This window comes from Eubacterium sp. (assembly GCF_057858645.1).
This window is the reverse complement of the sequence record NZ_DBLZZO010000005.1, coordinates 1-109,559: the sequence shown is the minus strand read 5'-3', so window position 1 is coordinate 109,559 and position 109,559 is coordinate 1. Positions and strand designations below refer to the sequence as shown.

General features: G+C 33.7%; 91 protein-coding genes, 1 other RNA gene, 2 pseudogenes and 4 riboswitches. Of the genes and pseudogenes, 80 read left to right on the top strand and 14 right to left on the bottom strand.

The features are described 5' to 3' along the window. Positions 1 to 231: 231 nt before the first annotated feature. The 3 genes and pseudogenes from ACZM4J_RS03165 to ACZM4J_RS03155 all read left to right on the top strand — a co-directional run bounded on the left by ACZM4J_RS03165 (position 232) and on the right by ACZM4J_RS03155 (position 1,673). On the top strand, positions 232 to 567 hold the full coding sequence (locus ACZM4J_RS03165; protein WP_022164601.1) for an HIRAN domain-containing protein: 336 nt from the start codon (positions 232 to 234) through the stop codon (positions 565 to 567). 102 nt (positions 568 to 669) lie between these two features. Continuing rightward, positions 670 to 837, top strand: a pseudogene (locus ACZM4J_RS03160) (AAA family ATPase); the annotation flags it as partial. Positions 838 to 959: 122 nt separating this feature from the next. Then, positions 960 to 1,673: a hypothetical protein gene (locus tag ACZM4J_RS03155; protein WP_412622654.1), complete on the top strand. Its 714-nt coding sequence runs from the start codon at positions 960 to 962 to the stop codon at positions 1,671 to 1,673. A gap of 180 nt (positions 1,674 to 1,853) precedes the next feature. Here ACZM4J_RS03155 and ACZM4J_RS03150 read toward each other — a convergent pair whose 3' ends face one another. Next, positions 1,854 to 2,720 (bottom strand): helix-turn-helix transcriptional regulator, encoded by an 867-nt coding sequence (locus ACZM4J_RS03150; protein WP_022164604.1) that lies wholly within the window; start codon positions 2,718 to 2,720, stop codon positions 1,854 to 1,856. A gap of 279 nt (positions 2,721 to 2,999) precedes the next feature. On the opposite strand from ACZM4J_RS03150, the gene ACZM4J_RS03145 reads away from it, so the two are divergent. Together ACZM4J_RS03145 and ACZM4J_RS03140 are read left to right on the top strand one after the other, a co-directional pair. Beyond that, on the top strand, positions 3,000 to 5,255 hold the full coding sequence (locus ACZM4J_RS03145; RefSeq protein WP_428245224.1) for a glycogen/starch/alpha-glucan phosphorylase: 2,256 nt from the start codon (positions 3,000 to 3,002) through the stop codon (positions 5,253 to 5,255). A gap of 16 nt (positions 5,256 to 5,271) precedes the next feature. After that, a complete protein-coding gene (locus tag ACZM4J_RS03140; RefSeq protein WP_412336336.1) occupies positions 5,272 to 5,403 on the top strand; it encodes a hypothetical protein in 132 nt (43 codons plus the stop codon). A 109-nt stretch (positions 5,404 to 5,512) separates the two neighbouring features. On the opposite strand, the gene ACZM4J_RS03135 is transcribed toward ACZM4J_RS03140, so the two are convergent. Continuing rightward, the gene (locus tag ACZM4J_RS03135) at positions 5,513 to 6,184 is read right to left on the bottom strand and encodes a Crp/Fnr family transcriptional regulator (protein WP_022164606.1); all 672 of its coding nucleotides are present in this window, start codon (positions 6,182 to 6,184) and stop codon (positions 5,513 to 5,515) included. Positions 6,185 to 6,404: 220 nt separating this feature from the next. Here ACZM4J_RS03135 and ACZM4J_RS03130 point away from each other — a divergent pair, with 220 nt between their 5' ends. Together ACZM4J_RS03130 and hcp are read left to right on the top strand one after the other, a co-directional pair. After that, on the top strand, positions 6,405 to 7,187 hold the full coding sequence (locus ACZM4J_RS03130; RefSeq protein WP_022164867.1) for an ATP-binding protein: 783 nt from the start codon (positions 6,405 to 6,407) through the stop codon (positions 7,185 to 7,187). Positions 7,188 to 7,463: 276 nt separating this feature from the next. After that, positions 7,464 to 9,083 carry a hydroxylamine reductase gene (gene hcp / locus ACZM4J_RS03125; protein ID WP_022164868.1) on the top strand — a complete coding sequence of 540 codons (1,620 nt, stop codon included), beginning with the start codon at positions 7,464 to 7,466 and terminating at the stop codon, positions 9,081 to 9,083. A gap of 170 nt (positions 9,084 to 9,253) precedes the next feature. Here hcp and ACZM4J_RS03120 read toward each other — a convergent pair whose 3' ends face one another. From ACZM4J_RS03120 to ACZM4J_RS03105, 4 genes are all read right to left on the bottom strand, one after another. Next, on the bottom strand, positions 9,254 to 10,633 hold the full coding sequence (locus ACZM4J_RS03120) for an NAD(P)/FAD-dependent oxidoreductase (RefSeq protein WP_022164869.1): 1,380 nt from the start codon (positions 10,631 to 10,633) through the stop codon (positions 9,254 to 9,256). Positions 10,634 to 10,821: 188 nt separating this feature from the next. Further along, a riboswitch (purine riboswitch) is annotated at positions 10,822 to 10,919 on the bottom strand. Between the two features lie 43 nt (positions 10,920 to 10,962). After that, complete coding sequence (locus ACZM4J_RS03115; protein ID WP_022164870.1) at positions 10,963 to 11,211, bottom strand: hypothetical protein; 249 nt, start codon at positions 11,209 to 11,211, stop codon at positions 10,963 to 10,965. 20 nt (positions 11,212 to 11,231) lie between these two features. Then, positions 11,232 to 12,419 carry a sodium/glutamate symporter gene (gene gltS, locus ACZM4J_RS03110; RefSeq protein WP_428245225.1) on the bottom strand — a complete coding sequence of 396 codons (1,188 nt, stop codon included), beginning with the start codon at positions 12,417 to 12,419 and terminating at the stop codon, positions 11,232 to 11,234. 67 nt (positions 12,420 to 12,486) lie between these two features. Next, positions 12,487 to 13,455, bottom strand: coding sequence for a TAXI family TRAP transporter solute-binding subunit (locus ACZM4J_RS03105; protein ID WP_022164872.1), 969 nt, complete (start codon positions 13,453 to 13,455; stop codon positions 12,487 to 12,489). 349 nt (positions 13,456 to 13,804) lie between these two features. Between ACZM4J_RS03105 and ACZM4J_RS03100 the strand changes: the two genes are divergently transcribed. The 37 genes and pseudogenes from ACZM4J_RS03100 (at position 13,805) to ACZM4J_RS02920 (ending at position 58,053) form a co-directional block, all read left to right on the top strand. Continuing rightward, positions 13,805 to 14,287, top strand: coding sequence for a DUF2798 domain-containing protein (locus ACZM4J_RS03100; protein WP_022164873.1), 483 nt, complete (start codon positions 13,805 to 13,807; stop codon positions 14,285 to 14,287). 383 nt (positions 14,288 to 14,670) lie between these two features. Then, positions 14,671 to 15,387, top strand: coding sequence for a MurR/RpiR family transcriptional regulator (locus ACZM4J_RS03095; protein WP_489485586.1), 717 nt, complete (start codon positions 14,671 to 14,673; stop codon positions 15,385 to 15,387). Positions 15,388 to 15,693: 306 nt separating this feature from the next. Then, positions 15,694 to 17,553: a beta-glucoside-specific PTS transporter subunit IIABC gene (locus ACZM4J_RS03090; RefSeq protein ID WP_022164875.1), complete on the top strand. Its 1,860-nt coding sequence runs from the start codon at positions 15,694 to 15,696 to the stop codon at positions 17,551 to 17,553. Positions 17,554 to 17,569: 16 nt separating this feature from the next. Then, on the top strand, positions 17,570 to 19,000 hold the full coding sequence (locus ACZM4J_RS03085; RefSeq protein WP_022164876.1) for a 6-phospho-beta-glucosidase: 1,431 nt from the start codon (positions 17,570 to 17,572) through the stop codon (positions 18,998 to 19,000). Between the two features lie 169 nt (positions 19,001 to 19,169). Then, positions 19,170 to 20,216 carry an acyltransferase family protein gene (locus ACZM4J_RS03080; RefSeq protein WP_489485585.1) on the top strand — a complete coding sequence of 349 codons (1,047 nt, stop codon included), beginning with the start codon at positions 19,170 to 19,172 and terminating at the stop codon, positions 20,214 to 20,216. A 70-nt stretch (positions 20,217 to 20,286) separates the two neighbouring features. After that, positions 20,287 to 21,765, top strand: coding sequence for a right-handed parallel beta-helix repeat-containing protein (locus ACZM4J_RS03075; protein WP_489485584.1), 1,479 nt, complete (start codon positions 20,287 to 20,289; stop codon positions 21,763 to 21,765). Positions 21,766 to 21,862: 97 nt separating this feature from the next. Next, entirely contained in the window at positions 21,863 to 21,991 is a 129-nt protein-coding gene (locus ACZM4J_RS03070) for a hypothetical protein (protein WP_489485583.1), read from the top strand. Positions 21,992 to 22,286: 295 nt separating this feature from the next. Continuing rightward, positions 22,287 to 23,240, top strand: coding sequence for a leucine-rich repeat protein (locus ACZM4J_RS03065; protein WP_428245227.1), 954 nt, complete (start codon positions 22,287 to 22,289; stop codon positions 23,238 to 23,240). A 14-nt stretch (positions 23,241 to 23,254) separates the two neighbouring features. Continuing rightward, positions 23,255 to 24,340 carry a leucine-rich repeat domain-containing protein gene (locus ACZM4J_RS03060; RefSeq protein WP_428245228.1) on the top strand — a complete coding sequence of 362 codons (1,086 nt, stop codon included), beginning with the start codon at positions 23,255 to 23,257 and terminating at the stop codon, positions 24,338 to 24,340. Between the two features lie 77 nt (positions 24,341 to 24,417). Next, a riboswitch (FMN riboswitch) is annotated at positions 24,418 to 24,532 on the top strand. 445 nt (positions 24,533 to 24,977) lie between these two features. Further along, positions 24,978 to 26,066 (top strand): bifunctional diaminohydroxyphosphoribosylaminopyrimidine deaminase/5-amino-6-(5-phosphoribosylamino)uracil reductase RibD, encoded by a 1,089-nt coding sequence (gene ribD, locus ACZM4J_RS03055; RefSeq protein ID WP_022164534.1) that lies wholly within the window; start codon positions 24,978 to 24,980, stop codon positions 26,064 to 26,066. Positions 26,067 to 26,071: 5 nt separating this feature from the next. Beyond that, the gene (gene ribE / locus ACZM4J_RS03050; protein WP_022164533.1) at positions 26,072 to 26,776 is read left to right on the top strand and encodes a riboflavin synthase; all 705 of its coding nucleotides are present in this window, start codon (positions 26,072 to 26,074) and stop codon (positions 26,774 to 26,776) included. A gap of 155 nt (positions 26,777 to 26,931) precedes the next feature. Next, positions 26,932 to 28,134, top strand: a complete 1,203-nt coding sequence (locus ACZM4J_RS03045) for a bifunctional 3,4-dihydroxy-2-butanone-4-phosphate synthase/GTP cyclohydrolase II (RefSeq protein ID WP_022164532.1) — start codon at positions 26,932 to 26,934, stop codon at positions 28,132 to 28,134. Between the two features lie 253 nt (positions 28,135 to 28,387). After that, positions 28,388 to 28,852: a 6,7-dimethyl-8-ribityllumazine synthase gene (gene ribH, locus ACZM4J_RS03040; RefSeq protein ID WP_022164913.1), complete on the top strand. Its 465-nt coding sequence runs from the start codon at positions 28,388 to 28,390 to the stop codon at positions 28,850 to 28,852. Between the two features lie 247 nt (positions 28,853 to 29,099). After that, positions 29,100 to 29,528, top strand: a complete 429-nt coding sequence (locus tag ACZM4J_RS03035; protein ID WP_022164912.1) for an SseB family protein — start codon at positions 29,100 to 29,102, stop codon at positions 29,526 to 29,528. Between the two features lie 430 nt (positions 29,529 to 29,958). Then, positions 29,959 to 30,408 carry a flavodoxin gene (locus ACZM4J_RS03030; RefSeq protein WP_022164911.1) on the top strand — a complete coding sequence of 150 codons (450 nt, stop codon included), beginning with the start codon at positions 29,959 to 29,961 and terminating at the stop codon, positions 30,406 to 30,408. Between the two features lie 125 nt (positions 30,409 to 30,533). Continuing rightward, entirely contained in the window at positions 30,534 to 30,887 is a 354-nt protein-coding gene (locus ACZM4J_RS03025; protein WP_022164910.1) for a metallophosphoesterase family protein, read from the top strand. Between the two features lie 10 nt (positions 30,888 to 30,897). Further along, the gene (locus ACZM4J_RS03020) at positions 30,898 to 32,244 is read left to right on the top strand and encodes an MATE family efflux transporter (protein WP_022164909.1); all 1,347 of its coding nucleotides are present in this window, start codon (positions 30,898 to 30,900) and stop codon (positions 32,242 to 32,244) included. A gap of 31 nt (positions 32,245 to 32,275) precedes the next feature. Then, a complete protein-coding gene (locus tag ACZM4J_RS03015; protein WP_489485589.1) occupies positions 32,276 to 32,530 on the top strand; it encodes a discoidin domain-containing protein in 255 nt (84 codons plus the stop codon). 250 nt (positions 32,531 to 32,780) lie between these two features. Beyond that, entirely contained in the window at positions 32,781 to 33,242 is a 462-nt protein-coding gene (locus ACZM4J_RS03010; RefSeq protein ID WP_022165922.1) for an Hsp20/alpha crystallin family protein, read from the top strand. 283 nt (positions 33,243 to 33,525) lie between these two features. Beyond that, positions 33,526 to 35,460: pseudogene (locus ACZM4J_RS03005) on the top strand (ABC-F family ATP-binding cassette domain-containing protein). A 48-nt stretch (positions 35,461 to 35,508) separates the two neighbouring features. After that, a complete protein-coding gene (locus ACZM4J_RS03000; protein WP_022165919.1) occupies positions 35,509 to 38,796 on the top strand; it encodes a DEAD/DEAH box helicase in 3,288 nt (1,095 codons plus the stop codon). Positions 38,797 to 38,911: 115 nt separating this feature from the next. After that, positions 38,912 to 39,169 carry a nucleotidyltransferase family protein gene (locus ACZM4J_RS02995; protein ID WP_022165918.1) on the top strand — a complete coding sequence of 86 codons (258 nt, stop codon included), beginning with the start codon at positions 38,912 to 38,914 and terminating at the stop codon, positions 39,167 to 39,169. Further along, on the top strand, positions 39,162 to 39,770 hold the full coding sequence (locus ACZM4J_RS02990) for a class I SAM-dependent methyltransferase (RefSeq protein WP_022165917.1): 609 nt from the start codon (positions 39,162 to 39,164) through the stop codon (positions 39,768 to 39,770). Before ACZM4J_RS02995 ends, ACZM4J_RS02990 begins: the two co-directional genes overlap by 8 nt. Next, a complete protein-coding gene (locus ACZM4J_RS02985; protein ID WP_489485579.1) occupies positions 39,740 to 42,229 on the top strand; it encodes a DEAD/DEAH box helicase family protein in 2,490 nt (829 codons plus the stop codon). Before ACZM4J_RS02990 ends, ACZM4J_RS02985 begins: the two co-directional genes overlap by 31 nt. Positions 42,230 to 42,446: 217 nt before the next feature. Further along, positions 42,447 to 43,046, top strand: coding sequence for a bifunctional phosphoserine phosphatase/homoserine phosphotransferase ThrH (thrH, locus tag ACZM4J_RS02980; protein ID WP_428245230.1), 600 nt, complete (start codon positions 42,447 to 42,449; stop codon positions 43,044 to 43,046). Between the two features lie 571 nt (positions 43,047 to 43,617). Further along, positions 43,618 to 43,950, top strand: a complete 333-nt coding sequence (locus ACZM4J_RS02975) for a lysophospholipid acyltransferase family protein (RefSeq protein ID WP_022165914.1) — start codon at positions 43,618 to 43,620, stop codon at positions 43,948 to 43,950. Positions 43,951 to 44,121: 171 nt separating this feature from the next. Continuing rightward, positions 44,122 to 44,256 (top strand): hypothetical protein, encoded by a 135-nt coding sequence (locus ACZM4J_RS02970; protein WP_428245231.1) that lies wholly within the window; start codon positions 44,122 to 44,124, stop codon positions 44,254 to 44,256. Positions 44,257 to 44,354: 98 nt separating this feature from the next. Further along, positions 44,355 to 46,109 (top strand): DUF2075 domain-containing protein, encoded by a 1,755-nt coding sequence (locus ACZM4J_RS02965; protein WP_022165912.1) that lies wholly within the window; start codon positions 44,355 to 44,357, stop codon positions 46,107 to 46,109. A gap of 10 nt (positions 46,110 to 46,119) precedes the next feature. Then, positions 46,120 to 46,440, top strand: a complete 321-nt coding sequence (locus ACZM4J_RS02960; RefSeq protein ID WP_022165911.1) for a nucleotide pyrophosphohydrolase — start codon at positions 46,120 to 46,122, stop codon at positions 46,438 to 46,440. A gap of 19 nt (positions 46,441 to 46,459) precedes the next feature. Then, positions 46,460 to 46,918: a low molecular weight protein-tyrosine-phosphatase gene (locus tag ACZM4J_RS02955; protein ID WP_022165910.1), complete on the top strand. Its 459-nt coding sequence runs from the start codon at positions 46,460 to 46,462 to the stop codon at positions 46,916 to 46,918. 180 nt (positions 46,919 to 47,098) lie between these two features. Further along, positions 47,099 to 48,697: a Na+/H+ antiporter NhaC family protein gene (locus ACZM4J_RS02950; protein WP_412336383.1), complete on the top strand. Its 1,599-nt coding sequence runs from the start codon at positions 47,099 to 47,101 to the stop codon at positions 48,695 to 48,697. A 374-nt stretch (positions 48,698 to 49,071) separates the two neighbouring features. Further along, positions 49,072 to 51,831, top strand: a complete 2,760-nt coding sequence (locus ACZM4J_RS02945; protein WP_428245233.1) for a glycoside hydrolase family 16 protein — start codon at positions 49,072 to 49,074, stop codon at positions 51,829 to 51,831. A 167-nt stretch (positions 51,832 to 51,998) separates the two neighbouring features. Further along, complete coding sequence (locus tag ACZM4J_RS02940; protein ID WP_022165907.1) at positions 51,999 to 53,123, top strand: aldo/keto reductase; 1,125 nt, start codon at positions 51,999 to 52,001, stop codon at positions 53,121 to 53,123. Positions 53,124 to 53,240: 117 nt separating this feature from the next. Next, entirely contained in the window at positions 53,241 to 54,059 is an 819-nt protein-coding gene (locus tag ACZM4J_RS02935) for an AAA family ATPase (protein ID WP_022165906.1), read from the top strand. A gap of 12 nt (positions 54,060 to 54,071) precedes the next feature. Then, positions 54,072 to 55,271 (top strand): hypothetical protein, encoded by a 1,200-nt coding sequence (locus tag ACZM4J_RS02930; RefSeq protein ID WP_022165905.1) that lies wholly within the window; start codon positions 54,072 to 54,074, stop codon positions 55,269 to 55,271. A 296-nt stretch (positions 55,272 to 55,567) separates the two neighbouring features. Continuing rightward, entirely contained in the window at positions 55,568 to 57,517 is a 1,950-nt protein-coding gene (locus ACZM4J_RS02925; RefSeq protein ID WP_489485578.1) for a glycoside hydrolase family 16 protein, read from the top strand. Then, positions 57,517 to 58,053 carry a histidine phosphatase family protein gene (locus ACZM4J_RS02920; RefSeq protein WP_022165903.1) on the top strand — a complete coding sequence of 179 codons (537 nt, stop codon included), beginning with the start codon at positions 57,517 to 57,519 and terminating at the stop codon, positions 58,051 to 58,053. The genes ACZM4J_RS02925 and ACZM4J_RS02920 overlap by 1 nt, the downstream gene beginning before the upstream one ends. A gap of 355 nt (positions 58,054 to 58,408) precedes the next feature. On the opposite strand, the gene ACZM4J_RS02915 is transcribed toward ACZM4J_RS02920, so the two are convergent. Further along, the gene (locus tag ACZM4J_RS02915) at positions 58,409 to 58,678 is read right to left on the bottom strand and encodes a spore coat protein (protein WP_022165993.1); all 270 of its coding nucleotides are present in this window, start codon (positions 58,676 to 58,678) and stop codon (positions 58,409 to 58,411) included. 85 nt (positions 58,679 to 58,763) lie between these two features. Beyond that, entirely contained in the window at positions 58,764 to 58,949 is a 186-nt protein-coding gene (locus ACZM4J_RS02910) for a hypothetical protein (protein ID WP_022165992.1), read from the bottom strand. Between the two features lie 280 nt (positions 58,950 to 59,229). On the opposite strand from ACZM4J_RS02910, the gene ACZM4J_RS02905 reads away from it, so the two are divergent. Continuing rightward, entirely contained in the window at positions 59,230 to 60,012 is a 783-nt protein-coding gene (locus ACZM4J_RS02905) for a ZIP family metal transporter (RefSeq protein ID WP_022165991.1), read from the top strand. A 95-nt stretch (positions 60,013 to 60,107) separates the two neighbouring features. Next, positions 60,108 to 60,233, top strand: a riboswitch (glycine riboswitch). Continuing rightward, positions 60,233 to 61,663 (top strand): alanine/glycine:cation symporter family protein, encoded by a 1,431-nt coding sequence (locus ACZM4J_RS02900; protein WP_412622040.1) that lies wholly within the window; start codon positions 60,233 to 60,235, stop codon positions 61,661 to 61,663. (Overlaps the previous riboswitch by 1 nt.) Before the next feature lie 585 nt (positions 61,664 to 62,248). Here ACZM4J_RS02900 and ACZM4J_RS02895 read toward each other — a convergent pair. From ACZM4J_RS02895 to ACZM4J_RS02885, 3 genes are all read right to left on the bottom strand, one after another. Beyond that, on the bottom strand, positions 62,249 to 62,671 hold the full coding sequence (locus ACZM4J_RS02895; protein ID WP_022164616.1) for a CBS domain-containing protein: 423 nt from the start codon (positions 62,669 to 62,671) through the stop codon (positions 62,249 to 62,251). 906 nt (positions 62,672 to 63,577) lie between these two features. Then, a complete protein-coding gene (locus tag ACZM4J_RS02890) occupies positions 63,578 to 64,753 on the bottom strand; it encodes a phosphoribosylaminoimidazolecarboxamide formyltransferase (protein WP_022164654.1) in 1,176 nt (391 codons plus the stop codon). Between the two features lie 156 nt (positions 64,754 to 64,909). Continuing rightward, the gene (locus tag ACZM4J_RS02885) at positions 64,910 to 65,623 is read right to left on the bottom strand and encodes an IMP cyclohydrolase (protein ID WP_022164655.1); all 714 of its coding nucleotides are present in this window, start codon (positions 65,621 to 65,623) and stop codon (positions 64,910 to 64,912) included. 44 nt (positions 65,624 to 65,667) lie between these two features. Continuing rightward, positions 65,668 to 65,753: riboswitch (ZMP/ZTP riboswitch) on the bottom strand. Between the two features lie 182 nt (positions 65,754 to 65,935). Here ACZM4J_RS02885 and ACZM4J_RS02880 point away from each other — a divergent pair. From ACZM4J_RS02880 to ACZM4J_RS02865, 4 genes are all read left to right on the top strand, one after another. Further along, positions 65,936 to 66,601, top strand: coding sequence for a phosphatase PAP2 family protein (locus tag ACZM4J_RS02880; RefSeq protein ID WP_022164656.1), 666 nt, complete (start codon positions 65,936 to 65,938; stop codon positions 66,599 to 66,601). A 50-nt stretch (positions 66,602 to 66,651) separates the two neighbouring features. After that, positions 66,652 to 67,689, top strand: coding sequence for a lysylphosphatidylglycerol synthase transmembrane domain-containing protein (locus ACZM4J_RS02875; RefSeq protein ID WP_489485573.1), 1,038 nt, complete (start codon positions 66,652 to 66,654; stop codon positions 67,687 to 67,689). Continuing rightward, on the top strand, positions 67,686 to 68,402 hold the full coding sequence (locus tag ACZM4J_RS02870) for a CDP-alcohol phosphatidyltransferase family protein (RefSeq protein ID WP_022164658.1): 717 nt from the start codon (positions 67,686 to 67,688) through the stop codon (positions 68,400 to 68,402). The genes ACZM4J_RS02875 and ACZM4J_RS02870 overlap by 4 nt, the downstream gene beginning before the upstream one ends. A gap of 66 nt (positions 68,403 to 68,468) precedes the next feature. Next, complete coding sequence (locus ACZM4J_RS02865; RefSeq protein WP_022164659.1) at positions 68,469 to 69,305, top strand: phosphatidylserine decarboxylase; 837 nt, start codon at positions 68,469 to 68,471, stop codon at positions 69,303 to 69,305. A gap of 19 nt (positions 69,306 to 69,324) precedes the next feature. Here ACZM4J_RS02865 and ACZM4J_RS02860 read toward each other — a convergent pair whose 3' ends face one another. Beyond that, positions 69,325 to 70,230 carry a magnesium transporter CorA family protein gene (locus ACZM4J_RS02860; RefSeq protein ID WP_489485572.1) on the bottom strand — a complete coding sequence of 302 codons (906 nt, stop codon included), beginning with the start codon at positions 70,228 to 70,230 and terminating at the stop codon, positions 69,325 to 69,327. A gap of 180 nt (positions 70,231 to 70,410) precedes the next feature. Here ACZM4J_RS02860 and ACZM4J_RS02855 point away from each other — a divergent pair, with 180 nt between their 5' ends. The 15 genes from ACZM4J_RS02855 to ACZM4J_RS02785 all read left to right on the top strand — a co-directional run bounded on the left by ACZM4J_RS02855 (position 70,411) and on the right by ACZM4J_RS02785 (position 84,844). After that, a complete protein-coding gene (locus ACZM4J_RS02855) occupies positions 70,411 to 70,878 on the top strand; it encodes a CinA family protein (RefSeq protein ID WP_022164661.1) in 468 nt (155 codons plus the stop codon). Positions 70,879 to 71,061: 183 nt separating this feature from the next. Then, positions 71,062 to 71,985, top strand: a complete 924-nt coding sequence (metA, locus tag ACZM4J_RS02850; RefSeq protein ID WP_022164662.1) for a homoserine O-acetyltransferase MetA — start codon at positions 71,062 to 71,064, stop codon at positions 71,983 to 71,985. 13 nt (positions 71,986 to 71,998) lie between these two features. Beyond that, positions 71,999 to 73,021, top strand: coding sequence for a DegV family protein (locus ACZM4J_RS02845; protein WP_428245235.1), 1,023 nt, complete (start codon positions 71,999 to 72,001; stop codon positions 73,019 to 73,021). 337 nt (positions 73,022 to 73,358) lie between these two features. Continuing rightward, positions 73,359 to 73,868 carry a CarD family transcriptional regulator gene (locus ACZM4J_RS02840; protein WP_302689833.1) on the top strand — a complete coding sequence of 170 codons (510 nt, stop codon included), beginning with the start codon at positions 73,359 to 73,361 and terminating at the stop codon, positions 73,866 to 73,868. Between the two features lie 136 nt (positions 73,869 to 74,004). Next, positions 74,005 to 74,193, top strand: coding sequence for a hypothetical protein (locus tag ACZM4J_RS02835; RefSeq protein ID WP_022164665.1), 189 nt, complete (start codon positions 74,005 to 74,007; stop codon positions 74,191 to 74,193). 216 nt (positions 74,194 to 74,409) lie between these two features. Beyond that, positions 74,410 to 75,291, top strand: coding sequence for a zinc ribbon domain-containing protein (locus tag ACZM4J_RS02830; protein ID WP_022164666.1), 882 nt, complete (start codon positions 74,410 to 74,412; stop codon positions 75,289 to 75,291). 332 nt (positions 75,292 to 75,623) lie between these two features. Further along, a complete protein-coding gene (locus ACZM4J_RS02825; protein ID WP_022164667.1) occupies positions 75,624 to 77,546 on the top strand; it encodes an OPT family oligopeptide transporter in 1,923 nt (640 codons plus the stop codon). Positions 77,547 to 77,716: 170 nt separating this feature from the next. Then, on the top strand, positions 77,717 to 78,073 hold the full coding sequence (locus ACZM4J_RS02820) for a PqqD family protein (RefSeq protein ID WP_022164668.1): 357 nt from the start codon (positions 77,717 to 77,719) through the stop codon (positions 78,071 to 78,073). Then, positions 78,073 to 78,414 (top strand): hypothetical protein, encoded by a 342-nt coding sequence (locus ACZM4J_RS02815; protein ID WP_022164669.1) that lies wholly within the window; start codon positions 78,073 to 78,075, stop codon positions 78,412 to 78,414. The genes ACZM4J_RS02820 and ACZM4J_RS02815 overlap by 1 nt, the downstream gene beginning before the upstream one ends. A 119-nt stretch (positions 78,415 to 78,533) precedes the next feature. Continuing rightward, positions 78,534 to 79,982 (top strand): aminoacyl-histidine dipeptidase, encoded by a 1,449-nt coding sequence (locus tag ACZM4J_RS02810; RefSeq protein WP_022164670.1) that lies wholly within the window; start codon positions 78,534 to 78,536, stop codon positions 79,980 to 79,982. A gap of 3 nt (positions 79,983 to 79,985) precedes the next feature. Next, positions 79,986 to 80,453, top strand: a complete 468-nt coding sequence (locus tag ACZM4J_RS02805; RefSeq protein WP_428245236.1) for a DUF2752 domain-containing protein — start codon at positions 79,986 to 79,988, stop codon at positions 80,451 to 80,453. Between the two features lie 95 nt (positions 80,454 to 80,548). Continuing rightward, a complete protein-coding gene (locus ACZM4J_RS02800) occupies positions 80,549 to 81,871 on the top strand; it encodes an L-aspartate oxidase (RefSeq protein ID WP_022164671.1) in 1,323 nt (440 codons plus the stop codon). Between the two features lie 127 nt (positions 81,872 to 81,998). Continuing rightward, on the top strand, positions 81,999 to 82,853 hold the full coding sequence (gene nadC / locus ACZM4J_RS02795) for a carboxylating nicotinate-nucleotide diphosphorylase (protein WP_022164672.1): 855 nt from the start codon (positions 81,999 to 82,001) through the stop codon (positions 82,851 to 82,853). A gap of 70 nt (positions 82,854 to 82,923) precedes the next feature. Further along, entirely contained in the window at positions 82,924 to 83,472 is a 549-nt protein-coding gene (locus tag ACZM4J_RS02790) for a transcription repressor NadR (protein WP_022164673.1), read from the top strand. Positions 83,473 to 83,740: 268 nt separating this feature from the next. Next, on the top strand, positions 83,741 to 84,844 hold the full coding sequence (locus tag ACZM4J_RS02785; protein ID WP_022164674.1) for a hypothetical protein: 1,104 nt from the start codon (positions 83,741 to 83,743) through the stop codon (positions 84,842 to 84,844). A gap of 196 nt (positions 84,845 to 85,040) precedes the next feature. Here ACZM4J_RS02785 and pyrG read toward each other — a convergent pair whose 3' ends face one another. Next, the gene (pyrG, locus tag ACZM4J_RS02780; protein ID WP_022164675.1) at positions 85,041 to 86,639 is read right to left on the bottom strand and encodes a CTP synthase; all 1,599 of its coding nucleotides are present in this window, start codon (positions 86,637 to 86,639) and stop codon (positions 85,041 to 85,043) included. A gap of 326 nt (positions 86,640 to 86,965) precedes the next feature. Between pyrG and ftsH the strand changes: the two genes are divergently transcribed. From ftsH to ACZM4J_RS02720, 12 genes are all read left to right on the top strand, one after another. After that, positions 86,966 to 89,032 carry an ATP-dependent zinc metalloprotease FtsH gene (ftsH, locus tag ACZM4J_RS02775; protein WP_022164676.1) on the top strand — a complete coding sequence of 689 codons (2,067 nt, stop codon included), beginning with the start codon at positions 86,966 to 86,968 and terminating at the stop codon, positions 89,030 to 89,032. Positions 89,033 to 89,245: 213 nt separating this feature from the next. Next, the gene (gene uvrC / locus ACZM4J_RS02770) at positions 89,246 to 91,168 is read left to right on the top strand and encodes an excinuclease ABC subunit UvrC (RefSeq protein ID WP_022164677.1); all 1,923 of its coding nucleotides are present in this window, start codon (positions 89,246 to 89,248) and stop codon (positions 91,166 to 91,168) included. A 74-nt stretch (positions 91,169 to 91,242) separates the two neighbouring features. Continuing rightward, on the top strand, positions 91,243 to 92,184 hold the full coding sequence (gene hprK / locus ACZM4J_RS02765) for an HPr(Ser) kinase/phosphatase (protein WP_022164678.1): 942 nt from the start codon (positions 91,243 to 91,245) through the stop codon (positions 92,182 to 92,184). Between the two features lie 23 nt (positions 92,185 to 92,207). Further along, complete coding sequence (locus ACZM4J_RS02760; RefSeq protein WP_022164679.1) at positions 92,208 to 93,146, top strand: ROK family glucokinase; 939 nt, start codon at positions 92,208 to 92,210, stop codon at positions 93,144 to 93,146. Positions 93,147 to 93,167: 21 nt separating this feature from the next. Next, on the top strand, positions 93,168 to 94,058 hold the full coding sequence (gene murB / locus ACZM4J_RS02755; protein ID WP_022164680.1) for a UDP-N-acetylmuramate dehydrogenase: 891 nt from the start codon (positions 93,168 to 93,170) through the stop codon (positions 94,056 to 94,058). Between the two features lie 18 nt (positions 94,059 to 94,076). Next, on the top strand, positions 94,077 to 94,940 hold the full coding sequence (gene rapZ / locus ACZM4J_RS02750) for an RNase adapter RapZ (protein WP_117999763.1): 864 nt from the start codon (positions 94,077 to 94,079) through the stop codon (positions 94,938 to 94,940). 26 nt (positions 94,941 to 94,966) lie between these two features. Then, on the top strand, positions 94,967 to 95,911 hold the full coding sequence (gene whiA, locus ACZM4J_RS02745) for a DNA-binding protein WhiA (RefSeq protein WP_489485568.1): 945 nt from the start codon (positions 94,967 to 94,969) through the stop codon (positions 95,909 to 95,911). Positions 95,912 to 95,933: 22 nt separating this feature from the next. Then, entirely contained in the window at positions 95,934 to 96,188 is a 255-nt protein-coding gene (locus tag ACZM4J_RS02740) for an HPr family phosphocarrier protein (protein ID WP_022164683.1), read from the top strand. 345 nt (positions 96,189 to 96,533) lie between these two features. Next, positions 96,534 to 99,011, top strand: coding sequence for a beta-1,3-glucanase family protein (locus tag ACZM4J_RS02735; RefSeq protein ID WP_022164684.1), 2,478 nt, complete (start codon positions 96,534 to 96,536; stop codon positions 99,009 to 99,011). Between the two features lie 506 nt (positions 99,012 to 99,517). After that, positions 99,518 to 100,813, top strand: coding sequence for a putative ABC transporter permease (locus tag ACZM4J_RS02730; protein WP_022164685.1), 1,296 nt, complete (start codon positions 99,518 to 99,520; stop codon positions 100,811 to 100,813). 176 nt (positions 100,814 to 100,989) lie between these two features. After that, positions 100,990 to 104,475, top strand: a complete 3,486-nt coding sequence (locus ACZM4J_RS02725) for a DNA polymerase III subunit alpha (protein ID WP_428245239.1) — start codon at positions 100,990 to 100,992, stop codon at positions 104,473 to 104,475. A 109-nt stretch (positions 104,476 to 104,584) separates the two neighbouring features. Further along, positions 104,585 to 105,367 (top strand): TrmH family RNA methyltransferase, encoded by a 783-nt coding sequence (locus ACZM4J_RS02720; protein ID WP_022164688.1) that lies wholly within the window; start codon positions 104,585 to 104,587, stop codon positions 105,365 to 105,367. 178 nt (positions 105,368 to 105,545) lie between these two features. Here ACZM4J_RS02720 and ACZM4J_RS02715 read toward each other — a convergent pair whose 3' ends face one another. Further along, positions 105,546 to 106,259: an adaptor protein MecA gene (locus ACZM4J_RS02715; protein WP_022164689.1), complete on the bottom strand. Its 714-nt coding sequence runs from the start codon at positions 106,257 to 106,259 to the stop codon at positions 105,546 to 105,548. A 484-nt stretch (positions 106,260 to 106,743) separates the two neighbouring features. Here ACZM4J_RS02715 and ACZM4J_RS02710 point away from each other — a divergent pair, with 484 nt between their 5' ends. From ACZM4J_RS02710 to ffs, 3 genes are all read left to right on the top strand, one after another. Further along, positions 106,744 to 108,531, top strand: a complete 1,788-nt coding sequence (locus ACZM4J_RS02710) for a glycosyl hydrolase family 18 protein (RefSeq protein WP_022164690.1) — start codon at positions 106,744 to 106,746, stop codon at positions 108,529 to 108,531. A 117-nt stretch (positions 108,532 to 108,648) separates the two neighbouring features. Continuing rightward, on the top strand, positions 108,649 to 109,101 hold the full coding sequence (gene tadA / locus ACZM4J_RS02705) for a tRNA adenosine(34) deaminase TadA (RefSeq protein ID WP_022164691.1): 453 nt from the start codon (positions 108,649 to 108,651) through the stop codon (positions 109,099 to 109,101). Between the two features lie 60 nt (positions 109,102 to 109,161). Next, positions 109,162 to 109,422: signal recognition particle sRNA large type (ffs, locus tag ACZM4J_RS02700), an RNA gene on the top strand. Positions 109,423 to 109,559: the final 137 nt, after the last annotated feature.

The window sequence follows — 109,559 nt, the reverse complement described above, 5'->3', positions numbered from 1 at the left end:
CAAACAAAGACTACTTAAAATATACACTTTTGCAAAGGTAACTGCTAGTTTGCAAAAGTAGTAGCATGGAAAAACTAGCAGTTTAAATTGCAATTAAATTTTGAAATTTGTAGTTATAAGTCCCATTTATAGGACACCCTTTTTAGTATAATGGTAACAGAAGCAGGAAGAGACAAACATTCCAACATTTAACAAAAATTAAATTTAATAGAAAAACGAGGAGGTATAACAATGAGAGATGAGATGTATTTTACAATAGCAGGCTGCAGTCATTATTGTGGTAGTGATTTTATGGAAAAAGCGATGGAAGTAGAACTTGAAAAAGAGCCGGATAATGAGTACGACAAGGAAGCAATTCTGGTGAAGATGAAAGGACTTGGCAAAATAGGGTATGTAGCAAACAGTCCTTTTACAGTTAAAGGGGAGTCTATGAGTGCCGGAAGACTATATGACAAAATTAGTGATAAGGCAAAAGGAAAAGTTGTATTTATATTGGATGATGGAATTGTTTGCAACATAATTGACACAGGCAAAGATGACACAAATATAAAAGAAAACAACTTGTAAGAAATTTTTTAAAGTTAAAACTAAAGAGAACGGAAGATAATAAGCGGTGATAAATGTAAGAAGGAGGTTATTATGTATCTTGAAACTTTATCTCACTATTGTGGCTGTCAGTTTATAATTGCGACACATTCCCCATTTATTCCGGCTTTACAGGGGGCAAGAATATATGATTTAGATGAAACACCGGTAGATATAAAGAATTGGTGGGAACTTGAAAACACAAGGACTTATTACGAGTTTTTCAAAAAATATGAGAGATATTTCGAATGACAAAAGAGCTCTCTTAATATAATTAACACAAGAGAATATCAGAGAATTAGAGCATAACAAGAACTATGCTGTCATTATTGTAATGATAAAGAAACCATAAAAACAACAAAGGAGGATAAGTTATGGGTGAGGTAAGCACAAATTTTATCATGTGTATGTCAACAAAAACAGACTATGAGTTGGTGGAGATTATAGTTAAAAGCATATTTGATGCAGAGCCATGGCAGGAAGTAGGTTATAATAAGGAAAGTTTATCGATAGTTGTTGAAGATTGGCTTGCCAGCGTGGATGATGTTATTGAACTTGCAAAAGTAGTGAGGGATCAACTTCTTGAAGTGGCAGGGGAGGATGATAAACGAAGAGAAATATGTGAAAAGGTATCTTATGATATTGACGGAATAACAGAGTATTTTAACTGTGGTGAGATGGCTAAATTTAATATAGAAAAGAAAGATAAGAAGATTATTGTAAGACGAACTGAAGGTTTCCATGAGGTGTGGTTGGATGACTTTGAAGATTATGAGGAATTTTGTGAAAAAATTGGTGACTACGTTAGAGAATACGTTAGTGAGGATTCTTTTAATAAAAATAGACGTAATACTTGTACATATACGGATAGAGCAGTATATATTGATGATACACCAGATTATGGAAAACCGTATGTTATTGAAGAACATAAGGAAACAGGAAAGGTCTACTCCTTTAACGATACAATAATCGAATATTTGAAGGAAAATAATCTTCCATATGATGATAAGACAATTGGGGAGCTTTCAGTTGACGATGTTTACGACATCCTAGGTGGAACTTACGGAAAAAATAGTGATAAGGAATAACAATGAACAGTTAGATAATCCAACATGCTGTGAGGAGAAAAAGTTAAAACCAATATTTAGTGAATATAAATATATTAACAACTAACATAAATTATTTTTGAGAAACGATAAATGACAACTTTGAAATAAAATCAGTTAGAGATAATGGGCTTATTCCCCTTATCTCTAACTGATTTTATTTTAACTCCGCAACTCTCTAGGCGTTAAGCTATACTTTTTCTTAAAGAGCCTATTAAAATATGAAATATTATTAAACCCACATCTTCCGGCTACTTCCAGAATGCTTAAATCACTTTCACTTAAAAGTTTCTTTGCCTGAATTAATCGATAGTCATTTAAGTATTTAGTGAAGCTTGTGTGCAGATGCTCCTTAAAAAAACGCATAAAGTGAGATGTGCTGTAATTACAAAAATCAGCAACTTCTTTAAGTTTAATATCTTCATAATAATGTTCATGAATATAAGAAATAATTTCCTTAACCTTCTCTTCAGATTTCTTATTATCTTTGGATTGGGCAGCTTTCATATTTTGAATAAGAATATAAAAAAGTTTAAATAAATTGCTTTTTATCATAATCTGAAAACCAAAATCTCTTTTTTCACTTAATGAATCCATATTTTTTATAATGTTAGAAAAATCATCATAAAAAGAAAGTTTCGGTGTAATAAAATTTTGGATATTAATTTCACCTCTAAATAAAGGCTCAAAAAATTTTGAATTTATAATATCTTCTTTTGCAGAAAACAGAAGTTCTTTCTTAAAAATAATATTCTCATATTCCATACGTTCTCCTGAAATTTCACGTATAGAGTGTAGGTGCCCCGGGAGTACAATAATGGTATTGCCGGCTTCAACTTCATATTCAATAAAATCTAAAGTGACAAGTCCCTTTCCTTTTTGGATAACAATTAACTCAATTTCTTCATGCCAGTGAATTGGCACAGATGGAAAATCAAGCGGAATTGTACAAAGGTAAGTGTTGTATGGAAACTCATCTGTGGTATGTGATTTTTGCTCTTTATAAGTTTGAAACTCTATTGTATTCATAAAAACTCCTAATTGAAACCAGTATTTACGGAAATAATATATTGATGATAGTATTGTACAATAAAATGAGAAAATATTGCAAGAATACACTAAAAAATGATGATATATTACTAATAACAAAAGACTGGTACAGTAAAGCCAGCAGGTAAAACAATAACGTAACTATTAACGCCGGTAGGTAAAACAACAACGTAACTATTGACACCTTTTATGGTAGTGCATAAACACATCTTATAATGCATTTTAATTAAAAGGCTTTTTAAGGAAAGGGTTTTATATATGAATATTAAAGAAAGATTACAGCAGCAGTTAGGAAAAGATATTTCACAAAGTAGTAACAGCGAAATTTATAATGGACTTTTAAACATTACACAGCAGTTAGCAGATGAAAAAGAAAGCAACGAAGGAAAGAAAAAAGTTTACTATATTTCAGCAGAATTTCTTATTGGAAAATTGCTTTCAAACAACATGATTAATCTTGGCATTTACAATGAAGTAAAAGAAATGTTAGCACAGGCAGGAAAGAATATTTCAGAAATTGAAGAAATAGAAGTTGAGCCATCACTTGGTAATGGTGGTCTTGGAAGACTTGCAGCCTGCTTCTTAGATTCAATTGCAACATTAGGCCTTCCGGGCTCAGGTATTGGAATTAATTATCATTTAGGATTGTTTAAACAGGTTTTTGAAAACAATATGCAGAAAGAAACACCTAATCCTTGGATTGGTGAAAATACATGGCTCAAGAAGACAGACGTAACATATCCAGTTCAGTTTAAGGATTTTACAGTTACATCAAGAATGTACGAAATCTCAGTTACAGGTTATGAGAATAGAACTAACAAGTTAGAATTATTTGACATTGATACAGTAGATGAAAATATTGTAGGTGATGGAATTGACTTTGATAAAAATGACATAGCTAAGAACCTTACATTATTTTTATATCCTGATGACAGCGACGAGGCAGGAAGAAAATTAAGAATTTACCAGCAGTATTTTATGGTAAGTAATGGAGCAAGACTTATAATTGATGAGTGCAAGGCAAAAGGAAGCAATTTATATGACCTTTATGATTATGCAGTAATCCAAATAAATGATACTCATCCAACAATGGTAATTCCTGAATTAATTCGTTTGTTAGTTCAGGAAGGTATGTCAATAGATGATGCAATTAATGTGGTAAAGAAAACATGTGCATACACAAACCATACTATTTTGTCAGAAGCTTTGGAAAAGTGGCCAATTAGTTATTTACAGGAAGTTGTTCCGCAGTTAGTACCAATTATTGAAATTTTAGATGATAAAGTAAGAAGACAGTTTGATGATGAAAGTGTTGTTATTATAGATAAAAATGATACTGTACACATGGCTCACATCGATATTCATTATGGATTTAGTGTAAATGGTGTGGCAGCACTTCACACTGAAATTTTAAAGAATTCAGAACTTAATAACTTCTACAAAATTTATCCTGAGAAGTTTAATAACAAAACAAACGGAATTACATTTAGAAGATGGCTTCTTCATTGTAACAGTGAATTATCAGACCAGATTCAGGCATGGATAGGTGATGGATTTAAGAAGGATGCAATGGAACTTAAGAAACTTGAAAGCCTTATGGATAATCAGGATGCTTTAAACAAATTGCTTGAAATTAAGGCTGATAATAAGAATCAGTTGAAAAAATATTTAGCTGACACACAGGGAATTAATTTAAATGAAAATTCAATTTTTGATATTCAGATTAAGAGATTACACGAATACAAACGTCAGCAGATGAATGCGTTATATGTTATTCACAAATATTTAGAAATAAAGAAAGGTAACAAACCTGAAACTCCAATTACAGTAATTTTTGGCGCGAAGGCTGCCCCTGCTTACATTATTGCTAAGGATATTATTCATTTGATTTTATGTTTACAGAAAATCGTAAACAATGATCCGGAAGTTAGCCCTTACTTAAATGTAGTAATGGTTGAAAATTATAATGTAACATTAGCAGAAAAACTTATTCCTGCCTGTGATATTTCAGAACAGATTTCATTAGCATCAAAAGAAGCAAGCGGTACAGGAAACATGAAGTTTATGCTTAATGGAGCAGTAACACTTGGAACTGAGGACGGGGCAAATGTAGAAATTCATCAGTTTGTTGGAGACGATAATATTTATATTTTCGGTGAGTCAAGTGATGAAGTTATTGAACATTATGCAAAAGCAGATTATGTTTCAAGAAATTATTACGAAAATAATGCTAACATAAAAGAGGCTGTTGATTTCATTACAAGTGATGAGATGCTAAAGGTTGGCAATCAGGAAAATCTTGAAAGATTGAAAAATGAACTCTTAAATAAAGACTGGTTCATGACATTCCCTGATTTTGACCAGTACGTTGAAACAAAAGAAAAAGCTTATGCAGATTACAACAATAGAATGGAATGGGCTAAGAAAATGCTTGTAAATATTGCAAATGCAGGTTTCTTCTCATCAGACAGAACTATCGAACAGTACAATGAAGACATATGGAAGTTGAAATAAACAATGAGTATAAGCAATGAAAATGATTGCAGTAGTAATGCTTAACAGAACAGAAGAAAAAATTCCTGCATACTTAAGACTGAATGGTCATTGCGCAGAAGTGGCAGTGGAACCAAACGCAATTGCTACAGCAGTAATTGAAGTGTAAAAATATACAGGGAATATATAAGAGAAAATATAAAGGATAGTTGTAGTGTGGAGCTACGACTATCTTTTTTGATATAATTCAAAGAATAGGCTGTCGCGTTAGCGACAGCCTATTCTTTTAGCTTGAAATAATTTTTATGAAATTCAATCATACCCTCATCTCTCATCTTGCAAAGCTCCTTAGACAAGGCACTTCTATCCAAATTAAGAAAATCAGCAAGCTGTTGCCTGTTAAAAGGAATTGAAAATTCGTTACTTTTGTTAATCATAACCTGTTGGGAAAAGTAGATTGAAAGCCGTTCCCGTATGGTTTTAGGTGCAGTGCAAAAACTTCTATTTGATAAAATAATATTTTTGTTTGTTGTAATTAAAAGAAGATTTTTTTGAATTTTGAATTGCCATGAATGTGACTGATAAATTTCCCCCAGCAAAACGTTCAAATTAAAAAATACCACAGTAGAATTTTCCGCAGCTACCGCATCTACCAACATAGGTGATTTAGTGTAACCATAGGATTCCCCAAAAGCCTGTCCTTTTTCAACAACACTAAGAATACTTCGATTGCCCCATAAATCATTACTTTCAATAAAAACCTGTCCTTTGATTACAATGCCCATTTTTGAAACAACATCACCGGTGTGAAAAATAATATCGCCTTTAGGAAAATTCTTTTCAGAAAAAGCCCCAAGATTATTTAATTCCTGCAACTCGTCCATAGTGACATTTTTGAAAAATTTTAATTTTGATATATCGTTTAAAAATTTTAAATTAGATAATTTCATATAATAAATCCTTTCAAAAAAAATCAAAAAACGTGGTTATAACAACGTAAATAATAATTTTATTCTAATATAATAACCATTGTAAAGCAACAAATACATTAAAAACAAAAATGAAAAGAACGCAAAACAGAATTGCTTATGGAAATTCAAAATTGTGTAGGAGCTTGTAAGAAAAGTTTAATTACAAAACAAGGATCAGAAATTATATTAGGAGGTCGTAATGATTAGGAAGATTATACACATTGATGAGGAAAAATGTAATGGATGCGGAGCCTGTGCTACAGCCTGCCATGAAGGTGCAATTGGAATGGTTAATGGAAAGGCAAAACTGCTTAGAGATGATTATTGTGACGGATTGGGGGATTGCCTACCATCATGTCCAACAGGTGCCATAACATTTGTAGAGCGGGAGGCAAAGGCTTATGACCATGAGGCAGTTATGGAAAATATGAAGAAGAAAAAAACAGAACAGTCTGGAAACCAAGGTGGTTGCCCTGGTAGTAGAATGAAAGTTTTGAATCATAGTAATACAGAAAAAGTTCAATCTGAGAAACACAGTGGCTGTCCGGGAAGCAGAATGAGAAAATTGAACAATAATGAAAATAATGAAGAAGTTGCAACTTCTTACGGAAAGCCACAGTCAAGATTAGGACAGTGGCCATGCCAGATAAAGCTTGTGCCTATTAATGCCCCATATTTTGACGGTGCAAAACTTTTAATTGCAGCAGATTGTACAGCTTATGCTTACGCTAATATCCATGAAGAATTTATGAAAGGAAAAATAACTCTTATAGGTTGTCCAAAACTTGATGAAGGGGATTACAGCGAAAAGCTGACAGAGATAATTAAGCAAAACAATATTCAGGAGGTAACCATTATTAGAATGGAGGTTCCATGTTGTGGTGGCTTGGAAATGGCTGCAAAAAATGCTCTTCAAAACAGTGGAAAATTCATTCCATGGAGAGTTGTAACAGTATCAATTAATGGAGAAATCCTTGATTAAGACTTATTAATGAAAACTTTGATTAGCTGAATATAAAATTATATGTAAGAAATAAAAATAGGAAAATCTTAAATTGCATATAAGAAATAAAAATAGGAAAATCCTAAATTGCATATAAGTAATAAAAACAGGAAAATCTTAAATTGCGTATAAGAAATAAAAACAGATAAATTTCAAATTGTGTAATAAGTTGAATACACAATTTGTTTAACTAAAGAAATAATAACAAAAAAAGAAAATAATAAAAATAAAATTAAAAACAGGAGAATGAGAAAAATGAGTAATACAAAAACAAATTTAGAAAACTTAAATAGCATGTTTTGCTTTCAGTGTGAGCAGACAGCAGGTTGTAGTGGTTGTACAAAGAGTATTGGTGTTTGCGGTAAAACAGCCAACACAGCCAACTTGCAGGACCAATTGACAGGTTCTTTGATTGGCTTGGCAAAGGCATGCGGCAATAATCAGAAAACACAAAATACAGACAGAATTATTATCGAAGGTTTATTTACAACAGTTACAAACGTAAACTTTAATGACAATACTTTAGAGGAAATGATTGAAAAAGTTCATCAGGAAAAAGACAGAATTGTACCGGGCTGTGTTGCCTGTGTAGCCAGATGTGGAAATACAGATGATTACAATATGGAAGAATTATGGAATGCAGATGAAGACATTCGCTCATTAAAATCCCTTATATTGTTTGGAATTAGAGGTATGGCAGCATACGCATATCATGCATTAATGTTTGGGATGGAAGATAAGGAAGTAAACGACTTTTTCTACAGAGCTTTATCAGTAATAAGCTATGACTTAGAAGGGGACAAGTTGTTAGAAACAGTATTGAAAGTTGGAGAAGTCAATTTAAAATGTATGGAACTTTTGGACAAGGCAAATACAAGTGCATACGGTTCTCCGGTTCCTACAAAGGTACCGCTAACAATTGAAGCCGGTCCATTTATAATAATTTCAGGTCACGATTTAAAAGACTTAGAATTATTGCTTAAGCAGACTGAAGGCAAGGGAATCAATATTTATACTCATGGCGAAATGTTACCGGCACATGGTTATCCTGAACTTAAAAAGTACAGCCACTTAAAAGGAAACTTTGGTACAGCATGGCAGAACCAGCAGAAAGAGTTTGATAATGTACCGGGACCAATTTTATTTACAACCAACTGCCTTATGCCTGTTAAGGAAAGCTACAGGGACAGAGTGTTTACAACAGAGGTTGTGTCATATCCAGAAATGGTACACGTTGGTGAAGATAAAGATTTTACACCTGTAATTGAGAAGGCTCTGGAACTGGGTGGCTATAGTGAAGACCACAAAATGACAGGTATAAATGGCGGTGAATTCGTAACAACAGGATTTGCTCACAACACTGTTTTATCAGTTGCTGACAAGGTAATTGACGGTGTTAAGCAGGGTAAAATCAGTCACTTTTTCTTGGTAGGTGGTTGTGATGGTGCAAAAGTTGGTAGAAATTATTATACAGATTTTGTAAAACAAACACCTAAGGATTCAATTATTTTGACATTAGCTTGTGGAAAATACAGATTTAACGATTTAGATTTAGGTGACATAGATGGGCTACCAAGAATAATGGATATGGGTCAGTGTAATGATGCCTATTCTGCAATCAAGGTAGCAATAGCATTAGCAGAAGCTTTTGAATGTGATGTTAATGAATTGCCATTGTCAATGGTATTGTCATGGTATGAGCAAAAGGCAGTTTGTATCTTACTAACATTGCTTCATTTGGGCATAAAAGATATTTTCCTGGGACCAACATTGCCGGCATTTATTTCTCCTAACGTGTTGAAAATACTTGTAGACAATTACAATATATCACCAATTAGCACACCGGAAGAAGACTTAAAGAAAATTTTGGGATAAAAGTAAGTTAAATCGTAAATGTTGAAAATCAAAATCAGACAGAGCCGGAAAATGGTTAAAAAATAAATTTGTAATAATTGAAAGATAATTAAAAATAAAAGTACAACTATTTATGAAACATGATTTGCCAAGGAATGGCTAAACTCATAAATAGTTGTACTTTTTGTTTATTAAGCCTGTACTTTATCGCAAATATCTCTTGCAACAAATACACCGCTTGCTGAGGCATGTGAAAGAGAATGTGTAACACCGCTGCCATCGCCAATAATGTATAAGCCGTCATATTTACTTTCAAGATGGTCGTTGATGTCTACTTCCATGTTGTAGAATTTAACTTCCACACCGTACAATAAAGTATCATCATTTGCTGTACCCGGAGCAATTTTATCAAGGGCATAAATCATTTCAATAATACCATCTAAAATACGCTTTGGTAAAACCAAGCTAAGGTCCCCTGGAGTTGCAGCAAGAGTAGGAGTTACAAGACCTTCTTCAATTCTGTTTTCGGTACTTCTACGGCCTCTGACTAAATCTCCAAAACGCTGTACAATGACACCGCCACCAAGCATGTTGGAAAGGCGGGCAATGCTTTCACCATATCCGTTACTGTCCTTAAATGGTTCGGAAAAATGCTTAGCTACAAGTAAGGCAAAGTTAGTGTTTTCTGTTTGCATTTCTTCACCTTCATAGCTGTGACCATTTACAGTTACAATACCATTAGTGTTTTCGTTTACAACAATACCATGTGGATTCATGCAGAATGTACGAACATTATCTTCAAACTGCTGTGTACGGTAAACAATTTTGCTTTCGTATAATTCGTCTGTTAAATGAGAGAAAATAACAGCAGGAAGTTCCACACGAACACCTATATCTACACGATTTGACTTAGTTGGAATATCCATTTTATTACAAACATGTTCCATCCATTTACTTCCGCTACGACCTACGGAAACAACACATTTTTCACTGTGGAAAGTTTCGTCTTTTGTATGAACTAAATATCCATCATCTAAATGCTCAATAGAAGTAACAGGAGTATCAAAATAGAAATCTGCTTTATCTTCAAGTTCTTTATAAATATTTTCCAAAACAATATAATTAATATCAGTTCCTAGATGACGCACTGATGCATCAAGAAGTTTTAATTTATTCTGCATGCAGATTTTCTTGAAACCTGTGCCGGCAGTTGAGTATAACTTAGTACCTTCACCGCCATATTTCATATTAATTTCATCTACATATTCCATTAATTCAATGGCGTGTTTTTTACCAATGTGCTCGTAAAGTGTACCACCAAAATCGTTGGTAATATTATACTTACCATCAGAGAAAGCACCGGCACCACCGAAACCACTCATAATTGAACAGCTTTTACACTGAATACAGTTAGGTATTTTGTCTCCGTCGATAGGGCATTTTCTGCCGGAGAGCTTGTGACCTGCTTCAAAAACTGCTATGGATAGGTTGGGCATTTTCTTTGACAACTCGTAAGTTGCAAAAATACCGCCAGGACCAGCACCAATAATAATTACATCATATTTCTTCATTAAAAATCCTCCTTATAATGTAACCAATTCTCGAAGAGAATTGATTACCTACTTGCGCACAGGCACTAAGGTATCCTCCCATTCTAAAAGAACGGGTCCCTCCTTAGTACAAGCACTAAGGTATCCTCCCGGATGCAAGCATCCGGGTCCCTCCTTAGTACAGGGCACAAAAAAACTGCTACAAATAGTTACACTAATAAAGAGATTATAGCAAACTATTTGAGGCAGTTAGTAGAAACGTTCAACCGTATTATGAACTTATATAATCCTGTGATATAATAGCAAAATACTACTATTAAATCAACAGTTTTACGAAATAAGATTTATCTTTATTTCTTTTTTATATGAATTTCAGGAATTGCAACTGAATCAAAACTAATTGATGGTTTTTCCTTTTTTGAATCTGTTGACTCATTTCCTTCAACTGATTGTGAATCCACTGATTTTTCTACAGTGTTTTCGTTATTTGTATCTGCATTTGCATTGTCCTTGTGAGTTCTGGGTAAGTGAACTTCAGGAATTGCTAAATTATCAAATGACAGGTTAATCTTTCTTTTTTTGTCGTTATCTTTTTTCATGACTTTTTCCTCCGATAAAATTAAACAAAATTAATAAAGAATGTAATAACTAAACTGTTAATAAAGTCTGCAAATAAACTTCCTACTAAAGGAATTAAAAGGTATGCCTTAATTGATGGAGCATATCTGTCGCAAATAGCCTGCATATTTGCCATGGCATTAGGTGTGGCACCCATACCGAACCCACATGTACCGGCAGATAAAACTGCTGCATCGTAATCTCTTCCCATAACATTGAAAATAACAAAGTATGTGAAAAAGAAAATAAGTACAAGCTGTGCACCTAAAAGAATAATTAAAGGTAGCGCAAGGTCAGCTAATTGCCATAACTTCAAAGTAATCATTGCTATACCTAAAAATAATGAAAGACAAATACCACCAAGGTCATTAATTTCACCCATGTGAATTGTGAATTTTCCTGAGTATTCGCTTAAGTTTCTAATAAGAGCGGCAGCAAGCATTGCACCAATATAAATTGGGAATGTCATACCTGTTTTTGTAAGTAACCAAGAGAAAATAGTTCCAAGACCAACAGCTAAAATAGTTTGGAAAACTGCTGCGGCATACATGTTTGTATGTCTCTCATGCTTGATTTCGTCTTCAACTAACAGGCTGTCATCTTCTGTTGTAACTGTATCCATAAGGTTTTTCTTTTCAATAAGTTTTCTACCAATTGGACCACCAACCAAACTTCCGGCAATAAGACCGAATGTGGCAGCAGCTGTACAAATTGTTGTGGCACCTGAAATGTTGAAATCTTCAAGAACCGGTCCAAAGGCACCGGCAGTACCATGACCACCAACCATTGGTATAGAACCTGTACACAAACCAATTAATGGATCAAGTCCTAATAATTTTGATACCCCAACGGCTAAACCGTTCTGAAAAATAATAAGTAAAACAACAAGTGCCAGGAAAATTATTAAAGACTTTCCGCCACTTTTTAAAACTTTTAAGTTTGCCTGAAAACCTACAGACGTAAAGAAAAATACCATGCAAACTTCTCTTAAAGTATCGTCAAATGAAAATTCTGCTAAACCTGTTGCATAACAGATGCAGGTGAATATTGCAAAAAGTAAACCACCTACAACCGGTGCAGGAATACAAAATTTTTCAAGAAAATCAATTTTGCTTTTTAAAAATTGTCCAAGTATCAACACTACAACTGCTATGGCAAGTGTCTGATACATATCTAACTGTATATTCATTTTATTCCCATATACTGTAATAACATTCATTATGAAAGTTATTTATCAATATAATTTTCCTTTCTTTTTAATTCTTGTCTTCTGAAGAAACTGTAATTCCTTTTTCCTTATAGTAAGCACAGGCTCCCGGATGGAAAGGAATTGTTATACCCTTTGTAGCATCGCTTTCGTTGAAATTCAAATCAGCCTGTAGTGAATACTGGAAATCTTTTGCGTGCTTAAAAAGAAGGGCTGTTAATTCTTTTACAGTGTCTTCTGACATGTCATCTCTGGCTAACAATACTGACTTAACACAAAGTGTTGAAACATCTTTGGTTTGGCCTGTATATGTATTGGCTGGAATAGTAAATGAATCATAAAATTTGTAAGATGCTTTTAGCTTCTTGGCACACTTGCTGTCAATATCAATAAAGCGGATATTGGCATGTTTTGCAAGCTCCTCAATAACAGTTGTCTGCACACCTGAAGTACAGAAGAAAGCATCTATCTCACCATCTTCTAATTGTTTTGCCGCATCTGTGTAATCAAGATTTTTTGTTTTTACTAAATTATTATCCCACAAACCGCTGGCTTTAAGAATCTGTGTGGCATTTAATTCCGTACCTGACTCAGAAGCACCGATACTTACTGTTTTGTCTTGTAAATCATCAAGGGTTTTAATTGAAGACTTATCAAGGACTACAATCTGGCAGGCTTCCTTGTACAGACCGGCAATTGCTGAATAGCCGTTGTATTTCTTGCCGTTAAATTCTGGTGTTCCATAGTAGGCATCATCAATTAAATCCATCTGTGAAATACCTACATCAATATAGTTCTTTGACAAAAGACGTAAGTTAGCTGCTGAACCGGCAGTAGTCTTAATGTCAAATTTTAGCTTGTTGTTTTCTTTTGTTGCAAGCTCCGTAAAAGCCGTACTGAAAGAATAGTACATGCCACCAAGTCCTGCAGCACCAAAACGAATAGTGCTATCCCCGAAACCACAACCTGTAAGCGTTATGGTTACAAGGGTTAAAATAATGCATAATAATTTTTTCAAAATCGTTACTCCTTGTTCTTTAGTAGTGACTTAAAAATCATCAGAAATATTTAACATAAAGCAAGAAAACATATTCGTGTTTGTTTAAAATACTTACTGAATATAATCGTTTATTATATAGAAGTTTCTGAATCATATAAGTACATTAATATTTTACACTATAATAGGAAAAAATTCAAAAAAAGTCAGTTGACAACAAAAAATTATTATGCTAACATTTTTGCGGTAAAAAAATAATTGAAAAGTAGTGAAATCAAGGCAGGTAATTACAAATAATTAAACTGTGGAAAATCCCCCCCGAAGCCTGAAACGGCTCCTGAAATAAGCTACAGAGTTTAAGGAGGAAAATATGCCACATAATAAGAGAGAAAGTTTGATTTTTACAGTCATGATGTGTTTTACAATGGTGTTTGTTATGAGTATTTATAACGTATCACTTAATATGGGAGGCTTGTCAGCAGAGTCGATAAAGGAAGCCTGGTTGGGATTTCCAATTGCTTATATTTTTGCAATGTGTTGTGACTGGTTTGTTGTTTCAGGATTAGCAAAGGGTTTTGCCTTTAAGTTTCTTGTAAAGCCGGGTGATGGCCCATTAAAAACAGCAATTTGTGTGTCAGTTTCAATGGTCGTACCTATGGTAATCATCATGTCATTATACGGAGCTGTAGAGGTTTCAGTTACTACAGGTCAGTGGTCAAATGTATTATTTATATGGTTACATAACATACCATTTAACTTTATAATGGCATTGCCATTACAGTTAATCGTAGCAGGACCATTAGTAAGAAAAGTTTTCAGAACAGTTTTCCCTGAAGGAAAAGTTCTGGCATAAACGTAAAAAAAGCATCCAATTAAAAAATAATATTCAAATTAAAATTTTATAATTTAGTATTTATATGAAGAAGTTGTAGTTAAACATGATGTAGTTGTTTAGCTACAACTTCTTTTCTTTGTGTTATGGAAAATTTCTATGGAATTTTTTGTCATATAAATAGCTTTTCACTATAGATGAACACTAACGAGAAAGGAAGAACAGTCATAAAATAGTTAATCTCCTTTAGATTAAGTTTTAATCATACAGGGAAAGCATTTGATTGTAAAAGGTCAGGTGCTTTCTTTTTTTTAATTTTAGATGAGTAAAACATCCCTTATAAGTGGTGTTTATGATATAATACAAGAGTAAATGCGATTAATTAGATTGTAAAGAGGTACAATATGTTTAATTACGAAATTCTTAAGTCGTTTAATGATATGGAGATGCTGGTTTATGACTACATTGTGAAGAACAAAAATGTAGTAAAATACATGACTGTAAGGGAGTTAGCAGATGAGGTTCATGTATCAACAGCCACTGTTATGCGTTTTTGCAGAAAAGCAGGTTTTGATGGATATTCTGAATTTAAAGTGAAATTCAAAATGTATCTTGAAGAAGAGACAAAGAAAAACAAAAAGAATAACGAAGATGTAAAGGAGATACAGGAGTATTTTTATAAAATAGGTTCCGGCATACATCAAAAGGAATTGGATGAAATTGCCCAGGTTGTAAGACAGGCTGACCAGGTTATTTTTATTGGACTTGGTACGTCAGGTATCCTTGGAAAATACGGTGCACGATTCTTCTCAAATTTGAGAAAATTCAGTCAGTACATAGAGGATCCATATTTTACTATTATGGAAGGCATAAAGAATGCGGTTGTAATTGCACTTTCCGTTTCAGGAGAAACAGAACAGATAGTTCAAATGGCAAATGATTTTAAAAAGAACAAGTGTAAAATAATCAGTATTACAAATAAGGGAACATCAACCTTATCAAATCTTTCTGATTATAATTTGACCTATTATGTTACGGACCATGAACATGGTAATCATATTAATACAACAACTCAGATACCTGTCATTTATTTGATAGAGGCAATTGGAAGAAGGCTGTAGGTTTTATCAAATAAAGACAAAAGATAGAAGGCTGTAGATTTTATCAAAAGAAAACAAAAGATAGAAAGCAGATAAATCATATTATTTAAACGAAAATCATGAGAAAAATAGGAGCACAATCGTAGAAATTAAATAAATGAAAATTAATCAAGGATATGTTACAAGGTGTTACGACTTTGTAACATATTTTTTTCGTCCTCATACGTTACATAAAACGCAGATTTGTAGAAATAAAAATCTTGTATGATAAAATATTCTTAGTTGATAAAGAATTGACGGAAATATAGAAGAGAAGGAGAGAAAAACATGGCAATCGATTATCACAAGACAGCTACGGAGCTGTTAAAAGAACTTGGCGGTAATGACAACATTACCAACGTAACTCATTGTGCTACAAGACTTAGATTTATACTTAAAGATGAATCAATAGTAAACAAAGATAAAGTAGCAAAAATTCCGGGAGTAATTACTACAGTACAGGCTGGGGGACAGTTTCAGGTAGTAATTGGAAATCATGTAAAGGACGCTTATGAGCACATGATTAAGATGGTTACAATTGATGAAGAAGCAGCAAAAGGAACAGGAAACAAAAAAGTAGGTATAGTAAGTAGAATTATTGATGTAATTTCTGCAATATTTGCTCCATTTTTATACACATTGGCAGCATGTGGTATTCTTCAGGGTATCTTAGGTGTTTTAGTTGCATTAAATGCAATTGATACAGCCGGCGGTACATATCAGATTTTAAACTTTATTTCATGGACAGCATTTACATTTTTACCTGTACTCATAGCAGTTACAGCGTCAAAGAAATTTGGTGTTAATACATTTATTGCATTAGTTATTGCCTGTGCACTTGTTTGCCCGGATTACATTGCAATGGTTAATGCAGCAAAACCTGTTTACTTTTTAGGCATGAAAGTACAGCTTTTAAGCTATACATCATCAGTAATCCCAATTATTTTATCAATTTGGATTGCATCATACGTACAGAAATTTTTCGATAAATATTTACCAATCGTTATTAGAAACTTATTTACACCAATGTTTACAATAGCAATTATGGTTCCACTTACTTTATTAGCATTTGGACCAATTGGAAATACAATCGGTGGAGCAATTGGTGGCATTTACAATACATTATACAATTTAAGTCCTATAGTTGCCGGACTTGTAGTAGGTGGCTTATGGGAAGTGCTTGTAATCTTCGGTGTTCACTGGGGAATTACACCTGTAACAGTAGGAAACTACGCGAACTTAGGTTATGACACATTTACAGGACTTCAGGCATCAGCCGTATTTTCACAGGCAGGTGCAACATTTGGAGTTTTCCTTAAGACAAAAAATAAAGACATGAAGGGTGTTTCAGCATCAGCAGCAATTACAGGTCTTTTCGGTATTACAGAACCTGCAATTTATGGTGTTAACTTAAGATTAAAGAAACCAATGATTTGTGGCTGTATTGCCGGTGCAGTTGGTGGTGCTATTGGTGGAGCTTTCCATGCAGTGTCATGGAGCTATAATATGCCTGGTATCGCAACATTACCTGCTTACTTTAAGGTTGGCCATTTAACACCATTTATCGGTTTGGTAATTTCAATTGTTGTAGCATTCGTGCTTGGTGCAGTGCTTACATACATTGTTGGTTTTGAAGATGAAGCAGATGATGAAACAAAGGAAATTGAAACATCAAATGAAACAACAGAAACAAATGGTGAGGCTACAAGTGAGTTTGTAGCACCTGTAACAGGAAATGTTATTCCTGTAAATCAGGTAAAAGACGAAGCTTTTGCTTCTGAAGCAATGGGAAAAGGTGTAGGAATTGAACCTGAAAATGGAAAAGTATATGCACCTTTTGATGGCAATGTTGACGCAGTATTTCCAACAGGCCATTTAGTAGGCTTATCAGATGGAAATGGTGCAGAAGTATTAATTCACATTGGTGTTGATACAGTAAAGCTTGAAGGAAAAGGTTTTACAACTTATGTTTCACAGGGAGATAAAGTTAAGAAAGGTGACTTACTTGTGGAATTTGACGTGGAACTTCTTAAGAAAGAAGGCTACGATACAACAGTTATGTTTATAACAACTGATACATCAAAGGATGTTCAGGTTTTATCAGGAAGAAAGGAAGCTGTTAAGGATATTGCATTTTTAACAGTATAATTGAGAGGAGTTAGATATGGGCATGTTACCAAAAGATTTTTTATGGGGTGGAGCTGTTGCCGCGCACCAGGTAGAAGGTGGATGGAATAAAGGAGGCAAAGGCGTAAGTATAGCCGATGTTTTAACAGCCGGAGCTCATGGTGTAGATAGGAAAATCACAGACGGAGTACAAGATGGATATTATTATCCAAATCATGAAGCAGTAGATTTTTACGGGCACTATAAGGAAGACATAAAGTTATTTGCTGAAATGGGATTTAAGTGTTTTCGTACTTCAATTGCCTGGACAAGAATTTTCCCAAATGGGGATGATGAACAGGCAAATGAAGAAGGATTAAAATTCTACGACAATCTTTTTGATGAACTACTAAAATACGGAATTGAGCCGGTGGTAACACTATCTCATTTCGAAATGCCATATCATCTTGTAAAAGAGTACGGGGGCTGGAAAAATCGAAAAGTTATCGACTTTTTTGTAAAGTACTCACTAACCGTTATGGAAAGATATAAAAACAAAGTAAAATATTGGATGACTTTTAACGAAATTAATAACCAGAAGAACTATGAGTATCCACTTTTCGGATATACTTGCTCAGGTGTGATTTTCAATAATGAAAAGCATCCGGAAGAATGTATGTATCAGGTGGTACATCACGAATTAGTGGCAAGTGCCATGGTAGTAAAAGAAGGACATAAAATTAATCCTGATTTTAAGATTGGCTGTATGATGGCGTGCGTTCCATTATATCCATATTCATGTAAACCGGAAGATATGATGTATTCAGTTGAAGCAATGCATGACCGCTACCTATTTGGTGATGTTCATGTAAGAGGCGAATACCCATCTTATGTATGGCCTGAGTGGAAAAAGAAAAACATTCACGTTCAAATGGAAGAAGGAGACAGGGAGATATTAAAAGAAGGCACTGTTGACTTTGTAGGATTAAGTTACTATATGACAAATGCTGTAAAAGCCGACCATGTTGCAGATGGAAATGGTGTAGATGGCTTCCCTGGAAGCGTTCCAAATCCTTATGTAAAAACAAGTGATTGGGGCTGGCAGATTGATCCAATTGGACTTAGATATGCACTTAATTTGTTATATGAAAGATACCAGGTGCCACTATTTATTGTGGAAAATGGATTTGGCGCAATTGATACTGTAAATGAAGACGGAACAATCGATGATGATTACAGAATAGCTTACTTAAAAGCTCACATTGAAGAAATGAAAAAAGCTGTAATTGATGATGGAGTAGACCTTATGGGTTACACACCATGGGGCTGTATTGACTGTGTTTCATTTACAACAGGAGAAATGAAAAAGCGTTACGGATTTATCTATGTTGACAAAGATAATGAAGGTAATGGCACACTAAAACGAAGCAAAAAGAAGTCATTTGACTGGTATAAAAAAGTAATAGCTTCCAATGGTGAAGAATTATAATAAAAATAATAGTAATAGTGATAACGAAAATCTTCTCACAAAAAGTGGGAAGATTTTTATTTTAGAAATTTGAAATTAACAGCTGGTGTTTCGATGAATTTATTGAATATAGACTATTGTGTGTTATAATCAAAGATGATTGTCAAAATTTAGGAGGGAAGAGCGAAAAATGGAAATAAAAAAAATGAGAAAATCAAATATCGAGTTGTTGAGAATTGTTTTGATTATAATGGTAATAGCACATCATTATGTGATAAATTCCGGCATAAAAGCGTTTTTTACACCAGCTAAAATGTCAGCAAAAATGATAGGGATAGAAATATTCGGATGTGGTGGAAAGATTGCTATTGATGGCTTTATAATCATAACAGGTTTTTTTATGTGTAAACAATCAGTCACATTATTAAAGTGGTGTAATTTGTTTGTGAAATATGCTTTTTACCTTCTGGTAATTAATGGGGCTTTTCTGATTGTAGGATATTATCCTTTGGGAAAATATAATCTGTTGTATGGATTTGTTCCTTTTATAAAAAACTATGGAACAGGATATGATAGTTTTGTAGCTTTATATTTGGCATTATTTTTGTTGATTCCTTTTATTAATAAGCTTATAAATGCTATGAATAAAAAGGAAATGATTATATTACTATCTATTTTAATAGCATTATATTCTATTTTTAGCACGTTCTTTTTTCAGATAGACAGTGAGGGATATTTATTTGTTAGAGACAATTTTGAAGGACTGGGATGGTACATTACAGTATATTTAATTGGAGCTTTTATAAGAAAATATGGTAACAAAAAATGGGATAATTTTAGAGTGGGATTAGTAGGCACAATTATTTCTGCTGTAGTAATATGTATTAGCATCTATGTGTTTAATTACACAATGAAAATTGATATATATCATTTTGTCATTGGAGCTAATAAATTTATGGCTATTACAATGGCAATTATGTTATTTATCTTATTTAAGAACATAAATATTAAAAATAGCAAAATAATTAATACATTGTCAAAAACAACATTCGGTATTTTATTGATACATGCTAACAGTGACACGATGAGATACTTTTTATGGAATGATATTATCAAATGTCCGGAAAAGTATTTGGAAGGTGGAGCAATGTTAATAGTGAGTGCAATCACAAGTGTTATTTTGATTTATATTGTATGTGCGTGCATAGACATTATATGTGAAAAAAATTTTGAATAAGGTAGTAATTAGCAAATTAAAGAATATAAAAATATTAAACAAGGAATTGTATTAAAAGAGGAGAAAAACTATGGAAATAAATGTTAAGGATTATGGAGCATTAGGAAACGGAATAGATTACACTAAAGAAATTCAGAAAGCGCTCAATGAAGGTGGAAATATTTATATACCAAAAGGAGAATATCTTATAAGTAGTCCATTAGTAATTTATAAAAACACACATATAAGAATGGATGAAGATACTATATTACAAAGAAGTGGGAGTGTAACAATTAATCAACAGGCAACTAGTCCTGAACTTTACACATCTGGACCATATGCAATTTTTACAAATGGCGAGAAAACAGATGTATATTATGATTATAATGGAAATGGTAATATTTCAATTAGTGGTGGAGTAATAGATTGCAATGGTGAAAATGAAGATACCCCAAGCAATGGCATATGTTTTGCACACGCAAAGAATATACATATTAGTAATATTACAATAAAAAATGTTAGGTCAGGACATCATATTGAAATTAATTCGTGTTCATTAGTTACAATTGTAAATTGCAAATTTCATAATCACCATAACATTATTGTCGATTCAAATAAACGAAGCCACAGTGAAGCGATTCAAATTGATTTAGCTAAAAATATACAGGTGTTTCCATTATTTGGAGGATGGGATAATAAACCATGTACATTCGTTAATGTAAGGGAGTGCTATTTTGCTGAAACAGGTGATGGTGTGGGAAGTCATGCGTGTACAGTTAATTCACAACATCAATCAATTCAAATAGAGGATAACTTCTTCTATAATATAAAGTATAGTGCTATAAAACCATTTAATTGGACGAGATGTAATTTTGATAAAAACATAGTATTAAATACTGTTAATGGGAGCGCAATTGAAGCCGAAAATCTTTATGACAGCATAATCTCGAATTGTATTTTGAAGGGAATTAGCGGAAATGGTGTTAAACTAATAAACTCGAATAATATTGAAGTGATTGGAGGAGAAATTAAAGAATGCAAAAGCGCAGGTGTGTCGGTTAATACAGAAAGTGGAAGAATAGCTAATGCAAGTGGAAGTAATGTTAAATTGTCCAATATAAGTATATATAATGGGAGTACTATTGGAATAAATGTAGCTTCAAATAATACTATGGTAATGGGATGCAGTGTTTATAATAATGGTTCACATGGATTGTATGTTCATGATTGTGAAAATTCCATTATTCAAGGTTGCGCTATAAAAGAAAATGCATCCTATGGCATTACATCAACAGTTAACTCTGTTAGTACAATAATAAAAAATTGTATATTTCTAAACAATGGTGGTACAGATGTGCTAATTGGAGGGAGCAGTGCAGGATATGCTCAAAAAAAATATGTTAGCGGAAATACCTTCTGTGATAAAAAAACTTCGGGATATAATATATGGGTTCAAAGTGTATCTAAAAATAATGTTATAGTAAACAATGATATGTGTATGGGAAACTTGACAACTAAGAAAAAAATTGATTCTTCGTCTACATATGTATCTGGCAACATTGAAAAATAAGTTAAATGAATTTCAAAGTTCTGTTTTTTATATCCAATCCATAAGTTAGTCAGCAATGATATAATAGGTATGTATCCTCCTGAGATTGGAGGAAAAAATGCCTGAGAAAAGAAAAAAAGGACAACACTTAACCTGGGAAAACAGGCAGGAGGATACGAAAAGGATAGCCAAATCCAAAGGCATCCAGAAGTTACTCTTGCACTGTGATTTCCAGGAGCCTGGTTAGTATGCTCAAAAATCCATTGATTTAACTTAATTATAGAGTCGACAAAGGAAAAACAACAGCTAAACAATTGAAAAATGAAGAAACCAGAAGTTAGTTTTGCATTCAACTTTTTTTATTTGCTAATGCAATAAATAGTAAAAATCCTACGTTTAAAAGTATATAGATAAAATAATGTGAAAACTCTTGCGCCGTTAGTATGAAGTAATTAAAACAATGTAGAACAATTTAAGCGAAGAAAAGATTACTTACATATTTAGCAAGTAATCTTTTCTTTTTTTTCAAAGGAGGTTTTTTTATGAAACAAAAACTATGTAAAGTAACAATGATATTTAGTATATTGGTAACAACAATATTATTTGGGATTAGTGTTAGTGCAAATGATAATATTACTAATATTGAAGATGTAAAAGGACATGGAACATCATACGATAAGATTTATATTGATGAAAATTATCGTGGTGATGCAGTGTACAACACAAAATACCAATATGTAGATTGTAAAAAAGAGTTTGTAGTGGCAGAAGGAAATTCAAAATATAAGGCTATAGACGGGGCGCTTTATTCAAAAGATGGAAAGATTTTATATTATTTTCCAAGAAGTAAATCACAGTCATACAAGTTAATTACAAGTGCTGAAGTTATAGAAAATAAGGCTTTTTATAATTGTACATCATTGAAAAAGATTGATTTAAATAAAGCAAAAAAAATAAATTCTAATGGAATTTCACAATGCAAAAATCTAAAAGAGATTGTGTCAAATAATATTAGCAGAATTGAAGAACAGGGTATAAATAATACCGCAATAAAGCAAATAAAGTTAAATCAGAAGGCAAAGCTGGATATACGTGCTGTAGACAGCAATATTTTAATAAAAACTAATAAAAAATTTAAAGAAATAAAGCCATATGTATATAGCTGTAATAGATGGTATAAGATTTCAAAAGCAAAAGGATATGATGTTAAGAGCGTAATATATAGTGGATTTAAACCAAAAGACAAGAAAATTGTAAGGGCAAAAACATCAAAAAATGTCTATGACAAGAAAATAAGAAAAAAAGTTTTAAATAAATTTAGAGAATTAAATTACGACTTTAGATATGACAAAAATTTAAAAATAGACTTTTTTTCGGAGTATAAGCACTATTTTATAAAAACAAAGGTAAGGGCCTATAAATACATAAAGAATAAAAAAGTGTATACAAAGTGGAGTGATTATATGGTTTATGATTCATGGCATGATGCAGATTAAAGGAGGAGAAAGTTATGAAAAAATTCTTACTAATATTATTAGCGCTTACTATGTGTTTTCAGGTAAATATTGTAGGTGCCAGCGAGAATGCAGGCGGTGAAGTGAGCATAGATAAAATTCAGCATGGCTCAGATTACAGAGTAATAACAATAGACAAAAATTATACCGGAAGTATAGATGAAATTTGGCATTGGACAATGAATAGCGTTGAAAGTGTAAATGTTGATAAAGACAATCCTAAGTATATGTCAGAAGATGGAATTTTATTTTCAAAAGACAAAAAGACTATACTTTATTATCCAAGACAAAAGAATATTGGTGGTAGCTATACCATCCCTGAAACAGTTGAGAAAATAGCGGAACATGCATTTAATAATGCACAGTTGAAAACTATCAAAATGGAAGATAACATTACTTCAATAGGTACTTATGCATTTGCCGGTTGCGGAGTCGTAGATATAACGGTTCCTAAGAAAGTAAAAGTGATAGCAGAACATGTATTTGCAGGAAGTTACATAAAGAATATCGACTTAAATAATGTAAACAAAATAAAAGACTATGCATTTTCAGAATGTAATTATCTAACAAAAATCAATTTGAAAAATGTTAAAGATGTTGGAAAAGAGGCTTTTGCAAACTGCAACAAACTTAAGACAGTTAAAGGTCCTAAAGTAAAAAACATTGGAAAAAATGCTTTCTACACAGCCAAAGTAAAGAAAATTTATTTGCCAAATTCAGTGAAAATGGCTGAAAGAGCATTGAATACTGTTACAAAAATAAGCTATACTAAATCTTTTAAAAAGATAAAGCCTTATATGTTATATCCATTTACTTGGAATGATGTTGACACAGCTAAAGGTTACCAGATAAAAATAACTATTAGTAGTAAAAAGAATAAAAAAATCAAAAAGACTTTTGTGGAGAAAACTAAAAAAAGTTACATTCCAAGTTACGGTAAACTTGACAGAAAAATGGGCAAGTTTGTAAGCAAAAATAAAATTGCACCTAAAGACGTAAAAAGCACATTCCAATATAGGGCGTATAGAAAAAAAGGTGGTAAGACATTGTACACAAAATGGAGCAATGTTGTGAAATTATAAAGAGAGTGTATTAATAACTAATAATATAAAGTTGACATTTAGTTTTAGGTAGAGTATAGTTTTAAACGAAAACAAAATAAACTCTTCAGGGCAGGGTGAAATTCCCTACCGGTGGTAAAGCCCACGAGCCGCAAGGCATGATTCGGTGAAACTCCGAAGCCGACAGTAAAGTCTGGATGAAAGAAGATATGGAATAAATTTAAAATTTATATTGATAATTAGAAGCTCTGGAAATGTATTTCCAGAGCTTTTTTATATAATAAGAAATTCCTTCACAATTTCTTATTATATAAAAAACGTTCCACTATGGATGCCCACTGGTGCGAAAGGAAATTAATAATTATCATAGAGTGAATTTGAAATGAAATAATGTTAATAATTACTTCAATAATTTATTGAAATGTTAATCGGTATTAACAGGAATTGATTAGATAACATAGATTGAAAAAAGCCCTGAGCATATGCTCAGGGCTTTTTATGTAATAGAAATTCTTTCAGAATTTCTATTACATAAAAAGCGTTCCACATGGATGCGTATTCGTGGGATAAGAAAATAGTTGCAGACGGGCACGCACTCAGCGCAAAGAATGTCACAAGCGACATTCTTCATTATTTACACAAAATCAGGAGGTGAAAAATGAATTCTGAATATTATATGAGAATGGCACTGGATTTAGCAAAAAAAGGAATGGGTTACACATCGCCTAATCCAATGGTAGGTGCCGTTATTGTGAAAAATGGAAAAGTTATTGGCAAAGGCTACCACCACAAGTATGGTGATTTGCATGGGGAAAGAGATGCTCTTGCAAACGCCACTGATGATGTGACAGGAGCTACCATGTATGTTACATTGGAACCTTGTTGCCACAAAGGGAAACAGCCACCATGTGTGGAGGCAATTATTCAGGCAGGTATAAAGAAAGTTTTTGTAGGTTCAGATGATCCTAATCCATTAGTGGCAGGCAAAGGGATTAAAATTTTACAGGACAATGGAATAGAAGTTGAAACTCATATTTTAAAAGAGGAATGTGACAGCTTAAATAAAGTTTTTTTCCACTATATTCAAACAAAAACGCCTTATGTAATTTTAAAATATGCAATGACCATTGATGGAAAAATTGCTACTTACACTGGCGAGTCTAAGTGGATTACAGGGAAAAAAGCCAGAGAGCATGTACATAATAACAGACATAGATACAGTGGAATTATGGTAGGAGTTGGAACAGTGTTGGCTGATAATCCAATGCTTACCTGCAGAATTCCAGAGGGCGTAAATCCAACAAGGATTATATGTGACACAAATCTAAGGACTCCCATTGAGTCAAATATTGTACAGTCAGCAAAAGACATACCAACCATAATTGCAACAGGAAAGGTTGAAGAAGAAAAGGTAAAAACTTATGAAAAACTAGGATGCAAAATTCTTCAGCTACCTGATGAAAAAGGCAAGGTAAATTTGGAAAGCCTGATGAAAAAATTAGGAGAGATGAATATTGACAGTGTCATTGTTGAAGGTGGTGGAACTCTTAACTGGTCAATGGTAGCTAAGGGACTTGTTAATAAAACAGAGATTTACATTGCACCTAAAATTTTTGGTGGGAAAGATGCCAAGACACCGGTTGAAGGACAGGGATTTAAGTTGCCAGCCGAAAGTTTAAATCTTGAAAAAAGTAAGGTCAGCATTCTTGGTGAAGATATTTTAATTGAAAGTTACATAAAGGGGTGAGGCTAATGTTTACAGGAATTATAGAAGAAATGGGGACTGTTAAAAGCATAAGAAAATCTGCCAACTCAGCAATATTAACTATTGGTGCTACAAAAGTTTTAGAAGAAACAAAAATTGGTGACAGCATTGCGGTAAATGGAATTTGCTTAACAGTAACTGAAATAGAAAGTCAGTTTTTCAAAGCTGATGTAATGCATGAAACTTTGAAACGTTCATCTTTAAATAATCTGAAAACCGGCAGTAGGGTAAATTTGGAAAGAGCAATGGCTGCTAATGGACGATTTGGTGGTCACATAGTTTCAGGTCATGTGGATGGTGTAGGCACAATCGCAAAAATAGAAAAAGACGATAATGCAATTTGGTACACCATTAAGACAGCCCCTACAATACTTAAATATATCGTAGAAAAAGGTTCCATAACAATAGACGGAATCAGCCTTACTGTTGCAAAAGTGAGTAATGAGAATTTTGCAATCTCAGCAATTCCACATACAGTTCAGGTAACGATTTTAAAAGATAAAAAAGTTGGTGATGTTGTTAATTTGGAAAATGACATTATTGGAAAATATGTGGAACGGTTCCTTAGCTTTGGCGGAGATGTGGTTGATGGTCATAATCAATCATTAAAAAATAATGAGTCATCAGACAATAAGCAAACAAAAAGCCATTCAGGAATAACAATGGAGTTTTTAAGTAAGCATGGTTTTTGACGGAATGTTTAATCAAAGTAAGCAATAAAAAACGTTCTACTATTGATGTGCATTCGTGCAGAAAGAAAACAGTTGCTAGAGCAATATGAGATTAACATACAAAGTATCATAAGTGAAATCTATTAACAGTTTTTCAGTAGAAAGAGAGGTAGAAAATGTATCAGTTTAATACAGTAGAAGAAGCTTTAGAAGAATTAAGAAATGGAAAAATTATTTTAGTAACAGATGATCCTGACAGAGAAAATGAGGGAGATTTTATTTGTGCAGCAGAGTTTGCCACAACTAAAAATATTAATTTTATGGCAACTTACGGAAAGGGACTTATTTGTATGCCAATGTCAAAGGAGTATGTGGAAAAACTTAGAATTCCTCAAATGGTTACAAATAATACAGACAATCATGAAACAGCTTTTACAGTTTCAATTGATGGGGTAGATACAACAACAGGAATTTCAGCAGCAGAACGTTCAATGACAGCTATGAAGTGTGTTGACGAAAAAGCAAAACCGGAAGATTTCAGAAGACCAGGTCATATGTTTCCCCTTTTGGCAAAAGACAATGGTGTGTTAGAAAGAAACGGCCACACAGAAGCCACAGTTGATTTATGCAGATTAGCAGGTTTAAAGGAATGTGGTCTTTGCTGTGAAATCATGGGTGAAGACGGTACCATGATGAGAACTAAAGAATTAGTTCAGTTGGCTAAGGATATGAATATCAAAATGATTAGCATTAAAGATTTACAGCACTACAGAAAAGTACACGAAAAATTAGTGGATAGAGTGACAGTTACAAAAATGCCAACAAAGTATGGTGAGTTTACAGCATACGGATATGTAAATAAATTAAATGGCGAACATCACATTGCATTAGTAAAAGGTGATATTGGAGATGGTAAAGACGTTCTTTGCAGAGTTCATTCAGAATGTCTTACAGGTGATACTTTTGGTTCACTTAGATGTGACTGTGGACAGCAGTTTGCTGCCGCAATGACTCAAATCGAAAAAGAAGGCAGAGGAATTTTACTTTATATGCGACAGGAAGGTAGAGGCATTGGCTTGATAAATAAATTAAAAGCATACGAACTTCAGGAAAAAGGTATGGATACTTTGGAAGCAAATTTAGCACTAGGATTCAAAGGAGATGAGCGAGAATACTATATCGGCGCTCAGATATTAAGAGATTTAGGTGTAAAAGATTTAAACCTTTTAACAAACAATCCGGACAAAGTATACCAACTAGAAGAATTTGGAATGGAAATATCAAAACGAGTTCCAATTCAAATGGACGCAACAGAATATGACTTATATTATTTAAAAACAAAACAATTTAAAATGGGACATATTCTCCAATACAAATAATAAAAGAGAAGATTAATAAATAATCAAAGACAAAAATAAATAAGTAAAAACAACAACTAAAAATATTCTCTGCACAGCTAAAGACTTTATAAGAAAGTGCTGTGGAGCCGTCGGTCCATAAAGGCAGCGTAGTCGGCTTTATAGGACCGCTACGAGCGGAACGCAGCGGGAGCGTGCTTTCGATAAAGTATTTAGTTGGGCAGAGAATAGGGGATAGTGTTGATATATTAAGATATGAAAGGTAGGAAAGAAAATGAATATTTTAGAAGGAAAAGTAGTAGCAGAAGGCATGAAAGTTGGAATTGTAGTGGCAAGATTTAATGAGTTCATTACATCAAAATTGCTTAGTGGAGCAATTGACGGTTTGGTAAGACATGATGTAAACGAAGATGATGTAGACGTTGCATGGGTGCCAGGTGCTTTTGAAATTCCACTTGTGGCATCAAAAATGGCAAAAAGCAGAAAATATGATGCTGTAATTTGTTTAGGAGCTGTTATTAGAGGAAGCACAAGTCACTATGATTATGTTTGCAATGAAGTATCAAAAGGTATTGCAGCAGTTTCAATGGAAAATGACATACCTGTAATGTTTGGTGTAATTACTACAGAAAATATTGAACAGGCAATTGAACGTTCAGGAAGCAAGGCTGGAAACAAAGGATACGAGTGTGCACTTGGCGCTATTGAAATGGTAAATCTAATTAGAAAAATAAAATAATATTAATTTACAAATTTAAAAAAATGCATAAAATAATTACAACCTAAATGCAAAATAGTGAGATTTTCTGCTGAAAAAAACATCTGTTGGTGGTATACTAATCATAATAAAAAAAGTATGATTTAAATTTAAACCAGGATTTAATTTTAAACAATAATGTTGCAAAAATATTGGATTTTATCGGATTCCAATTTAAATAGCAAAGGTAAATTTCGGAAGAAATGAAAGTACAAAGGGGTGAAATTTTATGCACAGGGACAATGAAAAAATCGATGCAGGTTTAAAAGAAAACTATAGAATCGAGGAAGCTATTGAGGCACTACAAAAAGAAAGCAGCTATGAAATGTTGGCACATACTCTTACGGTTATTCGTAGAACAATGACAAAGAAAGCACAGATGATTATAGCTGTGGAGCCACCAAGGGGAGATAATCAGATAAGATTACAGGTTGTGGAAACTCCTGATGGCAAGAAATGGTGGGCAGCGTTTACAAGTTTTGATGAGGAAATGAAAGGTGGAAATCAGGTAATGTCCACATTCCTTGCAGACATGGATCAATTGTTGAAATCATCTTTAAGTGCAAATGATATTGAAGGTGTAATTTTTAATCCATGGAACAAAACAATAATGCTAAATAAGAAATTAATTAATATTGTATTAGGAAACATTGTGTAAAACAGGACAGGTTGTTGATTTATTATAAATGAAAAGATAACAGAATAGGTTGTTAATCTGTTATAAATGAAAATAAGAAAATAGGTCAGGTTGTTAATTCATAAATGTGAAGAATACAATAGATAAAAAATAAGCAGTCATAAATTACTAAAATGGTATGAATACTTAACCATTATTGTTAGTAGTTTATGGCTGCTTATGGTTTAAAAATATAATTACACTAGCAAACACGCATTTGACCTGTAAGTTAGTAAACTATATTCTTTATAATTTCTTATTCTACATTCTTATGGAAGAATGTTTATTGCATAAAAAATGTTTACAAATAAGATACATAAAAGGCATATCCATATATGCATAATAGGTATTAGACATGGTAAAGAAGCTAGTGTTATATTGTAAATAAAGTTATAAAGAAGGAGTGATACATATGAGTAAAGTATTAGTAACATATTTCAGTGCAAGTGGAGTAACAGCAAAAACAGCTAACAAGTTGGCAAAAGAAGTAGATGGTGATTTGTTCGAAATTGAACCAAAGGAAAAATACACATCAGCAGATTTAAACTGGATGGACAAGAAAAGTCGTAGTTCTGTAGAAATGAATGATCCTGCAAGCAGACCTGAAATTGCAAAGCAGGTTGAAAATATGGACATGTATGATACAGTATTAGTTGGATTTCCAATTTGGTGGTACGTTGAACCAAAGATTATTGACACATTTTTAGATAGTTATGATTTTGCAGGAAAGACAGTAATACCATTTGCTACATCAGGCGGAAGTGGAATCGAAAATGTAGAAAAGAACTTACAGAAAGAATACCCGAACATTAATTGGGGAAAAGGCAAGTTATTAAACGGAAGTGTTAAGGCTTGGTTTTAATTGCCAAAGTTAAAGAATTATTTGTGTAATAGAAATCTCTTGGGATTTCTATTGCATAAATAAAGTTCAACTATGGAATGGTAAAATACAACAATATGGATTAACCAGAAAGGAATGGAGAATTTATGATATTTATTTGGGTTGTGCTTCCAATTATTGCAATTGGAGCAGTAGGATTTTACCTTTTTAGAAAAATCTACAGGGCAGTTGATTTCTTTAAAGGTGAAATGAAAAAGTCTAAAAAGAACATATCAGCAATAGTTGGAACAGCCTTGATTTTGTCAGGTCATACACACGCTGGTCAGATTTTACCAATAGGTTTGATTTCGCCATTGTTCCATATGAATGATTTGAATTATGGCTATGTGAAAGAGAGCAATCTTAATGAGATAGTTACATCCGGAATTGCAGGTTGGGGGTATCCAATAAGAACTGAAAAGCATTCAGAGTATGCGATTATAGATATTAAAAATAAATAAGGAACACATAATGGCAAAGAACATAGATTTAACAAAAGGTAATATTTCAAAAGGCTTGTGGGCGTTTGCAATTCCGTTGATGCTGGGAAATGTAATGCAACAGTTTTACAACTTAGCCGATACATGGGTAGTGGGAAGATTCATTGGCAACACCGCTTTAGCAGCAGTTGGCTCGTCATATACTTTAATGACGTTTCTTACATCCATTATTATTGGGTTATCTTTGGGAAGCAGCACTTTTATTTCAATGGCGTTTGGAAACAAAGATAATAGAATGATTAGAAACGGAATTGTTATATCTTCAGAAATTACCTGTGGTCTGACAATAATACTGATAATAATTTCATACACTTTTTTAGATAAAATTATAAAGGTTTTAAATGTGCCAGATAACACATTTGCTGATATGCGTACATATTTGTTTTATGTATTTATAGGATTTTTTGCAACGTATATTTACAACTATTGTTCCAACCTGTTAAGGGCAGTTGGCAATTCTGTAACACCTTTAATTTTTCTTGGCGTTTCTGTGGTGTTAAATATAATACTCGATTTATATTTTGTAATTGGACTTGGTATGGGAATAATTGGAGCAGCAGTTGCTACGGTAATTTCCCAGTATATTGCAGGGCTTGGAATATTGATATATTACATAATAAAATATCCGGAATACAGAGTCAGAAAAGAAGATTGCAGGTGGAGCAAAAGCAATTTTAAAAATATCCTGTCACTATCAGGTTACACCTGTATTCAGCAGTCGGTGATGAACCTTGGCATACTTATGGTTCAGGGAATAGTTAATGGATTTGGACAAAATGTAATGGCGGCATTTGCGGTGGCGGTGAAAATTGATACCATTGCCTATATGCCCGCACAGGATTTTGGAAATGCCTTTTCTGTTTTCGTAGCCCAAAATTATGGTGCCAATCAAAAGCAGCGAATTAAAGAAGGTGTAAAAAAAGCAGGTATTAGTGTAGTCCTATTTTGCCTGGGAATAAGTGCTTTGGTATTTATATTTGCAAGACCACTTATGTCAATATTTGTAAGCAGTAAGAGTGCAGCAGTTATAAGTACGGGAGTGACTTATTTAAGAATAGAAGGTGCCTTTTATGTAGGAATTGGAATTTTATTTATGCTTTACGGTTTTTATAGGGCTATAAATAAGCCATTAATGTCAGTAATTCTTACAATAATTTCTCTTGGAACACGAGTTGTTTTAGCATATTATTTATCAAAAATACCGGTTATAGGAGTAATTGGTATTTGGGTAGCCATACCAATTGGTTGGTTTTTATCGGATTTGACGGGCATATTAGGATACAAATTTATTAATAAAAACACTGAAAAAACCTTATAATGATATGCTCCCTATATAGTAGACAGATTGAATAATTAAAAATCTACTATATAGGGAGCATATCATAAAATGGGCGTTCCAGTGCTTTTTTTATGCCTATAACGCAAAGGATTATGGGGCAGAGGGAAGTGGAAATAATGATTCAAGATGGTCATCAAATTTTGCAGATGATGCATGGCTTATAATTGACCTTGAAAAAACATATATGATTAACAAGGTTGTAATTAACTGGGAAGCTGCATACGGAAAGGCGTATGACATTTTAGTGTCAGTTTACGGAAAATAGACTCACAGGCTGAAAGCACAAATTGGAAAGTTCACAAAAAATTCACAAAAAATTCACAAAAAATTAGCACTCACCTCTTGACAGTGCTAACAAAAAGGACTATAACATAGTTGTACAAAGAAAAAGGTACAAAGATAAATACAAAAAGGCTAAAAGGTCTCAACGTGATGGCGCACAACAAATTAGTCGCTACGCCGTAGCGCATGACAAATTAAGTTTTAGTTATGTAATATGGAAGGAGAGATGACTTATGATGATGCCTAGTATTTTTGGAGAAAACTTATTTGATGACTTTATGGATGATTTTTCAAGAGGCTTTGATTTCCCAGAGTTCCCAGATGTTGACAAGAAATTGTATGGTAAACATGCTAAGAATTTAATGAAGACTGATGTTAAGGACACAGAGAATGGCTATGAAGTTTCTATGGATCTTCCAGGATTCAAAAAAGACGAAATAAAGATGAAACTTGAAAATGGTGTATTAACAATTAATGCAGCTAAAGGATTAGACAAGGACGAGAAAGATAAGAAGGGTAAATATGTAAGACGTGAACGTTATGCAGGTAGCCTAACAAGAAGTTTCTATGTTGGTGATCATGTAACTGTTCAGGATGTTCATCCTAAATATGAAAACGGAATTTTGTCTTTCACAGTTCCAAAAGAAAACAAACAGGTTGAAGAAAAAGAAAAATTTATAGAAATTGAAGGATAAATAAATTATTCATATGGTTGTTTAGAGAATAAGCAATAAATGAAAAAACCTAGGACTACAGTAATGTGTCCTAGGTTTTTTTGTGCTCCGTATGTTTGTGGACAACATACAGGGCACCTGAAGAATTTGTCAAAAATCATACAACTGTCTAAATATTTCCCAGCATAAAATTAAGCTAAAACGGTTCTGTTTATTGTTACGGTTTTCTACATATGTGTTATACTAATAGCAAAAAAGTTTAACGAATTATAGACAACAAAAATTTTATGGAAAGAGGCATTAAGTGAATATTTTATCATTAGAAAACATTACACATTCATATACAGAAAGGAAATTATTTGATGACGCAAGCTTTTACCTTCATGAAGGCGAAAAAGTCGGAATCATTGGCATAAATGGGACAGGAAAATCAACACTGCTAAAAATTATGGCAGGCTTAGAAGTACCTGACAGTGGAAATGTCATAAAGGCATCTAATTTGATGATACATTATCTGCCACAGAACCCGAAGTTTAATGAAGACGACACAGTAATTGAAAGTGTGCAGAATATGGTACATCATCATGCAAACGAAGACGAGTTAGTTAAGGCGAAAGCCATGATGACAAGACTTGGTATAAATAATTTTGAACAGAAAACAGGTGAATTGTCCGGTGGTCAAAGAAAAAGACTTGCTTTAGTTTCTGTGCTTATTACACCTTGTGATATTTTGATTTTAGATGAGCCTACAAACCATTTAGACAGTGAAATGGCAGAATGGTTGGAGAATCAGTTGCGCGCATTTAAAGGGGCCTTAGTTATGGTAACTCATGACAGATATTTTTTAGATAGTGTTACTAATAGAATTATCGAGTTAGACAAAGGAAAAATTTACAGTTATAACGAAAAGTATTCTGGATTTTTACAGCGTAAGGCAGAAAGAGAAGACAGTCAGAAGGCAAGTTAACGCAAAAGACAAAGTATTCTCCGCAAGGAGATTCAGTGGATGCAGCGTGGCGCAAGAGCAAGATCAACAAAACAAAAAGCTCATATACAGCGCTATGAAAATCTTAAGAATCAAAAAGGAATAGTTGAAGATGATAAAATTGAATTAAGCAGTATTAAGTCAAGAATGGGAAAAACTACAATTGAGCTTGATAAAATCTCAAAGGCTTATGGTGCGAATACGGTTTTAATTAAGGATTTTACTTACAACTTCTTAAAAGGTGACAGAGTTGGCTTCGTAGGAAAAAATGGTTGTGGTAAAACAACTTTAATGAAAATTATAGATGGTAGAATTAAACCTGACAGTGGAACTGTAACAATTGGACAGACTATCAAAATCGGCTACTATACACAGGAAATTGAGACAGACCAACAAGGTGGAATTGCTTACATGGATCCACAGGAAAAAGTTATTGATTACATAAAAAATACAGCGGAATTTGTTCGTACAGAGGATGGGTTGGTTTCTGCATCAGCAATGCTTGAAAGATTTTTATTTCCATCTTCCCAGCAGTATAGCAAAATAGAAAAACTTTCAGGTGGTGAAAGACGTAGACTTAATCTTTTAAGAGTGCTTATGGAAGCACCAAATGTTTTGATTTTAGATGAGCCTACAAATGATTTGGATATTGAAACAATGACAATTTTAGAAGACTACTTGGATAGTTTTGATGGCATTGTAATTACAGTAAGCCACGACAGATATTTCCTTGATCGAATAGTAAGAAGGATTTTTGCTTTTGAAGGTAATGGAGTGATTAGTCAGTATGAAGGTGGATATACAGACTATATTAATAAGAAGAAACAGCAGGAGGTTGCGGGAAATGCCGGAACTTTAAGAGAAAAAAATACTGGAAAATCAGGTAGTGGTTCAGGTGCCGTGCAATCTGCAAATATAGGTAATGCAAAGAGCACAGGAAGTATTAAGGGGAATGGAAAACAAAATACAGGAGAAGCATCGAATAGTCAAAAAAAAGATGACTATAAACACAGAAATAAAAAATTAAAATTTTCATATAACGAACAAAGAGAATATGAAACCATAGAAGATGATATTGCTAACCTTGAAGAAAAGCTGGAAAGACTGGATAAAGAGATGAATGAAAATGCAACTAATTCTGTTAAGTTAAAAGAATTAATGGAAGCTAAAGAAGAAACGGAAAATCTTTTAATGGAGAAAATGGACAGATGGGAATATTTGGAGGACTTGGCGAAAAGGATTGGGGAGCAGTAGAGTCTGCTAAAGACGAGTTCAGAACATTGATGTGAACAGGAGAAATAGATGATAGATGTAAAATCAATTAAAGCGTGTACAAATAGTCGATTTTATGAGAGAGGCAAAGATTTATATTATAGAGGAAAAGTCTTAAATATTGATGTTCAGGAAGACGGCGATTGGATTATTATACATGCTGATGTTAAAGGTAGTGGACATAATATATATGACATAGAATTAGAAGTAGATGCTGAGGATGGAGATATTATGGCATCAGATTGTTCATGTCCTGCTGCAGAAAGTTATTATGCTATGTGCAAGCATTGTGTAGCAGTAGCTTTTGAATATAACAATCAATGTGAAAATCAGATACAGAAATTTACATCAAAGGAAGAAGCATTGTATAAGTTACAAAATATGCAGGGAATTACTAAAGGAATAAAAGTTGCAACTAATCCATTACTTAAAAATATTTTAGACCAATACACAAATGAGAAAATGCTACCAATTCTAAATGGGGATTTGTATGGAAAAATAGAGTTAGAACCATTTCTTTCAATTGAAGGGTACAGACGAATGTCTGTTGAATTTAAAATTGGAACAGATAAAAAGTATGTTTTAAAAGATTTAATTGAATTTGTCAAAAACATAAAAGAAAAAGAAAATCATTCCTATGGAAAAAATTTGGAATTTGTTCATATAATGGAGGCGTTTTCGCCTGACTCAAGAAAGATGGTAAAGTTCATTGAGGATTGGGTTGCCAGAAACAAAAATACATATTCTATATTTGGATTTTATGGAAATACTTATCAAAAGGTCAGACATATTCCATTAGACGAGAACAGTCTTGAAGAGTTTCTTATGGCAACTGAATATAAAGAATTCGCATTAGATGTAGATGGTGCCAAAACAACGTATAAAGTGGCAAAAGAGAGCTTTAATGAAAATGCCAGCTTTGATTTAAAAATACAAGGTGATGATAGCGGTGCAAATATAAAAATTCAGCAATTGTTTGCATATAAAGGTAACAATAAATATATGATATTTAAAGAAAATTGTGTTTACATGGAACCTTTAGAAAATTGGAAACTTTTAGATGAATTAATGATTTGTGCAGATGAATATGCAGGCGATATTTATGTAAGCAAAGAAGATTTACCTTCTTTCTGCAATATCCTGTTACCTAAAATAAAAGGATGTTGCAATGTGGAATTAGTAGATTTTGATGAGAGTAAATACGTTGTAACAAAACCTGAATTAAAAACATATTTGGATATGCCACAGGAAGACATGATTACATTTAAAGCACAGGCAATTTATGGTGAGAATGAATATTCTGTATTTGATCAGGAAAATGTGGCACTTAGAGACTTACAAACAGAGAAAATAGTATCAGATATTATCAAAACTGTAAGCAATGCTTATGATAATGAAAATAAATTAATGGTTTTAGATAATGATGAGGAAAAATTATATTTACTGCTAACAAAAGGGATTGAGAGATTGCAACAGGTCGGCGAGGTTTTCGTATCTGATGCAATAAAGAAATTACAGGTAGTTCGGTCGGCAAAAACTACTGTAGGAATTTCTCTTTCAGGAGATTTGCTGGAATTAAATATTACATCAGATGAAATGTCAATGGATGAACTTGTAGATTTGATTTGCAGATATGACAGAAAGAAAAAGTATTACAAATTAAAAAACGGAAACATATTCTATGCAGATAGTGAGCAGTTGGACAGACTTTCTATCATAAAAGATAATTTACAACTAACTGACAGGGAAATGAAAAAAGGAACAGTTAAGGTGCCAAAATTCAGGGCGTTATATTTAGATGAGCAGGTTAAGGACGAAGAATTTCTTAAAACAAATAAAAGTACTGATTTTAAAAAGTTAGTTGATAATATAAAAAGTGTAGAAGAATATGATTTTGAAATACCACAAAGTCTTAACGGTATTTTGAGAAACTATCAAAAGGAAGGCTTTAGATGGATAAAAGCTTTGCATGAAAATGGTTTTGGAGGAATATTGGCAGATGATATGGGATTGGGAAAGTCCCTTCAGGTAATCTGTTTTATTTTGTCTGAAATGGAAAAGGCAAAAAAGTCTGAAAATAAACGAACATTAATAGTTTGTCCCGCATCCCTTGTTTACAATTGGAAAAGTGAATTCGAAAAATTTGCTCCTAATTTAATTGTTAAAACGGTATCCGGAAATGTGGATGAAAGACATGAAATGATTATGGAATCAGGCAAAAAAGATATTCTTGTTACTTCATATGATTTGCTAAAAAGAGACATTGAAGTTTATGGATATATGGAATTCTTTGCTGAGATAATTGATGAAGCACAATATATAAAAAACAGTACAACACAGGCAGCTAAGGCAGTAAAACTTATTAATGCAACATTCAGACTTGCACTTACAGGAACACCGGTTGAAAACAGACTTAGTGAATTGTGGAGTGAGTTTGATTTTTTAATGCCCGGCTTTTTGTTTAATTATAAAAGATATAAAGAACAGATTGAACAGCCTATTGTAAGGGATAACGACCAGGAAACAATGGTAAGGTTACAGAAAATGATAAGTCCTTTTATACTTCGAAGATTAAAGAAAGATGTACTAAAAGATTTGCCGGACAAGGTAGAAGAAAATATGTATGTGAAATTAGAAGGCGAACAGCAAAAACTTTATGATGCTCATGTTAAACGTATGAAATTAATGCTTGAGAAAACTGATGATGTAGAATTTAATACAAGCAAAATACAAATCCTTGCTGAATTAACAAAACTGCGTCAGCTATGTTGTGACCCGGCAATTTTATTTGATAAGTACAAAGGGGAATCGGCAAAAGCAGATATGTGTATTGAATTAATAAAAAATGCAACAGAGAATGGTCATAAGATTTTGTTGTTTTCCCAGTTTACATCAATGCTTGAAAATCTGCAGAAGAGAATGATTAAGGAAGGCATTAGCTTTTACACATTAACAGGCTCTACTGACAAAAGGGAAAGAGCTAAAATGGTTGAACAGTTTAATTGTGATGAAACGTCAGTATTTTGTATTTCACTTAAGGCAGGTGGAACAGGACTTAATCTTACATCAGCAGATATTGTTATACATTATGACCCATGGTGGAATGTGGCTGTTCAGAATCAGGCAACAGATAGGGCGCATCGTATTGGTCAAAAGAATGTTGTGAACGTTTATAAACTTATAACAAAAGGAACAATAGAAGAAAAGATTGTTAATTTGCAGGAACGAAAACAGGAATTGGCTGATAAGGTACTTGGTGGAGAAAGAATAGGAAGTGCAAGTTTTAATAAGGAAGAATTGCTGGAACTTTTGGGATAAGATAAAGCGGGAAAATAAGAATGAATTACATTTGTATAACTGATAAAGTGCAATTTTTACACCCTATGATTGATAAAGTGCAAATTTTGCACTAATGTTAAGACAGAGGTGCAAAATGAATAAATTAAAAGAATTAAGAGATGTTAATTTCTGCTATCTATTTGGCTCTTATGCAAAAGCAAAAGCAAAACCAACTAGCGATGTGGATTTGTTAATTTCTGCAAATGTTAAGGGATTAAAGTTTTATGGGTTGGTTGAGGAAATACATTTAAAATTGAATAAGAAAGTTGATGTTTTGGACATTAATCAATTAAATGATAATATAGAATTAACAGAGGAAATACTAAAGGATGGAATAAAAATATATGGATAATATGAAAAACGATGTATCAGAAACTATAGAGTTTTATAATAAAAATGCGAGAGAGTTCGTAAAAGGAACAGTTAGTGTAGACTTTAAGGAAACCCAGGATAAGTTTTTGAATTTACTTAACAAGGGAGACTATATTCTGGATTTCGGTTGTGGCTCAGGAAGGGATACAAAATATTTTGCCAAACAGGGAATGAAGGTTGAAGGAATAGATGGTTCATTAGAGTTATGCAAAATAGCAAGCGATTATACAGGAATGAAAATTAAGAACATGTTCTTTAAGGATTTAAATGAAGAGAATAAGTATGATGGTATTTGGGCATGTTCATCTATTCTTCATTTATCAAAAAATGAATTAAAATTAGTTTTTCAAAAAATGTCAAAAGCTTTAAAGAACAATGGAATTATATATACTTCATTTAAATACGGTGATTTTGAAGGTGTAAGAAATGGAAGATTTTTTGTAGATTTTACTGTAAAGGAATTTAGAAAATTTATTAAAGATATTGAAGAGTTACAAATAGAAGAATGTTGGATAACTAATGATGTACGAAAAGGAAGGGATGGAGAAAAATGGTTGAACATAATCTTGCGAAAGATTTAATAAATCACGATATTCATAATTATTCTACAGATGTAATGACAGGTGATAGAAACAAGAGAATGTATTTGTATAATCAGCTGGCATTAAGTATAGAAAAAGCAGAAACTGTGGATATTATAGTATCCTTTCTGATGGAGTCAGGGGTGAAAATGCTTTTAAAAGACTTAGAAAAGGCTTTGGAACGAGGGGCTAAAATCAGAATCTTAACAGGTAACTATCTTGGAATTACTCAGCCATCAGCATTATATCTTATAAAGAAAAAATTAGGAAATCAAGTGGACTTAAGATTCTATAATGAAAAGAATCGTTCATTTCATCCTAAATCATATATTTTTCATTACAAAGAACATAGCGAAATTTATATTGGTTCATCAAATATATCTAAAAGTGCACTAACCTCAGGAATTGAATGGAATTACAGATTTAGTAGCAAAAAAGATGAGAAGAATTATTTAAAATTTTTTCATACTTTCGAAGATTTATTTAACAATCATTCAATTATAGTTGATGATGAAGAATTACATAGATATTCTAAAAATTGGCACAGACCGGCAGTATCAAAGGATTTAGAAAAATATGAAATTATGGAGGAGCCGGCTGACACCAATGTAAGAGTTATGTATGAACCAAGAGGGGCGCAAATAGAGGCATTGTGTGCGTTAGAAGATACAAGAACTGAAGGGGCAACAAAAGCATTAGTTGTAGCTGCAACCGGTGTGGGAAAGACTTATCTTGCAGCATTTGATTCTAAAAAATTCAAGCGGGTTCTTTTTGTGGCACATAGAGAAGAAATTCTAAAACAGGCAGCAGTTTCGTTTAAAAATGTAAGAAAGTCGGAAGATTATGGATTCTTTAGTGGAAAGGAAAAATGCACAGATAAGTCTGTTATATTTGCATCTGTTGCAAGTTTAGGAAAGCAAAGTTACCTAAATGAAAAATATTTCAAACCAAATTATTTTGATTATATAGTAGTTGATGAATTTCATCATTCAGTAAATAACCAGTATCTTCGTATTGTAGAATATTTCAGACCTAAATTTTTGTTGGGACTTACAGCTACGCCTGAAAGAATGGATGGTAAAAATATATATGAAATTTGTGATTATAATGTTCCATATGAAATTTCATTACAAGAGGCTATAAACAAGGGGATACTTGTACCATTTCATTATTACGGAATCTATGATGATACAGATTATTCAAAGATACATACTGTACGTGGAAAATATGATGAGAAAGAATTAAACGAAACATATATTGGAAATGTACATCGTCATGATTTAATTTATAAATATTATTGCAAGTATGGTTCAAAAAGAGCACTGGGGTTTTGTTGCTCAAGACAACATGCAGAGGAAATGGCAGGAGAGTTTTGCAAAAGAGGAATTCCTTCTGTGGCTGTTTATAGCAATGCTGCTGGTGCATACTCAGAAAAAAGAGAAATAGCAATTGAAAAATTATTTAAGGGTGAAATTAAAGTAATCTTTTCAGTTGATATGTTTAATGAAGGTGTGGATATACCTTCAGTTGATATGGTAATGTTTTTACGTCCAACTGAGTCTCCAATTGTATTTTTGCAACAATTAGGGCGTGGACTTAGAAGAAGTCGTGGAAAAGAGTATCTTAATGTATTAGATTTTATCGGAAACTATGAAAAAGCCGGTAGGGTAAGATTTTTACTCACAGAGAAAACAATATCTGAAAATGGACATTATAATCCGGCAGACCGTTCTAATTTACCGGATGATTGCCTGATAGATTTTGATATGAAGTTACTTGATTTATTTGAAGAAATAGATAAAAAGCAAGCAAAGCTTAAAGACAGAATTAAAAATGAATATTTTAGAGTGAAGGGCTTGCTAGGAAAGTCTCCATCAAGAATAGAATTATTTACATATATGGAAGATGATGTGTACCAGTTAGCAATAAAACATTCAAAAGATAATCCTTTTAAAGGATATCTTGAGTATAGGGAAGAATTAGGCGAATTATCTCAGGAAGAAAATGAATTATCTCAGGGAATGGGAAGAGAATTTATTAGTTTTATCGAGAATACTAGCATGACAAAAGTTTACAAAATGCCTGTATTAATGGCATTTGTTAGAAAAGATAAAGTCCTTATGGAAGTTACAGAACAACAACTTTTAGAAAGTTGGAAGGAATTCTTTAGAACAGGGACCAATTGGAAGGATTTGGAAAAGGACCTCTCTTTTGAAAAATATAAAAATATATCAGATAAGGAGCATATTAAAAAAATTATGAAAATGCCTGTTCATTTTTTACAGGAATCAGGCAAAGGCTTTTTTGTAAAAAAGGATGGATTTGCGTTAGCTCTTCGAGATGAAATGATAGATATAGTTACTAATCCAATTTTTGTTAAAGAAGTAAAAGATGCAATAAACTATCGTGCACTTGACTATTACCAAAGAAGATATAGAAAACAGGAAGAAAGTATGTGATAGTGAAAAAGTAAGTGTTATTTACAAAATTGTACAGTATTTTGTAAAAGAAATGTTAGGAAGCTAACGTAAACATTAGTTTATAAAGCAAAATGACAATGGCTTTATATTTTGGACAAAGGATTTGGCATTTTAGACAAAATAATGAAATTATGGTACAATATCTGCGGTACAGCGTGCCTTAAACTTTTTTATAAACAGATAGGAGAAATGAGAAATGAACATTGTATGTTTAGATTTAGAGGGAGTATTAGTACCTGAAATTTGGATTGCATTTGCAGAGGAAACAGGAATAAGTGAACTTAAGAGAACAACAAGAGATGAGCCTGATTACGATAAGCTTATGAATTATAGAATAAATATTTTAAAAGAACATGGATTAGGTCTTAAGGAAATTCAGAAAACAATCGCAAAGATTGATCCAATGCCAGGAGCAAAGAAGTTCTTAGATGAATTAAGAGAAATGACTCAGGTAATTATTATCAGTGATACATTTACACAGTTTGCAGGACCTTTAATGAAAAAGTTAGGTTATCCTACAATTTTCTGTAACTCATTAGAAGTTGCTGATGATGGCGAAATTACAGGATTTAAGATGAGAATAGAAAATTCAAAACTTACAACAGTTAAGGCATTACAGTCAATCGGCTATGATACAATTGCCAGCGGTGACAGCCACAATGACCTTGGCATGATTAAGGCAAGCAAGGCAGGATTCTTATTCAGAAGTACAGACGAAATTAAGAAAGAATATCCTGAACTTCCAGCATTTGAAACATACGATGAATTGATGGATGCAATAAAGAAGGCTTTATAAAAAGTGTGGAGACATTGTTTTAATAAAAATAAAACGTAGTAATATAGCAAAAAGAGTAAATAAGGTATTATAGCTCAAATGCCAATTTGCTGTTACAATAAATGTCTAAAAATAAGTAGAAAAATTACAATATATAAGATAAATAAAAAACTTCAGTTAATATAATATGTCTAAAATAGGACAGAATATTAGCTGAAGTTTTTTATTTAATGTGAAATTATTTGGCGGCAATACATAATCTGCTCGTAGAATATGGCAAGCGACATTCTTTGTTATGTAATGAAAATTCTTTATTCAACATTTACAATAGAAAAGGATGATTAACAACATGTTGTTGACTAGACAACACAGCTGTCCGTACGGCTGTAAAGAAAACTGGAAGAGGTCGCCTTTATATCATAAGTCAGACTACTAATTTGGCAATGAAAGTCTGGGTTGGCTTTCTTGTGCGCTACACAGACATAATTCCAATTTGCAGTAAAGATAAGGACTACATGAAAAAGCAGTTTAACAAAATGATTTGCAAAATGCTTCGTAAAAAAAATGGATTCTAATATACCCGGAACAGGAAATGTGGTTCAACTACCGTAAACCTAGAAATCTAAAACGTGGTGCATACTATTACGCTGCAAAAAACAACGTACCAATTGTACCAATCTTTGTAGAAATTCAGAATTTAGATGAAAAGGAAACAGAAGAATTCTACAAGGTAAAATATGTAGTGCATGTACTGCCACCAATTTATCCTGAACCAGAATTAACAACAAGAGAAAACAGTTTCCGCATGATGGAAAAAGACTACGAACAGAAGAAGCAGGCTTACGAGGAGGCATACGGCAAAAAATTGGATTATGCCTTTGAGGATGGGGACATTGCCGGCTGGGTAGGAAGTGAAACGGAATAATAAAACATATAATATGGTGTTAAAGACAAGTGTGTTTTGGCTAAAATATAAGAGAATTATAGATAGCCGAAGGACGTGTGCAAAATTATATCAGCGCAACATATCTGGATGGTCATGTTGAAAATTTATTTACCCTTCTTGCACCATATGAGACGCTTAGAGGAAGTTGGAATGTTCCCAGTTTTGTACGAGGGAAAGACAGATGAGCATGTATCAAAATTTGAAAATCAGAATAAGGGCTATGAAATCAATTTTGAGCATCTGCATATTGGGGAATGGAGAGAGTTGAGTTATAGTTTAATTTAGTCATATTAGTAATAAATGACTAAATTGAAGCCGGAAAATGACCAAATTAAATACTATAGAAACTAATGAATACAGTGGAAAAAAAGAAAGGAAAAAAGATGAAAAGTAGCGTGGCACAGCCAATTATTAAACAAATTGATGATAATAGTAATGCTTTAGATTATTTTGAAAAAGTGTTGTTGCCTAATGAAAATGAAAATACACAGGAAATTATTGCAAAGTTCCCAACAGTGTATATTCATAATTGGCAGGAATCAGGAAATTATGAAGTATATGTTGGTGAATCAAATGATATTTTTAAGAGAACACGTCAACATTACGAGACAGCATTGAATAATTCAAAATGGCAAAGTCAGCTGTTGAAAAAGGATGCAAAGCTTTTTATTATAGGTCATGAACATTTTAACAAATCATTAACATTAGACATAGAAAATCGATTAATGCATTATATGATGAGTGTAGAGAGTGTAAAGCATGTACATAATTTAAGGGATAATCCACAGGCTAGTTATTATCCAATGGAAGAATTAGATGAAATATTTAGCAAAATATGGAGAGGACTTAGAAGAGAAAACAAGGATTTATTTCCTACTGAAGGAGCCATAAAAGATTCGGCAATATATAAAGCATCCCCACTTCATAAACTTACAAAAGAACAGGAAAATGTAAGAGAGTTAATTATTGAAAAAGTTTCAAAAGCACTGGAGAATGATTCAAAGAAACAACTTATTTTTGTAGATGGTGAAGCGGGAACCGGAAAGACTGTGTTAAATAGTAGCACATTTTATGAATTATATTGTCAGGCAGAGGAAAACAAAAAAGATTTAAAATGTTATTTACTTGTTAATCATGATGAACAAATTACTGTTTATGAGCAGATAGCAGAGAAACTTGGCTTGACGGAAAGATATGGAAAAGTTGTAAGTAAACCAACAACTTTTATTAACAATCATTCCATAGAAAATCCAGTGGATGTGGTATTTGTAGATGAGGCACATTTGCTTCTTACGCAAGGCAAGCAATCATACCGTGGAGAAAATCAGTTGAAAGACATTATTGATAGAGCACGTGTGACAGTAGTAATGTTTGATGAAAATCAGATTCTTACAACAGAACAATTTTGGGAAGCGCAGATTCTTGAAAAATATAGAAATCAGGCAAAGACAAACAATACACATATTGTATTAGATAAACAACTTCGCATGCAGGCAGATTCTGCAACAATGGATTGGATAGACTCTTTTACAAAGAAGGGAATTGTAAAGAAGATACCAAATACATTTGGTGGATATTCAATAAAAATATTTGATAAACCAGAAAATCTTGATATAGAGATTCAGAAAAAGGCCAAAGAAGGTAACTCTGCTCTATCACGTGTGATAGCAACATATGATTGGAATTATAGTTCGAATCATAAACCTGACGACCGATTGAAAGAATATTGGGAAGTGCTTATTGGAAATTGGCATAAACCATGGAATCGTCAGTTAGAGTCAGAACTTTCTAGAAAAGAAAAGAGAAAAATTAAAGGCTTAGCATGGGCAGAACAGCCACAAACAATCAATGAAGTAGGATCAACATTTACTATTCAAGGTTTTGATTTAAATTATGCAGGGGTAATTCTCGGACCATCTGTAAAATATCGTAATGGAAAAGTAGTGTTTGACCCATCGGAAAGCCATAATGAAAAGGCTATAAGAAATAGAACCTTATCTGATGGTACTAAAAAGAAGTTTGGTGAAATGTTGATTCGGCATGAAGTGAGAGTTTTAATGACACGTGGCGTTAATGGAATGTACATATATGCATGTGATTCTGAACTGAGAGAAGCATTAATAAAGGCATCAAAATAAAGGAGCAATTATGAAACAGGAAACAATAGATAGAATACGAAAATTTACAACTGATAGAGAGTGGGGACAATTTCATTCTGCTGGAAATCTTGCAAAATCAATATCAATCGAAGCAAACGAACTATTGGAATGCTTTCAATGGAGTGATACAGAATATAATTTGGAACATGTAAAAGAAGAATTGGCAGATGTGATTGTTTATTGTCAGGATATGCTGGATAAGCTAGAATTAGATGTAGATGAAATTGTGAACAGCAAAATGGACAAAAACGAAGCTAAATATCCCGTTGAAAAGGCTAAGGGAAATGCTAAAAAATATGATGAGTTGTAGGAAAAAAGGAGAACAACCAATGACAAAAATCTTATTTGTATGCCACGGCAACATCTGCCGCTCAACCATGGCACAGTACGTGCTTCAGCACATGGTAGAGCAGGCAGGAATGGCAGAACAATTTTATATTGACTCGGCGGCAACCAGTTTCGAAGAAATCGGCAACGGTGTGCATTCGGGTACACGAAAAAAACTTGCGCAGGTTGGCATTCACTGTGGCAATCACAAGGCAAGACATTTAGAAAAGTCAGACTATGACCAATTCGATTATATTATCGGCATGGACAGTGCTAATATGAAAAATATTGCACGTATTGTTGGAAATGATTATAAGGGAAAAGTTTATAAACTTTTGCAATTTGCAGGGGAGACAGGAGATATTGCAGATCCCTGGTACACAGGAAATTTTGACGCTACATACGAGGACGTAGAGAAAGGTTGCAGAGGTTTTCTTGAGTTTTTAAATGAAAGGAGCTAGTTATGAAACAGGTAACTTTAGGAAAAACACATAAATTCCTTTTTAACAATTTTCTTATTAATAAAAAAGTGATAATATAAAAAGGCAAAGGTAAAAAATAGAAAACGGAGGAGAAAGTTAAAGCTAATTTAACTAAAAAACATTATGGAAAAAAGAAAAGGTTTAACAGCTAGAAGGCTTATGGCACTTTTTTGTGTTTCAGCACTTTTAGTGGTTGTTTGTGCCACAGTTGTTTTAGGCGCAGACAAGGCAAAGTATTCCCCTGTAGTTTTTTCTACAGGTTGGGCGTTATTACCACCGGTTGTAGCTATTGCACTGGCGTTAATAACTAAAGAAGTTTACAGTTCATTGTTTATAGGTATTGTTGTTGGTGCTGTTCTTTATGGCGGTGGCAATGTTGAAAGAACAATACTCCATGCTTTCGGAGATGACAATGGCGGATTTGTAAGTGTTTTAACAGATTCATACAACGTAGGTATTTTAATATTCCTTGTTATTTTGGGAACTATTGTTGCTATGATGAATAAGGCCGGCGGTTCGGCAGCATTTGGAAAATGGGCAAGCGAGCATATTAAAACAAAAGCAGGTGCACAGCTTGCAACTATTTTATTGGGTGTTTTGATTTTTATTGATGATTATTTTAACTGTCTTACAGTTGGTAGTGTAATGCGTCCGGTAACTGACAAGCATAACGTATCACGTGCAAAACTTGCATATTTAATAGATGCAACAGCAGCACCGGTTTGTATTATTGCACCGGTTTCTTCATGGGCGGCAGCAGTAAGTGGTTTTGTAAAAGGGGAGGACGGCTTAACTTTATTTGTAAGAGCCATTCCTTATAACTTTTATGCAATTTTAACTGTTGTAATGATGGTTTCTATGGTTCTTTTAAAAGTTGAATTCGGCCCAATGGCAAAACATGAGAAGAATGCTGACAACGGTGACTTATTTTCAATGGGCGATAGAACACAGAACATTCAGGAAGATGAGCAGGGTAGCTCGAAAGGTAAAGTAATCGACCTTGTTATTCCGATTTTATGTCTTGTGGTTTGTTGTGTAATTGGAATGATTTACACAGGTGGATTTTTCAAAGGAAAAGACTTTATTACAGCATTTTCAAACAGTGATGCTTCAGTAGGTCTTGCTATCGGAAGTTTCTTTGGTTTGGTTATTACAATTCTTTTGTATGTAATTAGAAGAGTTCTTCCATTTAAAAATTGCATGGATTGTTTAGTTGATGGTTTCAGAGCAATGGTACCAGCCATTTTAATTCTTACAATGGCATGGACTTTAAAATCAATGACAGATTCTCTTGGAGCAAAAGAGTTTGTTGCAATGTCAATGAAATCTGTTGCAGGAGATTTTATTTCATTATTGCCTGCTGTTATTTTCTTAGTTGCATGTTTCCTTGCGTTTGCAACAGGAACTTCATGGGGAACATTCGGAATCCTTATTCCTATTGTAGTTGCAGTATTTGAGGGCAGCAATTATGAGTTAATGATTGTTTCAATTTCAGCCTGCATGGCAGGTGCTGTTTGCGGTGACCATTGTTCACCAATTTCAGATACCACGATTATGGCTTCGGCGGGTGCAGAGTGTGACCATGTAAATCACGTATCCACTCAGTTACCTTATGCTATTGTGGCGGCAGTAGTTTCATTTTTCTCATTTATAATTGCAGGCTTTGTCCGCAATGCATGGATTGTGCTACCGATTGCAATTCTTATGATGATTGTGGTAATTGCTTTAATTAACATTGTTCAAGAAGATAAAGAATAGCATAAAATTGGAGTAAAAGCCAAGTATAAGCTTTCAAAATAAAAACATAAATTTTTAAAAATCTGTATTAGGTTAACCTGGTAGATTACCAGTGAACTTAATACAGATTTTTTTCTCCAAAAATATTTTTTATTACTTAAAAAATAAGAAATTCCGTAAGAACAATATAAATTGGGGAATAGTTTATGGAGAAAGCATTAAAACTTAAAAAATAAAAATGTTTTTATAAAAAAAGTGGACTAAATAAAAAATAAAGAGTTTTGTGAATAAAATGTGAGCGATATAATAAAAGAACATTTAACATGGGGAAGCTCGAATAAACATTTTAAAGTATTTGGGCAGAAGAATATTGAGAAAGGAAGGAACGTGTTATTATGAACAGAGGGTTTAGTAAGAAAAATTGGTTTAACAGACTTGTTTCAATGGTATTAACTGTTGCACTTATGATTACAACAATCGGTGTTGTCTCAGTAAGTAAGAGTTCAAAGGTTTCAGCCGCAACAGCAGTTACATCAATGGACTATTATAACAGTGAAGAGGGACCAACAATTAAGAGAACAGGAACAGGTGCAGTAAGCTTTGGATTTGTTTTACCTAAGTTTAATGGAAAAGAACCAAAAGAATTGAATTATGATAATGTAAGAGATGACATTCAGTTGTACGTTAAACAGGAGAACGGCACAAGCGGCGAATGGAAGAAGATTGAAGAAGTTAAGTCTTTTGTATGGAATGAAACTTGGGGTATTGAACATCAGCTTAGCTGGGATGGCTGGGTTTGCTGGTTGAAAGTTTCAGAAACTACAGAATTCAGATTTCATAGCAAATCAAGTGGTGTAAACTTGGATTACACTTTAGAACTAGAAAAACTTGCAACTTATAAGCTTACAAGTATTTCTACTACAGAAGAAACAATTAAGGCAGACACAACAGGTGGTTCAGCTACACATTGGGGAGCATGGACTTTTAACGGTGACAAAAATATTAAGTATGAACAGATTCAGGATGATGTTGAAATTTTAGTTGACAATAACGATGGCAAAGGATTTGTACAGTTCCTTAGCAATGCAAATTCAGGTTTCAAATGGGATCAGAACTTTGGTTATTATTCAGATGGTGATGGCGGTTATTGGTTTACAAATATCAATTGGTCATTTACACTTCGTTTCAAATCAAAGTCAAATCCTGATGTAATGCAGGATGTAAAAGTTGTTTATGAGAAGCCTGTTAGAACAAGTTATGCTTTAACAGCTTATGAGGGAACTTCATACGATGCAAGCAAAGTTGAAACAGCATCAGTTGGTATTCCACTTCCAAAGATTGGTGGAACAGAAGCAATTAAGGATGATTTAGACTTATTCAAATATGAAGTAAAAGTCGACGGAAAATGGATTGCCCTTACAGACGTAGCAACTAGTGGTTGGGTTTACGAAGGAAATGGCTATAACAAATATTCATTAAGCAGTCAGTGGGGATATTTCATTGATCATGTTTATGGCTTATGGTTTCAGCCTGTAAGAGAAGATACAGAAATCAGAATCAGCTACCCTATTGATGGCAAAAAAGGTGGCGATGCAAGCAGCAATGCAATAATCTACACAATTAAGGGTAACACAGAATATAAAGCACAGTTACCTGCTGACATGACAGATATTAAAGTAGAAAACAGTTCAGAGGATTATGCTCCTGCAGGCTGGAAAATGATTTTCCATGATGAATTTGACGGAGACAAGCTTGATACTAATAAGTGGTCATACGACGAAGGATTCCTCCTCGAAGAAGATGATATTAATACAGCCGGTTGGGGAAATCAGGAATTAGAATATTATACAAGAGATAATGTATCAGTAAATGCTGGTAAATTAAATATCAATATGAAAAAACAGTCAAAGATATTTACACAGAAAAACGATTCTTCTAAGAAAGCAGAAGCAAAATATTCTTCAGGTAAGATAACAACAAAGGACAAGTTCTCAGTTAAATACGGAAGAGTAGATTTTAGAGCAAAAATGCCAACAGGTACAGGTGTATGGCCTGCAATGTGGATGCTTCCAAATGATTCAGTATATGGTTCATGGCCTTTATCAGGAGAAATTGATGTATTTGAAGGACGTGGACGTACACCAAACATGGTATTTGGTACATTACATTATGGTTCACAGTGGCCAAACAACATTAACTCATCTGATGCGTTTAACATGACTAAAAATGGAAATGTTAAAACAGGTATTGATGATTGGCATGTATACAGCGTAGTTTGGGATGCAGAAAATATTAAGATTTACTGTGATGGTAAATGCTACTTCAAATGTACAGCTGGAGAATGGTACTCAGGTTCAGACAGAGGTAATACATATGCACCATTTGATCAGAGATTTTACCTTATCTTAAACTTAGCAGCAGGCGGAACTTTTGATAGCGGTTATGTACCTGATGACAATTTCACATCGGCCATGATGGAAGTTGATTATGTTAGAGTATATCAGAGAAAAGTTGCATCAAATGAAGATGAACAGAATGATAAGAAGGCAAATGTAAAAACTGATGGTGCAAACGATGGCTTATATGGTGATTACAAGTTAGGTACAAAGATAATTACAAATCCTACAACTGAACCAACAACACCGGCACCAACAGAAACAACACCGGCACCAACAGAAACAACACCGGCACCAACAGAAACAGCACCGGCACCAACAGAAACAACACCGGCAGCAACAGAAACAACACCGGCACCAACAGAAACAACACCGGCACCAACAGAAACAACACTAGCACCAACAGAAACAACACCGGAATCAACAACAAAGACTCCAGTAAAAACAACAAAGCCACAGGTAAAAAAACCTATTGTTAAGAAGACTGTTGGCAAGACAAAGGTTAAGAAAGCAACTAAGAAGCGTAAGGCAAAGAAAATTAGCATCTTATTAAAGAAAGCTAAGAATGCAAAGAAATATAAAGTACAGGTTTCTAAGAGCAAGAAGTTCAAGAAGATTCTTGTTAAGAAAACTGTAAAGAAGATTAAGTTTACAATTAAGAGCAAAAAGCTTAAGAACAAGAAAAAATTATATGTAAGAGCCAAAGCTGTTGGTTGCAAAACATGGTCAAAACCTAAAAAAGTAAAAATTAAAAAGTAATTTATTTAGAAAGTAAGAAGTCTAGTAAGGACTTCTTACTTTTTTGCAACTTTGCTTGCCAAATAATTCATAAATTATTAGAATATAAAAGTAAATGTCTAGGAAAAATATTAGTAGAAATATTTATGGCTAAAGAATGATTTCTACAATTTTAATAAGGAGGAAATATGGCTAAAAAGAAGTTAGGATTTGGTTTGATGAGATTACCACTTGTAGACCCAAATGAAGCAGCAGATGTTGATATAGAAGAAATGTCCAAAATGGTGGACACATTTTTGGAACGTGGATTTACATATTTTGATACAGCTTGGATGTATTGTGGATTCGAAAGTGAGAATGCTACAAAAGAGGCTTTGGTAAAACGTCATTCAAGAGACAGCTTTACTTTGGCTGACAAATTGCATGGTGGATTTTTTAACACAATAGAAGAAGCAGATGAGATTTTTAATCAGCAGCTTGAAAAGACAGGTGTAGAGTTTTTTGATTACTACTTACTTCACGATATTGGTTTAGACCATTACAAGAAGTACACAGACCTTGGATGTTTTCAGTGGTTGGTTGATAAAAAGAAAGCAGGACTTGTTAAGCATATTGGTTTCTCATTCCACGATAATGCAGAGTTGTTGGACAAGGTTCTAACAGAACATCCGGAAATGGAATTTGTTCAGCTTCAGATTAATTATCTTGACTGGGAAAGTGAAGGCGTTCAGTCACGTAAATGCTATGAAGTAGCTACAAAACATGGGAAGCCGGTTATTGTTATGGAGCCGGTAAAAGGTGGAACTTTAGCTAATGTGCCTGAGGCAGTTGAAGAACATTTCAAGGCATACAATAGCGAAATGTCAGTGCCATCATGGGCAATTAGATTTGTGGCAAGTCTTGATAATGTAATGATGGTTTTAAGTGGTATGAGTAATATGGAACAGCTTCTTGATAACACTGATTATATGATGGATTTTAAACCATTAACAAAAGAAGAAGTTGACCTTGTTATGAAAGCTGCAGATATTTTAAATGAAAATATAGAAATTCCATGTACAGGTTGTTCATACTGTACTGAGGGTTGTCCAAAGAAAATTGCTATACCAAAGTATTTTTCTTTATACAATGCAGATAAACAGGAAGTAAAAGAAAAAGGCTGGACACCACAGGGGGAATATTATGACAGATTAACAGGAATTTTTGGTAAGGCAAGCGATTGTATTGCCTGTGGTAAGTGTCAGAAAATTTGTCCACAGAACTTACCAATTATTGAAGACTTAAAGAAAGTGGCAGAATATTTTGGAAAATAATAATGGTTTGAATATATAATTTTTTAATAATAAATTTGGGATTAATCTAATTTTATAGTTAAGAAATAATATAAGAACCGACTTTATAATAAAAAACTAAAAACGAAAGGAATTTAAATGGCAAAGGAAGCAAGATTTACAGGAACAGATACTTATGTAGCATCAGATGATTTAATGGCATCAGTGCAGGTGGCAAGAGAATTGCAGAAACCTCTTCTTATTAAAGGAGAACCAGGAACAGGAAAAACAATGTTGGCGGAGGCAGTTGCTAAGGCTCTTGACATGGAGTTACTTATTTGGAACATTAAGTCAACAACAAAGGCGCAGGATGGCTTATATATTTATGATACAATTCAGAGATTGTACGACAGCCAGTTTGGTGAAGCAGGAGTAGATGACATTGGACACTATATTAAGCTTGGAAAACTTGGTGAAGCTTTTAAGAAGGATAAGCAGGTTGTTCTTTTAATAGACGAAATCGACAAGGCAGACTTGGAATTCCCTAATGACCTTCTTTGGGAATTGGACAAAATGGAATTTTATATTAACGAAACAAAGGAAACAGTAAAGGCAAAGGTTCGCCCAATTGTTATTATTACATCTAATGCGGAAAAAGAATTGCCTGATGCATTTTTACGTCGTTGTGTATTCCATTACATTACATTCCCTGAACCGGCATTAATGAAGCAGATTGTAGATGCTCACTTTGAAAATTTAGAAGAGAATCTATTAGATCAGGCAATGAATACTTTCTATAAAATCAGACAGATTAGGGATTTAAGAAAGAAACCAAGTACATCGGAATTTATTGACTGGATTAGAGCATTAATGATTGGTGGCGTTGATCCTGAAACAATAAGCGTCAAGTTGCCATATTTAGGTGTGCTTATTAAAAAAGATGAAGATTTAGAAACAGTAAGACTTGTTAGCAGATAATATGGAGGAAATATGTTTACACCATTTTTCTACACATTGAAAAGTAATGGATTGGATATATCTACAACAGAATGGCTTACTCTTATGGAAGCTTTAGATAAGGGGCTGGCACATTCCAATTTTACTGACTTTTATTACTTGTGTAAAACAGTGCTTGTAAAAAGCGAAGCTGATTATGATAAATTAGATTCTGCTTTTTTAGAGTATTTTAAAAATATCAAAACTGATAAATTAAATATGGAAAAATTAAACAAATGGCTCCATAACGACAGTGACAGAGTTCGTTTAACTAATCCTGAAGATTTTGTAGATAAACGTACAGAGCGTGAGGCAAAAGAAGTTCACAGAATGTTTCGTGAAAGATTAGGCGAGCAACACACTGAGCATAACGGTGGAAATCACTGGATTGGTACAGGCGGTGGTTCGGCTTTTGGTAAAAACGGTCATGTAGCAGGTGGAATCCAACTTGGAAATGAAGCCGGAATGAAAACAGCATTTGCCGTAATGGGTGAGAGACGTTACAGAGATTTCAGAAGAGACACTAAACTTACAATGAGACAGTTTCAGGTGGCTTTCAGGGAATTACGCCAGTATTCACGAAAAATGGATTTGCCAAAGACAGAGTTAGATATTGACGGGACCATTTCTTCTACCTGTAATCAGGGTGGTTATCTGAAACTTGAGTTTCAGCAGCCTAGAAAGAATTCTGTTAAACTTATGCTAATTTTTGATAGTGGTGGGTCAATGTATCCTTACAGTGAATTATGCAACCAGCTATTTCAGGCAGTAAATAAAGCAAATCATTTTAAGGACGTAAAAACTTTCTACATTCACAATTGTATTTACGCAAAGTTATACAAAACACCTGAGTGTGCTCCGGGAGAATGGATTGACACAACTTATGCGTTTAATAACTATGACAAGGATTACAAGGTTATAGTTGTAGGTGATGCTGGAATGGCGCCGGAAGAATACTACGACAAAAACGGAAATTACAGCGGGCCTAATAACGGACTTTCAGGACACGAATGGATTCAGTTGTTTAAGAAGAAATATCCACATACCATTTGGCTTAATCCATCATTCCATGGTGATTTAACAAAGAATTACTGGATGGAATCAGAAAGAGCCATTAAGGAAATCATAGACATGTATCCATTGACAGTTAATGGCTTAAAGGCAGGAATTAAAAAGTTGATGTCAGATAAATAACACACTCCCTGTTATATTTGTTTCTTAAATGTATATAGGGTACAAAAAGGTGGCTACACAAAAGTGTAGCTGCTTTTTTTTGAAAAATTGCATAAAAATACTTGATAAAAACATTTTTCTTTGTTTATATAGAAATATAATTTTTGTTTAATGGGAAATTTATTGAAAAGTTTTGTTGAATGAATTTTACAGATAATTCAGAAAAGGCGGAAAGTAATTTTTAATTAACAATTATGATTGGGAAAGGAAGTTATTTGTTACATTATATCAGGTAGCAAAAGTACAAGGACAAAAACATGAAAAGAATAGCGAAAAAAGTGGGGGCTGTTGTAATGTCACTGGCAGTAGCTGTATCAGGAATTACAATTGGCGAAACAAAAACAAAGAGTGTAAAAGCTGCAAACAATTGGAACTTGGTATGGTCAGATGAGTTTAACGGCACATCTCTTGATACATCTGTATGGTCATACGAAATTGGAAACGGAAACTGGGGCTGGGGTAATGGAGAAATTGAATATTATACAAACAGAACTGACAATGTTAGAGTAGCAGACGGTTCATTACAGATTATTGCAAAAAAAGAAAATTATGGTGGACAGAAATATACATCAGGTAGAATTATTTCAAAGGGCAAGAAATATTTTAAATATGGAAAAATGGAAGCCAGAATAAAAGTAGAAAACGGAAATCAGGATGGTGTTTGGCCTGCATATTGGATGATGGGCGAAAACATGAACGAAGGAGTTGGTTGGCCATATTGTGGGGAAATTGACATTATGGAACATGCCAATTCCAACAACTATGTAGGTGGTTGTCTTCATTGGAATACAAACGGTTTAAATGGTGCCTATTCACATGGCTCATATGGAAGTGGTTTTGAAGGTGCAGAAAAAGCTTTTGGATATTACACTGACAATGAAAATAATGGAATTAACGGTTGGCATACATATACACTAATATGGGATGCTAATCATATGGAATGGCAGTTAGACGGAAAGACATACTTAAGTCAGTCAATTACAAGTAATAATGCATATTGCTTCCAGAAAGAACATTTTTTCTTATTTAACCTTGCTATTGCCGGACCGGGTACAGGATTTACTAACAATGTTACAGCTAATGATGCAACATTTAAGACAGCAACAATGTATGTTGATTATTTGAGAGTATATCAGCAGGGAAATGGAACAAATACAACTACTCCTAGTACAACAACAAAAGCTAACACAACAACAAAGCCGGCTACAACTACTAAGGCACCTGCAACAAGTCCCGTTGAAACAATTACAAAAGTTTCATACGAAGATACAGACTTAGTTGCTAATACAGATAAAAAATTCGGAACTTATTTTGATACAGAAAATAATAGCTGGGGTGGCGGAGTTACAGGTACAATTACTGACGCAACAAACAAAGGAATAACAGTTGCTTTGGATAAATTAGGAACTGACAGATGGGCTGCGCAGGCATCACTGGGAACTCTTAAATATTATCCAGGCTATACATACAAATACAATGCAACTATTACATCAGACATAGACAGAACGCTTGTAGTTAAAGTAGTAGGAAATGATGATGGACAGCATGACTCACCTGTATTAGAAAACAGAACAATTAATGTAAAAGCAGGTGTCCCTTACCATTTAAGTCTTGACGTAACAATACCTGCGGATTATACTTCAGAGTTGTATTTATATTACGGTCTTGGAAAAGGAAACGAAGAAACTGTAGATTCTAATGCAAAGAATACAATTAGCATTTCAAATGTAAGCTTTTCAACAACAAGAAAAGTAATTGAATCAGAAACAGTTAATCGTCCAACAACTACAGGTAACGGAAATACCGTTACATCAAATGAAGGTACAACAAATAACGTTACATCAAATGAAGGTACAACAAATAAGGCTACATCAAATGAAGGTACAACAAATAAGGCTACATCCGCTAAGGGCATACAGGCTACAAAGAAACAGTTAGGAAAAACTACTGTAAAGAAGGCAACAAAGAAGAAAAATTCTAAAAAAGTAAGCTTAAAGTTTAAGAAAGTAAAAGGCGCTAAAAAGTATCAGGTACAGTTTTCTAAGAGCAAAAAGTTTAAAAAGATAATATTAAAGAAGACAGTTAAAAAGACAAAGCTTACAATTAAGAAGACAGTTTTGAGAAATAAATCAAAACTTTATGTTAGAGTAAAAGCTGTAGGCAGCAATAAATGGTCAAAACCAAAGAAAGTGAAGATTAAAAAATAATGGCGCATATATATTTTACAAGACATGGTCAGACAGTTTGGAATGTTGAAAACAAGATTTGTGGAGCAACAGACAGTCCACTAACAGAATTAGGACACAAACAGGCAATTGAACTTGGAGAAAAAATTAAATCAGAAAATTTACAGATAGATGAAATTCTATGTTCTCCTTTGTCAAGAGCGGCTGACACTGCAAAACACATAGCAGAAATCACAGGTGTGCCACTACGTGTAGAACAGCGTTTGAAAGAACAGAATTTTGGCAAGTATGAATCAACTCCAAGACATGGAGAAGAATTTGAAGAGGCAAAACAAAATTTTATTTACGATTTTGATGGTGGAGAGACAATGCTACAAATGGCAGCAAGAATATATAGTCTTTTGGATGAACTAAAGGAACAGACAGACAAAACATATTTGTTGGTTGCTCATAATGGAATTTCAAGAATTGTGCAGTCATATTTTTATAATATGAGCAATGAAGAATTCGCAGCTTTTGGAATTAAAAACTGCCAGATTGTAGAATATGAATGGTAGTGGACGTTATGGTAACAGAATACAGGAGCCACAATGCCAGCAGATGACATCCCAACAAAATGCAGTGACCATAATGCTAGCAGATGATATCCCGACAGAATAAAAGAGCCATAAAGGCATAAAAGATTTTAAAAATAAAAAAGAGGCCTTCTCATAGCGATTCTGAAAAATTACAGTAATGATTTTTCGGGAATATATGAGAAGGTTTCTTTTTATTATATATTTTGTAATTACCATGTAGTTTATAGCTACTGTATAGCTTGTTAATTACGCTACAGCTGATATGCCATGTAGCTTTGGAATTATTAGACTGTTTATATGCAATATAGTTTTGCAATTACAATGCTATCATCTACTACACAGCTTTATATCCACACTGGAATTTGGTTTTGGCTTCCTGAATTTTCTTTGACTCAGCAGCAGGTGTAGGATAAAAGCCCATTGTATGCATTTGGTTAAATACATCTGTCTGGATTTCATGTTCCTTCTGTAACAAATCCATCATTGTGGATCTTAAATTTTCGTGTACACATTCATTTGCACTAAGATTATATAATGCAGTTGCGTTCTTTTCAGTGTTAAGGGCATCCCCTAAAATTTCTTTTTCTGTATAAATTTCTTCCATAAAAACCTCCTGATTATTTAGCTAATGAAATAAGTTTTGATTAGCCATCAAAATAAATTCTGCTTGAGTATCAAACAAATTCTGATTAGTTATTCAAATAAGAATAAATTCCATTAAAATGTCCCTGATGCTTCTGGGCAATATCAAGCATTTGCTGTTTTACTGTTTCGTCCTGACTATGATTAGCAAGCATTGTAAACTTTTTCACTAATAGCTCTTCTTCATTTAATAAATCCTGAATTACTGATAATTCTTTTTCTGATAATTCCATAATGACCTCCTAAAAATAAATTTCTATATTAGTATTGCAAAAAAATAATTAATCATACAAAAAACTCAAAACAAAAATTTCGATAATGTGGTATGCTAATAAATGTAAAATCATATAAGTTTTATACAAAAGAATGAAATAAAATGCATATACTATAAAAACTTATATGATAAAAGGATTAAAAAATAAATTAATGTAATTTATGTAAGTAGAAATTAATACAGGTTAGTATAAGTGTATTTTAGTGTATGAAATCAATAACTTATATGAGGAGAAAAATATGGATTTAAAAATCATTCAGGGTATATTAATACCCTTTTTAGGAACGTCTTTAGGAGCAGCTTGTGTATTGTTTATGAAAAAAGATTTGAATATAAAAATTCAAAAAATATTAACAGGTTTTGCAGCTGGCGTAATGGTGGCAGCGTCAATATGGAGTCTTATTATTCCATCAATTGAACAGTCGGAAAATATGGGAAAATTTGCTTTTTTACCGGCTTTTATAGGCTTTTGGTTAGGAATCCTGTTTCTATTGTTATTAGATGAAACAATTCCCCATTTACACGTAAGCAGTAATGAAACAGAAGGCCCCAAAGTGAAGATTAAGCGAACAACCATGTTAGTGTTGGCGGTAACTCTTCACAACATACCTGAGGGAATGGCAGTCGGTGTTGTTTTTGCAGGTGTGCTTTCAGGGAAAAGTGGCATTACTGAAATGGGTGCTTTAGCACTTTCCATTGGGATTGCAATTCAAAACTTTCCGGAAGGTGCCATTGTGTCAATGCCCTTGAAAGCAGAAGGTAATGGAAAAGGAAAGGCTTTTCTGTATGGAGTTTTATCCGGGGCAGTGGAGCCAATAGCGGCAGTAATTACAATATTGGCGGCAAGCTTTATAATTCCGGCACTTCCTTATCTGTTAAGTTTTGCAGCAGGAGCAATGATGTATGTTGTTGTGGAAGAGCTTGTTCCGGAAATGGCGGAAGGAAAACATTCTAACTGGGGAACAATATTTTTCGCATTAGGATTTACGGTAATGATGACATTAGATGTAGCATTAGGTTAGCGTTTGTGTCGAAAATATGAAAAAAATGTAAAAAATGTTATTGCATTAATTCCTCTATAGTCTTACAATAGAAAGTGCGTTGTCAAAAAGGAGTATAGACAACAACTGGAGAGGTCTGATGACAGAGATTTTTGTTGACTCAGACGCCGAAGGTGTACGGCAGAATTTAAATCTTTTATGAATTCTGTTAATCTCTCAGGCAAAAGGACAGGAGGACGTTATGAACGCAATAGGAGACTTTTTAACTAAGGTAGATGATTTGGTTTGGGGAGTTCCACTTATAGTGTTAATTCTCGCAGCAGGCATCTACCTTACTTTTCGTTTAAGACTTTTACAGATAGTGCATTTGCCAAAGGCACTTAGGTTTATGTTTTTAAATGAAGAGGAAGGTGAAGGGGAAGTAAGTAGTTTTGGAGCACTTTGTACAGCTTTATCAGCGACTATAGGAACAGGTAACATTGTTGGTGTAGCTACAGCCATTGGTTGTACAGCACTTGGAACAGCAGTTGGTGGTCCCGGTGCATTATTCTGGATGTGGGTTGCGGCATTTTTTGGAATGGCAACAAAGTACGCAGAAGGATTTTTGGCAGTAAGATACAGAACAATTGATAAGGAAGGACATGTTCTTGGTGGACCTTTCTACTACATTGAAAGTGGTATGGGACACAAATGGAAATGGCTTGCAAAAATCTTTGCATTTTTTGGAGCTTGCGTAGGTTTATTTGGTATCGGAACATTTACACAGGTAAACGGAATTGCATCAGCAACATTATCATTCTTTGATCCAAACAAAGAACATGCAGTTAATATAATTGGAAATGATTATTCAATCGTAACAGTTATTACAGCTTTAGTTTTAGCTTTTGTAGTAGGTTTGGTAGTAATTGGTGGTATTCAGAGAATTTCTAAAGTATCACAGGTAGTAGTTCCATTTATGGCTGTTTTATATATTGTGACTGTACTTGTGTTAATTATTGCAAATATAGAAAAATTACCTGGTGCATTAGCAACAATCGTTGAATATGCATTTGGTGCAAAAGCAGCAGCAGGTGGTGTGCTTGCAGCAATTGGTATTGCAATGCAGAAAGGTATTGCAAGAGGTATTTTCTCAAATGAAGCAGGACTTGGTTCAGCACCAATCGCAGCAGCTGCAGCAAAAACAAACGAACCTGTACGTCAGGGATTAGTAACAATGACAGGTACATTCATTGATACAATTATTGTATGTACTTTAACAGGTTTATCAATTGTAATGATGGGCTCATATCAGGTAAAAGGAATCGAAGGTGTACAGGTTACAACTGATGCATTCCAGAAGGGCTTAAGCTTCTTACCTGCAGAAGTTTCAGCATTTATATTGATGGTATGTTTAGTATTCTTTGCTTTTACAACAATCCTTGGTTGGAATTACTATGGTGAAAGATGCTTAGAATATTTAACAAATAGAAATCAAAAAGCAGTAAAAGTATACAGATGGTTATACATACTTGCAGTATTCATTGGACCATACATGACTGTTGCAGCAGTTTGGACAATTGCCGATATCTTTAACGGTTTAATGGCAATTCCTAACATAATCGCATTGTTTGTATTAAGTGGTGTTGTGGCAAAAGAAACAAAAGAGTATTTCAAAAAGCATAAAGAATTATAATAATCATTTATAATTTATAAAAATATTAACGTGATCTGAGAGTTTTTTAAAAAAGAAAGACACTAAAAAGATACAAGAGAAAAATAATAAATACAAATAAACAAATAGAAAAAAAATAAGATAAATAGAAAATAAATTAAAATAAATAAATTAAAATAAATTGTTAAGTTGTTAAAAAAAAGAGCTAAAAATGTTTGATAATTTGATATTGCTCCTGCATAGATTTGCATAGGTTGCGTATCATATTCAAACAAATTTTAGCTCTTTGTTTATTGGTACTCATAAACTGAAATATATAAGCTGTTCAACTTTTTACTTTATCAATATTCATAAATTAAATTATGTATAAGCTGTTCAACTTTTTACTTTATCAATATCCATAAATTAAATTATGTATAAGCTGTTCAACTTTTTACTTTAGCAATATCCATAAATTAAATTATGTATAAGCTGTTCAACTTTTTACTTATTAATATCCATAAATTAAATTATGTATTAGCTGTTTAGCTATTATCATATTGAAGCATCAGGTTAAATCAGCATTTTCAAATTATTATCTTTTCGAATTATTATCTTTTCGAATTATTAGCTGACGATTTTGTTTTCAATCATTTCCTTGTTGGCAAGGTAAAGAATAACGTCTTTACGGGTAATAATGCCTATAAATACATTGTGGTCATCTACTACCGGTACAAAGTTCTGGTTAGTAATCTTGTTTACAAGCTCATCCATGGAAACTGAAATATTAACAGCTTCATTATCTCTTTTACGTTCCACATCCAAAATCGAAATATCTTCCATATCTTTTAAACTTGGAAAATCATTATCTTTAATATACCAAAGCATATCACCTTCTGTGATAGTACCAACATATTTACCATCTAAATCTAAAAGTGGAATGGCTGAGTAGCCATGATGTTCCATTTTTTCTAAAGCCTGACGTAATGTATCATCAGTATCTGTATGTGCAACTTTTTCTTTTGGTGTTAAAAAAAATAAAATATTCATATAAAATCCCTCCGTAGTTCTTTTTCATACCGAACAACATCATACCAAAAAAACAATGGTAAATCCATACAATACACAAAAAATTAACAAAGAATTAAGAAATAAATGGAAAATATTAACGAATTTAGACAAAAGAAAAGTTTGAAAAATAAGGAAGCAAAAATTTCCACCCGTTGAGCATGATAAAATTAAAAAGGGGTGGAAAAATTCAAACAAAGTAAAAACAGAAAAACGCAAAAACAAAATTTTCCACCCCTTGAGCATAATAAAATTTAAAAGGGGTGGAAAAATTCAAACTAAGTAAAGACAGAAAAACGCAAAAACAAAATTTTCCACCCCTTGAGGCTGATAAAAACTAAAAAGGGTGGAAAAATTCAAACAAAGTAAAAACAGAAAAACGTAAAAACAAAATTTTCCACCCCTTGAGGCTGATAAAAACTAAAAAGGGTGGAAAAATTCAAACAAAGTAAAAACAGAAAAACGCAAAAACAAAATTTTCCACCCCTTGAGTATGATAAAATCAAAAAGGGGTGGAAAAATTCAAACAAAGTAAAAACAGAAAAACGCAAAAACAAAATTTTTCACCCCTTGAGGCTGATAAAAACTAAAAGGGGTGGAAAAATTCAGACCAAATAAAAACAGAAAATGGCAAAAAGAAAAATTTCCACCCCTTGAGCATGATAAAATTTAAAAGGGGTGGAAAAATTCAAACAAAGTAAAAATAGAAAAACGCAAAAACAAAAAATTCCACCCCTTGAGGCTGATAAAATTTAAAAGGGGTGGAAAAATTCAAATCAAATAAAAACAGAAAAACGAAAAAACAAAAAATTCCACCCCTTGCAACTAATAAAATCATAAAGGGGTGGAATTTTATAAATAGCTATAAATTAATCAAATCTTAGTGATTTAGTGGTGGAATAATCTAAGTCCTGTGAAGCTCATTACCATATCATGTTTGTTACATGCATCAATAACATCCTGGTCTCTAATAGAACCGCCTGGCTGAGCAACATATTTAACACCGCTCTTTGCAGCTCTTTCAATGTTATCGCTAAATGGGAAGAATGCATCAGAACCTAATGTGATTCCTTCAGCCTGTGCAAGCCAAGCCTGCTTTTCTTCCTTAGTAAATACTTCAGGCTTTTCTGTAAATACTCTTTCCCATTCGCCATCAGCTAAAATATCCATATATTCATCACCAATGTAAAGGTCAATAGCATTGTCTCTATCAGCTCTCTTCATATCTTCTTTAAATGGAAGATTAAGAACCTTTGGACACTGACGAAGTAACCAGTTGTCAGCCTTCTGTCCAGCAAGTCTTACACAATGGATACGTGACTGCTGTCCGGCACCAACACCGATAGCCTGTCCGTTTTTAACAAAACATACTGAGTTTGACTGAGTATATTTTAATGTAATCATTGAAATAGCCATGTCAATCTTTGCCTGTTCTGTAAGTTCTTTATTTTCTGTAACAACATTGCTAAAGAAATCATCATCAATGTTTAATTCGTTACGTCCCTGTTCAAAAGTAATACCGAAAACTTCTTTTCTTTCAAGCTTCTTAGGTACATAGTCAGGATCAATTTCGATAATAGCATAAGCACCACGTTTTTTACCCTTTAATAATTCAAGAGCTTCAGGTTCATAGCCTGGTGCAATAATTCCGTCTGAGAATTCTCTCTTAATAACCTGTGCTGTAGAAACATCGCAAACATCTGATAAAGCAATGAAATCACCATAAGATGACATTCTGTCAGCACCTCTGGCTCTTGCATAAGCTGATGCAAGTGGTGATAATTCTCCAAGGTCATCAACCCAGTAAATTTTAGCTTCAACTTCGCTTAAAGGAAGTCCAACAGCAGCACCGGCTGGTGAAACATGTTTAAAAGAAGTAGCAGCAGGAAGACCTGTAGCTTTCTTTAATTCCTTAACTAACTGCCAGCCGTTAAAAGCATCAAGGAAGTTAATGTATCCAGGTTTTCCATTTAAAACCTTGATTGGTAATTCACCTTCTTCCATATAAATACGTGAAGGTTTCTGGTTTGGGTTACATCCATATTTTAATTCTAATTCTTTCATAAGCACTCCTAATTAAATTCTTTAGTTATAATTATTAAATTCTTTAGTTACAATTTTAATGGCTACTAATAATTATAATCATTAACAGCATTTGTTCAGAAAGAGCCTGAACAAAATATTAATAAATTATAATTTTATGATAATAAGCATAATTGATTATTTATTTTTGTTAATAATTTTTGTTTCATAAGTTCCGTCTTCTATGTTAATGTATCTTACAAAAAGAGAAACTTTGTTGTCTTCATTTAAGCTGTTCCAAAGCATGTTAGTGAATTCGTCCATATCGTCCATCATAGGAACTAACTTTGGTTCACCTTCAAATGAAGGAAGAGGATTACCATCACATTTGTAAGTGTGAATGAAATGTCCTTCTCCATTAACAGGATTTTCATAAGCAAAAGTGTATCTGTTGCAAGCATCAGGATTACCGTTGTTGCTCTTTAAAATAGACATTGCATAGTTATACTTTCCGTCTTCAACATGCATAATTCCTGAAATACGAGGTGTGTAGTTAGGACCATCAGGCTCAAATTCACGAGTTCTAAGTGACTGCTCAAAAGTCTGCTGCTTGTCCATTAATTCATAAATAGTATCTGTCTGATCTCCATTTGTTACAATTGTCTTATTTCCAAGAACACGAACAGGTGCGTAAATAATAAGACTTGGATCAACTAACTTTGAAGGATCAAAAGCCTGTGTTCTAATTCCTTCACCGTCAGTTACGAAAACACGATTACGGCTGTTTTCGCTACGACCCATAATAAAATAAGCTGTTACTGCAAACTTTCCGTTTGGAGACTTTCCAATAACAATTCCACGTCCCGGATATGAATTTTCTTTTAATTCATTTTCAAGAGATAACATTTCCATTTAATAAATCCTCCTTAAAATAACAAAACCACCTGGGTAACCAGAGAGGTTGCCCAGGCGGTCGACTTACATTCTTAAAACCATGCTCCCTGTGGTGAACTCCACTTATCCGCCAGTCGCATGGACGATTTTCAATTTACAAGTAAAGAATACAATATTTTTAGGGGAATTTCAACTAGAAATTTGCCACTTTGAAAAGTTAATAAATTGTAAACAAATTCTTAAGTTTCTTGCGGTTATAGATAAAGTGTGTTACTTTACCATAAGGGCAAAAACTTAGAAGTATAAACTAAAAGGAAAGAGGTTTGGATTTTGCAAAGAATATATAAGATTTTGCCAAAATATGCGTTTTTACCTTTAATAATATGTTTAGGATTAAATGCGTTTACATATTTTGGTACCAGATTGTTTACAACGGGCTTGTATCATTATGATTTAAGTTTACCAATAGATCACATGATTCCGTTTACACCGTTTATGATGTCAGTTTATGTGTTGGCATACGTGGTTTGGATTGTGGGATTTATTGTAATAGGAAGAGAGAGCAGAGAGGTCTGTTATGAAGTTTTGACGGCAGAGCAGATTGCAAAGTTATGTTGTTTAGTTGCTTTCATTGCAATACCTACAACAATTATAAGACCGGAGGTAACAGGAACAGGATTTTTTCAGTGGTTATCACGATTAATATATAGTATGGACAGTCCTGATAATTTATTGCCATCAGTACATTGTCTTGAAAACTGGATTTGTTTTCGAGGAGCAATGAAGTGCAAAAAGGTTGGAAAAGGCTACAAAATATTTACGTTTGTAGCAGCAATTCTTGTGTTTGCTTCAACACTTATGGTTAAACAGCATGTAGTTTTAGATGTTGTGGCAGCCATTGTGGTAGTGGAACTTGGATTGTTTTTATCAAGAAGGTTTAATTTATCAAAGATTTATTTTATAATAGAAGATAGGCTTTTCAAAAAAACTAATTAGGTAACTGTAAACAAGCCTTTGCAGGCTTACTATTAATAGAAAAGGTGTTTATGAAAGATATGAAAAGTAAAGTGCTATGGTCATTAGTATTGTTAGCACTGATTGGATTAACAATATACGCAATTGTTGGAACAAATGAATCTTTTACAATAGATGGATTTATTTCCTATATCAAATCAGCTTCCCCAGGCTGGATTTTTGGGGCTTTTGTGTGTATGTGCGGATTTTTTGTATTCGAAGGTATGGCACTTAAGGTTTTGTGTGGAACATTTGGTTACAAAAGACCTTTTAGAAAATGTTTGGTATATTCATCATCAGACATTTATTTCTCAGCAATTACTCCATCAGCAACAGGTGGACAGCCGGCATCAGCATATTTTATGATGAAGGACAAGGTTCCTGGGGCTGTAACCACTATCATATTGCTGGTAAACTTGACATTATATACAGTTTCAATTATTGTTATAGGAGTGCTTTGCTTCATTTTAAGACCAACTATGGTTATGCATTTTAGTATCGTTTCAAAAATAATGATATTTATTGGAGCGTTAGTACAATTTGTTTTATTAACAACTTTTTTGTTGTTAGTTTATAAGGAAAAAATCATTACAAAGTGCGCTGACTTTTTCTTAAGATTGTTTAAGAAACTACATTTAGTTAAGAACATTAAGGAAAGACAGGAAAAATTAAAGCATGTTGAAAAGCAATATAAAGAGTGTGCTCAGGCAATAAGCAGTCATAAGAAACACATTTTCGTGGCATTTGTTTACAACTTATTACAAAGGTTGTCACTGATTGGTGTTTCTATTTGTGTGTTTATTGGAATTGGTGGAACAAAGGTGGTAGATGCTTTTGCAGCTCAGGGATTTGTTGTAATTGGTTCTAACAGCGTGCCAATACCGGGAGCAGTTGGAGCAGCAGATTATTTGTTCATTGACGGATTTGGACATTTGGTTAAAGACAGTATTAGCATTGAACTTTTAAGTAGAGGAATTTCTTTCTACTGTTGTATATTAATTTGTGGATTGATTACTTTAGTTGCATATTTGTTAAGAGGAATGAAAGGAATGAAACACAAGATAAAATGATAGGAATTTGGGATTATACTGTGATACTTACATACGGTTCACTACTTTCTGCAGTAATGGGAATCTTGGTATCACTTTCAGGACATGGTCACCCTTATTTTGGAGTATTGTTTCTACTTTTATGTGGATTGTTTGATACTTTTGATGGTAGAGTGGCAAGATCAAAGAAAAATAGAACAAAAAAAGAAAAAGATTTTGGTGTTCAGATTGACTCATTGTCAGATTTGGTAGCATTTGGTGTTTTACCGGTTTGTATAGGTATGGGACTTTGGAAAAGAGATATGTTTGACGCAGGCAGAGTGGCTGGTGCAACAATGGTTAAGCAACCTAGTGTTTTATGCACAATACCTGAAGCAGTTATCGTTATTGTAAGTGCATTTTTTGTATTAGCAGCGTTAATCAGACTTGCATATTTTAACATTACTGTTGAAGAAACACAGGGAGATTGCGTAGGAGATAACAAGTATTATTATGGTTTACCTGTTACATCTACAGCACTTATTTTCCCGGCATTTCTTTTACTAAGACATATTTTATATATTAACAGTGTTAATATTTCTTTTGCATACTACATAGTTCTTATAATTGTAGCGGTTTTATTTGTTTTGAAATTCAAGCTTAAGAAACCGGGTACTGCAATGTTGTATTTTATGGTATTTTTAGGTGCATTAGAATTTATAGCTATGATAGTTGTAAAACATTTTGCAAGATAATTCATAAATGAGTTAATGCGGTAAGCATAGAACAAATAGATTAGTTTATTAATAATAGAGAGTAACATGGAAAATAATAACGAATCAGGAATTTTAAAATTTTTATATAATACAGTGCCAGGTCGTGTGGTGCTGAAAATACTTACAAGCCCCATCATTTCAAAAATTGGTGGGGCTTATATGGATTCTCCAATATCTAAAATTCATATTAAAAATTTCATCAAAAACAACGGTATAAACATGGGGGATTATGAAAAGGTAAAATACCATTCTTTTAATGAATGTTTTACAAGAAAGATTTTGCCGGAGAAGCGACCGGTGGAATACAGTAGCGATGCTTTTATTTCGCCTTGCGACAGCAGATTGTCAGTTTATAGAATTGATGAAAAGTCAACTTTTAATATTAAGAGAAGTCATTACAAAGTGGCAGATTTAATACCGGACAGTAAGAAGGCACCTGACTATAATGGTGGAATTTGTATGGTGTTCAGACTTTGTGTGGATGACTATCACAGATACGGCTATGTTGACAATGGCGAGATTGTGGAAAATAAGCCGGTTAAGGGAATACTTCATACAGTGCGACCTATTGCCGTAAATAAATATCCGGTGTTTGCACAAAATAGTAGAGAATATTCAATTATTGAAACTGAGAATTTTGGAACAGTTGCTCAAATAGAAGTGGGTGCAATGATGATTGGAAAAATCAAAAACCACCAAAAATCAGGTTTGATAAAACGTGGGGAAGAAAAGGGGATGTTTTTATATGGCGGTTCAACTATTGTTGTTTTAGTTGAAAAGGACAAAGTAAAACTTCCTGAAACATATTTCTATAACACTTCAAAAGATATTGAGACAAGAGTTCTATATGGCAGAAAAATAGGCACAAAATATAAAGAGTAATTTAGAAAATGGTGGCATATTACCACCATTTTTTCTTTTTGAAAATTACACACATAATAATAACAAGAAGAAGACTAAAACCAAAAACTATAGGATAGCTGTATTTGAATTCAAGCTCAGGCATATGTTCAAAGTTCATACCATACCAGCCAACAATTAAAGTTAAAGGCATAAATAGCGTGGTTACAACAGTGAGAAATTTCATAACCGCATTTTGATGCACGTCCAACTGTTGCTGATAAATATCTCTTATTTGTGACGTGTATTCCCATATCTGTTCCGATTCGTGACCAAACATTGTAATTTTTCTTATAAGAATATTGAAATATTCTTTTGCTTCATTACTAATTAAATCAGAAATATCATCTTCCAAATCCTGAAGAATTCCCTCAAGTTGTACATAGTAATGGTGAAGCTTCATGGTGCGGCTCCGATAATTTGTAATTTCTTTTATAATATCTAAATTTTTTTCATTTAAAACTTCCAACTCCAACTGTACAAGATTTTGTTGAAGGCTGTTAATCTTCTCTAAATCCTTAGCCATAATATAATCAAGAAGAAAATACAAAACACACCCGCTATCCCGAAAAGCATCTTGGTTCTTGCTGGATTCAGACATTTTTTGAAAAGCCTGGGCAACATACTCGTCCCTGTCAATAAACACAACATAGTCCCTAGTCAAAATAAAAGAAATAATAGAACGGGTCGTAACAAGAATATCCGGTATATTAATGTACCCATAGATAAAATCTTTAGAGTTCTCTAATTTAGAAAAATGGAAATCCATAAATAAATTAGGTATTTTTGGTACATACTTATTAATAATGTGGTAATTATTAGCAGAAGATAGTGGTATAATCCCTACGAAGTCATGTTCAGGCTGTATATCTAACTTATTTTTAAAATTATTAAATTTATAAAACATAGTATTAGTATATTGTCCGAAAAATAATGTTTTAAACATAGAAAAATAAGGTATAATCATTGTGGGAGTGCGAATTGCGAAACAATTCCCAGAATCAAAACTCAAAATTAAAAAAGTTCGCAATCACTTGTGTTTGAACAAAAGTGGATTAAAGACTTTGGGAGAAAGGAAGTTTTTATAATGAACAAACAGGAAATACTTGTAAAAAAATTAATTGAGAAGAAATATACAATATCTTTTGCAGAAAGCTGCACTGGTGGAAAGATGGCAGCGACTATCGTTGATGTGGCAGATGCGTCAAAGGTTTTAAACGCAAGTTTTGTCACTTATGCAAATGCGGCAAAAATGAAATATGTAAATGTTTCAAAGGAGACACTTGATACATTAGGTGCAGTAAGTGAACAGACAGCAAAGGAAATGGCTGAGGGCGTAGCAAAAGCTAATCAGGCAAATGTAGGAGTGGGTATTACAGGAATTGCCGGTCCTACAGGTGGCACTGTGGAAAAGCCTGTTGGTACTGTATGTTTTGGCTATACAATTAATGGTGAAACAAAAACGGAGACAGTACACTTTGGCAATCTCGGAAGAAACGTGGTCAGGGAGAAAAGCGTGGAGCATGTTTTAGATATGTTAATAAGCATGTTGTAAAAATATGTATAAATATGTATAATACAAAAATTTGAACAAATCTCACTATTATGTTAGAATGAAATTTACGATTGATTAAGAGAAAATTATGAAATATAATTGCACAATACATAATGTAGAATTACGAAATTTGCACGTATTATTTCATATTATTAAACTAAATGTAGGAAAGAGGATATAAACATGCCAATAAAAGTAAAATCAAATTTACCTGCTAGGGATATTTTAGAAAATGAAAATATATTTGTTATGACGGAGAACAGAGCAATGACTCAGAACATTCGTCCGCTAAAGGTGTTGGTATTGAATTTAATGCCTACAAAGATAGTAACAGAAACACAGATTTTAAGAAAATTATCAAATACACCACTCCAAATAGAAGTGGAATTTTTGCAGACAGCAACATACCGTTCAACTCATACTGATCCAAGTCATATGGATGAATTTTACAAAACATTTGATGAAGTAAAAGACCATCATTTTGACGGCTTAATTATTACAGGCGCCCCACTTGACTTTGTAGCTTACGAAGATGTGGAGTATTGGGATGAACTTTGTACAATAATGGAGTGGTCAAAGAAACACGTTCACTGTACGTTCCATTTGTGCTGGGGAGCTTTTGCAGGCTTATATTATCATTATGGAATACAGAAAAGAGACAGAGTGCCTAAATTATCAGGTATTTACAAACATCATATTTTAAATAAAAAGTCACCATTGTTTAGAGGTTTTGATGATGTGTATTATGCACCACACTCAAGAGCAACAGAAATTACAAGAGAACAGATTCTTGAATGCCCGGACCTTGAATTAATGGCAGAGTCAGATGAAGCAGGAGTTGGTGTTGTAAAATCAGTAGACAGCAGACAGTTCTTTGTTTTATATCATTCAGAATATGATGCAGATACATTGAAGTTGGAATATGAAAGAGATTTAGCAAAAGGTATGGACCCGATTATTCCGGTAAATTATTTCCCAGACGATGATCCAACAAAAGAGCCAATTGTTAACTGGCGTGCAGCAGGTCAGCTTTTGTGGACAAACTGGATTAACTATTATGTATACCAGACAACACCTTACAATATTAATGAGGTAGAGAACGAATAACAATGGAGGAACTATGGTAAAAATTATTACAGACAGTACAAGTGATTTAACAAAGGAAATATTAGAAAGATACAATATTGATGTTTTACCGCTGTATGTTCACATGGGTGACAATGAATATAAGGATGGTGTGGATATTACACCGGATGATATTTATAAATGGAGCGATGAAAATAAAACAACACCAAAAACAGCGGCACCATCAATTGAAGATGCAATTAATGCGATAAAACCATACAAAGAAGCAGGCGACGATGTAATTATGTTTGCTATTTCAGAAGACATGTCAACAACAGCAAATGTAATGCGACTTGCAGCAAAAGAGCTTTATTACGAAGAACACATTTTTGTTATTAACTCAGAAAGCCTTTCAACAGGTATTGGACATTTAGTAGTTGAGGCAGCTATTTTGGCAAGAAAGAAATTTCAGCCGGAAGAGATAGTTGAAACAATTGAAACTCTTAAGCCTTACGTAAGAGCAAGTTTTGTTGTGGACACATTAACTTATCTTCATAGAGGTGGAAGATGTTCAGCAACATCAAAATTATTCGGCAGTATTCTTAAGGTAAAACCTTGTATTGTTGTTAAAAATGGTAAGATGGATGCTGATAAGAAATATCGTGGTTCAATAAAGAAGGTAATTCTCGAGTATGTAAAAGACCAGGAGCAGGAACTAAGACATGCTAAAAAAGACAGGGTTTTTATTACGCATTCAGGTTGTGACGCAGAAATCGTGGAGGCTGTAAGAGAATATCTTCAAAGTCTTAACAGATTTAAGAAGATTGTTGAAACAAGAGCGGGAAGCGTAATATCAAGTCATTGTGGACCGGGAACACTTGGAGTGTTGTACATTGCAGGTGGGGATTCTTACGGACCATACGATAAAGACTTTGACTACAACCATAATGGAATTATAGATGAGGACGAAAAGGCTGCTGAATCAGCGTATATAAGACATGTGGTTGAAGCAGAAAAGTTGGATAGCAATGAGTCAGAAGAAGAAGATGATGACCAGGAAATGTTCTCTGGAGAATAAAATATGTCAATAAAAGTTGACTGATTTAGACAATTACACACCTAAAAATCTTGTTTATTCTGCCTATAACAATTTATTTTTAAAAGTAGTAGAATTATATTGTGGGAAAATCGGTTTAGGTACAGCTTAAATTTGTACCTATATGTTTATACATAATTAGTATTACAAAACAACATATATTGAGATAATATCTTAGTATAGTAGGAAATTATTTTATGCATTGTTGTAGAATTTCGAGTCACTTAAAACGATGTTAAATTCAATGACTGAATATTTTCGTAAAAACGTGAAGTTTTGTATTGCACTAATAGTAAAAAAAAGAATAGAGGTGTTGGAATTGTTTAAAGTTGGAGACTATATTGTGCATGGAAGAAATGGTGTATGTAAAGTGGTTGACATAACACACCTGGATATGTCAGGAGTTGATAAAGACCAGTTATATTATGCTTTAGTTCCAATGAAATCCGAGGATAGCAAAATTTTCTATCCTGTGGACAGTGACAAAGTAGTTATGCGTTCAGTTGTAACAAAAGACCAGGCTAAAGACTTAGTTTCAGAAATAAAAGATATTGAGCCAATGAGGATTGAAAACGACAGACAGCGTGAGGCAAAGTATAAAGAAGCGTTAGTTTCATGTGACTGCAAACAACTTATTTGCATTATCAAAACTATGTATGCAAGAAACAAAGAGCGTATTGGCAAAGGAAAAAGAATCACATACGTGGATGACAGATATTTAAAAGAGGCAAAGCAGAATTTAAATGACGAATTTTCAATTGCCCTTGGTATTGAACCAAGAGAAGTTGAAAAATACATTAAAGCTCAGATTGTAGAACAGGAAGCTTAAATAAAATATTAGATTTTTGGAAAAAACCTTACTGATTTTTTGAAGTCGGCAAGGCTTTTTCATATTTATGTGCAAAGAAAAAATAATTATTTATGCTGTATAAAAAATGAATATTAGAATGAAGGAATAGAAAAATATGAAGTTTTCGCTTAAATCATATAATTCGTATCAGGACGAATTTGTGTGTATATACGACATGGACGAATTGAGTTTATACACATCAGATTGTAGCACTGATGGTAGTCTAGTTGTTAATGGAACATATATTTGTTTAGATTTCGATATTAAGACACAAGAAGTCAAGGGAATATTTTCGTGGCACTAGATGATGGCGTGATAGAAGGAATTTTGATAAAACTATAATGTGTATAAAAGTTTAAAACACCAATAGAATTACATTTTACTTGCATTGATTATAAAAATTGAATTATAATGTGAAATAAATGATAAAAAATATACGTTATATATTAAACAGGGAAAATAAGACCTGTGAATTTATATAACACATAAAACAAAAAGAAAAAACAAGGAGGACATTAATATGTTTTGCAAAAAGTGTGGTAAATATGTACAGCCAACTGAAAAACAATGCCCATATTGTGGAGAAATAATGGAAGATACTGTGAATAATCAGACTGACAATGGTACAGGAAATGCGTCAGAAGATTTTGGAGAAACTAAGATTTTTGATGCCCCAAAAGAAGATTTCGGTGAAACTAAAATCTTTGGAAATCTGGATATTGATGATGACAATGTTGAAGAAATACCAACAGTATCAGATGACTTCGACGGAATAGATACAGTGGATGATGAGTTTGAAGACTTGCCTGACGAAATCCAATATGAAGAAGAGGATTCTTTTGACTTTCCAGAAGAAATGGAAGATGAAAATTTTGTTTTTGAAGATGAGAATCAAATTGACGAAGATGAAGAATTTTATGATGATGATTCGGATGAATATGATACGGAAATACCGGACAGTCAGATAATTAATCAAAATAAAAAAATGAACATTATTGCAATAGCGGTTTCAGCAGGAATTATTATTGTGGTTGTAGTGGCAGCAATATTTTTATCAAGTACATTTGGTAAAACAAAGACGGAAGAAACAACAGCAGAGGAAACAACAACTGTTGAGAAAATTACAAAAGAAAAAGTAAATAATGACGACGATAATAATCGCACAGAAGAATACACAAGAGCATCTGAAACTTATGCACCACAGACAGCAGCACCTGAAACAGATGCACCTGAAACAGACGCACCTGAAACTAATCCACCAAAAACAAAGCCACCAAAGACACAGGCTCCAACAACAAAGAAAGTAGTGGAAACAAAAGCACCGGAACCTGAGACAGCAGCACCTGAAACAGATGCACCACAGGACAACAATGAAGATGGTGGAGAAACAGCAGGAGAATAAAAGTTTATAAAAGAAACATAAACATCCCTTTTGAGATTAAATAATAATCTTGAAAGGGATGCAAACTCGTGGGAAAAGAAAGTAGTTGCATACGGGCTCGCATTGGGTGCGTAGAATGTCGCAGGCGACATTCTTATTTCCATAAATTGTAAAAAAAATTAATTTATTACTTTAATTTATTAAATTGCCATTTATTTTTTTTAAGTTTTTAGGTATACTAATCAAGTTAAGTAAAATAGTATGAAATCCATTACGGGAAAAATACGCGCCATCTGTATTTTTTCGGTAACAAAGTATGCTAACACAAAATAAAAAAGAACAGGAGAGAAAAAATGGATAACAAGAAAGAGTTTAAGCCATTTATTCCTGCTGATAAGGTTATGCCTGAATTTACAGTTGCATCTGTAATTATCGGTCTTATTTTAGCAGTTATATTTGGTGCAGCCAATGCTTACCTTGGTGTAAGAGTTGGTATGACAGTTTCTGCTTCTATACCGGCAGCTGTTATTTCAATGGGTGTTATTCGTGTTATTATGAAGAAGGATTCTATTCTTGAAAATAACATGGTACAGACTATTGGTTCAGCTGGTGAGTCATTAGCAGCAGGAGCAGTATTTACATTACCTGCAATTTTTATGTGGGCAAAAGAAGGAAAGGCAACATCACCATCGTTTATTACAATTGCATTAATCGCATTATGTGGTGGTATACTTGGTGTACTTTTCATGGTACCACTTCGTACAGCATTAATTGTTGAAGAACATGGTACATTACCATATCCTGAAGGAACAGCTTGTGCTGAGGTACTTCTTGCAGGAGAAGAAGGAGGAAGTAAGTCAAAACTTGTTTTCTCAGGATTAGGAATTTCAGCTGTATATAAATTTATCGCAGACGGTCTTTGTTTATTCCCAAGTGAAGTTGACTTCTCATTTAAGGGAAGCTACACATGTGCTGTTGGTATGGATGTGCTACCGGCATTATCAGGTGTAGGTTATATTTGCGGACCTAAGGTTTCAAGTTACCTTTTTGCAGGTGGTATTTTATCTTACTTAGTGCTTATGCCTGCAATTGCGTTCTTTGGAGGAGACAGCTTATCATCTGTTGCAGATGATGCAGGAAATTTACTCCCATTTAACCAGTTAGATCCGGGAACAATTTGGAGCAAATATATTAGATATATTGGTGCCGGTGCAGTAGCAGCAGGTGGTATCATTAGTTTAATTAAAACTTTACCAACTATGTTTAGAACATTTAAGTCAGCTATTAAAGGTTTTGGAAAAAATGTATCAGGTGGAGATAGAACACAGCAGGATTTACCAATGTCTGTAGTTTTAATTGGTTCATTAGTAATCGCTGTTGGAATTTGGTTAATCCCTGAAATCCCTGTTAGCTTACTTGGCGCATTATTAATAGTTGTATTTGGTTTCTTCTTTGCTACAGTTTCATCAAGAATGGTTGGTATTGTAGGAAGTAGTAACAACCCTGTATCAGGTATGGCAATTGCAACTTTAATACTTACATCTTTCGTATTAAAGGCTACAGGTTCAACTGGTTCAGCAGGAATGCTAGCAGCTATTTCAATTGGTACAGTTATTTGTATTATCGCAGCTATGGCTGGTGATACATCACAGGATTTAAAAACAGGCTACATTGTTGGTGCAACACCTGTAAAACAGCAGATTGGTGAATTACTTGGTGCAGTTGTTGCAGCTTTAACAATCGGTGGCGTATTATACATTTTAAGCAAGGCATGGGGTGGATTCGGTTCAGCACAACTTCCAGCTCCTCAGGCATCTTTGATGAAAATGGTAGTAGAAGGTGTTATGGGTGGAACTCTTCCTTGGGTTCTTATTATTGTTGGTGCATTTATTGCAATCGTCGTGGAAATCCTTGGAATCCCTGTATTAGCATTTGCAATTGGTTTATATTTACCAATTCACTTAAGCACACCAATTATGCTTGGTGGTGCCGTAAGATGGATTATTGAAAAGAGAAAATATTCATCAGAAAAAGAACAGAAAGAATCTGTTGACAAGGGTGTACTTTACTCTGCAGGTATGATCGCAGGTGAAGGAATCGTAGGAATTTTACTTGCAATATTTGCAGTAGCAAAATTAGATGGCAAAATTAATTTATCAGGAATTTACGGAGACAACTTCAACACAGTTGGTAATTGGGTTGGTCTTGTAGTATTCGCCTTATTAGTAGGTTCAATTTTCTTATTCTGCAGAAGAAAGAAAACATCAGACAAATAAATTTTTGATATGAATAATAATTTAAACATTTTATAATTTTAGAATGTTTTTTAGAGGGGTGGAAGTGCTGATTTTTGGTGCTTCCACTTTCTTCTATAGAAAGATTTATACTGTGCTTGTATAAACAGATGTGGTATACTAATGGTTAGATTTAAAGAAGGCGGTATTAAATGAAAAAAGAAAATAAAAAATCACAGGAAAATTATTTGGATAAAGTGCCGGTGATACAGAAAAAATGGGAAGTAAATGAAAAAGGTTTAGTTGAAGTTACAGTTGAAAATACTGGGTTCTTCAATGTAATTGCACAGAAAGTATTTAAGAAACCAAGATATAGTTTTATTGAATTAGATGAGTATGGCAGTTGTGTGTGGCAGCAGATAGACGGCAGGAAAACATTGTATGAAATTGGAGCCGTTTTAAAGAAACAACACAAAAAAGCTTCAACGCAATTATATGAAAGATTGGCAAAATTTTTCGGCATATTAGAACATAATAAATATATAAGATTTATAGATGAGGAAAAATAATGGAAATTAGTACAGTCGTTATTGGGATAATTTTATTTGCCATAGCTACAATGATTATTTATGGCTGGGGACTGGTTAAACAGAAGAACCAGTCATCTGATTTGATGAACATGCTTTTTAGTAAGGGCAATAGTAAAGTAAAAAAATATTTAAAGAAAAATGAGTATATTACATTGCCACAGGTTGCAGAGCTTTGTGATGGCATAGAGGCGAAGCTTCCTTTTTCAAAAAACAAGGCAATTGTAAAAGACAAAAATGATTTTGCAAAACAGCTTATTCAGTATATGGTTAAAACCGGTCAGGTGGAAGAAGAAAACGGAAGCTATAAAAAATCAAAGTAATTGAATTAAGTATTGAGCAAACTAAAAGTATAAGAATAACAGAGTTTTAAATATCATTATTATAAATTAATGATTGAAAATAAATAATAATTAAAATATATAATGCGAGGTGTAAGGATATGTCAGTTTTAGAAGGAAAGAAACCTGAAAATGTATTAAAATTTTTTGAAGAGATAGCATCTATTCCTCATGGTTCAGGAAATGTGGAACAGATAAGTGATTATTTAGTAAAGTTTGCAAATGATAGAGGATTAAAGTGCCGTCAGGATGAAAAGAAAAACGTAATCATTTGGAAAGGTGGCACAAAGGGCTACGAGAATTCAAAGCCTGTTATTTTACAGGGACACATGGATATGGTTGCTGTAAAAACAAATGACTGTGACAAGGACATGACAAAAGATGGACTTGACTTGGAAGTTAATGGGGACTATTTAAGTGCAAAAGGTACATCACTTGGTGGTGATGACGGTATTGCTGTAGCCTATGCTTTGGCAGTTTTAGATAGCAACGACATTGCACATCCACCAATTGAAGCTGTATTTACAGTTGATGAAGAAATTGGTCTTTTAGGTGCAGACTTCATTGATACATCAGATTTAAAAGGCAAAGAGTTAATCAATCTTGATTCTGAGGACGAAGGAATTTTTACAATTAGTTGTGCAGGTGGTGCTACAGTAGAATGTTTACTACCTTATAACACAGAACCTATTAATGCAAAAATTATTGAACTTAGATTATCAGATTTTGCCGGTGGTCATTCCGGTATGGAAATTATTAAATGGGGAGCTAATGCAAACTGTATTTTAGGTCGTATTTTATTAAATGTATTTCAAAATGTTGGTATGCGTATAATGGCAGTTAACGGTGGTGAAAAAGATAACATTATTGCAAAGGAAAGCGAAGCTGCAATTGCAGTATTACCTGAAGTTGTAGATAAAACAAAAGAAATTATCGAAAAAACTTTTGAAGATGTTAAGGAAGAATACAAGTTTACAGATCCTGACATGAAGCTTCAAATCAATGTTATGGATGAAGGAATTTCAGAAGCATTATCAGGTGCAGCCACATTGGCAACAATTATTTCTTTAGTTAATATGCCAAATGGAATTCAGAGAATGAATCCTGAAATGCCAAACATGGTACAGACTTCTCTTAACTTGGGAATTTTAAGAACCAAAAAAGACAACGTTTCATTATCATATTCAGTAAGAAGTTCAATTGAAAGTGAGAAGAATTTCCTAATTGAAAAGATGCGTTCACTTACAGAAATATTTGGTGGTCAGATTGTTGTTTCAGGAGAATATCCTGGTTGGGCATACAGAGAAGACTCAAAATTAAGAGATACTGCAGTGGAAGCCTACAGGGAATTATACAATGAAGAACCTGTTATCGAAGCTATTCACGCAGGTCTTGAATGTGGTATGTTTGCAGACAAGATTGAAGATCTAGATGCAATCTCATTTGGCCCAACAATGAAAAATGTTCATACAACAGATGAAATGTTAAGCATCTCATCAACTGAAAGAACATGGGAACTTATTGTAAAGATTCTTGAAAAATTAAAATAGAAAATGAAATTTGATATAAAAAAATTAAAAAAAGACATGAACGAAATAGCGATTCCTATAGTCGCTATTTCTTTGTTTATAATAATAATTAATAGTAAGTTTGGAAAAATTTGTCCCTTAAGAATGCTCATTGGAATTCCATGTCCAACCTGTGGAACCACAAGAGCAGTAGGTCTTTTATTAAAAGGAAAAATAACAGAGGCGGCAATGGTTAATCCTATATGGATTTTTATTTTGGTAATTATAGTAATGGTGTTTTTTTATCGTTATGTAGAAATGGCATTCCAAAAAAGAAAAAGGCTTTTGAAGCTTATAGATATAATGATTTTTACAACAATAGCTGTAGTCATTGCTGTTTACATATACAGAATGATTTTCTGGTATCCAAACAAAGAACCTATGGTGTATGACAAAAATAATCTGTTAAACTTGGTGAAAATATTGTATTTACAACTGTCTTGTCAGATGTAAAAACATGTGCTATAATCTCAAACAATGTTTGTAAAAAAGCAAATATACACAAAAATAAGAAAAGGCAGTGTTTTTACACTGGAAGTGAAATTAAAATGAGAACAGATATTATAATTGTAGGAAGCGGATGTGCAGGAATGTATTGTGCATTAAACCTGCCAAAAAACAAAGATATTTTAATTATTACAAAGGACATTGTAGAACATAGCGATTCATTTTTAGCACAGGGTGGTATGTGCATGTTGAAGGACAAAGAAGATTTTGACAGCTATTTCTACGATACAATGAAAGCCGGTCATTTTGAAAACGATACAGCAGCAGTTGAAACTATGATTAACTCATCACCGGATCTTGTAAAAGATTTATTAAGTTACGGTGTTGATTTTGCAAGAGATGAGGATGGAAATCTGGCTTACACAAGAGAAGGTGCTCATGCAAGAAATCGTATTCTTTATCACGAAGATATTACAGGCAAGGAAATAACAAGCCATATTTACGAACAATGTAAGAAGAGAGATAACATTACAATCAAGGAACATTGGACCATGGTTGACATTATTCCAAAAACTGAAAATGGCAAAGAACAAAATGAATGCCTTGGTATAGTAGTAAAGAAAGATGACGGAACTTTAGATACTATTTACGCAGATTATACTGTACTTGCCAGTGGTGGTATTGGTGGAATTTATAGATATTCAACTAACTACAGACATTTAACAGGTGATGCAGTGGCAGTGTCAATAAGACATAATATAGAGTTAAAAGATATTGATTATGTTCAGATTCATCCAACAACATTTTATTCAGAAAAAGAAGAAGAGAGAAGTTTCTTAATTTCAGAATCTGTAAGAGGCGAAGGCGCCCAGTTGTTTGACAAGGATAAGGAACGCTTTACAAATGAACTTCTACCTAGAGATATTTTAACAGGAAAAATTAAAGAGCAGATGAAGAAGGATGGCACTAATCATGTTTGGCTTTCAATGAAATCAATTGATGAGGAGCAGTTAACAAATCATTTTCCTAACATTGTAAAACACTGTAAGGAACATGGTTACAATGTGCCAAAAGAAATGATACCTGTTGTGCCTGCACAGCACTATTTTATGGGTGGCATAAAAGTAAACCTTCAAAGTAAAACTTCAATGGACAGACTTTATGCAGTTGGTGAAACAGCATGTAACGGCGTTCACGGAAGAAATAGATTAGCAAGTAACTCATTACTTGAAAGTATGGTTTTTGCAAAACGTGCAGCGGTGGAAATGTCTGAACAGTTTAATGATAGAGAATTCGACAGAAACGAAGAGACTGTAGATTTTGATAAATACAAAGATCTTCATGCATGGAATAAAGAAAATAAACAGATGATACTTGACTTAATTGAAGAGAGCAAAAAACAAAGAGAGAAAGCAGATGCTTAATTAAAAATAGAGCAAAAGTAGATGCAAAGCTATGAAAAATAGCAGATAAAAAATATATGCAAATACAAACAGATGCTTAATTAGAAAAAGAATAAACAAGAAAAGAACCAGACAAGAGGAGGAAAATATGTTTGATCCAATAACATTAAAATTAACAGTAGACCCGCTTATTGAAAGTGCTTTAAAGGAAGATGTTACAAGCGAGGATGTAACAACAAATGCAGTAATGCCTGAGTCATGTATGGGACAGGTAGATTTAATTTGTAAGGAAGATGGTGTAATCTGTGGATTACAGGTTTTCTCAAGAGCATTCCAGCTTTTAGATGAAAATACAAAGATAGAACTTTTTGTAAAAGATGGTGACCAGGTTAAGGCAGGCCAGCTAATGGGAACTGTTACAGGTGACATTAGAGTTCTTTTAGTTGGAGAACGTACAGGTCTTAACTTTTTACAGAGAATGAGTGGTATTGCAAGTTATACTAACTCAATTGCAAAATTACTTGAAGGAAGTAAGGTTAAACTTTTAGACACAAGAAAGACAACTCCAAACAACAGAATCTTTGAAAAATATTCAGTTAGAGTTGGTGGTGGAAACAACCATAGATACAATTTAACAGACGGAGTTTTATTAAAGGACAACCATATTGGAGCAGCAGGTGGTGTTAAGGAAGCAATAAAAATGGCTAAAGATTATGCTCCATTTGTTAGAAAGATTGAAGTGGAAGTAGAAAATCTTGATATGGTAAAGGAAGCTGTTGAAGCAGGGGCTGATATTATCATGTTAGATAATATGGAACATGATGTAATGAAAGAAGCTGTTGACATTATTGATGGAAGAGCTGAAATTGAAATCTCAGGAAATGTTACAAGAGAAAACATTGCTAAATTAATTGATTTAGGTGTTGATTATATTTCAAGTGGAGCATTAACACACTCATCTCCAATTCTTGATATATCTCTTAAGAATTTGCACAGAATCTAATTTGTAATAGAAAATATAGTAAAGTGGCATTAATTAAGTAATATAGTATTGAACTCATTAGGAGGAACAAATGAGCGGAGAAAAAAGAAGGGAAAATTTGCTTAAGATTTTGCAGGAAAGCGATAAGCCGGTTTCAGGAACAAAGTTAGCTGAAAAATTTCAGGTTAGCAGACAGGTTGTTGTACAGGATATTGCTTTACTTCGTGCATCAAATCATGATATTGTTTCTACGCACAAAGGCTATGTTTTAAAAGATAAAGATCATATTTCACGAGTGTTTAAGGTAAAGCACAGTGAAGAAAAAATGCTTGATGAATTAAATCTTATTGTGGATTGTGGTGGAAAAGTTGAAGATGTGTTTGTTTATCATAAACTATATAATGTTGTGCGTGTGCCAATGAACATCAAGTCAAGAATGGATGCAAAAAAATACGTTGAGTCCATTAAAGGGGGCGTTTCGGTTCCCCTAGAGCAGATAACATCTGAATATCATTATCACACAGTAGTGGCAGATTCAGAGGAAACTTTAGACATAATTCAACAGCAATTGCAGGAACATGGATATTTGGTTGCATTAAGGGATTATGAACCTGTAGATTTTTGGGGAGAAGAAGAATAACTATAAATAATAGTTAGTTTTGAAATTAAGATAGAAGAACTTAAAGTTATAAAAATAATAAATAGTAATGCATATAATAAAGTTACATGAAGTGCGAAAAAACAGAAAAATTGTGAAAGTTTCACACTTTATGTAACTTTTATGCTATACTTAAACTTAGACAAAGAGGCAAATATGAAAAACAAAAACTATTTTATCTTAATGAAATACCGATTTAATAATCTATATTTCATATTACCTACTTGTAAATATTAAAAAGGAGAAGGATATGAATATGAAGAAAATCTTATCAATTGCCTTATCACTTGTTATGATAATGGCACTATTCACAGGTTGCGGAAGCAACAAAAACGCAAAGACAAAAGATAATGGCTCTTACTTTAAAGAAGTAAAGAAGATGCAGGAAATTAAGACAGGAACAGGGGAAGTAGAACTTTCATTTGATGTAAGTGCAGATTCAATCAAGAAAGATAAAACTATACCTGCCAAGTTCAAGAAGGATGGCAAGATACAGGGCAAGTTAAAAGTTGAGACAACAACAGAATCAACATCAAAGCTTGCCGCTAAAATCTCACTTCAATATTTAACAGATACTTATGAAGAATTGACAACAGTTGTAATTGATGGTTCAAAATTATATATGAATATGGGTTCAATATCTAAATTCATAAGTAAAATTGACAGTGAGTCAGGAAAACAGTTTGAAAGCTCCTTAAAGCAGATTGGTGCCACAGGATATGTTTCACTTAATTTAAATCAGGTTGCGGATTTATTAGAAATAGACAAGGAAGCTTTCGCTAAGGCAGTGACATCATCTACAAAGATTAATACAAAGGTATATGATTCATTAGAAAAAGATTTCTCATCATTACAGGGAAAAGACGGAAATGACTATACGCTTACAGTAAATGGTGAAAACGCTGATGCAGCAGTTACAGCTTTAGTAAGCTTCTGTGACAATTCATTAAAGGATATTTATAATGAATTAATGGACGTTTACATTGAAGCATTTGGTGCAGATTCAACTATTGGAAAACAGTATGCTGACATGAAAAAAGACACAAAGGATGTTGACAATGCAATTAAGAAAGTTAAAGACAACAAAGATAAAATTGTAAGTGCAATTAAAGATTCAAATGCTAATATTGTATCAAAGGCAAAAGTAACAGGTGACAAGGGTAGCAGAAAAGGAACTATCTCTATTGAAACAGGAGAAATCAAGAATGATGATGCATCAATGAATATTTCATTAACATTAAACATAACAGAAGGAAAGCCTTCAGTTAAGGATTTAGTTCCAACAGAAAACGTAACTGACTTAACTTCTATTATAACAATGCTTTCATCACAGATGTCAGGTAAGGGATTATAGAAAGTTGAGCATAAAAATTCCCTAACAATAGCCGGCGGACAACGGGGATAATTAACAGTAGATGTTGTAATTAATCATAATTATTAACACAGATGAATAATTATGGAAATAATGTTAATAATACACAAAAAAAGTAGCGATAATGATAATTTGGAAATGTTCCCATTACATTATCGCTACTTTTGTATTTTTTTTATTATTTGTTATTTAATGCAGCTTCAACAAATCCCAAGAACAATGGATGAGGTCTGTTAGGACGGCTCTTAAGTTCAGGATGTGCCTGAGTTGCAATAAAGAATGGATGAGATGGTATTTCAACCATTTCAATAATTCTGCCGTCAGGAGAAATACCTGAAAGCATCATACCATTATCTGTTAAAACTTTTCTAAAGTCATTGTTTACTTCAAATCTGTGACGGTGACGTTCATGAATTAATTCTTCTCCATATAATTCATAAGCTTTGCTGTTCTTGTCAAGTTTACATGGATAAGAACCAAGTCTTAATGTACCACCAATATCTGTTACACCTTCCTGATCAGACATAAGGCTGATAACAGGATGAGTAGTTGAAGGATCAAGTTCAATACTGTGTGCATCTCTGTATCCAACAACATCTCTTGCAAATTCAACAATTGATAACTGCATTCCAAGGCAAAGTCCTAAGAATGGTATATTGTTTTCTCTTGCGTATTTAATAGCTGCAATCTTACCGTCGATTCCACGACTTCCAAAACCACCGGGAACTAAAATTCCTGAAACATCTGAAAATACTTCAGCAGCGTTTTTGTTTGTTACTGTTTCAGAATCAACCCATTTAATATTTACTGTAGCACTGTTTGGATAGCCTGCATGCTTTAATGATTCAACAACACTGATATAAGCATCGTGTAAAGCAATATATTTTCCAACTAAGGCAACTGTAACTTCCTTTGTAGGATTCTTAGCAGCCTTAACCATTGCTTTCCAGTCATCTAAATCAGGTTCAGGACAATCAAGCTTTAAGCTGTTGCAAACGATTTCTGCAAGATGCTCTTTTTCCATTGCAAGAGGTGCTTCATAAAGCATGTCGACTGTAAGGTTCTGTACAACGTTACTTGCAGGCACATTACAGAATAAGCTGATTTTGTCTTTTAAGTTGTCATCAATTTCATGTTCTGTACGGCAAACAACCACATCTGGCTGTATGCCAAGTCTTTGAAGCTCCTTAACACTCATCTGAATTGGTTTTGTTTTCATTTCTTCAGATGCAGGTAAGTAAACCATAAGGGCAACATGAATTAAAATACAGTTCTCGCGACCAACATCATGCTGGAACTGTCGAATGGCTTCAATGTAAGGCTGAGATTCAATATCTCCAACTGTGCCACCAACTTCAATAATTGCAATTTCTGTTTCTTCGCTTAAACTTCTGTAGAAGCGACTTTTAATTTCGTTTGTAATGTGAGGAATAACCTGAACTGTTCCACCACCAAAATCACCACGTCTTTCTTTTTCAAGAACAGACCAATAAACCTTACCGGTAGTTACATTTGAGTTTTTTGTTAAGCTTTCATCAATGAATCTTTCATAGTGTCCTAAGTCAAGGTCTGTTTCAGCACCGTCATCTGTTACGAAAACTTCACCATGCTGGACAGGATTCATTGTACCCGGGTCAATGTTAATATATGGATCAAACTTCTGCATAGTTACTTTGTAACCACGAGCTTTAAGAAGTCTTCCAAGAGAAGCGGCTGTAATTCCTTTACCAAGACCTGAAACTACACCACCAGTTACAAAAACGTACTTCACTGCCATGTGATTTTTCCTCCACTGTATTATTTATAAATTTTTTAAAAATTGTTTTTTTAATAAATTCCTAAATATGTAGTATAACCAAAATATTGATTTTAATTAATATTTCGTATTATAAAACACACCATAATAGTGTACTACAATCAAGATTCAGATTCCATAACAAAATAAATTTTGTTAAAAATTAATGAAATATTAAACAAAATTTAACATAAATTAAGCACGATATGGTATATTGTTAAGTATAAAATAAAGCACCTGTAGCATATTGTAATTTATACGGAAATCTATGACAAAAAATATCAAAGGTGGAAAGGATACCAGACTAAATGGATAACAACAGAAACATACCCCCTCGTAATAATCAGGGTGGACCTAACAATCAAAAGAAAAATAAAATAATATCAGTAGTTGTAACTCTTATAGTGGCATTGATTTTTACAAGTTTAATGTCTTATATGTTTGACTCAGCAACAAAGAAAGAAATAACTTATAATCAGTTTATTGATTTGCTGGATCAGGGCCAGGTAGAGAAAGTTACATTTGATGCAAACAAGATTTATATAGTTCCAAAAACAGATGGAACACCCCTTATTAAGACAACATTTTGGACAACAAAATTAGATGATCCTGATTTAATTACAGATTTAAAGGATAAATATGCCGGCGTGTCATTTAAGGCAGAAGCGTCAAGTGCAAGTACTAGTATTTTATATATGCTACTTGAATGGGTATTGCCACTTGTATTTTTCTGGGCAATGCTAATGTTCATAATGAGAAAGACCACAGGCGGAAAAGGCGGTGGCGGTGTATTTGGCGTAGGAAAGTCAAATGCAAAGATTTATATACAGAAAGAAACAGGTGTTACATTTAAAGATGTTGCAGGACAGGAAGAAGCAAAGGAATCAGTAGTGGAAATGGTAGATTTCTTACACAATCCGGGCAAGTACACAGCAATTGGTGCAAAACTTCCAAAGGGCGCTTTGTTAGTAGGACCTCCGGGAACAGGTAAAACTCTTCTTGCAAAGGCTGTAGCCGGTGAAGCAAAGGTACCGTTTTTCTCGCTTTCAGGTTCTGACTTTGTAGAAATGTTTGTAGGTGTTGGCGCTTCAAGAGTTAGAGATTTATTTAAGCAGGCGGAAGAAAATGCACCATGTATTGTATTCATTGATGAAATTGACTCGATTGGTAAAAGTCGTGACTCACGATACGGTGGTGGAAATGATGAGCGTGAACAGACACTTAATGCATTACTTGCAGAGATGGATGGTTTTGACTCATCAAAAGGTATTTTAATTTTAGCAGCAACAAACAGACCGGAAGTTTTAGATCCGGCACTTTTAAGACCAGGACGTTTCGACAGACGAGTTATAGTTGACACACCTGATTTTAAGGGCAGACTTGAAACATTAAAGGTACATTCAAAAGATGTTAAGTTAGATGAGACAGTTGATTTAGATGCTATTGCAAACATTACAAGTGGTGCAGTTGGATCTGATCTTGCAAATATGGTAAATGAAGCAGCAATCAATGCTGTTAAATGTGGCAGAAAAGCAATTTCACAGGATGACTTAATGGAAGCTGTTGAAGTTGTAATTGCCGGTCGAGAAAAGAAAGACAGAATCTTAAGTAAAGAAGAAAAGAAGATTGTGTCATATCATGAAGTTGGACATGCACTAGTTGCAGCAATACAAAAACATGCAGAACCTGTACAGAAGATTACAATTGTTCCAAGAACAATGGGTTCATTAGGCTATGTTATACAGGCACCTGAAAAGGAAAAATACTTAATGTCAAAAGATGAATTAAGTGCAGAACTTGTAACATTGCTTGCAGGTAGAGCTTCAGAAGAAATCGTGTTTGATTCAGTAACAACAGGAGCATCAAATGATATGGAGAAGGCAACTAAGATTGCCCGCTCAATGATTGCTCAGTATGGTATGTCAGAAAAATTTGGCTTAATGAGTCTTGAACAGATTAGTGACCCATATTTAGGTGGTCATTCTCAGTTAAACTGTAGCGATAAGACTGCAACAGAAATTGAAGAAGAAGTTAAGATTCTTCTAAAACAGAAATACGAAGAAGCAAAGAAACTTCTTCAGGAAAACAGAGATAAGCTTGATAAAATAGCCAAGTTCCTTTATGAAAAGGAAACAATTACCGGAAAACAGTTTATGGATATTTACCATAAATGTGATGAACCTGAAGCAAGGGAAGAGACTATACAAACTGTAGAAACTGTTGAAAATGCAAGGGAAGAAGCAGTACAGCCTACAGAAGAAACTGTAGCAAAGGAAGAGACAGTACAGCCAGCAGAAGAAACTACTACAAGGGAAGAGACTACACAAACTGTAGAAACTGTTGAAGATGCAAAAGAAGATACTACAGAAAAGTAATAACAAATAATTATAAAAAGATAATAGCCCACAACAGGAACATTAAGAAAAATTAGCAGAATTATGTTAATTTAATAATCAGATGTTCCAGGGCAAATTAAATAAGGTGGTTGCAAACAATAGTATATGTTTGGGACCACCTTATTAATCTTTGTTAGGACAGCTATATATGATACAATGATAAAAGTAAAACATTTGATGGAAGGGTAAGAAATGAGTGGTTTTAACATACAGGAAGAATTGAAGAAAATGCCGGATACACCGGGAGTATATTTAATGCATGATAAGCATGATGATGTAATATACGTTGGGAAGGCGATTAATTTAAAAAGACGTGTAAGCTCTTATTTTAGGCAAAGCACAAAGAAAAGTCTGAAAATTCAGTCAATGGTAACACAGATTGTCCGCTTTGAATATATCCTAACTGACTCAGAATTAGAGGCTTTGATTTTAGAGTGTAACCTTATAAAAGAATACCGCCCTAAATATAATACAATGCTTATGGATGATAAAACTTATCCATACGTAATGGTAACCACAAGGGAAAACTATCCAAGGATTGTCATGGCAAGAAGAATGAAAAAAGATGGTAACAAATATTTTGGACCTTTTACAAGTGGCGGGGCAGTAAGGGATACTATTGATTTGCTACAAAAAATGTATCACATTAGAAGCTGTAGAAAATCAATTATAGTAAAACATGATGAAAACTATAAAGCAAATTCAAATAATACAGCAACAAAAGAAATACCAACTGTAAACGGCAGACCATGTCTCTACTACCACATGGGACAATGTGGTGGGGCATGTCAGGGTTACATTTCAGTGGAAGAATATAAGGAAAATGTTAATAAGGCAATTAAATTTCTTGAAGGCAATTACAGAGAGACAATCAAGGAACTTGAAGAAAAAATGCAGGCTGCATCAGCAGAATTAGATTTCGAACAGGCAATGGAATACAGAGATTTAATTAACAGCATCAATCACGTAGCCGGCAACCAAAAAATTACAACCCACAAATTTGAAAACAGAGATATTATTGCATACGCAGAAGAAGGAAGTGATGCAGTAGTACAGGTTTTCTTTGTAAGAAACGGAAAGCTCATAGGCAGGGAACATTTTTATTTAACAACAGTCCCGGGAGATACGGGAAAAGATATTATTACAAGTTTTATCAAGCAGTATTATATTGGCACTCCGTTTATTCCTAATCAGTTGCTTGTTCAAGAAGAAGTGGATGAACCGGAGCTATTGTCTGAAATGTTAAGCAGAAATCAGAATTATAAAGTTAAAATTGTTAATCCTAAAAAAGGAAGCAAGGAAAAACTTGTGGAATTGGCTGCAAAGAATGCACAAAATCTTTTGGAACAAAACAAAGAAAAATATAGAAGAGAACAGAAGAAAACTGTTGGCGCTGTAAAAGAAATAGAACAGTTAATAGATGTTCACAACATTCACAGAATGGAATCTTACGATATATCTAACACCAACGGATACGAGTCAGTTGCATCCATGATTGTTTATGAAGATGGAAAACCAAAAAGAAATAATTACAGAAAATTTAAAATTAAAACAGTACAGGGACCTGATGACTATGCAAGTATGGAAGAAGTTTTAACAAGAAGGTTTAAACATGGTCTGGATGAAAGAGAAAAAATGGATAAGGAAGGCAACAGTGATTATGAGCTGGGAAGCTTTTCAAAATTTCCGGACCTTCTTTTAATGGATGGTGGAAAAGGTCAGGTAAATGTGGCGCTTCGTGTGTTAGATGAACTTAAAATAAACATACCTGTATGTGGTATGGTAAAGGATGATAATCATAGAACTAGAGGCTTATATTACAATAATTTGGAAATACCAATAGATACAAGATCTGAGGCTTTTAAACTGATAACAAGAATTCAGGATGAAACCCATAGGTTTGCAATTGAGTATCATAGAAGCCTTAGAAACAAAAAAGAGGTAAAATCAATATTAGATGACATACCGGGAGTTGGTCCATCAAGAAGAAAAGCTTTAATGCTTTATTTTAAATCAATAGAGGCAATAAGAGAGGCTGATGTAGACCAATTATTAAAAGTGACTTCCATTAATGAAAAAGTGGCGAAAGATATATACAAATTTTTTCACAAATGATAGAATAGCAGTGGGTAATTGCGCATTTTTGCGTAGAGAGAACGAAAATAAAAAGACCTATAAGGAGGTAGATTATGGCAACAAATCAGGATATATATATACCATTAACCAAAATTGTTGATAATTATGGATTAATTAACCATACACCGGAAATTAACACAGATGAAATCAGAATTAATATTCCGGAAGTAAACAGACCGGCGCTACAGCTTGCCGGCTTCTTTGAACATTTTGACAAGGAAAGAGTTCAGATTATAGGAAATGTTGAATATGCTTTTTTGGATAACATGCAGCGTCAGAACAGACAGTGGGTTTACGAAAAATTAATGAGTAGCGGTATACCTTGTCTTATTTTATGTAGAGGAAACAAGCCTGATGAAGATATGGTGGCAGCAGGACTTAGACATGGCGTGCCTATTATGTCAACACATTTTGACACATCAAGATTCAACGCAGAACTTTCAAGATGGTTAAATGTTGAACTTGCACCTTGTATTACAAGACATGGTGTTTTAGTTGATGTTTACGGTGAAGGCGTTTTAATAATGGGTGAAAGCGGAATCGGAAAAAGTGAAGCAGCACTTGAACTTATTAAGCGTGGACACCGTCTGGTAACAGATGATGTTGTAGAAATAAGAAGAGTAAGTGCAGAGACGCTTATAGGAACATCACCTGCCATTACAAAGCATTTTATTGAGTTAAGAGGTATTGGAATTATTGATGTAAAAGCTTTGTTTGGTGTAGAAAGTATTTTGGATTCTGCAAGTATTGACATGGTTATTCAGTTAGAAGAATGGAGAAGAGACAAGGACTATGACAGAATGGGCTTGGATGACCAGTATACAGAGTTCTTAGGAAACAAGGTTATTTGCCATAAAATACCTATCAGACCAGGTAGAAATCTGGCTGTTATAGTTGAAGCGGCTGCTGTAAACCACAGACAGAAGCGTATGGGATACAATGCAGCAAGAGAATTGTACAAGAGAGTACAGGAAAACATGGAAAAAGGTGATTAATAATTTTAAATGGAGGATATATAATGAAAAAATATTGTTTTGGAGTAGACGTTGGAGGAACAACAGTAAAAATCGGATTTTTTAACGTAGATGGCACTATGTTAGACAAATGGGAAATCGTAACAAATACAGACAACGGTGGAGAAGCTATTTTAGGAGACATTTGTAAGTCTCTTGATGATAAATTAGCAAAAGAAAACATTCAGATAGATGAAGTAAAAGGAATTGGAATTGGTCTTCCGGGACCTGTTCTTTCAGATGGAACTGTTTTACAGTGTGTAAATCTTGGCTGGGGCAAGTTAAATGTGGAAGAGAAACTTTCATCTATGTTCCATGGAGTTACTGTTAAAGCCGGCAATGATGCAAACGTTGCAGCTTTAGGAGAAGCATGGAAAGGTGGCGGAAAAGATTACGATGATGTTGTTATGATTACACTTGGAACAGGTGTAGGCGGTGGCGTTATTATTGGAAACAATATTTTAACAGGTTACAATGGTGGTGCAGGAGAAATAGGTCACTTCCATATGAACGACGAAGAAACAGATGTATGTGGTTGTGGTAAGAAAGGCTGTCTTGAACAGTACGCATCAGCTACAGGTGTTGTAAGACTTGCCAAGAGATACATGGCAGACAATGATGACACAAAGATGAAAGAATTTGGCGACAATATTACAGCTAAAGATGTATTTGACCTTGCAAAAGAAGGAGACCAGGGAGCAAATGTTGTTGTAAAACAGATGGGAACATATTTAGGAAGAGCAATGGGCTTTATTGCGGCAACTGTTAATCCACAGGCATTTATCATCGGTGGTGGTGTAAGTAAAGCCGGTCAGTTCCTTATTGATGCAATTACTGATACATATAGAAATGTAAGTTTTAAAGCCTGTTCAGAAGCAGCAGTATGTTTAGCTGAACTTGGAAATGATGCAGGAATGTATGGAGCAGCAGCTCTTGTAAAATAAATTGAAAGAGAGTGTGTTAGATTGTTTGAAATTTTAAAAAATATTGTTGGTGAAGATTATATAAGAGAAAATGAACCAATGGGAAAGCATTGCACTTTCAGATGTGGTGGTAATGCAGATTTATATGTAATGCCCGGTTCAATTGAGGAGTTATCTTCAGTAGTTAAGGCATGTAGAGAAAATGATTATCCATTTATGGTTATAGGAAATGGAAGTAATATTCTTGTAAAAGACCAGGGCTATAAGGGAGCAATTATTGAAGTAAATAACAGAATTAATTCAGTTGATGTAATTGGTGATGAAATAGTTGCTGATGCCGGGGCTAAATTGTCAAGTGTGGCAATGGTAGCCTATGAAAATGACCTGGCAGGTTTTGAATTTGCTCATGGCATACCGGGAAATGTAGGTGGCGCAGTTGTAATGAATGCCGGTGCTTACGGTGGAGAAATAAAGGATGTTATAAAATGGGCAAAAGTCCTTACTGAAGATGGAGAAGTTGTTACACTTAATGCAGAAGAATTAGAATTAGGTTATAGAACAAGCATTGTTCAAAAGAAAAACATGATAGTTCTTCAAATGTGTATTAAGTTAGATTTAGGAAGTCAGGAAGAAATTGCACTTATAATGCAAATGTTCATGCAGAAAAGAAGAGCAAAGCAACCTCTTGAATATCCTAGTGCCGGTAGTACTTTTAAAAGACCTGAAGGTTATTTTGCAGGCAAATTAATTGAAGATGCAGGTCTTAGAGGCTATCAGGTTGGTGGCGCAATGGTTTCAGAAAAACATTGTGGTTTCGTGATTAACTATGACAATGCAACAGCAACAGATATTTTACAGTTAATGGATGATGTAAAAGCAACAGTAAAAGAACAATTTGATGTAGAATTAGAACCTGAAGTTAAAATTATATAGCTAGTTGGAGGAAACAGTATGCGTTTTGTTATTGTAACAGGAATGTCAGGGGCAGGAAAAATAACAGCACTTAAAATATTCGAAGATAACGGCTACTATTGTGTAGATAATCTTCCAATAGATTTAATTGAAAATTTTGCAGACCTATTGTTTGCACAAACAAGTGAAAAAAACAAGGTGGCAATAGGTGTGGATATTAGAAGTGGTGAGAATTTAGATCGTATAAATGAAGTGCTTACTCACATGAAGAAAAAGGAACAAAATTATGAAATACTATTTTTGGACTGCAATAACAGCACTTTGATTAAAAGATTTAAGGAAACCAGACGTAGTCATCCAATGGGTGATGCAGACAGCGTGGAAAATGAAATCGAAGCAGAGCGAGTGAAACTTGCATATCTTAGAAAAAATGCAGATTACATAATTGATACAAGTAATCTTTTAGTGCGCGATTTAAGAGCAGAAGTGGAAAAAATATTTGTTATGAATCAAGATTACAGAAACTTGTTTGTAACAATAATGTCTTTTGGTTTTAAATATGGAGTACCGGCAGATTGCGACTTGGTTTTTGACGTAAGGTTTTTGCCAAATCCGTACTATGTACCTGAACTTAAGCATAAAACAGGCGAGCAGCAGGAAGTAAGAGATTATGTTTTGGCATCTCCTGTATCAACAGAGTTTTTAGAGAAATTAATCGACATGATTAAGTTCCTGATACCAAATTATATTGACGAAGGAAAGAATCAGTTGGTAATTGGTATTGGTTGTACAGGTGGTCATCACAGATCTGTTACTGTAGCAAATGAACTGTATAGACAGTTAAACAATATGGATGCAAATTACGGCATACGAATATCTCATAGGGATATTTTAAGAAACTAAAGGGACTAGAATAGAAAGTTAAATATATGAGTTTTTCGATAAAAGTAAAAAATGAATTAGCCAATCATATAAGCAATGCCACACATTGTAGAATAGCAGAATTAGCTGCACTAATCTCCATGTGTGGTAGTGTTATAATTGACGAAAATAATAATTACAAAATAAGAATAAAAACAGAAACACAACCTACAGCAGAAAAAATTAAAAAGCTGTTGTGGAAAACATTTAAAGTAGATGTTGATATTTCTACCAGAGAAAATGCATATTCAAAAGTGGGAAGAACATATACTTTATTAGTAGGCGACCACCAGCAGGCGCTTAAAATATTACAGGCTACTAAGCTAATTAACGAAAATAATGAAATTGGAGAGAATTTTTCAATTACAAATAATATTGTAATTATGAAAGATTGCTGCAAAAGAGCCTTTATTAGAGGGGCTTTTATGGCGGCAGGTTCCATTAGTGATCCTAATAAATCTTATCATTTTGAAATCAAATGTAACAGTGAAAAAAAGGCAAAGCAGCTTATAGAATTACTAGAAAATTATAATATTGATGGAAAAATGGTTGCAAGAAAAGGTGGTTATGTGGTATATATCAAAGAAGGCGAAGGCATCGTTGACGTGTTAAATGTTATGGAAGCCCATGTTTCCTTAATGGAAATGGAGAATGTAAGAATACTTAAAGGTATGAGCAATTATTATAATAGACAGGTTAATTGTGAAACCGCCAACATAAAGAAGACCGTGGCAACTTCGGTGAGACAAATCGACGATATCGACTTTATTATACAAAATAAGGGCATAGATTATTTGCCGGAGAAACTACAAGATATCGCATGGGTTAGAAAAGAGAATCCTGATGCATCTTTGCAGGAGCTGGGAGAAATGCTAGATCCTCCCCTTGGAAAGTCAGGAGTAAACCATCGATTGAGAAAAATTTGTCAGATTGCACAGAAATTAAGGGGATAGCCCTAAGGAGGAGAGATTTAAAATGACAACTAGAGATGTTACAATTGAAATCAAACAGGGATCAGATGTAAGTCCGGTAGCAAAATGTGTACAGGTTGCAAGCCAGTTTACAAGCAAGATTTATGTGGAGTACGAAACAAAGAAGGTTAATGCTAAAAGCATTATGGGAATGATGGCATTAGGAATTGCAGCAGGACAGACAGTTACAATTTCAGCAGACGGAGAAGATGAGACACAGGCTATTGACAGTATTGAAAAATATTTAGGAAACAAATAGTTAGTACAATTATTAGAAAGAGAATAAATAATTTAGAAATTTCCAATTGAGAAAAATATAACAATTTTAATTATAGAAAAATCTAATATATTTTTATAAAAAGTCATAACAATGATAAGTTTTTTGCAATCTGAACTTATTTGTTATGACTTTTTTATGTAATAAGAAATGTATAAAACTATTTTTATTTTTTGAATAAAAATACCATAAAAAATAATTTTATGAAAAAGTGTACCTTCTATAAAAAAGCACTCCTTTTTTGAACTGTTTTTATATTGTAAAAATATAATCATAGGAAGAACGGTTTAGATTAATGTAAAAAAAGAAAAAAGGAGGATTTTTTTGATGAAATTTAAAATTTCAAAAAAACTTTTAGCAACAGTGTTAGCTATTGCCATGGTAGTAACGGGATTGGGCATAAATAACACAAGTAAGACAACAAAAGCAGCTTCTCTTGGAAGCAGTGGGGATTATGAGGTAACAGCTGAAGATGTTTCTTCTAGCGTATGTAAAATAAATTTTAACAGTAAAAACTATGCTGCATATGCAATTCTTCATTATAAAGTTAATGATGGAGCACAGCAGAATGTAACAATGAGTGGAAGTGATAAGCAGTTCCAGTACAGCATTAACGGTTTAAAGAAGGGCGATAAGCTTACATGTGTATTTACATATAACAAGGGCAATGCTCAGTATGACACAAGTGAAATGACATATGTTACAGGTAGTACAAGTTCTACAGATGCTAACATACAGGCACCTTTTGGTTTAGTAGTAAACAGTCCAAAAGATAATACAGTTAGTGTTGTATGGGGACGTGGAAATATTGATTCATACAATGTATACATTGACAACGACAAGGTTGCAAACAAAGTAACTTGCGGTTACTACGAATATGGCAATATTTCAGCAGGTACACATACAGTTTCAGTTACAACAGTTTCAGGTTCAAGGGAATCAGCAAAGACTTCATTATCAGTAACTGTAAAAGGACAGAAACAGCAGGTGACAACAGCAGCACCAACTACAACAACAGAAAAAGGTGTTGTATATATTTATCAGGATATTAATTATGGCGGTAGAGTTGCAGCTTTAAATGAAGGAAGATACAACCTTGCAGCATTACAGGCAAAAGGATTTAGAAATGATGATTTATCTTCATTAAAGGTTGCAAGTGGATATGAAGCAATTCTTTATTATGATGACAACTTCCAGGGAGAGTCAAGAAGAATTACGTCAGATACTGCTTGGATTGGTTCAGATTTTAACGACAGAACATCATCAATTATTGTACAGAAAAAGACAGTTGAAACAACTACAACAGTTAAGGTAACAGAAAAAGAAAATACAGATACAGGTATTGCTAAACCATTTGGCTTGGTAGTAAGCAATCCATCAGCAGGAACAATTGGAGTTGTATGGGGACGTGGAGATATTAATTCATACAATGTATATATTGATGGAAAGAAAGTAGCAAGTAAAGTTGGTTGTGCGTACTATACATATACAGGCTATTCACAGGGAACACATACAGTAGCAATTACTACAGTATCAGGTGATAAAAAATCAGAAAAAACAACAATGTCAGTTAATGTTTCACAGGGCTCAAGTCAGACTCCAAATAAGAAACCTGCTGCAACAAAGCCATCAACAACAACACCAAGTACTAACATAGGAACAGATGTGCCACAGCTTGATTCAAGCATTCCTGTAAGAAGTGACAAAATGTTCTTACAGCTTAACAACAAAACAAATGGAAAGTACAAAGATAGTGAAATCTATTGGATTGTACTTGGAAGAAATAAAAATCATGAAATTTGTTATTTAGACGCACAGGGAAACCTTGTTAAAGCAAGCGAATCACTTAATACAGTTACAAAGAATGGTAGAAAATGTGCAAATGTTGCCCATTCTATGGCAGAAGCAAAATATGTATATTTGCCGGATATTGAATCAGGAAGAATGTATTTAAGTTACGGTGAACCTGTTTACGTAACATTCATTAATGGTGCTGATGGAAAAGTAGGTTATGCAGGACCTGACTTAAATAATCCATCAGATCCTAACAGTGACGTATTATTTGAATTTGCAGAATTTACAGTAACAAATAAAGAATATTGGGGCAATACAACAAGAGTTGACTTCTTTAGCTTTCCAGTTGTAACAAGATTAGTAGGACAGGGTGGATTTGATAACCGTCCGGGAGATTACCCAACATATGATAAGACAGTTGGTGATATAGGAACAAGAGATCAGATTTTCAATGCATGGAAGAACAGTGCACCTGCAGCATGGAAGAGTCTTTACGACGGAAAGAGAATTATGGCTCCATGTAAGACAACTTTCAATGAAGGAAAAGAAAACGGACATTACTTTGACAACTATATTAATGAATTTTGGAATAAATACTCAAATGAAACATTAGTATTCAGGTGTGATGCCGGAACATTTAGAGGTAGAGTTAGTGGAGATCACATGACATTTACAAAAGATGGTGACGGTGGAACATACACAATTTACAAACCAACAACACAGGATGTGTTAGAAGGAAAAGGAAACTTTAACAGAGGAAATTCAACAGAATTAGTAATTGAAGCACAGCTTTGTGCAGCATTTAACAGAGGTGTTGCAACAGATCCTGCAAATTATCAGAATCCAAGTGCTTATTACAAAAATGGAACATACAACTATTATAGCAAGTTCTTACATGAACATTCTGTAAATAATTTCTCATATGGTTTCTGTTATGATGATGTAAATGATCAGAGTACACTTCTTCATTACACAAACCCAACAGCATTGATACTTGACCTTAAATGGTAATAATATAGACAGACACAAACCTTTCGATGTTTTTCTCAATATATTATAGGGCGAAGCTACTTCATCAATTTGGTGGAGTAGCTTCATTTCTGTTGCCGGGCTTAATTTCTGTTGCCAGGCTTCTTTCCTATTGCCGGGCTGACGGTTAAATTAGAACGATAGGCAGTATTTCGTTATCTGAGCTAGCCTAGCTACAATCGCGAGAGATTGTTTGAAACCGCGTAGCGGTTGAGTTATCGATAGCGATTGTTAATAGGCGGCGCAGCGAAGATAGAAATACAACATGTTCTAATTTAATCGTCAGCCCGGCAACAGTAGAGAATGGCACCGGGGTGTTGACAAATGTGTTGAATTTAAAATATACTTTTTAGTATGTTTTAGAAATGATGTAAATTAATTTAGATTATTAAAAGAGCTGAACTATAATTTGTACTTAAGAGAAGTTGCTAGAAACTATAATGTATAAATAAAAGTTAAAAATAGAAATACTGAAGAGGGATTAAGTAATGTCAATATACCAATTATTATGGTTGTTTCTGATTTATTCTTTTGTGGGATGGATTTTGGAAACAATTTTTGCAATTACCAAGCAGAGAAAAATTATTAATAGAGGTTTGATTAATGGGCCGTTTTGTACCGTTTATGGTTTTACGGGAGTGCTGATTACTGTTGCACTTAAAGATTTGTCAGGTGTATGGTTGTTTCTTTTCTCAGCTATATATGCTTCTGTAATTGAATGGGTAGCAGGAAAGATTATTGAAAAAATCTGCCATGAAAGATGGTGGAACTATGAAAATAATAAGTTTAACTTAGGTGGCTATATTTCTCTTCAAACTTCGGTGCTTTGGGGAGCGTTAGGATTTATAGCGGTTACTTTTACGAATAGCCTGTTAATTGATGCTTATAAACTTATACCTTTTATGGTTGTAAGAATTATATTGATTGTTGTAGTTATTGCATTAGCTGCGGATATGATTTTCTCACTTCTGATTCTTTACTATAATGGTAGAGGAATTGAGAAGGTTAAGAGTGCAAACAATAATTTTACTAAGTTAAGCAGAAAACTTGAAAAATGGTTAATAAGTAGAGTTAATAATAGAAAGAATAAGGCTTATCCTAAAACTGTAAAAGTAGAAAAGGAAGCAAAGGACAAAACAGTATTTGCCTATGGGTGTGGTTTTTACAAGTTGGTTGTTTTGTTTTTTGTAGGTGCCTTTGTAGGAGATATTATAGAAACTATTTTTTGCCGAATTACCATGGGAGAATGGATGAGCAGAAGTAGTGTTGTGTGGGGCCCTTTTAGTATTGTGTGGGGACTGGCAATTGCAGCAGCTACTCTTATGCTTTACAAGTATAAGGACAGAAGTGACGGTTTTCTTTTTCTTATAGGAACCGGATTAGGTGGGGCTTATGAGTATTTGTGCAGCGTGTTTACAGAAATAGTTTTTGGAAAAGTTTTTTGGGATTACAGCGATATACCTTTTAATTTAGGTGGTAGAATTAATTTACTTTATTGTTTCTTTTGGGGAATCGCAGCGGTAGTGTGGTTTAAGTTGATTTACACAAGACTTTCAAAAGTAATAGAAAAAATTCCTGTTAAGTTTGGTAAAATAACAACTTGGATTTTGGTTGTTTTTATGATTGCAAATGTACTTATGTCATGTTTTGCTTTAACAAGATATGACCAGAGAGAAAAGGGTATAGATGCTAAACAGTCATGGCAGGTTTGGCTGGATAAACATTACGACGACGAAAAAATGATGAGAATTTATCCAAATGCCATAGTAACAAACAAAAAATAGAAGTATAATTACTGTTATGCAATGGAATGATTTAGAATTTCCCTATAGAGTAATGAATGTTTCAATATGTATACATTCTGGTGTGAAAAGAAAACAGTTGAGAGACAACGCTTATCAGATGAGAACGTTGTAAGGAACAGTATTGGTTCCATATAGATTATAGAGAAGGATAAAAGATGGCATTTACACATTTACATGTCCATACAGAATACAGTCTGTTGGATGGTTCAAGTAAAATAAAAGAAATAACAAAAAGAGCAAAAGAGCTTGGTATGGACAGCCTTGCCATAACAGACCATGGAGTTATGTATGGGGCGATTGATTTTTACAGAGCTGCATTGGCTAATGATATTAAACCAATTATTGGCTGTGAAGTTTATGTGGCTCCGGGTTCCCGTTTCGATAAAGAGGCAAATGCAGGTGAGGACAGATACTATCACCTTATTTTGCTTGCGGAAAATAATACAGGTTACGAGAATCTTTGTAGAATTGTATCGAAAGGGTTTGTAGACGGATTTTATTATAAGCCTAGAGTAGATTATGAAGTTCTTGAAAAATTTTCTGAAGGTATTATTTGTCTTAGTGCCTGTCTTGCAGGTGAGGTTCAAAGATATCTTGCAAGAGACGAGTACGAGAAGGCAAAAGAGGCAGCAGTTCGTCATTTGAATATTTTCGGAAAAGATAATTATTTTTTGGAATTACAGGACCATGGAATTCCTGAACAGAAAACAGTAAATCAGGCTTTGTTAAGATTAAGCAAGGAATTAGATATAGACTTAGTTTGTACAAATGATGTTCATTATACATACGCTGATGATGTGGAAGCACATGATATTTTGCTGTGTATCCAGACAGGTAAGAAAAAATCTGATGAAGATAGAATGCGTTATGAAGGGGGCCAGTTTTATTTAAAATCAGAAGAAGAGATGGCTTCTCTTTTTAAATATGCACCACAGGCATTGGAAAATACTCACAAGATTGCTGAGAGATGTAATGTAACATTTGAATTTGGTGTTACAAAACTTCCCAACTTTGAAGTGCCTGAAGGCTATACGCCTTGGACTTATTTAAAAGAATTATGCGAGGATGGTCTTCACAGAAGATATCCTGTTTTTAGCGGAGAAGTAGATGAACACTGTAAATTAACAAAAGAGCAGTTACAGGAAAGATTAGATTATGAATTAAATACAATTAAAAGTATGGGGTATGTAGAATACTTTTTGATTGTGTGGGATTTTATACATTATGCAAAATCAAATGGTATAGCAGTAGGCCCGGGTAGAGGTTCAGCAGCCGGCAGTATTGTTTCTTATTGCTTGGAAATAACAGATATTGAGCCAATGAGATACAATTTGCTGTTTGAACGTTTCCTTAATCCGGAGCGTGTATCCATGCCCGATATTGACGTGGACTTTTGTATTGAAAGACGTCAGGAAGTAATTGATTATGTAGGAAGAAAATATGGAAAAGACCATGTGGCGCAGATTGTTACTTTTGGTACATTAAAGGCAAAAGGTGTAATCAGAGATGTGGCGCGTGTTCTTGATATGCCATACGCACAGGCAGATGCGATTGCAAAAATGATTCCAAATGATTTACACATGACTTTGGAACTTGCCTTAAAACAAAATAAAGAATTAAAGAATCTCTATGACACAGACCCTGAAGTTAAATATTTAATAGACATGTCAATGAGACTTGAAGGTCTGCCAAGACATGCGTCCATGCATGCGGCAGGTGTTGTTATCTGTGCAAAACCTGTAGATGAATATGTACCGCTTTCAAGAGCAGCAGACGGTTCAATAACAACTCAGTACATTATGACAACCTTGGAAGAACTGGGGCTTTTGAAAATGGATTTCCTTGGCCTTAGAAACTTAACTGTTATTCAGAATGCTCAAAGATATATTAAGAAAAACAGAGGCATAGATTTAGATTTAAACAAAATAGATTATTCAGATAAAAAAGTTTTGGATTATATTGGAACAGGAAATACAGAAGGTATATTCCAGCTTGAAAGTGCCGGTATGAAAAACTTCATGAAGGAGTTAAAACCACAAAGTCTTGAAGATATAATTGCGGGTATTTCATTGTACCGACCGGGTCCAATGGATTTTATACCAAAGTATATAGAAGGAAAAAATAATAAGGACAGTGTAACATACGATTGCCCACAGTTAGAGCCAATTCTTGAGCCAACCTATGGCTGTATTGTTTATCAGGAACAGGTAATGCAGATTGTTAGGGACTTGGCAGGTTATACATTAGGTCGAAGCGATTTGCTACGAAGAGCCATGTCAAAGAAAAAGGCTGATGTAATGGCAAAGGAACGCCAGAAGTTTGTATATGGCGACGAGGAAGAAGGAGTAAAGGGTTGTATAAATAATGGAATCAGTGAAGAAATCGCAAACAAAATTTACGATGAAATGACTGATTTTGCAAAATATGCTTTTAACAAATCTCATGCGGCGGCTTATGCAGTAGTTGCCTATCAGACAGCTTATTTGAAGTATTACTATGCCGAAGAATTTATGGCAGCAATGCTTACGTCGGTAATGGACAACTCAGACAAGGTAGCTGAATATGTTTATTCCTGTCGTTCAATGGGCATTAAGATTTTACCGCCTGATATTAATGAAGGAGAGAGTGGCTTTTCAGCAGGGGATAAATGTATCCGTTATGGTTTAACAGCTATCAAAAATGTGGGTAAGGCAGTTATTGATGGCATAGTTGCAGAACGTGAAAGAAATGGCAAGTTTAAAGACTTAGAAGATTTCATCACAAGAACATCTTCAATAGGTGTTAATAAACGAGCTATTGAAAACTTTATAAAAGCTGGGGCTTTTGATTCTCTTGGAGCCACAAGAAAACAGATGATGATGGTTTATATTCAGATTATGGATGGTGTAAATCAGGAGAAAAAAGATGCCATGGCAGGTCAGACTTCATTTTTTGATTTTATTGATGATGAGGCTAAAGAGACTTACAAGGTTCAAATGCCAAATGTTGGGGAATATGATACAGCCCAGAAGTTAGAATTCGAAAAAGAGGTTATAGGAATTTATGCCAGTGGACATCCGCTTCAGGACCAGGAAGAAAAGTGGAGAAGAGTTATAACGAACATGACTTTGGACTTTGCAGAACCGGAAGAGGGCGAAGAGTCAAAAGTTCAGGATAAAAGTAAAGTAGTAGTTGGTGGAATTATTAGTAATGTAACCAGAAAGTTTACAAAGACAGGTGCTCAAATGGCATTTATTACTTTGGAAGATTTGGTTGGTACAATTGAAGTTATTGTATTTCCAAGGCAGTTTGACAACAGTAGAAGGCTTCTTGAAGAAGGACGAAAAGTATTTGTGGAAGGTCAGGTGAGCATTGAGGAAAATGCTGCAGGAAAAGTAATGGCAAATAAGATTCGTGATTTTAGTGAAGTGCCTTCAGAACTTTGGATAGCTTTTAAGGATAAGGAAACTTACATGGAAAAAGCACAGGAATTAACAGAAATAATTCTTGCTAACCATGGCAACGATAAGGTTATTGTTGCTTTGGCAAAAGAGCGTCAAAGAAAAATGATGCCACCACAATATTCTGTAAATATTACAGAAGGATTAATAAAGTTATTAAAAGAAAAGTACGGTGATGACTTTGTAAAGGTTAGACAGTAATCGTATATGGGACAGATTTGTAGGGGTAGGAAGTAATCGTATATTAGACAATTTATAAGGTTAGATACTAACCAGAGTATTAGACAATTTGTAAGGGTAGGTGAAATAAGTGATAACATCCGCGTCAAATGAGCAGATTAAACAAATAATACAGTTGAAAGAAAAATCGAAAGTTAGAAAACAGAAGAATCAGTTTGTTGTTGAAGGAATCAAGATGTTTTCAGAAATTCCTGATGACCAGCTTGTAGCAACTTATGTGTCGGAGTCTTTTGCAGAAGAAAATAAATATGCCTTTAAGGGAGAAAACTTTGAACTCGTAAGTGATAGTGTTTTTAAGAAAATATCAGATACAGTAACTCCACAGGGCATTATGGCAATTGTAGAGAAGAATGCTTACACATTAGATGATATTATTGAAAATGTAAACAATAATATTACTCAAAAAGGTCGTAGCTGTGTTGTAGTATTAGACAGATTACAGGATCCGGGAAATTTGGGCACAATTGTAAGAACAGGTGAAGGCGCAGGAATCTCTGGTATAATTATGAGCTCAGGGTGTGCTGATATTTATAATCCTAAAGTAATCCGTTCAACAATGGGGTCAATTTTCAGAGTGCCTTTTACTGTTGTTTCAGATTTGCCTGAAGCAATTGAAACTTTAAAAGAAAACAGTATTACAACTTATGCAGCTCACTTAAAAGGTGAAGAGTACAATAAAGGAGTTTTTGAAAAAAACGTTGCCCTTTTAATTGGCAATGAAGCTAAAGGCTTAAGCGATGAAGTGTCAGGGAAGGCTGATAGATTAATAAAGATTCCAATGGAAGGAAAAGTTGAGTCTTTAAACGCAGCCATTGCTACAGCAATTTTAATGTATCAATGTAGAGATGTATAATTATTTTGTATAGATGGTAATTAGAGTTGGAAGTATATTGCTGAAAGCCAATATACTGCTACAAAAAGGTATGGTGTTAGGAATGCGTATATTAAACATAATTAAAAAATACAGAATAGATAGTTGATAAGATAAGAAAATGGAAGGTTCATAAACAAACCTTCCATTTTCTTATGTGTTATATTTTTCCTAATTTTTCTATTGCTTTGTTTGCAACTATTTCTTCAAAATGTTCCATATAAAATAATTCTTTTGCGTATGTTGGAGTCTCTCTGTGTCCATTTTCTGTTAAGATGCTACATATCTTGTTAAGAATATGTTCATCCGTTGCCGGCATGCATAAAGACAAATAATATTTATTGTTAAAAGGTGATTTGTATAATGAACTGTCACCCTTATATGCAGAAGCTATCATGTTAGCCACAGAAATTACATCTCTTAAGTTGTCAAAAGAATAAATACTATATAGTAATGAATCATCATCGCCGTTTTCTTCTGAATATGGTTTTTGTGTCTCGCCATCACTTGAGTCGTCAATCTGTTCAATTTCGTTTAAATCGATTTCTAAGTCATCAAGGTGAGAAAGAAAACTATCTTTAAATTCTTTTGAGAAAAATTTTGAAAGATGTTCTTCTGTCTCTTCAGGATTTTCAACTTTGGTAATTACCAAAATAATGCTTTCCGGTGAAACAGGAATTGCTTCAACCATCAGTGGAATATCACCTACGTCGAAACCAAAATCGTCATTGGCTTGTTTCATCATATCCTGAAAAAGCTCTCTGGTCTTGCCCGAACCATATGCTAATTCGCTAATTTTTATATCGCGGTCAGCAAGATCTTCTTTTGTTAAAGTACAGCGAATCTGATTTTCATTTATTTTTTCAATCTTCATAAAAATCACCTCACATTTGATTACTTATATTCCTTCTAATAGTATATCCAATAAAATTAGAAGTGTAAAGTTTTTCAATTAGTAATATATAACAGTTACTTTGTATATAAAAAATTATAACAAATAACAGTATACAATATATATTCTAAAAGTGTATAAAATATGACAAATTTATAAAAATAATTATTAAAAAGCATAAAAAGCAAAACAACAAAAAAATATGTTGAAATATTAAAACAATATGTTATAATGAAAACATCATATACATTAGGGGATTTTTCACGAAAAGCATAACTTGACTAAATAATTAATAAGGTTGAGTTTCCCTATGAAAGCTATAGCTGTGAGCAGATTGTTATGAATAGATTTAAGAGAATGTTAAGAAAGTTTTCAAGAATCTTTACAATTTGTCCACAGCTATTTTCTTCACATACATTAGCTGATGTGTTATGATAACAAACGTAGGATGACGAAGGAGGAAAAAATGAAAAGAAACATAAAAGTGATTTTACTTACATCCCTTGTAACTTTGTCTATGTTTGTAGTAAGCGGATGTGATTTATTTATAAAAACTAATAAAGGAAGCGTTGACTTGAAATGGTACATGGGACTTACATATGAAGATGACAGCAAGAACGACGTTGCCTATAAGACATCTGTTGGTGACCAGGTAGCAGCAGTAGCTTTGGAAGATAAATACAGCGATGAATACGGAATCATCAAGGATACATCGGCTTATGTTAATATTGACACTGTTAAGTCAAATATTGATAAAAGATTTTATTGGGACAAGAAAGATAAGAAACTGTTTTTTACAAATGCAACAGAAGTATATTATGTAGATGAAAGCCAACCGACAATTATTCATGGCAATACAGATGAAACAGTGAATTACAAAGTATTTTTAAAAGAAAAGAAGAAATGTTATGTTAATTTACAGTTTATCCAGAAGTTCGTTGACTTAGACTCAAAGATAACAAAGAAGTCAGGCAAGGCACCGGCAATTATCAGTTTGAAATATACAAGCGGTGAGAAGACTACTTTTAAGACAGATAGCGAAATTGAAATGAGAACAAAAGGTGATTATCAGAACCTTATTGTTAAGACACTTTCAAAAGGCACAACTGTTACACTTCTTGGTTCAGGGAAAAACTGGGATAAAGTAAGAACAGATGACGGCTATATTGGTTATGTACCGGTTAAGGAATTAACTGATGAAAGTAAGAAAAAGGTATCTTACAAAAATGATGACAGTGAATATACACATATCGCTATGGATGGAAAAGTAAGTTTAGCCTGGAATCAGATATATAACCAGACAGCTAATAAGAATTTAGAATCACTTCTTTCTAAAACAAAAGACATAAATGTAGTTTCACCTACATGGTTTTCTCTTGTAGATAGAAACGGTAATTTATCAACATTGGCAGATTTGGATTATGTGGAAAAAGCTCATAAGAAAAATATACAGGTGTGGGCATTGTTTAATGATTTTACAGATAGAAATTTAACAAAAAAGGTGCTTACATCTACAAAACTTAGACAAAGACTTGTAACTAACATTATGTATTATGTAGACAGTTACGAACTTGATGGAGTCAACATTGATTTTGAATATATATCAAAAGATATAATCGATGATTATTTGCAGTTTTTAAGAGAACTTTCAGTAGAATGTAGAAAAAATAAGATTGTATTGTCAATTGATAATTATGCACCATCAGAGTGGAGTGGTTATTTTGACAGGGAACAGCAACTGAAATTAGCTGACTATCTTATTATAATGAATTATGATGAACATACTTCAGGCAGTAAAGAAGCAGGTTCAGTGTCATCTATGTCATACGCTGAGAATTCAATTAAAGAGACTATTAATCAGGCAAAGGATTCTTCAAGAATTGTCGGGGCAATACCATTTTACACAAGAGCTTGGAAGGAAACTCCTGAAGAGCACAGCGACGGAACAGGCGTTTTTGTAGAAGATGCGGCAAATGGTAATTACTATTTGGCAAGTGAAGCTCTTGGAATGGAAGCAGCAGAAAAAGCATATAATAGAGCAGGCGTTAAGCCGTCTTTTGATAAAACAACAGGTCAGAATTTTGTAACATATCAAAAGGGACATACGACAGTTTCAATTTGGCTTGAAGATGAAACATCAGTTAAATCAAGACTTGAATTGATGAAAAAATATAATTTAGCAGGAGCAGCTTATTGGTCATTGGGTCAGGAGAAAGCTGATATATGGAACATAATAGATCAGTATTTTGAATAACCTAAACGTAAGTAATCAAACTACACATGAGAAGGTTGGGATAAGCTTTTAGGAGTATTACAACTGTAGGGGATGCTACAACTGCAAGGAATATTACAACTGTAAGGAATGTTACAAATGGAAGAAAAATATATGAAACAGGCAATTGAGCAGGCGAAAAAAGCCCTGGCAATTGGAGAAGTGCCTATAGGCTGTGTTATTGTTTATGATGGTAAGGTTATAGGACGTGGCTACAACAGAAGAATGACAGATAAGAATACATTAAGTCATGCCGAACTAAATGCCATAAAGAAGGCAAGTAAGAAATTGGATGATTGGCGACTGGATGATTGCGAAATGTATGTAACAACTGAACCATGCCAAATGTGTGCAGGTGCAATAGTTCAGGCTAGAATTAAAAAAGTCTATATTGGTTGCATGAATCCAAAGGCAGGTTGTGCAGGTTCCATTATGAATCTTCTTCAGGTAGATAAGTTTAACCACCAGGTTGAAATTGAGTCAGGAATAATGAAAGAAGAATGTAGTACATTGTTGAAAGATTTTTTTAAAAAATTAAGAAATCGCGGTTGACAAAAAAATGCCTGTAGGGTATGCTTAAACTCGATTGTAAAAAAATACGATATAACACTTCCGCGCAGCCGGGGAGATAGCGGCGCCCTGTACCTGCAATCCGCTACAGCAGGGGTGATGATTTGCCTAGGGGATATTTTGTAGGGCTGCCCTTTATAAGTGGTGTTGACGTTTGGGTCTTATGCAACAGAATCCTGTGAACCGTGTCAGGTCAGGAATGAAGCAGCACTAAGCAGATCGTTTTGTGTGACATGAGGAAGCCTAGACCGAGCTAACTGTAAAGGTAACGCTTATGGGATATTCACAAAGCAAATCGCGCGGATTAATAATAAAAGAAGCTGAAACTTTTAATTTAGAATGTACCGACCCCCAAAAGTTAGACCTAAAAATCTAACGATTGGAGGTCGGTATTTTTATGGCAAAATACAGTTATGAATTCAAAAAGCAGGTTGTTGAAG

Excerpts from the sequence above, each read along its gene's own strand:
- ACZM4J_RS02860 (WP_489485572.1), bottom strand. The coding sequence starts at position 70,230 with ATGTTTTATAAATTTAATAATTTTAAAAATAAGTTAGATATACAGCCT.
- ACZM4J_RS02995 (WP_022165918.1), top strand. The coding sequence starts at position 38,912 with ATGAATAAATTAAAAGAATTAAGAGATGTTAATTTCTGCTATCTATTT.
- nadC (WP_022164672.1), top strand. The coding sequence starts at position 81,999 with ATGTTTGATCCAATAACATTAAAATTAACAGTAGACCCGCTTATTGAA.
- ACZM4J_RS03155 (WP_412622654.1), top strand. The coding sequence starts at position 960 with ATGGGTGAGGTAAGCACAAATTTTATCATGTGTATGTCAACAAAAACA.
- ACZM4J_RS02740 (WP_022164683.1), top strand. The coding sequence starts at position 95,934 with ATGACAACTAGAGATGTTACAATTGAAATCAAACAGGGATCAGATGTA.
- ACZM4J_RS02815 (WP_022164669.1), top strand. The coding sequence starts at position 78,073 with ATGGAAATTAGTACAGTCGTTATTGGGATAATTTTATTTGCCATAGCT.
- ribD (WP_022164534.1), top strand. The coding sequence starts at position 24,978 with ATGAATTCTGAATATTATATGAGAATGGCACTGGATTTAGCAAAAAAA.
- thrH (WP_428245230.1), top strand. The coding sequence starts at position 42,447 with ATGAACATTGTATGTTTAGATTTAGAGGGAGTATTAGTACCTGAAATT.
- ACZM4J_RS02820 (WP_022164668.1), top strand. The coding sequence starts at position 77,717 with ATGAAAAAAGAAAATAAAAAATCACAGGAAAATTATTTGGATAAAGTG.
- ACZM4J_RS02845 (WP_428245235.1), top strand. The coding sequence starts at position 71,999 with ATGGTAAAAATTATTACAGACAGTACAAGTGATTTAACAAAGGAAATA.
- ACZM4J_RS03100 (WP_022164873.1), top strand. The coding sequence starts at position 13,805 with ATGCCACATAATAAGAGAGAAAGTTTGATTTTTACAGTCATGATGTGT.
- ACZM4J_RS03065 (WP_428245227.1), top strand. The coding sequence starts at position 22,287 with ATGAAACAAAAACTATGTAAAGTAACAATGATATTTAGTATATTGGTA.
- pyrG (WP_022164675.1), bottom strand. The coding sequence starts at position 86,639 with ATGGCAGTGAAGTACGTTTTTGTAACTGGTGGTGTAGTTTCAGGTCTT.
- ACZM4J_RS02805 (WP_428245236.1), top strand. The coding sequence starts at position 79,986 with ATGAAATTTGATATAAAAAAATTAAAAAAAGACATGAACGAAATAGCG.
- ACZM4J_RS02725 (WP_428245239.1), top strand. The coding sequence starts at position 100,990 with ATGGCATTTACACATTTACATGTCCATACAGAATACAGTCTGTTGGAT.
- ACZM4J_RS02970 (WP_428245231.1), top strand. The coding sequence starts at position 44,122 with ATGTTCCCAGTTTTGTACGAGGGAAAGACAGATGAGCATGTATCAAAA.
- ACZM4J_RS03070 (WP_489485583.1), top strand. The coding sequence starts at position 21,863 with ATGCCTGAGAAAAGAAAAAAAGGACAACACTTAACCTGGGAAAACAGG.
- ACZM4J_RS02935 (WP_022165906.1), top strand. The coding sequence starts at position 53,241 with ATGGCAAAGGAAGCAAGATTTACAGGAACAGATACTTATGTAGCATCA.
- ACZM4J_RS02760 (WP_022164679.1), top strand. The coding sequence starts at position 92,208 with ATGAAAAAATATTGTTTTGGAGTAGACGTTGGAGGAACAACAGTAAAA.
- ACZM4J_RS03075 (WP_489485584.1), top strand. The coding sequence starts at position 20,287 with ATGGAAATAAATGTTAAGGATTATGGAGCATTAGGAAACGGAATAGAT.
- ACZM4J_RS03020 (WP_022164909.1), top strand. The coding sequence starts at position 30,898 with ATGGCAAAGAACATAGATTTAACAAAAGGTAATATTTCAAAAGGCTTG.
- ACZM4J_RS02955 (WP_022165910.1), top strand. The coding sequence starts at position 46,460 with ATGACAAAAATCTTATTTGTATGCCACGGCAACATCTGCCGCTCAACC.
- ACZM4J_RS03120 (WP_022164869.1), bottom strand. The coding sequence starts at position 10,633 with ATGAAGAAATATGATGTAATTATTATTGGTGCTGGTCCTGGCGGTATT.
- ACZM4J_RS03030 (WP_022164911.1), top strand. The coding sequence starts at position 29,959 with ATGAGTAAAGTATTAGTAACATATTTCAGTGCAAGTGGAGTAACAGCA.
- metA (WP_022164662.1), top strand. The coding sequence starts at position 71,062 with ATGCCAATAAAAGTAAAATCAAATTTACCTGCTAGGGATATTTTAGAA.
- ACZM4J_RS03095 (WP_489485586.1), top strand. The coding sequence starts at position 14,671 with ATGTTTAATTACGAAATTCTTAAGTCGTTTAATGATATGGAGATGCTG.
- rapZ (WP_117999763.1), top strand. The coding sequence starts at position 94,077 with ATGCGTTTTGTTATTGTAACAGGAATGTCAGGGGCAGGAAAAATAACA.
- ACZM4J_RS03150 (WP_022164604.1), bottom strand. The coding sequence starts at position 2,720 with ATGAATACAATAGAGTTTCAAACTTATAAAGAGCAAAAATCACATACC.
- ACZM4J_RS02920 (WP_022165903.1), top strand. The coding sequence starts at position 57,517 with ATGGCGCATATATATTTTACAAGACATGGTCAGACAGTTTGGAATGTT.
- ACZM4J_RS02865 (WP_022164659.1), top strand. The coding sequence starts at position 68,469 with ATGGAAAATAATAACGAATCAGGAATTTTAAAATTTTTATATAATACA.
- ACZM4J_RS03130 (WP_022164867.1), top strand. The coding sequence starts at position 6,405 with ATGATTAGGAAGATTATACACATTGATGAGGAAAAATGTAATGGATGC.
- ACZM4J_RS02905 (WP_022165991.1), top strand. The coding sequence starts at position 59,230 with ATGGATTTAAAAATCATTCAGGGTATATTAATACCCTTTTTAGGAACG.
- ribE (WP_022164533.1), top strand. The coding sequence starts at position 26,072 with ATGTTTACAGGAATTATAGAAGAAATGGGGACTGTTAAAAGCATAAGA.
- ACZM4J_RS02885 (WP_022164655.1), bottom strand. The coding sequence starts at position 65,623 with ATGGAAATGTTATCTCTTGAAAATGAATTAAAAGAAAATTCATATCCG.
- ACZM4J_RS02910 (WP_022165992.1), bottom strand. The coding sequence starts at position 58,949 with ATGGAATTATCAGAAAAAGAATTATCAGTAATTCAGGATTTATTAAAT.
- ACZM4J_RS02790 (WP_022164673.1), top strand. The coding sequence starts at position 82,924 with ATGAGCGGAGAAAAAAGAAGGGAAAATTTGCTTAAGATTTTGCAGGAA.
- ACZM4J_RS03025 (WP_022164910.1), top strand. The coding sequence starts at position 30,534 with ATGATATTTATTTGGGTTGTGCTTCCAATTATTGCAATTGGAGCAGTA.
- ACZM4J_RS03115 (WP_022164870.1), bottom strand. The coding sequence starts at position 11,211 with ATGAAAAAAGATAACGACAAAAAAAGAAAGATTAACCTGTCATTTGAT.
- ACZM4J_RS02945 (WP_428245233.1), top strand. The coding sequence starts at position 49,072 with ATGAACAGAGGGTTTAGTAAGAAAAATTGGTTTAACAGACTTGTTTCA.
- ACZM4J_RS02800 (WP_022164671.1), top strand. The coding sequence starts at position 80,549 with ATGAGAACAGATATTATAATTGTAGGAAGCGGATGTGCAGGAATGTAT.
- ribH (WP_022164913.1), top strand. The coding sequence starts at position 28,388 with ATGAATATTTTAGAAGGAAAAGTAGTAGCAGAAGGCATGAAAGTTGGA.
- ACZM4J_RS02855 (WP_022164661.1), top strand. The coding sequence starts at position 70,411 with ATGAACAAACAGGAAATACTTGTAAAAAAATTAATTGAGAAGAAATAT.
- ACZM4J_RS02950 (WP_412336383.1), top strand. The coding sequence starts at position 47,099 with ATGGCACTTTTTTGTGTTTCAGCACTTTTAGTGGTTGTTTGTGCCACA.
- ACZM4J_RS02830 (WP_022164666.1), top strand. The coding sequence starts at position 74,410 with ATGTTTTGCAAAAAGTGTGGTAAATATGTACAGCCAACTGAAAAACAA.
- ACZM4J_RS02825 (WP_022164667.1), top strand. The coding sequence starts at position 75,624 with ATGGATAACAAGAAAGAGTTTAAGCCATTTATTCCTGCTGATAAGGTT.
- gltS (WP_428245225.1), bottom strand. The coding sequence starts at position 12,419 with ATGAATATACAGTTAGATATGTATCAGACACTTGCCATAGCAGTTGTA.
- ACZM4J_RS02715 (WP_022164689.1), bottom strand. The coding sequence starts at position 106,259 with ATGAAGATTGAAAAAATAAATGAAAATCAGATTCGCTGTACTTTAACA.
- ACZM4J_RS02835 (WP_022164665.1), top strand. The coding sequence starts at position 74,005 with ATGAAGTTTTCGCTTAAATCATATAATTCGTATCAGGACGAATTTGTG.
- ACZM4J_RS02810 (WP_022164670.1), top strand. The coding sequence starts at position 78,534 with ATGTCAGTTTTAGAAGGAAAGAAACCTGAAAATGTATTAAAATTTTTT.
- ACZM4J_RS02915 (WP_022165993.1), bottom strand. The coding sequence starts at position 58,678 with ATGGAAGAAATTTATACAGAAAAAGAAATTTTAGGGGATGCCCTTAAC.
- ACZM4J_RS03090 (WP_022164875.1), top strand. The coding sequence starts at position 15,694 with ATGGCAATCGATTATCACAAGACAGCTACGGAGCTGTTAAAAGAACTT.
- ACZM4J_RS02985 (WP_489485579.1), top strand. The coding sequence starts at position 39,740 with ATGGTTGAACATAATCTTGCGAAAGATTTAATAAATCACGATATTCAT.
- ACZM4J_RS02735 (WP_022164684.1), top strand. The coding sequence starts at position 96,534 with ATGAAATTTAAAATTTCAAAAAAACTTTTAGCAACAGTGTTAGCTATT.
- ACZM4J_RS02965 (WP_022165912.1), top strand. The coding sequence starts at position 44,355 with ATGAAAAGTAGCGTGGCACAGCCAATTATTAAACAAATTGATGATAAT.
- ACZM4J_RS02930 (WP_022165905.1), top strand. The coding sequence starts at position 54,072 with ATGTTTACACCATTTTTCTACACATTGAAAAGTAATGGATTGGATATA.
- ACZM4J_RS02710 (WP_022164690.1), top strand. The coding sequence starts at position 106,744 with ATGAAAAGAAACATAAAAGTGATTTTACTTACATCCCTTGTAACTTTG.
- ACZM4J_RS02940 (WP_022165907.1), top strand. The coding sequence starts at position 51,999 with ATGGCTAAAAAGAAGTTAGGATTTGGTTTGATGAGATTACCACTTGTA.
- ACZM4J_RS02875 (WP_489485573.1), top strand. The coding sequence starts at position 66,652 with ATGAAAGATATGAAAAGTAAAGTGCTATGGTCATTAGTATTGTTAGCA.
- ACZM4J_RS03140 (WP_412336336.1), top strand. The coding sequence starts at position 5,272 with ATGAAAATGATTGCAGTAGTAATGCTTAACAGAACAGAAGAAAAAATT.
- hcp (WP_022164868.1), top strand. The coding sequence starts at position 7,464 with ATGAGTAATACAAAAACAAATTTAGAAAACTTAAATAGCATGTTTTGC.
- ACZM4J_RS03080 (WP_489485585.1), top strand. The coding sequence starts at position 19,170 with ATGGAAATAAAAAAAATGAGAAAATCAAATATCGAGTTGTTGAGAATT.
- ACZM4J_RS02925 (WP_489485578.1), top strand. The coding sequence starts at position 55,568 with ATGAAAAGAATAGCGAAAAAAGTGGGGGCTGTTGTAATGTCACTGGCA.
- ACZM4J_RS02895 (WP_022164616.1), bottom strand. The coding sequence starts at position 62,671 with ATGAATATTTTATTTTTTTTAACACCAAAAGAAAAAGTTGCACATACA.
- ACZM4J_RS03010 (WP_022165922.1), top strand. The coding sequence starts at position 32,781 with ATGATGATGCCTAGTATTTTTGGAGAAAACTTATTTGATGACTTTATG.
- ACZM4J_RS03165 (WP_022164601.1), top strand. The coding sequence starts at position 232 with ATGAGAGATGAGATGTATTTTACAATAGCAGGCTGCAGTCATTATTGT.
- ACZM4J_RS02975 (WP_022165914.1), top strand. The coding sequence starts at position 43,618 with ATGTGGTTCAACTACCGTAAACCTAGAAATCTAAAACGTGGTGCATAC.
- tadA (WP_022164691.1), top strand. The coding sequence starts at position 108,649 with ATGGAAGAAAAATATATGAAACAGGCAATTGAGCAGGCGAAAAAAGCC.
- ACZM4J_RS03135 (WP_022164606.1), bottom strand. The coding sequence starts at position 6,184 with ATGAAATTATCTAATTTAAAATTTTTAAACGATATATCAAAATTAAAA.
- ACZM4J_RS03000 (WP_022165919.1), top strand. The coding sequence starts at position 35,509 with ATGATAGATGTAAAATCAATTAAAGCGTGTACAAATAGTCGATTTTAT.
- ftsH (WP_022164676.1), top strand. The coding sequence starts at position 86,966 with ATGGATAACAACAGAAACATACCCCCTCGTAATAATCAGGGTGGACCT.
- ACZM4J_RS02870 (WP_022164658.1), top strand. The coding sequence starts at position 67,686 with ATGATAGGAATTTGGGATTATACTGTGATACTTACATACGGTTCACTA.
- ACZM4J_RS03045 (WP_022164532.1), top strand. The coding sequence starts at position 26,932 with ATGTATCAGTTTAATACAGTAGAAGAAGCTTTAGAAGAATTAAGAAAT.
- ACZM4J_RS02730 (WP_022164685.1), top strand. The coding sequence starts at position 99,518 with ATGTCAATATACCAATTATTATGGTTGTTTCTGATTTATTCTTTTGTG.
- ACZM4J_RS03145 (WP_428245224.1), top strand. The coding sequence starts at position 3,000 with ATGAATATTAAAGAAAGATTACAGCAGCAGTTAGGAAAAGATATTTCA.
- ACZM4J_RS02890 (WP_022164654.1), bottom strand. The coding sequence starts at position 64,753 with ATGAAAGAATTAGAATTAAAATATGGATGTAACCCAAACCAGAAACCT.
- ACZM4J_RS03060 (WP_428245228.1), top strand. The coding sequence starts at position 23,255 with ATGAAAAAATTCTTACTAATATTATTAGCGCTTACTATGTGTTTTCAG.
- ACZM4J_RS02785 (WP_022164674.1), top strand. The coding sequence starts at position 83,741 with ATGAATATGAAGAAAATCTTATCAATTGCCTTATCACTTGTTATGATA.
- hprK (WP_022164678.1), top strand. The coding sequence starts at position 91,243 with ATGGCAACAAATCAGGATATATATATACCATTAACCAAAATTGTTGAT.
- ACZM4J_RS02990 (WP_022165917.1), top strand. The coding sequence starts at position 39,162 with ATGGATAATATGAAAAACGATGTATCAGAAACTATAGAGTTTTATAAT.
- ACZM4J_RS02900 (WP_412622040.1), top strand. The coding sequence starts at position 60,233 with ATGAACGCAATAGGAGACTTTTTAACTAAGGTAGATGATTTGGTTTGG.
- uvrC (WP_022164677.1), top strand. The coding sequence starts at position 89,246 with ATGAGTGGTTTTAACATACAGGAAGAATTGAAGAAAATGCCGGATACA.
- ACZM4J_RS03035 (WP_022164912.1), top strand. The coding sequence starts at position 29,100 with ATGCACAGGGACAATGAAAAAATCGATGCAGGTTTAAAAGAAAACTAT.
- ACZM4J_RS02960 (WP_022165911.1), top strand. The coding sequence starts at position 46,120 with ATGAAACAGGAAACAATAGATAGAATACGAAAATTTACAACTGATAGA.
- ACZM4J_RS03085 (WP_022164876.1), top strand. The coding sequence starts at position 17,570 with ATGGGCATGTTACCAAAAGATTTTTTATGGGGTGGAGCTGTTGCCGCG.
- whiA (WP_489485568.1), top strand. The coding sequence starts at position 94,967 with ATGAGTTTTTCGATAAAAGTAAAAAATGAATTAGCCAATCATATAAGC.